This is a genomic window from Escherichia sp. MOD1-EC4550 (assembly GCF_963876935.1).
GTDB classification, from domain to species: Bacteria; Pseudomonadota; Gammaproteobacteria; order Enterobacterales; family Enterobacteriaceae; genus Escherichia; species Escherichia coli_F.
Genome location: NZ_CAWNSE010000008.1, coordinates 1 through 115,343, shown reverse-complemented (window position 1 = coordinate 115,343; position 115,343 = coordinate 1). Strand labels below are relative to the sequence as shown.

The following is a 115,343-nucleotide window of genomic DNA, read 5'->3' as shown; positions in this document are numbered from 1 at the left end:
CACCATAAGCATTCACCAGCGCCACCGGACCCGGCTGCGGAGGGAAAAGTGAATGTGCGGTGGTAGCAGCCGCTACTGCCGGAATAGCCAGTTTCAGGAACGGAATTTTAGCTTCGGCGGCAATGACGATAACCAGCGGCGCTAACATGATAAAGGCCACTTCATAGAACATCGCCAGACCAAAAATCAGGCCGATGATAATCACCGATATCTGGACATAGCGCAGGCCGAGACGCGCCAGCAGCGTATGCGCTATCTGATGAGCCGCGCCGGAGTCGACCATCAATTTACCAATGACCGCACCGAACACAACAATGATTGCCAGTTCCCCCAGCGTGTTGCCGAAGCCCGCTTTCATGGTGTGCAGCAGCGACATCAAATCCATGCCCGCCAACATCCCGACGGATAGCGCCGCCACTAGCAAAGCCACCATTGAATTGATTTTGAACTTCAAATTCAGTACCAGCATCAGACCGATACCGAATACTACCCAAAGAATGTTAAGCACATGCATAACGTTTTACCTTACCTGGTTGAACCGTTGTTATTTTGGGCGACATGTTATGTAAATTGGTCAACCATTGTTGCGATGAATGTCACACCCTCTGATTAATAACTATCAATTACCCGTTGCTGCAATTTGCAGCAACGAGCGTGCGCGTGAAAATCTTGTGATGTGGTTAACCAATTTTTGAATTCGGGTTGACATGTCTTACCAAAAGGTAGAACTTATACGCCATCTCATCCGATGCAATGCCACGGCTGCGGTCTGGTTGTTCATCCGGATACCTAAACAACTCCGGGATTCCACGCTTTTTTTGCTGTGGAACCCACTATGTGAAAGAGGAAAAATCATGGAACAGACCTGGCGCTGGTACGGCCCTAATGATCCGGTCACTTTAGCTGATGTACGTCAGGCGGGCGCGACTGGCGTGGTTACCGCTTTGCACCATATCCCGAACGGGGAAGTGTGGTCCGTAGAAGAGATCCTCAAACGCAAGGCGATCGTTGAAGACGCAGGCCTGGTGTGGTCTGTCGTAGAAAGCGTGCCAATTCACGAAGATATCAAAACTCATACTGGCAACTATGAGCAGTGGATCGCTAACTATCAGCAGACTCTGCGCAACCTGGCGCAGTGCGGCATTCGCACCGTGTGCTACAACTTCATGCCGGTACTCGACTGGACCCGTACTGACCTCGAATACGTGCTGCCAGACGGCTCCAAAGCTCTGCGCTTCGACCAGATCGAATTTGCTGCGTTTGAAATGCACATCCTCAAGCGTCCAGGCGCGGAAGCGGATTACACCGAAGAAGAAATTGCTCAGGCCGCTGAACGCTTCGCCACTATGAGCGACGAAGACAAAGCGCGTCTGACCCGTAACATCATTGCCGGTCTGCCGGGCGCGGAAGAAGGCTACACCCTTGACCAGTTCCGTAAGCACCTGGAGCTGTACAAAGATATCGACAAAGCCAAACTGCGCGAAAACTTTGCGGTCTTCCTGAAGGCGATCATTCCAGTTGCGGAAGAAGTTGGCGTGCGTATGGCTGTTCACCCGGACGATCCGCCGCGCCCAATCCTCGGCCTGCCGCGTATCGTTTCCACCATTGAAGATATGCAGTGGATGGTTGATACCGTAAACAGCATGGCGAACGGTTTCACCATGTGCACCGGTTCCTACGGCGTGCGTGCTGACAACGATCTGGTTGATATGATCAAGCAGTTCGGTCCGCGTATTTACTTTACCCATCTGCGTTCCACCATGCGTGAAGATAACCCGAAAACCTTCCACGAAGCGGCGCACCTGAACGGTGACGTTGATATGTACGAAGTGGTGAAAGCGATTGTTGAAGAAGAGCATCGTCGTAAAGCGGAAGGTAAAGAAGACCTGATCCCGATGCGTCCGGACCACGGTCACCAGATGCTGGACGACCTGAAGAAGAAAACCAACCCAGGTTACTCCGCGATTGGTCGTTTGAAAGGTCTGGCTGAAGTTCGCGGTGTCGAAATGGCGATCCAGCGCGCTTTCTTTAGCCGTTAATATCCACTGGCATGGCTGCGCGCCGTGCCGGTTCCTTCTTCCTTGCCGTCACTCTCTGAAGACGGATTCTGGAGTTTACGATGACTACTATTGTTGACAGCAATCTGCCGGTTGCCCGCCCGTCATGGGATCATTCTCGTCTGGAATCACGCATTGTGCATCTCGGTTGCGGGGCGTTTCACCGCGCGCACCAGGCGCTGTACACCCATCATCTGCTGGAAAGCACCGACAGCGACTGGGGTATCTGCGAAGTTAACCTGATGCCAGGCAACGACCGCGTGCTGATCGAAAACCTGAAAAAACAGCAACTGCTGTATACCGTGGCGGAAAAAGGCGCAGAAAGCACCGAGCTGAAAATTATTGGCTCGATGAAAGAAGCGCTGCACCCGGAAATCGACGGTTGTGAAGGTATTCTCAACGCGATGGCGCGTCCGCAGACGGCGATTGTCTCCCTGACGGTCACGGAAAAAGGTTACTGCGCCGATGCGGCGAGCGGTCAGCTGGATCTCAATAATCCGCTGATTAAGCACGATCTGGAAAACCCGACTGCGCCGAAGTCGGCGATTGGTTACATCGTCGAAGCCTTGCGCCTGCGTCGTGAGAAAGGGTTGAAAGCGTTTACGGTGATGTCCTGCGACAACGTGCGTGAAAACGGTCACGTGGCAAAAGTTGCCGTTCTTGGGCTGGCTCAGGCGCGTGATCCGCAACTGGCGGCATGGATTGAAGAGAACGTCACCTTCCCGTGCACCATGGTTGACCGCATCGTTCCGGCGGCGACGCCAGAAACCTTACAGGAAATTGCTGACCAGCTGGGTGTTTACGACCCATGCGCCATTGCCTGCGAACCGTTCCGTCAGTGGGTGATTGAAGATAACTTCGTTAATGGTCGCCCGGACTGGGATAAAGTGGGCGCACAGTTTGTTGCAGACGTTGTGCCGTTCGAAATGATGAAGCTGCGTATGCTGAACGGCAGCCACTCTTTCCTGGCGTACCTCGGTTACCTCGGCGGCTATGAAACTATTGCCGACACCATGACTAACCCGGATTATCGCAAAGCGGCCTTTGCCCTGATGATGCAGGAACAAGCGCCAACGCTGTCGATGCCGGAAGGTACGGACCTGAACGCCTATGCGACGCTGCTGATCGAGCGTTTCAGCAACCCGTCTCTGCGTCACCGTACCTGGCAGATTGCGATGGACGGCAGCCAGAAGTTACCGCAGCGCCTGTTGGACCCGGTGCGTCTGCACCTGCAAAACGGCGGTAGCTGGCGTCACCTGGCGCTCGGCGTGGCTGGCTGGATGCGTTACACCCAGGGGGTGGATGAGCAGGGGAATGCCATTGATGTGGTCGACCCGATGCTGGCGGAGTTCCAGAAGATCAATGCGCAGTATCAGGGCGCAGACCGCGTGAAAGCGCTGCTGGGCCTGAGCGGTATTTTTGCCGATGATCTGCCGCAGAATGCCGACTTTGTTGGCGCGGTGACGGCGGCATATCAGCATCTGTGTGAACGCGGTGCGCGCGAGTGTGTGGCTGCGCTGTAACTAACTGATTACCCTACAGACTTACTGGTCAATCAAACGCATATTTGGTTGACCAGTTTTCGTTTTTTGCCCACCTGTACGTGCCAACTTCCAGTGCTAATGGTATAGTTTGAGATTGACGGGTGCCGTAAAATCGCCCGTTGTAGGCCGGATAAGGCGTGCACGACGCATCCGGCAAAAATTTGATTAACTGCACCTAACGGACACAACACCATGAAATCTGCCACCTCTGCGCAAAGACCTTACCAGGAAGTCGGGGCGATGATCCGCGATCTGATCATAAAGACGCCGTACAATCCTGGCGAACGGCTGCCGCCGGAGCGTGAAATTGCAGAAATGCTTGATGTCACGCGGACGGTGGTACGTGAAGCGCTGATCATGCTGGAGATCAAAGGGCTGGTGGAAGTGCGCCGGGGTGCCGGTATTTATGTTCTTGATAGCTCAGGCAGCCACAACACAGACAGTCCGGATGCCAACGTTTGCAATGATGCGGGTCCTTTTGAGCTGTTACAGGCGCGTCAGTTACTGGAAAGTAACATCGCGGAATTTGCCGCCCTGCAGGCTACCCGCGAAGATATCGTCAAAATGCGTCAGGCATTGCAACTGGAAGAGCGTGAGCTGGCTTCCAGCGCACCGGGCAGCAGCGAAAGCGGTGACATGCAGTTCCATCTCGCCATTGCCGAAGCGACGCATAACAGCATGCTGGTGGAGCTATTCCGTCAGTCCTGGCAGTGGCGGGAAAACAATCCGATGTGGATCCAGTTGCACAGCCATCTGGATGACAGCCTGTATCGCAAAGAGTGGTTGGGCGATCACAAACAGATCCTCGCCGCGTTAATCAAAAAAGACGCCCGAGCGGCGAAGCTGGCAATGTGGCAGCATCTGGAAAACGTTAAACAACGTCTGCTGGAATTCTCGAACGTTGACGATATTTATTTTGACGGCTATCTGTTTGATTCATGGCCGCTGGATAAAGTCGACGCCTGACTTATTATGATAAGCGCAAGGGTAAACGTTCCTTGCGCTTTCTTAAATTAAGAAGTTGCAATGAGTATTACTTTGTAAATTGCAGGGTATTGTTTAACTATCTGTATAACCTGAATGTTAGTACTCATTCTTCCCAGTGGTTATTTACCAATATAATTCCATTCACCATTTTTTAATTCAAACAGTTCTGGAAGAGATGACGGTTGCAGAGTCATGCGTTTGAGTGGCTCATCTTCATCACCGGGGATAACTTTATATCCCATTTTTGCATGGATCTCCGCGGTACCTGGATAAGCTTCTATACCAATTATTGGGTCATTTCCCATTCCAATATTAGCATTAAGTAATGCGGCAAGGGCGAATCCGGAAGAATTTGCTACCCCTGTTACCGTCATTATCTGATCAATATAGATATCAATCCTTGGCTGCTCATTGGTCCATCTTTTTGCCTGAGAAGCTGGAAGGGTTGAAATATATCCTATCGTGGTTCCAGCATAACCTGGAACATTGCAACCAGGGCCTAATGTTATTTCATGAACTGTATATTCCTCAACAGGATCGAAAGGGCTCTTCATAAATAAATTTAGTTGTAATCCTTCCGCTAACTCTGTGGCAGCATGCGCCTTTTTACATATACCACCATATATTTCGTCTAAAGCTGAGGTGATTTTCAAGTTTCGATAGAGCATACGTCCTGTTGTTGTAATACCATTGAATTCCCTGCATGTTTCTGTCACATAATGAAATGGCCAGGACTCTTTGCTAATATTAAGTTTTCTAATTTCGACAACGCTTTTTCCATCGTAATTATGGTTATTGCCACGAGCAAGAGGCAGAAGATAGATATTTTCCGTATCCATGCGTGCATATTCATATTCACGTGTTAACTTATTGTCGACTTTTGGATGATGAAGGAAGTGATTATTTGTATAGATTTGGTTATTAGCGGTATTGCTTATTGGCATAGACATAATAGTTACCTTTTATGAGTATTTCACTGATGTTTTAGAAAAATAGATAAATTTTTCTGTAGTAAAAAGAGAAGTAAACAAATGACATGCATGTTTCTGTTGTAGTGATATCAACTCTACACGGTCATATTAAAGGGTGGGAAACACTCTAAAGTATCAAAAAACGCTCATTTAAAATTATTTGCATGCAATTTAAAAGCATATCTTATTACTAATTGGAATTTGATGTTGTTATATTGATGTCTATATTAATAATGCCTGTGAATGGTGTTTTTGATGTATTTGATATGTTATCAGTTTATATTATTTACAAACTAATTGTTTCAAATAATGCATGGCTGATTATGCGGAAATAAATAATCTCCCACCGAAATTAAGTAGCGGCGGTGACAAGTATTTTCATCTACGTAACTATTCGGAATATTCAGAATATACTAGCGGTTTTTTTTTGAGTTTGATGATTTTTATCAAATCATGACTTTTTTCCTGAAAAGTCAGTAGATATTCATAGGCAAGTAAGGTTTTATACTTTGCTGACAGGATTCAGGCCTGTCTCAGACTGACATGGATGTAATGAACAAAAGGGAATGGCTATGGAAAATGAGCATCAATACAGTGGTGCCCGGTATTCAGGGCAAGCCACATATGTTGCTAAACGTCAGGAGTGCGCAAAATGATGCGCCAATCACTTCAGGCTGTTTCACCTGAAATTTCAGGCAATAAAACGTTATCACTGCGTAAATCGGTATGCAGCGATCTCCTCACTCTTTTTAATTCTCCTCATTCGGCATTACCTTCATTACTTGTTTCAGGTATGCCTGAGTGGCAAGTGCATAACCAGAGCGACAAACATCTCCAGAGCTGGTATTGCCGTCAACTACGTTCTGCACTGTTATTTCATGAGCCTCGGATTGCGGCGTTGCAGGTCAATTTGAAAGAAGCGTACAGCCACACGCTGGCGATCAGCCTTGAGATAATGCTGCACCACGACGATGAACCGCTAACGTATGATCTGGTCTGGGATAGTGGCGGTTGGTGTAGTGCGACGCTGGAGAATGTCAGCTAAGCACAATCTCCAGCTCGCGCAGTTCGCGCCAGAAGCGTTCGGCCACGGGATTCATACGGGTATTCATCCGGTATGCATAGGCCTGAATCGGGATCACCAGTTCGTCCCGATTCAGAACGATAAGCTTCCCGCTGCGAATTTCTTGTTGGATGGCGTACTCCGGCAGCCAGGCAATCCCACAGCCGTCGAGGGCAACCTGCTTTAAAAGCTCGCTCATCGACGAGACAAAAAAGGTGCTGAAACTTAACTCACTGTGGCGCGTCAGGGTACGGTTAATCAATCGCCCCATGTAGGAGTTACGGCTGTAATTCAGTAACGGAAAGTGTGGCTGTGCGAGGTTAAAAAGCGCTTCTCCGTGTTCGTCACTGGCGCAGACGGGGAACAATTGAGATTCAAATAAGCGAATGTGGTCAAACGGTGCTTCCAGCAAATCTTCGTCATGAAAGGAAAAAATACAGTCGCTTTGCCCTTCACGCAGTTTATCGACCGCTTCATCAACATCAATGGCTTCAATCGCCCAGGTAAAGAGCGGCGGCATCTGGCTGATAATGGACGGTAAAAGACCGAGAGAAAGAGAGTGTGCAGCGGCTACCTTGATTTTACGTTGCGCGTAATCGCTGCCGCCACGCAGTTCTGCAAGGTTGCTCTCTAACTGTTGCAGCAGATGGCGGATCTGCGAATGGAAGATTTTCCCTTGTTCCGAGAGTTGCAGAGGTGTCACCTGGCGGTTAAACAATTCAACGCCAATTGCCTGTTCCAGCGCGCGGATGCGACGGCTGAATGCGGGTTGTGAGACGTTGCGACTGACTGCCGCCTGGGAAAAGTTGCGGCATTTTTCCAGGGTCAGAAAATCATAAAGCCATTTTGTTTCAATATTATGCAAAACTGCACCACAGTCATCCATTACGTTTTACTCTGTCAGCCGCCCTTGCGGGCATTCTACGTCCATTCGGGCGGCTGACAACCGTTTATGCCGTTTCAAACGTTCCTTTCACGCAGGCTTTGCCGTCTTTAACCATCAGTTTGCCGCGGGCGTATACCTGTTCAATGCGCAGTTCTGGCGTCATGACCAGCAAATCTGCGTCATTGCCTGGCAAAATTTCGCCTTTCCCGGTCAGGTTAAGGAAATCGGCCACGCTACTGGTGAGTGGGCGTAGAGCATCGCTGATGCTGAAATCGTAGTCTTTGACCAGCATCTGTACGGTTTCCAGCAACGTTTCAAATCCCGCAACGCCGATATGGGTTAAATTCCCTTCGTCGTCGAAGAACGGCTGACTACCGTTACCATCGGAGCTGAGGGTGACGCGTGTCAACGGAATACCGGCCTGAACGGCGCGGGCAATACCTTCGGCAGGGGCGACCGGTTCATCGATGCTGCTGGTGATGTCGATGGTACCGCCTTTGCGCGCAAACTCCAGCGCCTGCTCAAACAACGGTACGTTGCGGTTAACGTGGGTCGGCAGCAACTTATTGATGGGAACATCGCAGTTTTCCAGCAGGTCATAGATAGGCTGCAATGTCTTTTTGCTGTCGCCCATGTGGAACACAGTGACGCCAGGCTTACCGCCGAGCAAACCGCCAACGCGGGATTCCGCCGCCATATTGGCCAGGTGATAAACGTCCGGTGCGGCAGAGCGGTGATCAGAGATAGCGCATTTCACGCCAATCACGCGATCGATAATTGCCACGTCTTTTTCCACGGAACCTGTAATGGTGCGGGAAGGTACATGATAAGCGCCGGTCAGCATCCAGGCGCTGATGCCTTCCTCATTGAGCGCACGGGTCTTGGCGAGCAGGGATTCCGGGTGGCGAGAGACAGAGTCGGTGCCCAGCAGTCCAACCACTGACGTGACGCCCGCTTCAGTCAGACGACTTAACGCCACTTCCGGCGTACGCGTAGTGGGGCCAGCTTCTCCGCCACCGCCAATCAAATGGACGTGTTGATCAATAAAACCTGGGCAGAGGATCTGCCCGCGGAGATCGACGACCATGCAGTCAGGTACGATGTCAGAAGGGATATTGCTGGCAACGGCGATAATTTTGCCGTTAGCGACGAGGACATCGCAAATTCCCCGATCTTCCGGCGCATACAAATGCGCTCCCTGCAGCAGGGTAAAACCGGCTGCGGAATAATCAATCATGATAACTCCTTTTTAAACAATAAGCTGCATAACCCAGATCGACAGCAATGCGTTAATGACGCAGACCGTAATGATGTGCGGGTAATATTTGGCATTCACTTCGGCTGTCCCCAGGCAGCGACCGACATTTTGCACCGGGTTGCCCATTAAATACATTGCAGGCAGTAAAACAGTGACATCGTGGCCGGTTAATGCGCCGGCGGTTGCCAGACTGGCGGCAACACCGACTGCGCCGCCCATACTCATTAATGCGGCTAAAAGGACGGTTGCCGCTTCACCTGGCAATCCCCACAGCGCCATTACGGGTTCACAGATATGCCCCACCCAGTCGAGCAGGCCAGTAATTTTCAGTGCCTGAATGATGACAAATGCCATCACCACGTTGGGCAGCAGGTTGGTGGTGGCGATAGTAAAGCCACGGCGCGCGCCATCAATAAACATATCCATGACGTTTTTGCGGACCTGAGTTGTCATGCTTGCGCTCCTTGCGTTGGGTTGCGACGTTCTTCAAAGTTAAGCCAGACGCGCAAAATATTGGCACCGACAAATTTAAATACCAGGATGACGGCTAAAGGTACGATTACGGACGTCCCCAGAAAGGCAAACACCGCGACGCCGGAAGAGAAGTAGTTGGTGATGATGGCGCTACCGCTGGTTTGATATGCGGCGAAAATCACTTTATCGCGTTCGGTAATTTCACCTTCCTGCGCCAGCTCTTTGGTCATACCGGCGGCGGCATCAGTGTTTTGCAAGTTAGCGATCAGCGCCAGCGAGCAGATTCCTGGAATGCCCAACAATGGTTTTAGCACAGGTGTCATTAACTGCTGCGCGGCGCGTAATCCACCAAGACCATCGGTAATTGAAATAATCCCCAGAGAGAGAATGACTGACGGTGCCAGCTCCAGCGCAAAGAGAAAGCCATCTTTAGCCCCCGCGCCACCCGCTCCGCGAAATGAGGTGGTGGCTCCGTTCGCACCAGGCAGTTGCCCAAACGATCCGTTCAGAACGGAAAAATCAAAAACGCGCCACCAACTGTCTGTCCCGGAAAAAACACCGGAAAAAAAGATTATGGTGAGAAAAAAAGCCAGATACCCTTTAATGCCCACTTTTTCTGTCGCCAGCTCCCCGGCTACAGCATCCCCTTGTTGTGTCATAACAATCCCCATTGTTTTTTTGTGTTTGTGTGTTGCTTGAGCCAGGAAAATTCCTGGAGCTGAAAAACCTTATCAGCCATGTGGGTATGGGGAAAATGCAAGTATGTTTCTGGCTATGCGTTTTTTGCATAGCGGAAAAATTACGCTGTTTGAACAATATGCTGCGAAGGATTTCGTTGCAGAAAATTCATAAATCCAGTGACAATGACGTGAGTAAATAAAAACGGAAAATCCAGGGACGAAAATGCGATGGCAAAGTACAACGAAAAAGAGCTGGCGGATACGAGCAAGTTTTTAAGTTTTGTTCTCCGGCATAAACCGGAGGCGATTGGTATCGTACTTGACCGTGAAGGATGGGCGGATATTGATAAGCTCATACTTTGTGCACAAAAAGCAGGTAAGCGGTTAACCCGTGCATTACTGGATACCGTTGTCGCCACCAGCGATAAAAAGCGTTTTAGTTATTCCAGTGATAGTAGGTGCATTCGCGCGGTTCAGGGGCATTCGACTTCGCAGGTCGCCATTGCCTTTGCCGAAAAAACACCGCCACAATTTCTCTACCACGGTACAGCAAGCCGCTTTCTTGACGAGATAAAAAAACAAGGGCTGATTCCAGGAGAGCGTCATTACGTGCATCTCTCTGCTGATAAAGCAACGGCACGCAAAGTGGGAGCAAGACACGGATCGCCGGTTATTTTAACCGTCAAAGCACAGGAAATGGCGAAACGAGGCATCCCTTTCTGGCAAGCGGAAAACGGGGTCTGGCTGACATCAACGGTTGCTGTTGAGTTTCTTGAGTGCCCGAAGAAAAGAGCTGATTAATGTTTGCTCGTGCCAGATGCGGCATAAACGCCTTGCGCTCCCTGCAAAAGCATAAAAATTCAATATATTAGAGAGATAGTGTAAGCCTGATAAGCGTAGCGCATCAGGCAATTTGGCTTTTGTCATGAGTCTGAAAGGATACCCTCGCAAAAGGGTATCCTTTAATAACTACTTCAGAAATTAAAGTGATTTACGGCAGGCAGTTAGTTGAGCGCTGGAATCTGCGTCGCTTCCAATCCTGCCCGTCAGCATCTGCACATAGACGTGTCTATTGTAATCATCCTGTTGATTGGTCCAGTAAGCACCCGCGGTAAATTGCGAATCACTGGAAAACTCCCCAACGTTCCCCCACTCACCATATAGCGATCCCAACGTGCGTTTGTTTTCGCCAGACGTTAAATGTGCGACGCCAGGAAGATTATATCCATCACTTTTCGCGTTGCAGAACGCATTGGCAGTTAGCCAGATATTGGTTTGATTCCCATGATTCACCCACCAGCCTTTCAGCTTAATTAATGTCTGGTAGGTTGTACCTCCTTGTCTGGGAACAGCGCTTATTACGACTGAAGTTTGGTCGCCGGTATTTGTGAAAGAAACTTTACCTGAAGCATCGACAGACACCCAACTCTGTGAACTTGTGAACATATAATCACTAACGGTTTTACCCGCTTCAAAGTTGTCATCATTAAGTGTGTAGTACGCCCCTATAAAACCTTCACTGGGGAATGTAGCCGTTGTGAAGGTATGGTTGTTGACTGTTACATGACCGTGCATGTCTTTTATTGAGCGGACAAGATCCAGTGATATGCTTAAGTTTGCTTGATGAACACCGTTCAGCATAGGAATGAGAGTCGCTCTGCCCTCTACGCCGCCAGTGACAGTGACGGTGTACTCGCCATAATTTCTTTGGCTGTAATCAATATTGCTCAACTTCAGGAGGTTCACGTAGGCACCTGACTGGACAAATTCCAGATGATCAGACGTCACTATCGGGTTACCGTACTTGTCTTGCAATATTAACGTAAGTGTCGCGCTCTCCTGGAAGTCAGCCATAAAAGAGCTAACGCTAGATTTCAATGTTGATTTACTTTCATCTGCTGTACCAGGAATCAATGTAATGGCTGCGGATTTGTGGACTGTGCCAGGGACCTGAACATTGACAATTAGAGCTTCTGCCAATGTACCTGTTATTGTCGCCGTGACTTGCCCGGACTGATCGGTACGCGTAGTTGGATTATTAATCACCGGGCTGCCTTTGGTGTCTAAGCTGTAACTAACGTCGACACCTTCAACCGGGAATCCATAATCATCTTCTACTCGTGAAGTGATGGTGCTGCTATCAACCCCGTCGGCGATTATGGTGTCAGGAGAAGCCACGACACTCACAACATGTGCCGTTGTAGCATCAGCCTTAACCGCAACCGTCACCTGGCTCTGAACGGGAACGTCTTTGCCCATTGTGGCCGTAACGGTATATACATTGACTTTGTCACTGGTCAGCGTCACTTTGGCCTGACCTGACTGATCAGTCAGGATTTCCCCTGTATTGCTTAGCGTTGCACCATCAGGTGTTACGCTAAAGGTGATAATTTGCCCCGGCATCAATTCACCCTGAATATTTCTTGCCGTTGCGGTCAGTGTAATACCTTCACTGTTATGGACCGTGGTTTCTGGCTTCGATGATGTTAACTCGAGTTTGCCCTTTGCCACACTCACGTCAACTTTACGACTACTGTTATTGTCCAGCGTTGCTGTCACCTGATAGACCCCAGGCTGGGTGCTGATAAGGTTAACGTACGCATAGCCGTTATTATCGGTGTAAGCCGTATCGTCTATCGTAATGTTAGCTGTTGGCAGCGCACTTAATCTGACGCGTTGACCGGCTATGACGTTATTAAACGCATCCTGTACGTGTATACGTAGCGTGATGTTTTCGCCAACCATTATCGTTTTTTCGGCTCCGGTTATACTTATTATCTTCGCCGAACTTTCATCCGGGAGCACTGATAAACTAAACGTTTTATTATCGGATGATTGCGCTTTCCGGCTCACCACGACGTTATGTTGTCCGGCAATATTGCTGGTCATTATTACCGTCGCTTGACCCTGCGTATTGGTGGTGACTTCTGTTCCGCTTAGTGTGACATCGTTACTCTGGAAAGTGACCTGTTGGTCTTTAAGCGGATTTTGGTAAGCGTCCAGGATCGTTGCTGTCAGGGTACTCCCCGTACTGTTGCCAGCAACTATGGTATTTAATGAGGCAGTCAGCGGCTGGAGCTGCGCGCTGCTTGTATCCCCAATAAAATAGACTAGCTGATTAGCACTGGTATTATTTCTGCTCAGCGTTGCCGTCACTGTAAACTCACCCGCCTTTGTGCCTCGCAATGTGACCACGGCATTGCCGTTTGAATCGGTGCGAGCGGTGTCACTACTTAGCGTGAAGTTTCCTGTCATAGATGCTGGCAAGGTAAATTTCACATCCTCATCCGGTAGTGAGTGTCCATACACATCTTTCACACTGGCAGTCAGGGTAACGGTATCTGTATTGTTAGCAATCGTACTGCCCGATCCGGCATTCAAAATAATTACCGATTGTTCCCTGTTTGGGACCACGGTAACCGTAACCGACTGGTGAATATTTTTATCCGCCTCAAGCGAGGCATCGACGGTATAGTTACCTGCTTTTGAACTGGTCAGGTGCACCCGCGCAATCCCGGACTGGTCAGTTGTGGCGGTCGTGTTGTCCAGTTGCGAGTCAGTTGGTGCCACAAAATTCACTTTCATATCTTTTAACGGGTTGTTATGAAAGTCTGTGACGGTGGCGGTCAGGGTACTACCCTGGCTATTACCAGCACTAATGGTATCTGGCGCGGCAACCAGTTGTTTGAGTTTTGGCGTATTCGAATCGCTAACAAATTTCGCAGTTACCCGTTGAGTAGAACCATTTGGCAGCGTAGCGCTAATCGTATTTTCTTCCGCAACCTGACTTATCATGTTGATTGTGGCAACACCATGTGCATCAGTATTTTGCTGCGTCGGTTCTACAAATTCCGCGCTTCCTTTCTCATTCTTAAAGGTGACCTGATGATTTCTCAGGGGATTATCACTCTCATCAGTAACGTTAATAGTGATGGTATTAAACGTCTTTTTATCGGCGTAAACGTCATTATTCGTTGCGGATAATGTGGCGACGTGAGCCTTATTCTGGTTTGCTTCGATATTATAAATATGCGATTGCAGAGGAGTATTCCAGTTGTGAAGGCTAAGTTGTGCCCTCAGGGCTGCTCCTTGCTTATGGGCCGGATAATTCGCTGCATAAACGCCCGGATGCTCTTCGTGCCAGACAACCGTGGCGCCTGGTTTGCTGTTCTCGACAGTGACGGCTTTTACCAACGCGTCTTCTTGATATTCAACCGGTTTATTGTTGTCGTCTTTCAGTTCTACCCTGACTTTGATGTCGTCTCCGGCATAATACAATATGTTATCTATGGATATTGAAGAATGGTCGCGGGATGAGACAACAGGGACGATATTAACGACGATGGATTCTTTTACCGCACTCTCACCGTTAAGTTGCGGTGTCAGTGTTACTGAACCTGAAGTCGTTCCTGCAGTCAGCATCTGTGTGTAGCTACCATCCCCGTTATCTGTCCAGTCAGACAGAGTGATATCCTGAACACCTTCACTGCGGGTTTGCAGTGCCAGCCCCGGAACCGGGGTACCGTCGGAATCGTGCGCAGTCACAGTCAATGTGGTAGTCGATTTTTTATCTGCTGCCAGGGTTAGCGGATTAACGGATAACAGAGAATCTTTCTGGCTTAATGCCGGAGCCTGGATGACGATCATGCTTTGCTCACGATGTGACAGATTACCTTTTACATCCTCAGCGGTAACGTCTATCGGCCACGTATTATCGGTTTCCGGGGTGTTAGTGAAGCGGTAACCAGGCAGCGTGACTGTGATATCTTTTCCGGAAGTGCTGACTTTTCCTCCAGCAGATTCCAGCGCAGCAGCGTCGATTTTATAGCCTTTCAGGGCATATTTGGTCTGTAACGAGGAAACCAGCGATTTTATTTCTCCCGATTTCCCTTTCACTGGGTCCAGCAGACTCAGGCGGATAAGCTCTTTCTTGCGGTATTCCAGAACGATGTTGTTGTTGCGATCAATCAGGTCATAACGACTACCGGCCAGACTGCGCCGTCCGGCCACTTCGTCCGGGTTAAGCTGTTTCTGCATTGAGCTGCTGGGTTGCCAGGTCAGATCAACGGCAAAACGTGTGTCATTTTCACCTTGCTTCCCCTGACGTTGTTCCGCACTGAGAGTCAGAAGCGGGAAGGGGGTATAGTTGAGGCCCGCGGTAATAGCATGGGGATTACTTTGACGATCATTCTTGTCAAACAGCGCCACTTCATCACCATAGTATTGTTCATAGACTAGTTTTCCACCCAGTTGTGGCCAGGCTGGTAACCAGCCTTCCGCGCGTAAATCCCAGCCGTTGGCCGGGCGGGCTTCGTAGTCATTATCCAATTCTGGTGCGCTACGCCAGCCGGTCAGGCCGATATAAGCATTGCTGCTCAACTTCAGATAGTCACGCCAGTATTCTGCGCCAAGTCCCGCGCGGGAGTGATAGCGGCTCAGGTCGTGATCAAAAAACAGGTTGATGCCTGACATCCAACTGGGGGTGAAGTAACGCCAGCCTAAACCGGTGTTGATCTGGGTGCGATCATCCGTTCGGTGAAGAGTATGCTGGCTGAAGAGCAGATAATCGGGTGTGTCATACCATGGATGCAGGAAGTCGAATTCCGAATTTTTCAGGCTAAAATCTTCATCCACGCCCAGAGAGATTTTCGCGGTGCCAAAGTTATTTAACCAATCAGTCATCGTGCCAGAGGCTTCTGAAGACGCCCAACCACGCGCCATGCTGCTCGCCTGCTCACTATTCATATCTTGTGAAAGCAGAGTGCCAACTCGCTGTGAAGTGCTGGCTATTTGATTCTCCAGAGTGTTTTCGGCATTCGCCGGTGATACGGCATTTTGTAGCTCATGACTTCTCTGCGAGGTTGTTGCCGGAACATCCAGTTCTTCACCCTGACGCACGTTATCAAAGCCGCGGGCAAAAGTACGAAACTGATTAAGACGACGAAGCTCTTCCAGTGAAATACCAAACCGGTCAGCAACACTTTGCGCTGATTCCAGCGCGCCAAGCGTGTAAGGTACGGTTTTATTTTCTGTAAGAGGGGGAGGAGATGAAACTGTCATCTGGGGTTTAGCGTGTACCACATTTTGTGCCGTCACCATGACGGGGAAAAAAATTTGTGTGAATAAACAAACTCCGGCGGCCAGGCGGCGTATTTTGTCACCCAGACCGCATAAAGAGTTTTGATCATTATTTTTTATTTGCTGCGCATTTGTCGAAGCCATAGTGACCTTCCGTGAAAAAACAGAATTAAACGTGTTTTTTCTAGCACGGAGGTATAAAACGATCCTGACTATAATATGACCAGAAATAATGAATTAGCCGTAAATTTGCTAAACCATGAATAATAGTGGCGGTGGCTGAGCACCTCCAAAGAACAAGGGTGTTTTAGTTATTTTACGTGCTGTACTGAAAAGTTAAATTCATTAAATCAACTAAGAGTAATTCGTATGTATTTTGAATATTTGCATCCCGCAGATTAACGCTGCGATAAATAGCGCAGCTGCGCCGCAGAGCGTGGCACTAGCGAGCGCCGACGTTCCGTTGCCGAGCATGCTGGTCAGCACCGGGCCAAGAATTTGCCCGATACCATAAATAAGTGTCACAAAGCCCAAAAGATTAAGATTTCCCGGCACGCTAAGCTGGCGGGCGATGGTCATCACCAACGAGGTAGTACCCATAAAGGTGCCGCCAAAACCAATACTGCTGATGATGAGTAATAAAGGAGAGCTACTGGCGAGGGTTAACAGTACGCAGACAGCCTGCACCAGCAAATTCGCGGTCAGGCAAGGTAATGCTCCCCACCGTTTGGCTGCCCATAGCCAGCCAAAGCAACCTGGGACAATCGACAAGCCAACCAGTGTCCAGAGGTGAGCCGTCAGCACAGGCTGGCCCGCGTCTTTCGCCATGAGCGGCAGGTACGTGGCGACGATGATATAACCAAAACCCGCCAGACCATACAGAATCGCCAGTAACCACCAGCTCATGGGTTGTCGGGCAATTTTTGCCAATGGTGCTGGTGCGATAATATGTTTCTTCGACGGAATGAGCAGCGCCAGAACAAGCAATATTATGGCAGAAAGTGCCCCGGCACCTTGCCACAACGTTTGTGAAGAGAGGGCAAAATGCAGGCCTGCCAGCACATATTCATTGCCCAGAGCGATGCCGACGCCAACGCCAGAAAATAGCGCCGCAAGAACAAAGGGATGGCGGGTGTGTTGCATGATAAGCGTCGAGCCGAAAATCAACATCCCGGCGCTGGCGACCCCTGCCAGAAAGCGAATGATGAAAACCAGAAGAAACGGCGGCAACCACGCCATCGCGAGGATTAATAATCCGGTTGCGAGGGCCGAAGTTAACAGGAATGGGCGCAGGCGTGAGGGCAAATGAAACGCGCCGAATGAAAACAGCAGGCTCCCCGCCAGATACCCGGCATAGTTACCACTGGCGATCCATGAGAGTTCGCTAAAGGAAAACTCGCCTTCCGCCAGCATGACTGGCAGCATCGGCGTATAGAGAAAGCGGCCTAAACCCATACCTAGGGTCAGAACCAGCATCCCGAATAACGCGGTGCTGAAAGAAAAACGTTCTACGGGATGCGATGTCGAATTCATGTTCTTCCTTGTTTGTATTATTTTGAGTTAACAAGTTAATAACAAAAAAGGAGAACCTGCCAGACTGTTATCGTGATTTTGTCGACGTAAAGCGATAAAAAAGATTGGGTTCGCCAACGATATAGATGTTGCCACTGGCATCCATCGCTATCCCTTCCGCCTGCTTGATGTTATGTGAAAGGCCATACCTGCCTTTGGTTAACGACATTTCGCCGATAACGTCACCTGTCACGGTCACTTCCTGCAGGGCGCGTGACTCATGTGACAACACCAGTAGCGTATTTTTCTGTGGGTTAAATTCCGCACCAGAAACATCATCCAAAGTAAACTGACGCTGCAACGCTTTATCTTTGCTGATATGCAACTCATCGCTACGCAATAGCCCGGTAACTTTGTAGACCTCTATCGGATTTTTCTCTTTAAAAAACCAGAAGGTATGGTCCTGAGAGGAATAAGCCAGCCCTTCAAAGCCACAGTTGGTTGGCGTTTCCTGCAATGGGATTTTAATTTTTTTGAGGATGCTCACTTCCGAATCAGCGTTAAGTGAAATCACATAAATGGCATAATCACGTTCATCACTGATGACAAATTTATTATCACCAATGTATTCAATCGTCTCGAGATCCTTAACGAAATCGAGCGGAATGGTGCGGATCAGATCGCCCTCGGTCGTCATTTCAACGATGGTTGCAGGTTTGTTGATAGTGCTAAACAAGGTATTGCTCTGCGCAGACCAGGTCAGTGAGGAGATATTTTTAGTTACTCCTGTAATCTCTTTACCATCGATAGTGGCCTGATAATTCTGAAACCCTGCGACATGCTGGCTTTTACGGACGCAGGATTGCACAAAAAACAGGCTTGCCGCCACGATGGCGCAAAGAAAAACGATAAAGGTGATGCGCTTTTTCAACTTGTTGCTCCTTATTATTGCTTTTTTCTCGTCAAATTCAGTGCGACAGATAAGGAGTATACGGATGAAGCTTAATGAATTCTTAACGCGGGGCGATGAAATAGTAAACGCCGCAGGGGAGTTGCGGCGTTTGTCTTTGGATGGCGGAACATTTTCAGCTTACATCGACTGATAAATGCGCCTCATCCATGAATGATAGATGAGGCGGTTAACAATTTATATCCTCTGCCATACTCACTCTGTTTGGGTGATTATTGAACTATTCGTCAACTATATACGTTGGCTGATAAGACGTTAAACCCGGAATGGAAAAAGTGCTATTCACTTCTTTCTTTAAACGGGCTTGATTAAAACTGTTACTGTCCTGTTGCTCGGTACTGTTCTTGGCTTGTTTATCGGTACTGTCATTGGCTTTTTTATCGATATTATCATTGTAAAGATATGCACTCTTAAGAGAAACATTATTCACTTTGGCATTGAAAAAACAGGCATTTTTAAAAATCGTATCTATAAATATCGTATTGAACAACCATGCATGGTTAAATAGAATATTAGAACCTTCTGTACCAGTGAAATTAGTATTGTTAAATGTTGCAGCAGAAAAGTTTGTATTAAACAGTTTGCATTTTGTTAAATTAGCGTTTGTAAAATTGGTAAACATGCAGACAGTACCAGTAAGATCATATTCTGAAAGATCTTTATCCGATAGATCGGAATAATTTAGTATTGCTCCAGTAAGAATTACTTTAGGTGTACCAGGTATTCGAGGTGTTGCAGGTATTTTAGGTGCTCCAGGTATTTCAGGTATTTTAGAAGTATCAGATGTTGCAGATGTTGCAGATGTTTCATATAGAATGACTGATGTGAAATCTATGTGTTCAAGATAAGCCTTACTAAGGTCACTTCCAGTAAAATTAACGCCAGTGAGAACTTTTCCGCTGAAGTTACAGTTTCGTAGATTTGCGTTTTTGAAATTTACATAAGTCAAGTAGCGAACTTTACGAAAATCATTATTTTCTAATGTGGCATTTTCGAATTTTGCATTACGCAGATCACAATCTGTAAAATCCACGCCTTCACAGATCGTACCGGAGAAATCCGCTTTTCTAAGAATGCTGCCATTAAAATTGACATTCCTTAGAGCCATTTTAGACAAGTCTATGCCGGTTAAATCCATTCCCGCTAAATTCAACCCTTTGATACACCGTTGACCCGATTCATCTTTAGGAATAGCAGTGCTAATAGTATTGATAACAACATCACCTATCTTGAAGGTCATTGTAATTCCTGCATCAGAGACAGAGAGTTTTCGCGTAAGACGTTCACTCTTATCTCCAGTGATACTCTTCTGAGCAACGTAAAAGCGCTCACATGTATGACAAAATCTTTTCCAGCTCTCATTTGGTGTCAGATTATTGTCCGGGAGGAAGTTAGCAATGCTATAAAGATCGTTCAGAACGCTATTTCTTATTTCAGGAGAGGCGCACTCTATAATTTCAGAGGTGGATATTGTATTTTTTATTTTATCTCTATTATCCGTGAGATTTCGTGATCCTGCTATATTTGGCTGCTGGTGATTTTCTCTGTAGTATTGCAGCACATTTTCCCATTGTAAGTTTGTCAACGAGATAGTTTCAGTCTCGTTATTGTTATCCCGTATTGTTAATTGATTTTCTACTGGGTCAAAAGAAATCATGAAGTTATTCAGATGTCGATATTGATGAGTGGCATCTAATTTCACTTCAAATGAATTTGAACTTTTGCAGGCATGTGTTAAAAACTTATCAAAGGGAAGGTATTGCTCTTTTTCTACGTGCTGTGGGTCATTTCGCAAAACAGAGAAAATGCTCTCTTTCAAATTGTTCTTGTCAATATAGATTGGTAGTTGCGCTTTTTGTTCCATTATTTTAATAAACTGCTGCAGTTGTTCGGTTTTAACATTGCAACTATGACTTATATCTTTGTGGTAAACAGTTAATACGCTTTCATTATCATCTTGTCGATTAAATATTATTTTTAGATCGTTAATTTCAAACTCATTTAAACCATTTCTTTTGGTTTTGGCGATGATTTGTTCTGTTGTTGATGAATATCGATTTAAGGTTAATTCGAGATTATCGGGATTAGAGATAAGATGAATAAAAACATTCAGTACACGCTTAATAAAACCATCATTCAAATGATTTATATCATAATTAATTTGTTTTTGTATGGTTTCAATTTCCGTGTTAATGTCAAATGGTTGGTTGCTTTTTTTATGGCAAGGTTTTAGTCCCGAATACATGTCGAGTGTTGGAAGAATATCGCCGTATATGTTAAATGTGGAGCCCATATTTTTATCCTTGAATTGTGAAATGTTCTTCTAAATCTAAAATAATCATGGGGGGTAAAGATAAGCTTCACACTGAAATTTATCTTTATCATTACCACACCCGGTAATCATTTTATTTCTCTATGCATAATTATGTTTTAAGTATAATATAATGTTTATTGTATTTTAGACACGCAATAGCAAGGTGCTATCAAAAATCGCTCATTTTGTGGACGGGAAATATTTCACGGCAGGCGAGATATTTAATACAACTTCCTTCATGCAGGATTATATGCAGCCAAATATCCGGGCGTTATATTTAAAGGTCTTATTGCCTGGTTGACGCTTCTGAATCGTAATGCACCACGCACTGCCAGTCGCTGCCCTGCTGGCAATATATCGCTTCGGTCTGCCCAGGGATCATCCATTGTATTTCCTCGCCGGGGGGACAGGTCAGCCAAATGCATAACCCGCAGCCGCCGCGTAAATCACGGGGAATATCGCTGACGCGAAAAGTCATGCCCGCTGCCTGCAACGCCTTGCGGGTTTGTATGACGCCGACCGTGGAGTGAAACAAAAATAAAAACTCTTTCATCGGCGTGTCCACACTCGTTGACCAATTACCGCCGCGCCAATTGCGCCAGCAAATTGCGCATCAGGATGGGTATTTACCGGCATTCCCAGGTGAGTTTCCAACATCCGGGCAAACGTCTGGCAATGACTAACGCCACCAGTAAACAGAATCGGCGCTTCACAGGAGAGACGAGCAATGAAATTGGCACTCCGCCGCGCCATCGCGTTAATCACTCCAGCGAGAATCGCTTCTGGCGCGACGCCCGCTGAGCGCAGGCTGATCACTTCTGATTCGGCAAACACCGTACACATACTCGTGATGGCGTGCGGCGTGACATTTTCGGTAATGCTGTCGAGTTGCTCGACGCTGGTGCCAAGCGTGCGCGAGATCACCTCCAGGAAACGCCCGGTGCCCGCCGCGCATTTGTCATTCATCAGGAAATCGCACAGGTTACCGTCGTCATCAAGCTGAATCACTTTGCTGTCCTGACCGCCGATGTCAATTACCCCGCGCGTTGCTGGCGCAAGAAACCGAGCGCCCAGCCCGTGACAGGAGATTTCCGTCACCTGTTTATCGGCAAAATCCACCAGTTGTCGCCCGTAGCCGGTGAGCGTCAGAAACGGCGTTGTTTCTAACCCTTCGCGCAGAGTTTCCCAGGCTTCAGTAATTGCTGTTGCCGGGCGAAAGGGTGTTGGAACGAGGAAACGGCGCGTAATCACGCCGTCTGCCAGTAAGATCCCTTTGGTGGCGGTTGAGCCGGAATCAATGCCAATCGAATATGCCACTGCCACTCCTTACAGCATCTCAATAAAGGCCGCGACACGGGTGCTGAGCTGCCCGACATCTGAGGTGGAGTAGTCTGTTTCAATAGCGATATAAGGAATGTTGTGCTGCTGACGCACATGACGTTTAATCGCCAGCGATTCCACCGCGTAGGTATGGCACGCCTGCAAAATCACATCAACTACGCCATCGACCTGATATTCTTCCACCATCTGGCTGAGCATTTGCAGGCGCTGATCGTTCGGCGAAACACAGGAGCAGCCAATCGCCAGATATTTATCCGCCAGCGCGTCGTAGACATCGCCCGTTTCTGCCACGCATTGCTCGGTCGCTTTTGCCCCGGTGCAGTTTTCATAACCGACAACCCAGCCGCCATTCTCTTCAATCGCGCGCACCACTTTCTCTGCTGCGCCGCCAATTGGGCAGCCGGTGATTAAAATGCGTGGACGCGGGTCCAGTCGCTGGCCTTCTTCCCACTGCTGACGAACGCGGGCGGTCATTGCATCCAGTTCGTCAACCAACGCCTCTTTATCGAACCGGAAGGTTGCGCCGTAGACCACTTTCAGAATGTCGCTGCCGCTAAGCGCTGGAGGATCTAACTGCCCAAGATGATAAAAATTGGCCAGTGCGCGACGTTCGCGGTTTTTCAGCGCAATGGCATCGCGCAGAGCATCTTCGCTAATCTCGTGCCCAAAACGTTCTTCTACCGTTTTTTGCAAGCGCAGCATTTCTGCTTTCCATAACGCGCGTGAGGCATCGTCCTTAACGCTGTTGGGCAATTGCATCACATGAACGGGCTTAAACTCCGCCATGTATTCATACATTTTCTTTTTGCCGTCGCAGGTGGTTTCACCGACCACCAGATCAGAAAAGTAGAAGTAGGGGCATTTATCGGTTTTGCCGAAGCCATAGCTGCTTTTAATCAGCGGGCAGAGGTTGCGCGGCAGATCTTTCTCGGCTTCTTCAATGGTTTCATCAGAGGTGGAACAGAGCGAAACCACAACCGCGCCGGCTGCCATCGGGATCTCTTGCGGCATAAAGGTGCAGTAGGTGCCAACCAGCGGAATGCCGCGCTCCTTGAGAACCATGACGGTGAGAAAGCCTTTCTGGCGAGCTTCAGAGAACTGAGCGAAAATGGCGGGTAGATCGGTGACAAGTGACATGATTTTCCTTCCCCGTACCACGGGAGATAATGAAAAGAGGCCACATTATTACCATTCTTTTAGTGTGGTTTATTTGATCTCTCTCGCGGTTAGCCACTTAGTTTTTCATGGATTTCTAAAAATTGCCGAGGGGAAACAAGGCCGGGAGCTGCGACAGCAAATATAAAATCAGCCCAATACATCCGCCAACCAGCGTACCGTTAACACGAATAAACTGCAGATCTTTGCCGATATTTAACTCGATTTGCCGCGACATATCCCTGGCATCCCAGCTTTTTACCGTATCGCTGATGTGGCGCGTCAGGAATGCGGAAAACTCAGGCGCAACGCGGTGCGCGGCTTGTTCCAGATGACCATTTAACGACGCCCGCAAGGCATCATCGGCAATTAACGTTTCGCCAAACCATTGCCCCGCCCGCGCGATACGTTCTTTCACACGAGAATCTTCGCTGTTGATATCCGCTTTCAGCCATTCCCGTAAATCCCCCCACAATTCACTGAGATAGCGGTTAAAAGCTTCATCTTCTTTCAGATAGCTTTTTACGGCATCGGCTCGCGCTGCCATTTCCGGATCGTTTTTCAGCTTGTCGATCAGGGCGAAGGTGGCGCGATCAAACGCATGGCGGATCTGATGCGCACGATCGCGACTAATATCATCAAGCAAAGAATTCACCGCGTCAGAAACTAACTCCGCGCTATGTTCGCCCAGCCATTCTGTGGGGAGAATTTTGGCTTTCAGTGGATGCTCGCTCTCCAGCCAGCGAACAATTTGCTGGGCGATAAACTTGCGCGATTTATCGCGCTGAAGCAGGGCGATCAACTGTGCGATCAGCGTATCCAGCAGCACCTGATGGCGATCGTTTTTAGTCATGCTTTCCAGCATCAGTGCACTGGTGCCAGAAAGATCGACCTTATCAATCGCCCGATGGACTGCGCGCTTAAGCAGGCGCTGAATGCGCGCATCATCGGTCAGTTCAAGAAAACCGCTCATGATCTGCAACAGATGCTGACCAACGCGGCGGGCGTTTTCCGGCTGACTAAACCAGTTGCCAATCAACAACGCCGGTTCGTGACGTCGAATCAATGCCACCAGCGACTGGGTATCGAGAAATTTTTCCTGCACGAACTGGCCGAGATTTTCACCAATCCTGTCTTTATTACGCGGGATAATCGCCGTATGACGAGAAATAATCGGAATCGGCACGCGGCGAAATAGCGCCACCACCGCAAACCAGTCAGCCAGCGCGCCGACCATCGCCGCTTCAGCAATCGCCTTCACGCCGCTCACCCAAAAATTGGGCGGCAAAAACAGCGTAACGACAAAGGTAGCAGCGGCGATAAGCAGTAAAGAGAGCGCCAACCTTTTGGCGCGTCTGAGTTCGATGAGTTTATTCATAACGTTAAGAATAGAGCCTGACGGCAGGATCGCGCAAAAATCACTGCTCCTCCACTAGCTCGGCTGCCTGATGCTGGCGCACGCGATTGAGCAATCCCGCCAGGGTGAAAACGACGATAACGCCCGCCACAACGGCTAACAGATGAAACGGCAAGCGACCGCCGTTAAACCATAGCCAGCGGCCGATTTCGACCGAGACAGACATCACCATCAGGATCACCATATTTAGCGATGCGGAGACGGTCCCTTTCGGTAAGTTATTGGAAAACAGCGTAAAGCGGAATAAGGTCGGAAAAATCAAACCAATCCCGAAAGCATACAGACTGGTGCCCAGCACCGACCACAGCCAGACATGCGGCGACAGCAGATTGCCTACAATCAACAGAGCGAGGCCGACCAGTTGAATAGGTACGGCACGCCAGATAAACCGCGGTTCGGTCGGATCTTTAACAAAACGCGCCACGATGGCATTCGCGACAATCACCGCACCGAATACCGGAACCTGTGTCCAGGCGAACTGCGTAGTTGTTAAGCCGCCTGCGTCAATCAGGATCACCGGCGAGACAGCCACCCAGCTCATCATCGGGATATAGCTTAAAGAGATGGTTGCTGCGCCAAAGAGGAACAGACGGTTGCAAAAGACATTATGAAAATCGCGTAATACGCTTTTGGCGCTAAACGGAACCGCGCCGCGCTTCACTGTCTCTGGCATCGCCAGCAGTAAGCCAACAAATGAGATAAAACCCATAATCGCAATGATGGCAAAAAGGACTTTCCAGTGCACAAAGTGCATCAGAGCTGCGCCGGAAAGCGGGCCGATAATTGGCGCAATCAGTACGATGGAGGTGATAATCGCCATCAACTTGATCCCTTTTGTCTGCCCGAACGCTTCCTGCACCGTGACATAACCAACGGTGGCAATAAAACAGATACTGGTGCCCTGAATTGCACGCGCGATAAGAAACTGTGTCATAGACGTTGTGAACATTGTCGCGGCGCAGGCAAGGGTAAAAATTAGCGCCCCGGTAATCAGCACCGGCCTGCGGCCAATTCTGTCGGAGAGCGGCCCCAGCAGCCACTGTAACGCCATACCGCCAGCGAGATAGAGACTGACGGCAGCCGGGGCCAGACTGACATCGGCGTTAAAATCACGGACCACATTAATGATCCCAGGCTGGATCAGATCCGTCGACAGATACGCGGCAAAGTCATACAAAATCAACGCCATCGGGAAAAACAGCGTGGCGGCATGGCGGGCAAAAAAACGTGGCATAACAAACAACTCCTTGTCCGGAGAACCCCAACGGGGAAAACGAAATTCAATACCATCGGTAATGACGAAAGGCAGGTGAGAAGGGCAACGAGACTGCAAATGTACTGAATTTCATGTAATCAACCACACTGCCTGTGAACACACAGACAGAGAAATACTTTCTGACTTCGGGTCAGAATGTATAACGATTACAAATAGTCATCAGCACATTACACCTCTTTAATTGATGGGTTGCATAGAAAATATACACCTTAAGTGTAATTAAAATTTGCGGTTAATCAAAAGAGCGCGGTGGAAAGGGGAATATCTGCCGGGTACAGGAAATGTAAAATGCGAGCCTGTTTCCGGAAAAATGTATCGTTTGCAGAAGAATAAAAATAGCCTGGAAAGCGCCTCGGGGAATGGGTAATTGCCGGGTGAGAATGGTTTTGTTAGTCGCTAAAGTCAGGCCATCTTTTTCAACAGGTGATGGATCGCCATGACAAACTTCACGACCAGCACGCCGCATGATGCATTATTTAAAACCTTTCTCACGCACCCTGACACTGCGCGGGATTTTATGGAGATTCACTTACCTAAAGATTTACGTGAACTGTGCGATCTCGATAGCTTAAAACTGGAATCTGCCAGCTTTGTCGATGAAAAATTGCGGGCGCTACATTCCGATATTCTGTGGTCGGTAAAGACCCGTAAAGGAGATGGCTATATCTATGTGGTGATTGAACATCAGAGCCGTGAGGATATTCACATGGCTTTTCGCCTGATGCGATATGCCATGGCGGTGATGCAGCGCCATATAGAGCATGATAAACGCCGACCGCTACCGCTGGTCATTCCGATGCTGTTTTATCACGGTAGCCGTAGTCCTTATCCCTGGTCTTTGTGCTGGCTGGACGAATTTGCCGACCCGACTATCGCACGGAAGCTTTATACCGCCGCGTTCCCGCTGGTGGATATCACTGTCGTGCCAGACGACGAGATTGTGCAACACCGCAGAGTCGCCCTGTTGGAGTTGATCCAAAAGCATATTCGCCAGCGCGATCTAATGGGGCTTATTGATCAACTGGCAGTATTACTGGTTACAGGGTGCGCTAATGACAGCCAGATAACTGCGCTGTTAAATTACATTTTACTGACTGGCGATGAAGCGCGTTTTAAGGCGTTTATCAGCGAACTTACCAGGCGAATGCCACACCACAGGGAGCGAATAATGACAATTGCAGAGCGAATTCATAATGATGGATGGCTGTTGGGAAGGGAGAGGGGGAGGAAAGAAGGGAAAGTAGAAGGGGAACGGAGCCTCCTCCGATTGTTGTTGCAGAATGGGGCCGATCCTGAATGGATACAACGATATACCGGACTTTCGGCAGAGCAAATGCAGGCATTAGATCAGCCCTTGCCTGAAAGCAAGCGTGATCCATGGATCGAGTACTAATCAGAGACGGATGACAAACGCAAAGCTGCCTGATGCGCTATGCTTATCAGACCTACATTTTCTCTACAATCTATTGAATTTGCGCGGTTTGTTGGCAGGATAAGGCGTTCACGCCGCATCCGGCATGAACAAAGCGTACTTTGCTTAATTCAGGCTGGAACGTGACGATGACCCTGCAAAGATAAAACGAGTCACACGCGATTCGTGAGAGGAAATCAGGCGCTTCGCCACTATTTCGAATTCATTCCATTGCCCGATACACGGCCTCGCCAATTTGCTTCAGTGCTTCGCGATAGGTTTCGCTGAGCGGTAAAGCGCAGTTGATGCGTAGACAATTACGGTATTTGCCGGAAGCCGAGAAAATCGAGCCTGCCGCCACCTGGATTTTCATGCGGTACAGCTGTCGCGCAACGCAGACCATATCGACCTGTTCAGGCAATTCTATCCACAGTAAAAATCCGCCTTTCGGGCGCGTAATACAGATTTCGCAGGGAAAATATTCCCGTATCCAGCAGGTATAAAGCGCCAAATTGCGCTGATAGATCTGCCGCATCCGCCGGATATGGCGATGATAGTGACCTTCCAGCACAAACGTTGCCGCCGCCATTTGCGTGGACGGCACATTAAAGCTGCTGATGGCGTATTTCATATGCATCAGTTTATCGTGATAACGCCCCGGTGCGACCCAACCCACGCGCAGGCCTGGTGCAATACTTTTACTGAACGAGCTGCACAACAGCACTCGCCCGTCGATATCCCAGGAATGAATGGTCCGCGGGCGCGGATACTCCGTTGCCAGTTCGCCATAGACATCATCTTCAAAAATCACAATATCATGACGCTGTGCGAGAGAGAGAACGGCCCGTTTGCGCGCCTCCGGCATAATAAATCCCAGCGGATTATTGCAGTTTGGCACCAGAATGATGCCTTTAATCGGCCACTGTTCCAGCGCGAGTTCCAGCGCTTCAACGCTGATGCCAGTTTCTGGATCGGTTGGGATTTCAATCACTTTCACGCCCATGCCGCGCAGCATCTGCATCGAACCGTAATAACAGGGGGATTCGACCGCGACAATATCGCCCGGTTTACACACTGCCATTAACGCCAGCGACATCGAGTTATGGCAGCCGCTGGTGATGATGATGTCATCGGCGGTGACCACCGAGCCGCTGTCGAGCATCAGGCGGGCAATCTGCTCTCGCAATACTCGCTGACCGGCTAACAAGTCATAACCGAGAACGGTTTGCAGATTATGCTGCACCACCCGGCTTAGCTCCCGCCACAGCGGTTTCAGGCTGGGCGTTTCGACATCCGGCGTGCTTTTGCTTAACGGAACAATGGAACTGTCGCTATGCGCCTCCAGCATATCCAGCACCTGATCCCACTGGGTAATTTCCACCGGGCGCTGCACCGGACGCGTCATCGGCGGTACTGGCGGCTGGGCTTTACGTTGTGCGACAAAATAACCCGAACGCGGCTGCGGAGTGATGAGCTTCATCGTCTCCAGCGTCTGATACGCCTGCTGCACGGTGCTGATACTGACGCCGTGCTCCTGACTTAAGCTGCGCACCGACGGCAATTTCTCCCCGTGACGATACAGCCCTTGCTCAATCCGTTCGGCAAGCAGAGTCGCCAGATGTTGATAACGCGTCATGCTGTACTCCTTATTTGGACCATACAGAGAGAAAAACCGGTACAGATGAGGCTAAAAAACCGGATGCAGATGTTGTTTTAACCTGTCTGTATGTTAAATAAAACTAATATTTGCATCTGTATTGTGAACTGCCAGAAGGCGGATGATGAAGCCTCTGAAAGATGAGGAGGCAGCAGATGGAATTTCACGAAAACAGAGCTAAAGCGCCGTTTATCGGCCTGGTGCAACTCTGGCAGGCGGTGAGGCGTTGGCGGCGGCAAATGCAGACCCGACGCGTGTTACAGCAGATGAGTGATGAGCGGTTGAGAGATATTGGGTTACGCAGGGAGGATGTGGAGTGAGGGGGCAATTCATCGCGGATAAACCGGATTTCGCTATAACCTTCACAAGGAAGTGGTTATTATTGCGTCATTATTGCTTCACGGAAGGACGCCAGGATGAAAGCCACAGAGGCTCGCCTACTCGATTTTTTAAAACGTTCGCAGCAGTTTGTTATTCCCATTTATCAACGCACCTATTCATGGACCGGGCAACAATGTCGGCAACTTTGGGACGACATCATTCGTGCCGGAAAGCGTGACGATATATCAGCGCATTTTATCGGTTCGGTTGTTTATATTGAGCAGGGGTTGTATCAGGTTTCTGGTATTTCTCCGTTACTGGTCATTGATGGTCAACAAAGGCTGACGACCGCAATGTTGCTGATTGAGGCTTTATCGCGCCATCTTGGCGAAGACGAAGTTTTTGATGGCTTTTCGGCAATGAAATTGCGTAATTATTATTTGCTCAATCCTTATGAGTCCGGCGAGAAAGGATTTAAATTACTGCTGACCGAGACTGATAAAGACAGTTTGCTGGCGTTAATAAAACAAAGACCAATGCCAGAAAACTATTCCCATCGAATAATGGAAAACTTTACTTTCTTTGATGAGCAAATTGCCAAACTCGGTGATGACTTGATCCCCTTATGTCGAGGGTTAGCAAAGTTATTAATTGTCGATGTGGCGCTTAATCGTGGCCAGGATAATCCGCAACTGATTTTTGAAAGTATGAACTCTACCGGTAAGGCGTTAAGCCAGGCCGATCTGGTGCGCAATTTTATTCTGATGGGCCTCGAACCAGAGCATCAAACCCGGTTGTATGAAGATCACTGGCGTCCAATGGAAGTCGCTTTTGGTCAGCAAGGTTACAGCGAATATTTTGACAGTTTTATGCGTCATTATCTGACGGTAAAAACGGGGGAGATCCCTCGGACAGATGAAGTCTATGAGGCATTTAAACTGCATGCCCGCAGCCAGAGTGTTGCTGAAAAAGGCGTAGATCGGCTGGTTGAAGATATTCACATCTACGCGGAGTATTACTGTGCAATGGCATTGGGAAAAGAAAGTGACAAATCGCTTGCCACGGCTTTTCAGGATTTGCGCGAGTTAAAGGTCGATGTGGCGTATCCTTTCTTACTGGCGCTTTATCATGACTATAAAAATGGCGATTTGTCTCACGAAGATTTCCTGAGCATAATTCGTTTAATTGAATCTTATGTTTTCCGCCGTGCAGTATGTGCGATTCCGACGAATTCTTTGAACAAGACATTTGCCACGTTTTATAAAGTCATTAATAAAGAAAAATATCTGGAAAGTATTCAGGTGCATTTTTTGAACCTGCCTTCATATCGTCGTTTTCCCAACGATGATGAATTTAAACGGGAATTAAAAGTTCGCGATCTCTATAACTTCCGCAGTCGCAGCTACTGGTTACGACGACTGGAAAACGATAAACGCAGAGAGCGCGTGGAAGAGTTTACGATTGAGCACATTATGCCGCAGAATGAAAATCTGTCGGCTAAATGGCGCGAAGAGCTGGGAAGCGACTGGCAGCGTATTCATAAAGAATTGTTGCATACGTTGGGGAATCTCACTTTAACGCGCTATAACTCCCGCTACAGTGACAGACCTTTCGCGGAAAAACGCGATATTGAAGACGGCTTTAAGCATAGCCCGCTTTATTTGAATATCGGTCTTGGACAGTGCGAAAAATGGGATGAAGCTGCCATTCACGCCCGAGCCGATCGTCTGGCCGATCTCGCGGTTCAGGTCTGGCAAGCGCCTTCTCTTCCTGAAGAGGTTTTAGCTGTTTATCGGGGGCAGCCGGAAAACAAAACCAGTTACAGCCTGAGTGATTATCCTTTTCTTGCTGATGGTTCGCATAGCCGGGTGTTATTCGATCATCTTAGCGATGAAGTTATGCGCCTGGACGCAGGGATCACGCAGGAAGTATTGAAGCTCTATATTGCGTTTAAAGCGGAAACGAATTTTGTTGATGTTGTGCCGCAAAAAAGCCGACTGCGATTGTCGCTTAATATGCAGTTTCATGAACTGGTCGATCCGAAAGGTATTGCCAAAGATGTGACAAATGTTGAGCGCTGGGGCAATGGCGATGTAGAAATTGGTTTCAGCGACCTCGCACAACTTCCTTACATTATGGGATTAATCCGTCAGGCATTTGAAAAACAGATGGAGAGCACGTTGGTATAACGTGGCGAATAATACCCGGTAGCACTGGCGCTACCGGGTCAATGTATCAGGCGACTTTCTGTTTACCGGCAATCACCCCAATAAACTCCTGCACCTGCTTCTGTTTACGCGCTGACAGTTTGCACACCTGGCGCAGCGACTGCATCAGTTCGCTCTCTTCGGGGGCGGGTGGTTGGGCGGTGAGGACAATACAGCCTTCCATCACTTTGACATCTACCGCCGTGCCGGTGACAAAACCGGCGGCTTCCAGCCACTGACCTTTCAGGGTGATGGCGGGAATACGGCTGTAATCCGGGTAGCGACTCGCATAACTCACGGTTAATTGACGGTTATTTGCCGGGGAGACTTCTGCTTCGAACGGTTGTGCAATAGAATGCGTGTCAGTCATAACTGCTATTCTCCGATAATAGTGATTGTGATGAGCGGTGCGGGTGTGTTGGCGCACATCCGCACCGCGCTAAATACCTGTATATATCATCAGTAAATATGGGGAAAGTCCAGCTAAAAATTAATGAAAATAAGATGAAAATTAGCGTGAGATATAATTTTTGGTGATGTGAATAAAGCGGCTATTTAGCCGCTTTATTGGTTTTGCGAGGGCAGGTAAATTAGTTTACCGCCGCGTCAGTGAGTGCGTCTGCAAGGTGCAGTTGGGTTTGTTTTTTTAGGTTTATATAATTTTTCAATCTATCACAATAAGCTAATAGCATATTTATTCGTTCTGTAATACGAAATTGTTCTTCTAATGGAGGCAACGGTAAAACCAAATTGAAAAGTTTATCTGAAACAAGTTTACATGTGCCATGAGAGGAGCGGTCAACTAAGCATATTACTCGAGTCTCGTTTGCTTTAAGTAAGTAAATTAAAAAATCAGTATTTAATTGATTAGTTGATATGGCTTTCATATCTTGATTAATAGTGACTTCTTTTTTTGTTATTGCTACGGGGAATGTATGGGCTAAAATCATGCCTCGGACAACAAAAATAAGACTATTTTCAGGAATTAGATGTACTGAACTCTCCAATACAGCCTCTTTTGAAATATTTAGTTGACTTTTGGAGATGTAATTAACCTTCATATCCTTTGGTGAAACCCATGGAATATTACCTTTCCAAAAATCAGAATTGTTTTTACTTGGGGTTCCGCCCCCTTTAACTTCACCAATATTTCCTAGTCTAATCCACTCCCACCCTTCCGGCAGTTCAAACGGCTTTTCCTCATCGCTAATCGGCGGCAACGGTTTTTGTTTTTTTATTTTTCCTTCTTTCACCAGTTGTGCTTTTTCCTGCGCAATTCGTTTGAGCAGTTCAGAGGCTGGTTCATCATTCGGATCCTGCGGCACAAGCTTACCCATTACGGCCAGTTGCAGAATGGTCTGTTTTAATGCATCCACGCTGGCTTCGGTGGTAAATAGGGTGTCGAAATGCTCGCTAATACGTGCCCAGTTTTCAGCCAGTTCCTCGGCGTTTTGGCTGTCTGTAAGTGTTCCCAACAGGGTTTCAACCAGTTGCTGATGTGCGTCCAGACTGGTCAGGGATTGTTGTTCTAGTTGGTCGCAGAGGGACATGAGTTGCTCGACCTTTTTTACAATTCTCAATTGTTCATTGAGAGGGGGTAATGCAAACAGGGTGGCAACGATTTTTTCCTTAGAAATATTAGGTTGCGCTCCACCTGCTCCCATGGCTGTAAATACTTTCTTACTAGCCTTAAGGAAGATCAACAGATACTGATTTGATAAACCATCGAAAGGGGTACAAGCGCAGACGGCTTGATTAGTTGTTGAACGAGTGTTGAGTATTGATGTTTTGCCTATTGTAGCCCCATACATTGCAATCAATACATCCCCAGGCTGGTTGTAGCGTAAGGAACATTCTTTTAATGCCAATGCTGTAATATGTTCTTCTGAATCGGTTATGTAATCTTCAGATAATTCACCAGATTTAAACCATGGAATATCTCCACCGTAGTATCCAGAATTTGTACGATTTGGTGTGGCTCCAGCCCCCCAATCGCCAATATCATTCAGATAACACAACTCCCATCCTTGCGGCACGGAAATTGATTCTAAAGTTCCATCTATTGACGGAAGCTTTTTCGGTTTTTTTATCTTTCTTTCTTTAATTAAGTCTTCTTGCTGCTTTTTCATTCCTCTAAGCAGCTCCGACGCTGGTTCGTCATTCGGATCCTGCGGCACCAGTTTACCGCGCACAGCCAGTTCCAGAATCAGCTCACGCAATTTCTTAATGCCATACAAATCAATTTTACCGGAACTGCCGCGCCCGGCGGTGGAACGGGTTTGCAACGCCGAGGTCCAGGTTTCCATATGATCAACGATCAGCTTTTCCACACTCATCAGTTAATCTCCTTGCCAGACAGCGCAGCGCCAAGAATATCGCGCAGTTGATTACGCAGCGTCTGGATCTCCGCCTGCTGTTTTGCATACTGCGCTAACAGTTCGTCCGGATCATGGCTAACGGTTTCCGCCTGATGTGGGTTTTTAATATCCAGATTGAAGTTACGCGCAATCACGTCATCAATGCTGACTTTCCATGCCTGCTCATTCTCGACGCGGCTGGCAAAACCATCGGCCTCGTTGCCCCACCAGTCGATCTCCGCCTGAAACTCTTCAAACTTCATCGGCTTGGTTTTGCTGTAGTTTTTCACGCCCGCCGGATACGGATGCTCATAGAACCAAATCTCTTTGGTTGGCTGACCTTTGGTAAAGAACAACAGGTTGGTTTTAATGCCGGTATAGGGGTTAAACACACCATTCGGTAAACGCACGATGGTATGCAGGTTGCACTCTTCGGTAAGTAGCTTTTTGATTTTGGTTTTAACGCCTTCGCCAAATAGTGTGCCATCCGGCAATACCACCGCCGCACGACCGTTTTTCGCCAGTACTTCCACAATCAGTTGCAGGAACAGATCCGCCGTTTCGCGGGTTTGCATCTCTGCCGGAAAGTTCTTCTCAATACCGTCTTCTTCCGTGCCACCAAACGGCGGGTTGGTAACAATGACATCCAGTTGTTCATCCCAGGAGGAAAGCGGTTTGTTCAGGGTGTTGTCGTGACGAATTTGTACCGGTACTTCAATGCCGTGCAGCAGCATATTGGTGGTCGCCAGCAGGTGCGGAAGCTGTTTTTTCTCAACACCGTGGATCTGTTGTTGCAGCGTCTGATGATCGGCGACGCTCTTCACGTATTTGTTCTTTACATGATCAAATGCGCAGGCAAGAAAACCGCCCGTACCGCAGGCCGGGTCCATAATGGATTCGCCGAGTTTCGGATCAACGCGATCCACCATAAAGCGAGTGACGGCGCGTGGAGTATAGAATTCGCCAGCATTGCCCGCAGATTGCAGATCTTTAAGGATCTGTTCGTAAATATCACCAAACAGATGGCGTTCGCTGGCGCTGGTAAAGTCAATTTCGTTCAGCTTGTTGATCACCTGACGCAGTAGCGTACCGTTTTTCATATAGTTATAGGCATCGCTGAACGCCTGCTTTACCACGTATCCGCGTGGGTTTTTATCGATAGGCGCAGTGAGGTTTTTCAACGCCGGGAACAGATCATCATTAACGAATTCCAACAGGGAATCACCGGTAATGCCCTGAGCGTTTGCGGCCCAACTGCGCCACAAATAACGCTGTGGGATCGGATATTGATAGTTATCCTGCTCCAGTTCCAGCGCCTCTTCCTGGGCATCGAAGATTTTCAAAAACAGCAGCCAGGAGAGCTGACCGAGACGCTGCGCATCGCCATCCACACCGGCATCTTTGCGCATAATATCTTGTAATGATTTGATTACTGAACTGATAGACATGTTGTATTCCATGAAAAACAAGGCCTTCTGCAACATAATGGTTGCAGAAGGCGCAAAAGAGAGTTGTTAAGCAGAGCGGGGCGGTAATTGGTAGATTTCGTTTTCCAGCTCGCTGAGCGCCTGATTATACCCGTTACGGTCGCCAAATCCGGTTTTAATAATCTCCGGTAAGGTGCCCATGCTGTCGAATGGTTTAAGTTTCAGCACCTGAATACTTTCGATCTCCTGTACGCCCGCATCGGCGTATTTATCCAGCAGATTATCGAGCACGGCTTGCGCTGCTTCAGAGTATTTTGTGAAGTAGTTCCGCTTGCGCACGTTCTCGGCGCGCTCTTTGCGGGTTAACGGCGGCTGACCATACACTACGTGGCAAAGCATGTCGAATGGGTCGAGATCTTTACCGACTTCTTCTGCCAGTACTTCCCAGATGATCCCCTGTTGCTCCAGCTCGTGAATGATCGCTTCTTTGCGATCGGCGTCCTGCCACTTGCGGGTAAAGTCATCCAGCGAGGCATATTCTTTGAGCAGTGTTTTGCGGGTGTAATCTTTAAAAGATTCGGTAACCAGTTTACCGTCGGCATCGTAATACTGAACACGCTGCGCAATAACGCCCACCGCTACACCGTTGACGTGAAACTTGCGGATTTTCTTCTCGTCTTCTTCCGGAAGTGGGCCGACATCATCGCTATCGGTAACCTGGTATGGTGGCGCAGGCGGTTCATCAACGCCCGTTACCTGTTCGTCGTCATGTTCGCTGATTTCTTCGAGTTTCTCTTCAAAATCAGATTCTGGATCGGCGATATCCTCTGGTGTGGTATCCATGACTTTTTCGGGAATGCCATCGAAACGCTCATCGGCAAACAGTTCGGTGGCTTTTTTAAAGTCGAGGATGGTAAACCAGAGTTTGCCGTAACGTTCGTCGATGCGTGTACCACGACCGATAATTTGCTTGAATTTGGTCATCGACTGGATGTTCTGGTCCAGTACTACCAGTTTGCAGGTTTTAGCATCCACACCAGTGGTCATCAGCTCTGAAGTGGTCGCGATAACCGGGTACGGTTTTTTCGGGTTGACGAAGTTATCCAACTGAGCTTTGCCAATTTCATCATCGCCGGTGATTTTCATGACGTATTTGTCGTTCTTTTTCACCTGCTCCGGGTTGAGATTAACCAGGGCGCGGCGCATACGTTCTGCATGATCGATGTCGTTACAGAAGACGATGGTTTTATCCATCGGATTGGTGCGCTTGAGGTAGTCGGTAATGGTTCTGGCAACCAGTTCTGTGCGTTCGTCGATTACCATCGTGCGATCGAAATCTTTCTGGTTATAGATACGATCGTCGATCACTTCGCCGTTTAAGTCAGTTTGCCCTTTGGTTGGGCGCCAGCCTTGCAGATCAACATCAATATCAACACGGACAACTTTATAAGGGGCGAGGAAGCCGTCTTCGATCCCTTCTTTTAGCGAGTAGACGTAAACCGGATCGCCGAAGTAATCCGTGCTGGAGACTTCATGCGTCTCTTTTGGCGTGGCGGTTAAGCCAATTTGGGTGGCGGAACTGAAATAATCAAGGATCTCTCGCCAGGCGCTGTCTTCGGATGCGCTGCCGCGATGGCATTCGTCGATCACGATCAGATCGAAGAAATCTGGTGCGACTTGTTTAAACGCTTTTTGGTCTTCCTCCGGGCCAGTTATAGCCTGATAGAGCGCGAGGTGAATTTCATAAGCGGGATCAATGGTGCGTCCGCTGACTTTGGTCATTGCCGTACCAAATGGCTGGAAATCATTATTTTTGGTTTGGTCGACCAGAATATTGCGATCGGCAAGGAACAAAATGCGTTTTTTATTTTTTGATTTCCACAGGCGCCAGATGATCTGGAATGCGGTATAGGTTTTCCCTGTTCCGGTCGCCATGACCAACAGAACGCGGTTTTGCCCGTTGGAGACGGCTTCAATGGTTTTGTTGATTGCCTGAAGCTGGTAATAACGTGGCGATTTACCGCTGCCATCGTCGTAATAGTCCTGAGTAATAACCGGAAGCTGAGCTTGTGTGTATCCTTTCCAGAGGCAGAATTTTTGCCAGAGTTCAGCGGGGGAGGGGAAGTCATCCAGCGTTATTTGCTTTTCAAGGCATTCACCTTCGGTTGCGGTGGCATCGCGGAAGATAAAGCCATCACCGTTGGTGGCAAAAACAAAAGGAACGTCCAGCAGGCGCGCATATTCAATGCCCTGTTGCATCCCTTTGCCAATTTCATGTTTGTTGGCTTTTGCTTCAATCACGGCTAAGGGAATGCCTGGTTTGTGATACAGCACGATGTCAGCAGATTTTACCGTTCTGCGTGCCGCAACTTTACCACGTACGATGACTTTACCGTCCCGGAGTTTGACCTCCTGTCTGATTTGCGTTGTGTTGTCCCAGCCTGCATTGAGAATGGCTGGCATAACGCATTTGGTAATGATGTCTGCTTCCGTCAGGTTACTTAGGTTCAGTTCCGCCATGGGGTATTCTCGCTTTTATCAGGACGATTCTGATTGTACATAAAATCAATAGCCTGGCTATGACTTAGGGCGGTATGAGAGCATTATGTTCTGGAGATAACTCGCATAATGGTGCAGTGAAGGTCGCAGTCAAGAAGGAAGTTAGGGTATAATTCATGTTGATTAAGGGGCTGAAATTTTGATTCAGCGCCCTATTTTTATGAATAAATAATTCGATAAATTTTTAAAGGTAATTTTACCATGAGTAATGCGGATGTAGAAAACGACAGCATTGAACTCGAAGATCAAGAAGAGCTTGAGTTAACATCTCATCCGCATCAAATGGGGACAGATACTGAGGTTCGAATTGCAAAAGAGCAATCCAGTGTTTTCGAATTACTCCGTCGCGAAGCTCGTGGGCAACTGGTTCTTGCTCCAGATTTTCAGCGTAAACTTGTCTGGGATAGAAAACACCAGTCAGAATTAATTGAATCTATTTTAATGGGGATTCCTATTCCATTAATTTATCTTTTTGAGGATGAAAATGGTGTCAGGCAAATCATTGATGGCAAACAACGAATATCTGCATTGAAACGCTATGTTAACAATGAATTTTCTTTAACTGATTTATCTATGTTGCCTGACTTGAGAGGAAAAAAATTTTCTGATATTCCTCCATTATTACAAGCAAAGCTTGAAGATTGCCAGTTACATTCTTATGTGATTCAACCCCCAACACCTGAATATGTGAAATTTAATATTTTTGAGCGTGTAAATCGAAGTGGTATTAATCTAAATAAACAGGAAATGCGGCATGCTCTTTATCAAGGCAAGGCCACAAAGTTAATTAAGGATCTCGCTGAACACGAGTCTTTCAGGCTTGCAACAGGTAATGGCGTAAAATCTGAGCGTATGCGAGACAGATATCTGGTTTTGCGGTTCGTAGGATTTTATTTGCTTGTAACAAATCAAATGCCAGGTGTTGAATTTAGGTCTGATATTGATGCTTTTTTAGCATCTGCGATGAAATTCATTAATACAAAAGCTGATGATGAGTTACTGGAAGAAGTTGAAGATGCTTGTATAACTGGTATGACTAATGTCTATAAAGCGTTGGGTTCAGAAGCATTTAGATTTTCAACAAAATCAGGTGCTAAAAGGCGACCAGTGAATATGGGATTATTCGAAGTGTTAGTTATGGTATTCAGTCAGATAAGTTTTGAATTTTTATCAAAAAATATTGAATTAAAACAGCTTATTGAACAATACAAGTATAATTTTGATGAGATTGGTATTTTTTCTGGTGCAATTGATACAACACAATATGTAAATATGCGTTTTGATTTTGCGAAGGAAATAATGGAAAGGATTAAAAATGCTTACAAATATTAACATTCAAGGATTTAAAAGTTTAGGCTCAACAAGTCTGGTGTTATCACCACTGACCATTTTAACTGGAACTAACTCTTCTGGTAAATCCAGCGTTATTCAGGCATTGATGTTACTAATTAAAAATAGCGCTTCTGTTAATCAGTATAGTATGGAAGAAGTTATCCGATTTCTAGCTGATTTTCCTGTTATTAGAAATAAAAAAAATAACGCAAAATCTATTGTTATAACAGTCCAGGATACAGAAAAAAATTCTCATTCGTTAACGCTCAACTCAGAAAATATCGAAATTGATAGTCGTCTGGGATATCAATACGAGCCAAGAGTGCCTGGTAGTGAACCTGAGTTGCTCTATCTGAATGCCAACCGCTTGGGGGCACAAGAATTTGTGCCCACCGCAGAACGTCGAGTAGGTGTTGCAGGAGAATTCTTGTTTTCAACATTTGATAAAATGAAACATTTGCCAGTACCTGAATATCTGGTGAAAGTTCACGAATCTACAACACTTGCATATCAATTATCTTATTGGTTGAAACTGATTACAGGAACGACGTCTGAATTAGTTACTGAAAAAGTTGGTGACCAGATTAAGGTCGCTTTTACCTTAAAAGAGCTTGAAGGAAATGTTTCTCCTCTTAATCTTGGGGCTGGGATGAGTTATATTGCAAAGGTTTTGATTATTTGTTTGATGGCAAAAAAAGGCGATCTTATTTTGCTAGAAAATCCCGAAATTCAATTGCATCCGAAAGCGCAGTCTCATTTGGCAATTTTTTTAGCATTTGTAGCAAGTAAGGGTATCCAGATTATTGTAGAAACGCATTGTGAACATTTAATCAATAAACTTGCGTATTTGGTTTATGAAGATGTTATAACTTCTGAGGATATTTCTGTACATTATAAACCTGATGTGGATAAAGATTTTATCTCGATGAGAGTTAATGAAGGTGGGAAATTTACCGATCTGCAAGAGAATGTTACGGGATTCCCTTTAGGTTTTTTTGATGCAACCTTAGATGATTTGATGAAGATGAGGTAAAGAAATGTCTTATCAAATGGTTCTTGATACATCTTTATTAGTTGCATATGAAAATATGGATGATAAGAATAAGGTGAAGAGATTACATAAAAAACTAGTACTACCTTATTTAACTAACAAAAGGCAATGGATTGAGGCAAGAAATTTAGGATTGAAGATGCCGGAGTTAGAATATCGACAATATTTATCTATGTTAGCAAGTCAGCCTGAAAGTGATGATGATCTTGTTACTTTAGCATCTAAATCGTTGTTGAAAATAATCCTTACTGAGAATGATAATTTATCACTTCCCTTTGTACATTACAAAAAAGGTATGGTTAATAATCAAGTTACCGTTACATTAAGCCCTACAGATAATAGAATATATTTAAAAAAGTATCTGGAAATGCTATGTTGCAATGCAAAAAAAGTAATTATATGCGATAATTACTTTGCACAGAATTGGGAGAATACATGCAGCTTATTTCATTCCGTACTACCTAGAAAAGAGCTTGTTATTGAATTTTCAGAAATCGCAGTAGGTGTCGCTGCAGTCCAAAACGGAAGTAAAATAAATAGTAATTTTGTTCATTGTATCCATCCTGAATGGAGTGTGCAAATCACTACAAATCCCAAATATACAAACTGCCATGATCGCTATTTACTAATTGAAAGTCCGGAAGGAAAAATAGAAGTCATGCTGTCGAGTGGCTTTGACCATATATGGAAAGCAAGTCCTAAAGAACTTACCTGTGTATTTCGTGATGTTTCATAAGAGAATTGCACTTTCTTAAGCCGGTGGGGTATATATATCTTCCGGCTTAAGAAAAATGTGAAATTTTACTTCCTCAACCCCGCAAACGCTGCTCGAATCTCATCCTCCGGCAACTGAATCCCGATAAACACCATCGTGCTATGCGGTTTTTCATCGCCCCACGGGCGGTCCCAGTCGGCGCTGTAGAGGCGCTGGACGCCCTGGAACAGCAGGCGATTAGGTTCGCCGTCAATCCACAGCATCCCTTTGTAACGCAGCAGTTTATCCGCCGACTCCAGCAGCAGGTTTTCCATCACGCGGGAAACTTCGCTGATATCTACCGGGTAATCCAGTTCTACCACAATCGACGAAATATCGTTTTGTTTATCCGCGATAAAGTGGAAACGCGGTTTGGTGCTGACGACGTTTTCTTCCAGCATAAAACCGTTGGTGTTGAACAGCAGCCCCAGATCGATGTCGCCGTGGGTGACGGTGTAGACCGGTGCGCGGGCGTTGATGCGCGCCAGGCGTTCACGCAGTTTTTCTGCTTCGCCTGCGACGTCGGTTTTGGTCAGCAGAATGCGGTCGGCGTAGCCAACCTGTGACTGGGCGATGGTGAACTGGTTCATCTGCTCATCGGCATGTACCGCATCCACCAGTGCAATCACGCCGTCCAGCAGGTAACGCTGGCATAAAACCTCATGGGAGAAAAAGGTCTGAATAATCGGGCCGGGATCGGCCATGCCGGTGCATTCAATGACCAGACGGTCGAACTGAATATTGCCCTTGTCGAGATTATCCAGCAGGTCGAGTAGCGCGTCCTCCAGCTCGTTGGAGCGCGAACAACAGATGCAGCCGTTGGTCAGCGTTTTGATCTGCGTGGCGCGGTCGCCAATCAGTTGATCATCAACGGAGACTTCGCCGAATTCGTTTTCAATCACGGCAATCTTGTAGCCGTGCTGTTCATTAAGAATATGGCGCAGCAGGGTGGTTTTGCCTGCGCCTAAAAAACCGGTGAGTAGGGTAACTGCAATCGGGTTCATGCTCTCTCCATTAACAACAGCGCATACCGCCTTTACCATCGCCGCCGTAGCGCGCGTTCTGGCGTTCGCGGAAGAATTCTTCATAGCTCATGTACGGCTTGTCGGGATGGTTGGTCTTCATATGCTCGACGTAGTTGTCGTAGTCTGGAATGCCAATCAACATCTTCGCCGCCTGGCCGAGATATTTTTTTGCCTGTCCTAAGTTACCAAACATAGTTCACTCTGATAAGAACAAAGCCCCGCCGAAGCGGGGCTAAACACGGTTAGTGGTGCGAAGAGATCTTCACGCCGCCTTCCGGGATTGGAACGTACGGTGTTTCTTTGTCAGTACGTTTGTCGCTGTTACGCACCTTCAGCCAGGTTTTGAAACCGTAGAAGATGATGCTGTACACCACAATCAGGAACAGAATACTCAGACCCGCGTTGGTGTAGTTGTTCACAACGATGTGGTTCATGTTGGCAATCTGCTGTGCCGTCAGGTCAGTACCGTTAGCAATCTTCTCTTTGTACTGGCTTGCCATGTAGAAGAAGCCTTCCATCTGCGGGTTGGTGCTGAACAGTTTCAGGCCCAGCGCCCAGGTGGTGCAGATAAGCAGCCATACAGCCGGAACAACAGTCACCCAGATGTATTGGGTGCGCTTCATCTTAATCAGCACAACGGTGCCCAGTACCAGCGCTACGGCTGCCAGCATCTGGTTGGAGATACCGAACAGCGGCCACAGGCTCTTAACGCCGCCCAGCGGATCGACCACGCCCTGATACAGCAGGTAGCCCCACAGACCCACACAGCCCGCAGTACCGATGATACCGGCAACCAGAGAGTCGGTTTTTTTCAGGAACGGGATGAAGTTACCCAGCAGGTCTTGCAGCATAAAGCGGCCAGAACGGGTACCCGCATCCAGCGCGGTCAGGATGAACAGGGCTTCGAACAGAATACCGAAGTGATACCAGAAGCCCATGTCAGCCATCGGCAGCACTTTGTGGAACACGTGAGCGATACCTACCGCCAGCGTCGGCGCACCACCTGCACGGTTCAGGACAGAAGGCTCACCAATGTCTTTCGCGGTTTGCAGGATCTGCTCTGGCGAAATCACGAAGCCCCAGGAGCTGACAGTCGCTGCCGCGTGTGCGGTAACGTCTTTCAGCTGCGCCATGATGATCGGCGCGTTCTCGCCACCCATTTCATGCAGGTTAGGCATGGTGATGCCAAGGCCCGCAGGCGGGGTATTCATCGCGAAGTAAAGACCCGGTTCGATGATGGACGCAGCAACCAGCGCCATAATCGCCACGAAGGACTCCATCAGCATTGCGCCGTAGCCAATGAAACGCGCGTCGGTTTCGTTAGCCAGCAATTTCGGCGTTGTACCGGAAGAGATCAGCGCGTGGAAGCCAGATACCGCACCACAGGCGATGGTGATGAACAGGAACGGGAACAGAGCGCCTTTCCACAACGGGCCAGTACCGTCAATGTACTGGGTCATCGCAGGCATTTTCAGTTCCGGGTTCAGCACCACGATACCCAGCGCCAGGCCGACGATAACGCCGATTTTCAGGAAGGTTGCCAGATAGTCGCGCGGTGCGAGGATCAGCCACACCGGCAGCAGTGCGGAAACAAACGCATAGCCAATCAGTGCGAAGGTAATTGTGGTGTCTTTAAAGGTCAGTGCCGGACCCCAGTACGGATCGTGAGCAATCACGCCACCGAAGTAGATAGAGGCAACCAGCAGCACGATACCAATAACAGAGACTTCACCTACACGCCCCGGACGGATAAAGCGCATGTAGATACCCATGAACAGCGCAATCGGTACGGTTGAGCAAACGGTGAAGACACCCCACGGACTTTCGGCCAGGGCTTTAACCACAATCAGTGCCAGGACGGCAAGGATGATGATCATGATTAAGAAACAGCCAAACAGCGCGATAGTTCCCGGTACTGGCCCCATCTCTTCTTTGATCATCTCACCGAGAGATGCACCGTTACGGCGAGAGGAGATAAACAGCACCATAAAGTCCTGTACCGCACCGGCCAGCACTACCCCCGCCAGCAGCCACAGCGTACCAGGCAGGTAGCCCATCTGCGCGGCGAGAACCGGACCAACCAGCGGACCCGCACCGGCGATAGCAGCGAAGTGGTGACCAAACAACACGTAACGGTTGGTCGGAACATAGTTCAGACCGTCGTTGTTAATAACCGCAGGCGTCGCGCGCGTGGGGTCGAGTTTCATCACTTTCTGGGCGATGTACAGACTGTAGTAGCGATAAGCCACCAGATACACTGACACAGAGGCGACCACGATCCACAGGGCGCTGACGTGCTCCCCCCGACGTAATGCAACTACCGCGAGGCAGAATGCACCGATGATTCCAAGAATCACCCAGGGTATGTGCTTGAATAGTTTTTTCGTATCCATAGTAAAACCTGGCATTTTACTCGTCGTCTTTTGGCTTACAGGTGCGGCAGCTGCGTTCGTTCACCCCTGTCACTTACTTTTGTAAGCTCCCGGGGATTCACTCACTTGCTGCCTTCCTGCAAACCAAAATCCATAGAGTAATTTGTTAATAATAGGCCGAAGCCGTTCTAGGTTTGCGTTGCGTTTGAGGAGGTAAATTGACCGCTATCCTGCAGTGATGTTGCCAGAGTTACGCGCGCGTAAAGTAAGGTAAATAACTGAGTGGTTATATTTGGGACGTAAGCGGTCAGGAATGGCGGTGAGCGGTTGGGCAAGAATTATTCATCGGGTGGATATGTGATTGAGATCACAATAAAAATGCCCCTTCGATAATTAACCGAAGGGGTATTCTTAGAAGAGAGTGTCTAATTCCGCCAGTACGTTGTAGTCGTCATCAGCCAATAACAACGTTTTCCATTTGTCGAAGGTCAGGCACGGATGCGATGTGCCAAACACCAGAATATCCCCCACTTGCACGTCGCTATTAGCTGACAGTTGCAACATGCAGTGCTGATCCATAATACCTGTACTGCGAATCGCCTGTGGATCAAATGCCAGTGATTTGCCGTTGCGGTAGTGGGCGACTGGTTGCGGCAGTCCGGCGTCGAAGGCGCAATCACGCTTACCAAAATTAACCACCGCACGAGCAGCTTCCGGCACCGATTGCACCATGGCGACCAGTTCCAGCGCAGATGTGAGATCGCCTGCCAGATCGCAGGCCACAGGATCGCGGGCAAGCAACTGTTGTTGTGCCGCGTCGTAGATCCCGGTGTCGTGAGTGATGTAGCAGCCAGGGCGAATAACAATGCGGCAGTTATCAGGCTTTTCTGCCGCCAGCCAGATATTGCACACCACGTCATACCAGACCGTGCCTGCTCCGGTGAGAATAAACTCGCCATCAACCAAACTTGCCATATCACAGGCCAGTTGTGCGGCATCCCGCAGCAGAGCTTCTACCTGCGGTTGTGGATCGTCACCGTGTAAAACACCTTCATATAACTCAAGCCCGCGCAGACGTAGCCCTGGTAATTGGGCCGCCTGTTTAGCCAGTGCCAGTGCGGCATCCGTTGAGCGGCATCCACAGCGTCCGCCGGGAACACCCAGCTCAATCATCACGTTCAGTGTCTGTTGCTGACTGGCAAAAAAGGCAGACAAAGCGCGGGCGTTCTCAATGCTGTCGATACAGCAGATAAAATCGACCGTCGGGTAATGTCGTTGCAACCGGGCAATCAACTGCATATTTGCCTTGCCGACCAACTGGTTAACCATCAGCACACGCTGAATACCGCTCGCCATTGCCGCACCAGCCTGCCATGCGCTACCGACACCTATTGCCCAGGCGCCTGCCGCCTGCTGCGCCTGAAAAATCCACGGCGTCATGGTGGTTTTACCGTGCGGTGCCAGCGAAACGCCGCGCGCGTCAGCATAACGCTGCATCCACGCAATGTTGTTCTCCAGGGCCTGCTTTTTAATGATCGCGGCAGGTAAACAGACATCTTCGGCAAGGAGATTTGCGGGCATTTGCATCAGGGCAGATTTATGGGGAACCAGAGGTTCAGAGTGGTATTTCATAACATTCACCTTTTAAGTTTTTCACCGTATCGGATATGAGTATCATTTGTAACTAAATGAAATATAAATATTTAGTTTATTTATCTTATAGTTTATGAATAAAAGTATCATAAAATCATCTGGGTTTTGCGTAGTTTTCCACTGTTTTTCGTCCTTGTAAATGGTTAACTTGTCACCATTGCAGAAATGGAGTGACGAACATGCAGGTTGACTGGTTAATCAAAAATGTGACGGTTATCGACGGTAGTGGCGGCCCTGAATTTCGCGGTGACGTGGCAATAACAGGTGATCGGATTGTCGATATTGCCCCTGCGCTTAACGTTACGGCGCAGCAGGTCATTGACGGGGAAGGGCGGGTGCTGGCACCAGGGTTTATCGACGTTCATACCCATGACGATATCAACGTTATTCGCATCCCGGAATATCTGCCAAAGATCAGCCAGGGGATCACCACGGTGATTGTCGGTAACTGCGGGATCAGTGCGGCGTCGGCGAAAATGAAAGGCGAAGTTCCTGACCCGATGAATCTGCTGGGGGAAGCAGAGCACTTTATTTATCCTACCGTTGAAAGCTATGCCCAGGCAGTGGAAGCAGCAAGGCCGTCACTGAACGTTGGCACGCTGATTGGTCATACGGCGCTGCGTAATAACCATATGGACGACCTGTTTCGCCCGGCGACGGCGGATGAAATTGCCGCTATGCGTGCCGACTTACGTCTGGCGTTGAGTCAGGGGGCGCTGGGGTTAAGTTCCGGGCTGGCCTATGCCACAGCATTTCAGGCGACTACCGAAGAAGTCATGGCGCTGGCGGAAGAATTAGCCGGTGAGAAGGGCGTTTATACCACCCATCTGCGTTCTGAATTTGAACCGATTCTCGATGCCCTGGATGAGGCGTTTCGTATTGGGCGTCATGGCAAAGTGCCTGTCGTGGTTTCCCACCATAAATGCGCCGGGGCGAAAAACTGGGGGCGGACAAAAGAAACGTTGGCTTTTTTTGACCAAATGCGTCAACACCAGGAAATTGGCTGCGATGTCTATCCTTACTCAGCCAGCTCTTCAACGCTGGATCTCAAACAAGTCACCGACGAATTCGATATTGTGATCACCTGGTCACAAACACATCCGCAGCAGGCCGGGAAAACACTGGCGCAAATCGCCATCGACTGGCAGATGAGTATGCTGGAGGCCGCGAAGCTGCTAATGCCTGCCGGGGCTATCTATTACAACATGGACGAGCGCGACGTCCGCAGAGTATTGAGTTATCCAGTCAGTATGATTGGCTCTGACGGCCTGCCCAATGATCCCATGCCGCATCCACGTTTATGGGGCGCCTTCCCTCGCGTGCTGGGCCACTATTGCCGTGATGAAGGCTTATTCCCACTGACCACGGCTATCCACAAAATGACCGGGCTTTCTGCCAGCCGTTTTCGCCTGCCCCAGCGTGGACTGGTGAAAGTTGGCTATTTTGCGGACCTGGTGTTGTTCGATCCACAAACCATTCGTGATGTTGCCAGCTTTTCTGATCCCAAACGCCCGGCAGATGGCATTGAGGCGGTGATGGTGAACGGCGTTATGAGCTATGGTCGCGATAAACATATTACAGGCCGTGCGGGACGCTTCCTGCGCCGGCAGACCTCACATTAAGGAGTGAATATGAGCATTAAACGTTACGGTACGGAAGGTGGAACAGGCACTGGCGGGCAGCATTTGCCTTTTGCCAGGGCGGTTGAGGCGGGCGGCTGGCTGTACGTCTCCGGGCAAACCCCCATGAAAAACGGTGAAGTGGTAGAAGGCGGAATCGTTGAACAGTCACGACTGGCGATCCAAAACTGTGTCGACATCATGACTGAAGCCGGTTATAGCCTGGCGGATGTGGTTCACGTGAAAGTGATCCTGACCGACGCCCGCTATTTCCAGTCATTTAATAAAGTATTCAGAGAATTTTTTGGCGAGAATCCGCCTGCACGTATTTGTTGTGTGGCTGATCTGGTTGTCGATTGTAAAGTCGAAGTCGATGTGACCTGTTATAACGCGACCCGCTAATAAATTTAAGAATTAAAAAAACAGACCGCAATTGAGTGCTGAATACATTCAGCACTCCGGGAACTCTTACATTATTCTCTCTCTACTGGCAGGATGTGAATTATGAACAGTCATATCTTTTTAGTCGGCTTTATTATTTATGCCATCGCCATGATTTGGCTTGGTTGGTTTGTTTCTCGTAATCAGAAAAGCGGAGAAGATTTTCTGCTGGGCGGGCGTTCGCTGCCGCTGTTTCTGACGCTGGGGTCAACCGTTGCCACGATGGTTGGCACGGGTTCCAGTATGGGCGCAGTGGGCTTTGGCTACAGCAATGGCTGGGCCGGAATGCTTTATGGCGTCGGTGGGGCCGTAGGTATATTACTGGTGGCGTGGCTGTTTGCACCGGTACGTAAATTACGTTTTATGACCATGAGTGAAGAAATATCTTATTATACTGGCGGCAGCCATTTAATTAAAAATATTGTCGGCCTGATGATATTTATTGCCTCTATTGGCTGGCTGGGAGCGCATATATTAGGTGGCAGTATGTATCTTGCCTGGGCGACGGGTATTGATCTTACTGTAGCAAAATTAATTATCGCTTTGGCCTTTGCGATTTACGTTATTATCGGCGGTTATTCGGCGGTAGTGTGGACCGATACCATTCAGGCCCTAATTTTGTTCTTTGGCTTTATATTAATGGCTATTCTTGCCGTTGTTCACGTTGGTGGCTGGAGTGCGATTGAACAGGCGATGGACCCAAAAGCGATGAGCCTGTTTGCGATTGATAAAATGGGCGTGCTGCCTGCGCTTTCGCTGGCGCTGGTTATTGGTGTCGGCGTACTGGCCACACCATCTTATCGCCAACGTATTTACTCGGGAAAAGACGTTCCCTCTGTACGGCGTTCATTTGTTATTACTGGCGTGTTGTATCTGTTCTTCTCGATTCTGCCTGCCATTATCGGCATGGCGGCGTTCACCATGAACCCAAATCTGGAAAACAGCAACTACGCCTTCTTGTTCGCGACCAGTTTCTTACCTGCCATTCTTGGGCTGGTGGTGCTGATTGCCGGGCTTTCAGCCACCATGTCTTCTGCCAGTTCTGATGCCATTGCGGCAGTGGCGATTATGATGCGCGACGTCTACACCATGATTACCGGCAGAATGCCGCCGGAGGACAAGGCCATTACTTACTCACGCTGGATGTTGACCTTTGTTATTGGCCTGGCGCTGGTCTTTGCTCTGACCTCTAATGACATCATCAGCTACATTACCAAAATGATTTCGATGCTGATGTCCGGGCTGTTTATCTGCTCGATTCTCGGTCGCTTCTGGCTACGCTTTAACTGGCAGGGCGCGCTGGCGGCGTTAGTGAGCGGTATGGTGATGTCCATTGTGGTGCTGATGAATGCCGACTGGCTGGCTTACTGGGGTAACCCGTGTATTCCGTCAGTGCTGGGCAGCCTGGTCGCTGGCGTACTGGTGACGTTGGTAACGCCAGCAAGTCAGGTCAGCCGGGAAGAAGCTTTGGCGATTATCACCAATGAGCGTGAAAACCAGAGTGTCGTGATCACCAAACCTGAAGAAGCATAACCGACAGTGCTAATCGCCAAGTGGCTGGCGGTTAGCGCCCCCACGGTGGCTGTCTAACACCAGTTTTATCCGCCGCAGGCGATCTTTCGCCTGCGCTTTATTTGCCATTGCCAGTTCCGTTGCCAGTACATCGACCATGGCTAACATCGCGTAGCGGGAAGGGGTGGGCTTAAAAATGTAATCACTTTCCTGAACCAGTAACGGCAATACCAGATCTACCTGTTCTGCCAGCGGTGTTTGTGCTGGCGTAATGGCAATAACACGCGCGCCATACTGACGGGCGATTGCCGCACTTTCGATGATTTCCGGTGTATAACCGCCCAGCGACAGCACAATCACCACATCCTGCGGCATCACTGCCGAGCACATCATTCTCATCATCAGGGCATCATTCTGACTGACCACTGGTAGCCCCAGACGGAATAAACGGTACTGAATCTCCTGTGAACAGATAGTGGAACCGCCGCCAGTTCCTAACGCAAGAATTTGCCGCGCCTGACTTAACCAGCTTACCGCCTGGCTGATGGCATTCATATCCAGCGAACGACGATGCGTTTCCAGCACGCTAATAATCGCTTCGTAGATCCCCTGAACACCGTCAAGATCCGGTACATCGAGAATAAACCGCTGCCCGACAGCCAGTGACTGCGCCAGTTTGACTTTCAACTCGCGGACATCTTTGCACCCCAGTGCACGGGCAAAACGCGTCACCGACGCCTGACTGGTTTGCGTTAACCGTGCCAGCTCAGCAATTGGCAACTCTACTGCGGCAGAGACGTCATCAAGAATAAATTGTGCGATACGCTTTTCAGTGGCTGTTAACGCCATAAATCGTTCGGTAATGCAGGAGATGATATCGATGCTATAAGCCATGGGAGTATCACTGATTCGAAGAAGATTGATACTTTGTACCATAAACTGCCGCTATAGAGTGTGACCCTCACAAAAAACGCAAGTTTGCTGCAACAAAAGCAGTGCCGACGCTTTTCCACAGCATAAAGTTTTCCACCACCAGGCCGACAACCAGTGTATCTGTCTAGTGGAAAGAGAAACCATGTTAAAACGTATCAAGATCGTGACCAGCTTACTGCTGGTTTTGGCCGTTTTTGGCCTTTTACAACTGACATCAGGCGGTCTGTTCTTTAATGCCTTAAAGAATGACAAAGAAAATTTCACTGTTTTACAAACCATTCGCCAGCAGCAATCCACGCTGAATGGCAGCTGGGTCGCGTTGTTGCAGACGCGTAACACCCTCAACCGCGCGGGTATCCGCTACATGATGGATCAGAACAATATTGGTAGCGGTTCAACCGTTGCCGAGCTGATGCAGAGTGCCAGTATTTCGCTGAAACAGGCGGAAAAAAACTGGGCGGATTACGAAGCATTGCCGCGTGACCCGCGTCAGAGCACCGCCGCAGCGGCAGAGATCAAACGTAATTACGATATTTATCACAATGCGCTGGCGGAACTGATCCAACTGTTAGGTGCAGGCAAAATCAACGAATTCTTTGATCAGCCGACTCAGGGATATCAGGACGGTTTCGAGAAGCAGTATGTGGCTTACATGGAGCAAAACGATCGGCTCTATGATATCGCCGTCAGCGATAATAATGCCTCCTACAGCCAGGCGATGTGGATTCTGGTGGGCGTGATGATCGTCGTACTGGCGGTCATCTTCGCCGTCTGGTTCGGTATTAAAGCCTCGTTGGTAGCGCCAATGAATCGTCTGATTGACAGCATTCGTCATATTGCAGGTGGCGATCTGGTGAAACCGATTGAGGTGGATGGTTCTAATGAGATGGGGCAACTGGCAGAGAGTTTGCGCCATATGCAGGGAGAGCTGATGCGTACCGTCGGTGATGTGCGCAACGGGGCCAATGCTATCTATAGCGGTGCCAGCGAAATCGCCACCGGCAATAACGATCTTTCTTCGCGCACCGAGCAACAGGCCGCTTCGCTGGAAGAGACGGCAGCCAGCATGGAGCAACTGACCGCAACGGTGAAACAGAACGCCGAGAATGCGCGTCAGGCTAGCCATCTGGCATTAAGTGCTTCCGAAACGGCGCAACGTGGCGGCAAAGTGGTTGATAACGTGGTGCAGACCATGCGCGATATCTCCACCAGCTCGCAGAAAATCGCCGATATTATCAGCGTAATTGACGGCATTGCCTTCCAGACCAATATTCTGGCTTTGAACGCGGCGGTTGAAGCAGCGCGTGCGGGTGAGCAAGGGCGCGGTTTTGCGGTGGTTGCGGGAGAAGTGCGTAATCTGGCCCAGCGTAGCGCTCAGGCGGCTCGCGAAATTAAAAGCCTGATTGAAGACTCGGTGGGCAAAGTGGATGTTGGCTCTACGCTGGTCGAAAGCGCCGGGGAAACCATGGCAGAGATTGTCAGCGCTGTGACCCGCGTGACGGACATTATGGGCGAAATTGCTTCGGCTTCTGATGAGCAGAGCCGTGGTATCGATCAGGTTGGCTTAGCAGTAGCTGAGATGGACCGGGTAACCCAACAGAACGCTGCGCTGGTGGAAGAATCTGCCGCCGCCGCCGCCGCGCTGGAGGAGCAGGCCAGTCGCCTGACCGAAGCTGTGGCAGTGTTCCGGATTCAGCAACAGCAGCAACGCCAGCGCGAAGCATCGGCAGTAGTAAAAACTGTGACGCCATCTGCGCCGCGCAAAGTGGCAGTGGCAGATAGCGGAGAGAACTGGGAAACGTTTTAATCGCCATAAAAATGCCCGATAAGCAAAATGTTATCGGGCATAGGGAAATTAATCTTTACGTGGGTCGTTGATCGGCTGACGAACCAGGAAGATGTATGCCAGTGCACCCGCCGCGGTGACGCAACCGCAGATGATTAGCGCCAGACGGAATGAGTGGGTGGTATCGACAATAAAACCAGTAATGATCGGCGCGAAAGAAGCGCAGATGAAGCTGGCAAAGTTCTGGATACTGCCCACCGATGCAGTCATGCGAGAAGCGACAGCGACGTGGATCAATCCCCAGCAGGATGTTCCAGCAAAGTGAATGCAGAACAGTGCCATGCCAATCAGCAGAACCGCCGTCATGGATGTTGTCGCTTGCGGTACGACCAGCGTAAAGGCGGCAGAACAGAACATCCCGGCAATAATGCAGATCTTACGGCTTTTAATCGGAGCCATTCCTCCTTTGACCAGCCAGTCGGTAACGTAACCATTGACCAGCATCCCGGCAGCCCCAAACAGGAAAGGGATAGCCGCCATCAACCCGGTGCTTTTTAAATCCAGATTATAGGCTGTTTGCAGGTAACCTGGCAGCCAGGCCAGATACAGCCACGCAGTGTAATTGATGCCACTGAATCCGAGCATCATTCCCCACATTGTGCGGTTACGGAACAGGCTGCGCCATTCAGCAAAACTGAGTGGATCACGGCGGGCATTGACGCTACCGGCATTGAGATAGGCTTGTTCAACGGCAGTCAGTTCTACGTGCTCGCGGTTGCGATAGAGCATATACCAGCCAATGGCGAGAAAAATCCCCAGTACACCAATGGTAATAAACATCCCGCGCCAGCCCATCACCAGCATCATCGCCGCCAGAATCGGTGGGCTTACGGCAACGCCAATGGTAGAAGCTGCGTTGAAGAAGCCCATCGGGCGTCCGCGCTCTTTGATGTTGAACCAGTCGTTAATGACTTTTACACCGCATGGGTTCATCGGCGCTTCACCAATCCCCATACCGATACGCACCAACACGAACTGCGTAAAGCTGTGCACCATGCCAGACATTGCCTGGAACAGTGACCAGAAGAACATCCCCAGTCCCAGCATCAGGCGCGGGCCTTTACGATCCAATAGCGGGCCGCAAGGAAGCTGCGCAATCCCGTAGGCGAGTGAAAACACGGAGAGCAAAGCGCCGATTTCGGTGGCACTTAATCCCAATTCTTCACGAATCGTTAAATTTGCTACCGACAGTGAACTGCGGTCGAGATAATTGATTACCGCCGCAAAAAATAATAACAACATGGCGGTGGTTTGAATGCGTTTAATTCGGGTACTGCGTTGAACTAATCCATCTGGTGGCACGGGAATATCTGCCGACGAAGATGGAGTAAATGAAGAACGCGGATCGAGGGTGATATTTTCTTTTTCCACGCCGGACTCCTGTATTTATAATTTTAATTGTTTACGTAATTGTGCATTACGCAAGGTTGACATTAACGGCAGGTGAAAGTTTTAGGACTTTACTACCGCTCACAAAAACATTTTTAGTCGACTGATTGTGAGCATAGGTAAGCGGGAATTTTCCGGTATTTATCTTTTGATAAAACCGTGCACCCGCTAATAGTTTGCTGTTTTTAATCCGTACTTAATGAGCATAACGCGTGTTCTCATTAATGGATCGAATCATTGATTGTTTAGCTGAATTCAAATGGTTACGGAGCGCAAGGGTGGCATCCAGGTCACTGCGGCAAATCAGAGCGCTGAGAATGGTCATATGCTCATCGACGGCAATGATATTGCGCTGTTTAAGATCGCTTTCGTCCCATTGATAGTGAAAATGAAAGATGACTGAGATGATCTCAAGCGATTGATCAAAAAAGATATTATCGGCAGCTGAAAGCAGTAAGGAGTGAAAATCTCTGTCAAGTTGCGAGAACATGCGGAAGCTATTGCCGATGTTGTCACGCAGTAGCCGATGACGTTCGAGCATGGTTTTCGCCTGCAGCCAGCGGGGATCATGATCAGGCAGGTTGAGAAAGTGCTGAAGTGAATGAGTTTCGAGCATTTCGCGTAGCTCAAACAGCTGCTCGGCGTAGGATTGATCGAATTGCTTCATGCTCCACTGGCCGCGCTTTTCGCTCTGAATAAGATTATAACGACCGAATTTTAAAAGATATTCTCTTACTACAACCGGGCTGACACCCGCGGCCCGAGCCAGTTGCAGTTCAGAAAAAGTTTCCCCTGGGCGTAACTGGCGCTGGTTTATCATCGTGAAAAAAGCCTGCTCAAACACTTTGTTTTGTTCACTCATTGAAGCGGTAGTACAGGCGAAACCGTCATCATGGTCAGGTTTACGCGCAATAACATAGTCGTTTCCAACCTGCGTCAAGACGCCGCATTCGCGTAAGTGGCTGAGAATATGGCGCACTGTGGTGCGGCTGATGTTGTACATTTCCGCCAGCGCACTTTGCGATGGAAGTGGGGAAGGGATGTGACCCCGCGCCATATCATCAATGACCTGGTTAATCACATTGTGGCGTAAATTTTGTGAGCGACTCATATTTTCCTCCTTGTGAGTCCATTAAAACCCGATTTAAAACATTTTTATGCGTGTGTTTTCACAAAATAGATTTTCCGTTCCGCTGCCATTTTTCATTTTCATTGATATCTAAGGCAACAAAAAATGGAGAGCCGAATCATGTCTACGATGAATGTTTTAATTTGCCAGCAGCCGAAAGAATTAGTCTGGAAACAACGTGAGATACCTATTCCGGGTGACAATGAAGCATTAATAAAAATTAAGTCTGTCGGGATTTGCGGTACCGATATTCATGCCTGGGGTGGAAATCAACCATTTTTTAGTTATCCACGCGTTTTAGGCCATGAAATATGTGGGGAGATTGTTGGGCTGGGTAAAAATATTGCTGATCTTAAAAATGGTCAGCAAGTTGCTGTGATCCCTTATGTTGCCTGTCAGCAATGCCCGGCATGTAAAAGCGGTCGCACCAATTGCTGTGAAAAAATTTCAGTTATTGGTGTGCATCAGGATGGCGGTTTTAGTGAGTATTTGAGCGTGCCGGTGGCGAACATTTTGCCCGCAGACGGTATTGACCCGCAGGCGGCAGCATTGATTGAACCTTTCGCTATTAGCGCACATGCGGTGCGTCGTGCAGCCATTGCTCCCGGCGAGCAGGTGCTGGTGGTCGGGGCGGGGCCAATCGGTCTGGGCGCGGCGGCAATCGCTAAAGCTGATGGCGCACAGGTGGTGGTGGCGGATACCAGTCCGGCACGCCGAGAACATGTGGCAACGCGTCTGGAGTTGCCCGTGCTGGACCCGTCAGCCGAAGATTTTGACGCGCAGCTGCGGGCGCAGTTTGGTGGTTCGCTGGCGCAGAAAGTGATCGACGCGACAGGTAATCAACATGCGATGAATAACACCGTAAATCTGATTCGTCACGGCGGCACGGTGGTATTTGTCGGTCTGTTTAAAGGTGAGTTGCAGTTCTCCGATCCGGAATTCCATAAAAAAGAAACGACGATGATGGGCAGCCGCAACGCCACGCCGGAAGATTTCGCTAAAGTCGGTCGACTGATGGCGGAGGGAAAAATCACTGCCGACATGATGTTAACCCATCGCTACCCGTTCGCCACGCTGGCAGAAACCTATGAGCGCGATGTGATTAACAACCGTGAGTTGATTAAGGGTGTAATTACTTTCTTATAAGGCGAGATTATTAAAGTTGCCATGCAGCGTCCGGGGAAGTGTTGGGCGCTGTTTTTTTTGTTTCTTAATAATGTGTTGTGAGCCGGAGAAGGTGTGTAGGTCGCACCTTATGCGACCTACAAATCAGTCAGGAATTACCCTTCACGTTCCACCACTTTAATTTCCACCATGCCGATACCAAGCTTACGCGGCGAGTGTCCGAGGATATTCCCTTCATTGGTTGAGACGGGTTCAGGTGGCACAATCACCAGCGTGTTGGCATCGGTTGGGTTATCGAAATGCAGCGTGGTGGTGGTTACTTCATTGCCCAGCACAAGGGTTTGTTCTTCATTGCCTACGCGTACCGGAATAGGACGGCTGGCGTTATTGCCGTATGCTTTGGCGGTAATCACCAGGTCAAATTTCTTCGGCAGCGGATGCTTGTACTCGATTTTTACTTCGTCGCCCAGCTGAGCGTTGGACCAGCGGCCCCACGACTCTGGACGGGAAATCCCGCTAAACTGTTTCACCTCTTCTGGCGCACCGGCGACGTTGAAGATGAAACTGTCGGCTTTGTAGCGAATATCGTTATCAACAATCTTCAGCGTATCGACATTGCCTTTGTAACGCGCCATGTCGATGACCGTATCTTTAAATGCTGTTTTGCCCTTCCATGTTGTTTTGTCAACATGCTGAACAATTTGCTTACCGCCAAGTTGGCCCTGCGAGACACACCAGTCGGTGGAAAGTGCCAGTTCCGGAGCCCAGAGTTGTGCCATCTTGTAGCAACGGTCAACCCAGACGAAATTGTCGCGTGGAGCAAAATCGGCCAACTGGAAACGCAGTGGTGCTGAGTATTCACTTTCCGGCAGCGGTTCCACGCGCTTGTCTGAAACCCGCAACAGCAGCGGCAAACGGAAATGGCTACCCGAGAAGGCAATCATGTTTTTCTGCTGGTCGATGGTGAACTCTTTCATCTCTTTAGGGAATTTCCACAGGCGGATGATATCCGGCTTCCATGCCAATGTTTTCTCTTTGATATTGAGGAAGATTTCCGACATTGACTGCCCGGATAAACTGCTACGACCAAGTCCGAGATAGTTATCGCCACCGAGAATGTCCAGCACCGTCGCGCCGTTATCCATCGTATTACGCTTCACCGCCAGCGTTTCTTGCTGCGGCTTGTCGCCACGAATGACGAAAAACAGATTATTGCGATCTTGCTTATTGAGGTATTTCCACGCCGTGTTGTTCATCGCTAAATGGTCAGACGAGACAACGATAACGGTATCCTTAAACCACGGTGACGCTTTGATTTTGTTGATAAACGTTGCGATGTTCTCCTGGCTGCAACTTACCGCACTGAATGACTGATTCGGCTTACCGTCAAAATCATATTTTTTGCGGTTACAGGTACGCGAGATAAAACCATCCGGGTGATGGGTATCGACTGTCAGGGTAAACAGTGAGAATCGCTGGCCAGAGCGGGAAAGCTCTTCAAACTTTTTCCACGCTTCATCCAGCACGGTATCGTCGTAGAATCCCCAGTCGTTGCGATAGTGTGGGTCTGCCACCACGCTTTTCAGCTCTTCTGAGCCGTATAAGTGGTCGAAGCCGTGCGACTTCAGGAACACATCTTTACCGGCAAAACGCAGATTCGCGCCCTGCACGAAATAGTTCTGATAACCCGAGTTCTTCAGGATATCGCCCAGACAGATGTTCTGTGGGAAGAAGCTGGAAACAGAAGCAGAGGCGTTGCCTTCAAAGGGAGCAAACAGCGGTATGCCGCACTGAGAAGCCACCATGCCCGCAATCGTGTAATCCGTTCCTGGCAGCTGCTGCGTGTGGCTGAAATCCAGGCCTTCATTTTTCAACGCGCCCAGTTCAGGCGTGAGATCCGGGAAAGCTTCGTTATCAAAATAGGTTCGCTCGAGACTTTCGCCGTAGATATAAACCAGGTTGAGTTTCGGGTCAGGGATAGTTTTCGACGGCTCTTTATAATAAGCCGCAAAGTCCGGGTCGCCGTCGCGTGACTGGGATTTCACCAGTTCCGTTATCTGACGAAATGCCGGGCTGGCATCCACTGAACCCAGCGCCAGTAAGAGTGCCAGCAGGCTGTAACCAAAATGGTGCGGATGATGACGACGACGGCGCAGGATCCAGCCCAGCGCACCGAACACCGCCGTCAGCCCCAGCACAATGCCGATACCCGGAAGAATGTATTTGCTGACGCCAGCACCGGTCAGGCTGTTGGTTAAGGTATAGAGAACCGCGTCGTTAATACCATCACCAGTAAAATAGTCGCTGGCAAACAGGGTGATATTTAAAACGACAAATAGCCCCAGCACCGTTAACGTGGCTGCAAACCACCAGGTGTTACGTCCCGCTTTCCATGCGTAAATCAGCACAGAGGCGAGAAAAAGGGCGAAAGAGAGTAGTTCTGACAACGGGCGATCCTCACTAAACCGGGCCGTTTAGCCAACGTTTAAGCTTTTTGAGAAGCACAATGTAATGGCGTCGCCATATTGCTGCAATTCTAGTGTCAAAAAAATGCGATGTTGTTAGGAATTAGTTTATAAACAGACTTTTTTGATTACGGTCGCTTCCCGTGTAACAGGGGGAAAACCGTCCAGGAGCAGGGAAAAGGGCAGGAGAGAGCCGCGTCAGCCGGGTAACAGCTAAAACGCGGCGTTTCGCGGATCAGGAAATGAAGTTTAGCCCCTGCTTTAACACCAGATCGCAGGCTTTGGTTTTCACCTTTTCTGCCAGCGGAGTCGTTCCGATGTTATCCAGATTGAGTTGCTGACCATCTTTGGTTTTCAGCAAACCCTGAATGCCATCCAGATAGTTGGTGTCTTCTTTTTGCTCTTCACTGTTCAGGCCCAGCTTTTCCAGCACCTGGTTCTTGATGTTTTCGGCATCGGTTACCGAAGCCAACTTCTGCTTCGCGCAGTATTGCAGTATGCCTGCGGCATTGTTCATGTTATCTGCGCTTAAGGCCTGGTTCCCGCTGCTAAGCAAGCTAGTTAATGAAGCGAGCGACCAACCGCCTTCTTGTGTCGTGCTGTTTTGGTTGCCAAGTTCGCTGGCGGCGCTGGAGAGCGCATCTTTCCAGGATGCAGCATGCACCCCGGTGGAAATTAATGCGCTGGCGGCAAGGGCACAGCACAGAAGGTGTTTAACAGTTTTCATCATTATTACTCAATGTGGAATTGTGTCGCAGTATACCGCCAGAAACGGGGATTAATACTCTTTACCCGTTACCCGGCTACGGTAGCTATCCCAGTTGAAGATCACCCACAAACTGTTACCCAGGCGCATACGATCCATCACGCGTTCGCCCAGCAACTTGGTCATCTCTTCCATATTACTGTTGGTCAGCATCCCGGTTGGGCGTTTGGAAGAAGAGCGGCGATCGACGATCTGGTTGATGATCACTTTTTCGTATTTTGATTCGGTCTGCACACCGATCTCATCGATCACCAGCAGATCAACGTTGCTCAGATCGTTAAGCAGTTGTTCTTCGCTGGTACCGCTATTCCTGAAGGTATCTTTCATCGCCGACATAATATCGGCCACGGTGATGATCAATACGGATTTACCGCGTAGCAGTAGCTCGTTGCAGATTGCCGCCGCCAGATGGTTTTTGCCGGTTCCTGGCTTGCCAGAAAAGATGAAGCTGGCGATGTTGCCGTCAAACTCTTCGACATACTGGCGTGCTTTGCTTAACGCATTCATCTGCCCTTCACACTCAACGCGATAGTTCTCAAAGGAGCAGTTCTGATGCAGTGGACGAATACCGGAGCGGTTAAAGGTGCGCTGCATTTTCATCGCCCGGTTTTCACGTTCGAGAGCGGCGGAGCGGATTGCCCCTTGCTCTTTCTGCCAGGCCAGCAGTTCTTCGCCCGTTTTGAATGCGGGTTTGATATGGGCAGGCATCATTTTTTGCAGGCGTTGCATCAGGTCGCCAACGTTTTTCATCGTTACCCTCTGAATCCTGGTGGAATTTGGCTGTCAGGTTCGCTGACCGTGTTCACATCTCGTTTCGGCAGTCCGCCGTTGCTGGCACGGCCGATTTGCAGGCTGCGCGCCAGTTTTTGTTGCCACTGTACATGGTGAAAGACTTTACCTTCCGCCTGCCAGTAGGCAATGAATGAGGCCAGTTCTTCGGTGGTCACCGGCTCTCTTAGCGCCACGCCCCATAGCGCCGCCAGGCGGATAAAGTCGGCATCGGGTTGCCAGTCCGGATACATGGCGAATTTCCCCATGGGTACAGCAACGGGAGCGGCTTGCGGTTCCTGATAGAGTTGATCGTCCAGAGCGACATCGCTTCCTGGACGCGCCAGCTTTTCTTCCAGCGCCAGCAGTTCAGCCAGGCGCGCAGGCGTGACGGCATAAAACGCCGGGGCATTGTTAGCAAATACGGCAACCACACCGCCTTCAGCTTTTGCCAGAACGGTTTGGTGATCGTGTACCAGGGCGTCAATACCAACGACGTCCGGGGTCAAAACTCTGGAAGACATACTGTTTCTCAAATATGGAACGATGAACGAGAAGGGAGATAACTTTTATAGTAACACACGGAGGAGAGGAGGCTGTCTCTCATCCGCGTGCTTTAAGTGAGGCAATTTTATACGCGAGGGCGTTTGCGGTACAACCATAATCCAGGAATGGAAAGGCCGATGGATAATGCACCAACAATCGATGAAGCTGTAAGAAAGTTGGTTAACAGGGTAATCATCAACGGTTCGCTGTAACCTAGCTGGCTGATTTTTACCGCCGAAATCATTGCAGTATAAGCAGAGATGCCCGGAAACATGGGGATAACAGCCGCCACGGTAAACACTTTCGGATGTGCCAGATACCAGCGCGACCATTGAATACCAATGGTGCCGACCAGCATAGAGGCCATAAAGGTTGACCATTCAATATTCAGCCCGCTGGTCATTAAGATCATTCGGGAACCATGACCTATCGCACCAAGCAGCGCACACCAGCGTAACGCCCGAACGGGAACGTTGAACACCATCGCAAAGCCGACCGCTGGAATGGCGGCGAGGATCATATCCTGCGCCAATGCTAACAGAAATTCGATCACACCCATCCGCGTAGCCCCCAAATCGTCAGTGCCATCACCACGCCGACGCAGGTAGCCAGTGTCAGCAGACTGGCGATCGCCCAGCGTGCCAGTCCGGTATTGATGTGGCCTTTAAACATATCGGCGACGGCATTAATCAACGGAAAGCCCGGCACCAGCAAGAGAACGCTGGCGGCCATCGCAATGGTGGGGGTATTACTGAAAGTGGGAAGTTGCAAAAGCAAACCGGAAATGGTGGTGGCGGCGAAAGCGGTGAGGCAAAAGTTGATCTGTGGATGAAGATGACGTTGTGCCAGCAGCTGGCGGATATACATTGCGACCGTACTGGCAAAGAAGGTGATGACGGCACCGTCCCAGCCACCGTTATTGAGTTTACAGAAACAGGCGCAAGAAAGGCCGACCATCAAGGCTACCAGCCATCGCGGGTAACGTAATGGCTGAATTTGGCTAAATCTTTTCTCTACGCCTTTGTAATCCAGCAGTTGATGCTCCGCCAGAATCACAATGTGCTGGACTTCAGTCACCACATGCATATTAATGCCGCGATCGTGATTTTTACGTGTCGATGTCAGGCATTGCCCATCTTTAATGGTTGTCAGCACGATGGCGTTCGAAGAGATAGAACTTTCGACGCTGTCCATTCCCAGCGCCCGACCCAGTCGTGAGGAAAGCTCATCAACCAACGCGCTTTCCGCACCATGTTGCAAAAGAAATAATCCGCACTGGATACAAAGCCGTGTCACGGCTCGCTGTTGCTCAGTTTGCATAACTCGCCCTTTGTCATAGACGCGCTGCGTATTGTTCAGATAATGAGAATCTATTTGTATCATGAAGCGCGGTTGTTTTGCGGCAGGTTAAGATCAAAATTGCGCTGATTAATCCTGGTTATCGGGAGAGGTTTGGTGGTAAAAAGCGAATAATCTCTCGCCGCAAATAAATTATCGCATGAATATTATCACTATAATGAATTTATTGTTTAGCCCTTACGAATCAGGATAAAAGATAACTGGGCGCGTTTTTTAATTTTAACAAGTTAAAACTATCAGATTTTATTGAATAAATATTGATTGTGTGATTTTGCTTCCTGCGGGAAGGGATATCAGTTAATTATAAATTAAATGAATGAGGATTCTGTTTTTCATTAAGTATTTCTAACAACTTAATGTAGATATTTTAAATGTCTCCAGGCTATTTCACCAGGTTATCATTTGATGCTAACCTTCTGACACATGCAGTGGAGTTATTGTGCAGCAGGAGTATGCTGATATGAAAGTGAATGCAAAGGATAATTTATTCGCTTAATCTATTAATTTGCTGGAAACATTTAAGGAATGAATATCCTGAATAGACCATCATGATTTTTAGACAGTGGATGTGGAGGAAATATGTTGCCAGGATGCTGCAAAAATGGAATTGTTATCAGTAAAATACCTGTTATGCAAGCAGGATTAAAAGAGGTCATGAGGACTCACTTCCCTGAATATAAAATAATATCCAGCGCCTCTGCGGAGGACCTTACCTTATTACAATTACGTCGTTCCGGATTAGTTATTGCAGATTTAGCCGGTGAAAGTGAAGATCCACGTTCTGTTTGTGAGCATTATTATTCTTTAATCTCACAATATCGGGAAATTCACTGGGTTTTCATGGTGTCACGCTCCTGGTATTCCCAGGCGGTAGAACTGCTCATGTGCCCTACGGCGACATTATTGTCTGATGTTGAACCCATTGAGAATCTGGTCAAGACCGTGCGTTCTGGCAATACGCACGCAGAGCGTATCAGCGCCATGCTGACCTCTCCGGCAATGACTGAAACTCATGATTTTAGCTATCGCTCCGTCATTCTCACTCTTTCAGAGCGCAAAGTGCTGCGGCTATTAGGTAAAGGATGGGGCATCAACCAGATAGCTTCATTGCTTAAGAAAAGTAATAAAACTATCAGCGCCCAAAAAAACAGTGCGATGCGTCGACTGGCAATTCACAGCAACGCTGAAATGTATGCATGGATAAATAGCGCGCAGGGTGCAAGAGAACTTAACTTGCCTTCTGTTTATGGAGATGCCGCAGAATGGAACACAGCCGAATTAAGAAGAGAAATGTCGCACTCATAGAAAAATGCGTCATGAGCAGTATCGGTATTGAGAGTTTATTCAGAAGGTTTGCAGGTAACCCTTATAAGCTCCATATCTATACCAGTCAGGAGTCATTTCAGGATGCCATGTCGCGGATCTCGTTTGCGGCGGTCATTTTTTCTTTTTCTGCCATGAGAAGTAAACGCAGAGAGGGATTATCTTGCCTGACTGAACTGGCGATTAAGTTTCCGCGTACTCGCCGTTTAGTTATTGCGGATGATGATATTGAAGCTCGGCTGATTGGTTCATTGTCGCCATCACCGCTGGACGGTGTATTAAGTAAAGCGTCGACGCTGGAGATTTTTCATCAAGAACTCTTTTTGTCATTAAATGGTGTGCGTCAGGCGACCGACCGATTGAACAATCAGTGGTACATTAACCAAAGCCGGACGCTAAGCCCGACGGAGAGAGAAATATTGCGCTTTATGTCGCGTGGCTACTCAATGACACAAATTGCCGAGCAGCTTAAACGCAATATCAAAACGATCCGCGCGCATAAATTTAATGTAATGTCGAAACTGGGCGTCAGTTCTGATGCAGGGTTGTTGGAGGCCGCAGACATTCTGTTATGTATGCGTCATTGCGAAGCAAGTAACGTGTTGCACCCCTATTAATACGCTTAATGCCGGGTTTACTTCCCCGGCAAATTTTTCTATTTCAGCGTACAGTCACCACATTGCTGCACATCCGGCAAGCGATAACGCTGGCAGCAAGTGCGGCGCACCAGCAGGCCGTCGCGCAGCACCACGGTACGCCAGAGTGGATTATCTTCACCGGTAGTGAGCGTTTTCTCAAAAAAGAGGGCATGGCGCAGCGATTCAACTGTCGCCTCGCCGAGCAGCTGCTTCATCTCAGTGAGGTACCAGTTGATCAAATAACCGGTATTACTCCAGATAAGTTTACCGTTAATTTCTCCAGTCGCTTCTAATGCTTGCACAACCGGAACAAGCGCCTTGCTAATTAACGTTTCCATTCGCTGCTGCGGTGAATGTGGTGTTGTGTTTTTATCTTCATACACATCGACCCAGAAACAGGCGGCGCGTCCGGTTTCGTGAAACTCAACGTGGAAATGTTCCGGCGTCACATCTAATGCTTTTTCCTGCGTTAACAGGGCCAGCATTAATGGCGGCACCATCAGGCCGATGTACCATTGCGCCCACAGGGAGATCAGCGGCTTATTCTCGCGGATCATCGTTGGTTGATTGCGGTAGATATGATCGGAATAAACAGCTAACAGAGAACTTAACGCATTCGGTGATGACCATTGCGCCAGCGTCAGGGCACTGAATGGGGCGGGTTCATCCAGGCGGATAAACTCCAGCAAATGTTCACGATTTTCTGCGATCGTCGACCGTACTGCTTCTGCAAGTCCAGCATCCTGCGGCTGGAGATGCGTTCGCCAGATAACATCTTCATAGAGCGGTGCGGAACGATAGGCCATAATCGGGATAGTAATCTAAATGATAATGATTGCTAATCCTAGCGATAGGTTTACCCGATAGCAAGGGATTTTTCTGGCTTGCAAATGATAAAAATTATCATATGATATTAGTTATCATTATCAATGAAAGAGATGAAACCATGTTGCAACGTATGCTGGGCAGTGGTTGGGGAGTGTTGCTGCCAGGATTGCTGATTGCAGGGCTGACGTATGTGGATTTATCGCCGGATCAGTGGCGGATTGTTATTCTGATGGGATTGGTGTTGACGCCAGCGATGTTGTATCACAAACAGTTACGGCATTACATTTTGCTACCATCGTGCCTGGCGCTTATTGCTGGCGTTATGCTGATGATAATGAACTGGAATCAGGGATGAAAAAACAAGGAAGAAACAAGAAAGGAAGTAAAGATAATTGGTGCGAGGGGGGGGACTTGAACCCCCACGTCCGTAAGGACACTAACACCTGAAGCTAGCGCGTCTACCAATTCCGCCACCTTCGCACAGTCATCTTACTTTTTTGATATCGCCTCGTTTGGTGCGAGGGGGGGGACTTGAACCCCCACGTCCGTAAGAACACTAACACCTGAAGCTAGCGCGTCTACCAATTCCGCCACCTTCGCCCAGTGCGAGCAATATCAACGTGGTTTTTGGTGCGAGGGGGGGGACTTGAACCCCCACGTCCGTAAGGACACTAACACCTGAAGCTAGCGCGTCTACCAATTCCGCCACCTTCGCATACCATCAATTCTTAAAAAGAATTGCTACCACGGAGGCGCATTCTAGTGGTTTTCAGCTTTTCGTCAATAGTTAATTATCGACGGAGGTGTAATTGCTGGAAAAATGTCCATCAGGAAACTAACGTGCAGGTTTTGTAGGTCGGATAAGGCGTTCACGCCGCATCCGACACGGTATTTGGGTGCAGATGCCAGATGCGACGAGGGCGCGTCTTATCTGGCCTACGAAGGGCTAACTTGCAGGTTTTGTAGGTTGTATAAGGCGAGCACGCCGCATCCGGCAAGGCTTGCGGCGGGATACTTAACCTTTCTTCGCCTGGCGGGTCATAATGGCGCGATACACCTTGAAGCGCCCGGTTTGCGCGATCACTTCGTGGAAGCCAAATGTCTCATCCAGCACGTCCGGGTAAGGCAGGAAGGCGTTCGCTACAATTCGCAGCTCGCCGCCGCTGTTAAGATGACGCACCGCGCCGCGAATCAGCGTTTGTGCTGCATCCAGACTGGTTTGCATCCCATCGTGGAACGGCGGATTGGAGATGATCATATCAAAACGACCTTTCACCTCAGAAAAGACGTTGCTGGCAAAGACTTCACCTTCAATACCGTTGGCCGCAAGTGTTGCACGGCTGGCTTCAACTGCTGGCGCAGAAACATCGCACAACGTGAGACGAATCTTCGGTGAGTGGCGTGCAAAGGCAACTGAAAGAACGCCTGCACCGCAGCCGACATCCAGCACTTTACCTTTCGTGTGCGGAGTTAACGTCGAGAGCAGCAACTGGCTACCGACATCCAGACCGTCGCGGCTAAACACGCCAGGCAGCGTTTTCACCGTCAGGCCATCGACGCTGTATTCGCCCCAGAATTTATCGGCATCAAATACCGGCTGTTTTTCCAGACGACCAAAATAGAGGCCACAGCGACGGGCGCTGTCGACTTTATTCAACGGCGCATAATCTGCAAGCATCTGCTCGGCGCTGCGCACGCCGCTGCGGTTCTCGCCAACAACAAAAATATCCGTCCCCACCGGCAGCAGAGAAAGTAAATTCATTAACTGAAACTGGGCTTCCGGTTTGTTCTTCGGCCAGTAGTAAATCAGCGTATCGCAATCTGCGACGTCATCCGCCGTTGCCACCAGGCTAAAACGGGCGTTATCACCCATTTGGCTGCTTAACACCTGCCAATGGTGGAATTGCTGGGTATGAGCACGGCTGGCCGCGGTATCTAAACGCGCGGGCAGGTCATCCTGTAAGTCTCCGGCAAACAGAATACGGCTTTGTTCGAAATCATCACTGTGACGCAGCAAGACTTCACTTGCCGGGGTAAATGCAGACATGGAATGCTCCTCAATTGATACTGGCGGCGATTATAGCCATATGTTGGCGCGGTATCGACGAATTTGCTATATTTGCGCCCCTGACAACAGGAGCGATTCGCTATGACATCCCGACGAGACTGGCAGTTACAGCAGCTGGGCATTACCCAGTGGTCGCTGCGTCGCCCTGGCGCGTTGCAGGGGGAGATTGCCATTGCGATCCCGGCACACGTCCGTCTGGTGATGGTGGCAAACGATCTTCCCGCCCTGACCGATCCTCTGGTGAGCGATGTTCTGCGTGCATTAACCGTCAGCCCCGACCAGGTGCTGCAACTGACGCCAGAAAAGATCGCGATGCTGCCGCAAGGCAGTCGCTGCAACAGCTGGCGGTTGGGTACTGATGAACCGCTATCACTGGAAGGCGCTCAGGTGGCATCACCGGCGCTCACCGAATTACGGGCAAACCCAACGGCACGCGCCGCGTTATGGCAACAAATTTGCACATATGAACACGATTTCTTCCCTCGAAACGACTGATTTACCAGCGGCTTTCCACATTGAACAACGCGCCCACGCCTTTCCGTGGAGTGAAAAAACCTTTGCCAGTAATCAGGGCGAGCGTTATCTCAACTTTCAGTTAACGCAAAACGGCAAAATGGCGGCGTTTGCGATTACGCAAGTGGTGCTGGATGAAGCTACATTGTTCAATATTGCAGTCGATCCTGACTATCAGCGTCAGGGACTGGGAAGGGCGCTGCTGGAACATCTGATCGACGAACTGGAAAAACGCGGCGTGGCGACGCTATGGCTGGAAGTCCGTGCCTCAAACGCTGCCGCCATTGCCCTGTACGAAAGTTTAGGCTTTAACGAGGCGACGATTCGCCGCAATTACTACCCCACCAAGGACGGTCGCGAAGACGCCATCATCATGGCGTTGCCAATCAGTATGTAAGACAAGGTGGAATAATGAAGTGGGACTGGATTTTCTTTGATGCCGATGAAACGCTGTTTACCTTTGACTCGTTCACCGGCCTGCAGCGGATGTTTCTTGATTACAGCGTCACTTTTACCGCTGAAGATTTTCAGGACTATCAGGCCGTTAACAAGCCCCTGTGGGTAGATTATCAAAACGGCGCGATCACTTCATTACAGCTTCAGCACGGGCGTTTTGAGAGCTGGGCCGAACGGCTGAACGTCGAGCCAGGTAAACTCAACGAGGCCTTCATTAATGCGATGGCGGAAATTTGCACGCCGCTGCCGGGCGCGGTTTCCCTGCTTAATGCCATTCGCGGCAACGCCAAAATCGGCATCATCACCAACGGCTTTAGCGCCTTGCAGCAAGTGCGTCTGGAACGCACGGGCCTGCGTGATTATTTCGATTTGCTGGTGATTTCCGAAGAAGTTGGCGTAGCCAAACCGAATAAGAAAATTTTCGATTATGCGCTGGAACAGGCGGGCAATCCTGACCGTTCACGCGTGCTGATGGTTGGCGACACTGCCGAGTCCGATATTCTCGGTGGCATCAACGCCGGGCTTGCGACCTGCTGGCTGAATGCGCACAATCGCGAGCAACCAGAAGGCATCGCGCCTACCTGGACCGTTTCTTCGTTGCACGAACTGGAGCAGCTCCTGTGTAAACACTGATTGCCTCCCCCCCATTGATGGGTAAAATAGCCGCAATTTTTCGTTTTCAACAAGCGCGGCGCGATGCCGCTTACTCAAGAAGAAAGAATTATGACGTTGTCTCCTTATTTGCAAGAGGTGGCGAAGCGCCGCACTTTTGCCATTATTTCTCACCCGGACGCCGGTAAAACGACCATCACCGAGAAGGTGCTGCTGTTCGGACAGGCCATTCAGACCGCCGGTACAGTAAAAGGCCGTGGTTCCAACCAGCACGCTAAGTCGGACTGGATGGAGATGGAAAAGCAGCGTGGGATCTCCATTACCACGTCTGTGATGCAGTTTCCGTATCACGACTGCCTGGTTAACCTGCTCGACACCCCCGGGCACGAAGACTTCTCGGAAGATACCTATCGTACCCTGACGGCGGTGGACTGCTGCCTGATGGTTATCGACGCCGCAAAAGGTGTTGAAGATCGTACCCGTAAGCTGATGGAAGTTACCCGTCTGCGCGATACGCCGATCCTCACCTTTATGAACAAACTTGACCGTGATATCCGCGATCCGATGGAGCTGCTCGATGAAGTTGAGAACGAGCTGAAAATCGGCTGTGCGCCGATCACCTGGCCGATTGGCTGCGGCAAGCTGTTTAAAGGTGTTTACCACCTTTATAAAGACGAAACCTATCTCTATCAGAGCGGTAAAGGCCACACCATTCAGGAAGTCCGCATTGTTAAAGGGCTGAATAATCCGGATCTCGATGCTGCGGTTGGTGAAGATCTGGCACAGCAGCTGCGTGACGAACTGGAACTGGTGAAAGGCGCGTCTAACGAGTTCGACAAAGAATTGTTCCTTGCGGGCGAAATCACTCCAGTGTTCTTTGGTACTGCGCTGGGTAACTTCGGCGTCGATCATATGCTGGATGGCCTGGTAGAGTGGGCACCTGCGCCGATGCCGCGTCAGACTGATACCCGTACCGTAGAGGCGAGCGAAGATAAATTTACCGGCTTCGTATTTAAAATTCAGGCCAACATGGACCCGAAACACCGCGACCGCGTGGCGTTTATGCGCGTGGTATCCGGTAAATATGAAAAAGGCATGAAGCTGCGCCAGGTGCGCACCGCGAAAGATGTGGTGATCTCCGACGCGCTGACCTTTATGGCGGGCGACCGTTCGCATGTTGAAGAAGCGTATCCGGGCGACATCCTTGGTCTGCACAACCATGGCACTATTCAGATCGGCGACACCTTTACCCAGGGTGAGATGATGAAGTTCACCGGTATCCCGAACTTTGCTCCGGAACTGTTCCGTCGTATCCGCCTGAAAGATCCGCTGAAGCAAAAACAGCTGCTCAAAGGGCTGGTACAGCTTTCCGAAGAGGGCGCGGTGCAGGTGTTCCGTCCGATCTCCAACAACGACCTGATCGTTGGTGCGGTTGGTGTGCTGCAGTTTGATGTGGTGGTAGCGCGCCTGAAGAGCGAATACAACGTTGAAGCAGTGTATGAGTCAGTCAACGTTGCCACTGCACGCTGGGTAGAATGTGCGGACGCGAAGAAATTCGAAGAGTTCAAGCGTAAGAACGAAAGCCAACTGGCGCTTGATGGCGGCGATAACCTCGCTTACATCGCTACCAGCATGGTCAACCTGCGCCTGGCGCAGGAACGTTATCCGGACGTTCAGTTCCACCAGACTCGCGAGCATTAATTCTTGCCTCCAGGGCGCGGTAGCCGCTGCGCCCTGTCAATTTCCCTTCCTTATTAGCCGCTTACGGAATGTTCTTAAAACATTCACTTTTACTTATGTTTTAGGGGATATCCCGAGCGGTTTCAAAATTGTGATCTATATTTAACAAAGTAATGACATTTCTGACGGCGTTAAATACCGTTCAATGCGTAGATATCAGTATCTAAAGCCGTCGATTGTCATTCTACCGATATTAATAACTGATTCAGAGGCTGTAATGGTCGTTATTTATCACCCATCGCTTTTGTGATGGTGACCATTGACTTCTGTAGAGGGTGAAGTCTCTCCCTATTCAGCAATGCAACCTCGTGTTGCCAGGCTCAAATTATGAGCAAACATACAGGAATAAATCGATGACTATGACAAGACTGAAGATTTCGAAAACTCTGCTGGCTGTAATGTTGACCTCTGCCGTCGCGACCGGCTCTGCCTACGCAGAAAACAACGCGCAGACAACCAATGAAAGCGCAGGGCAAAAAGTCGATAGCTCTATGAATAAAGTCGGTAATTTCATGGATGACAGCGCTATCACCGCGAAAGTGAAGGCGGCCCTGGTGGATCATGACAACATCAAGAGCACCGATATCTCTGTCAAAACCGATCAAAAAGTCGTGACTCTGAGCGGTTTCGTTGAAAGCCAGGCCCAGGCCGAAGAGGCAGTGAAAGTGGCGAAAGGCGTTGAGGGCGTGACCTCTGTCAGCGACAAACTGCACGTTCGCGACGCTAAAGAAGGCTCTGTGAAGGGCTACGCGGGTGACACCGCCACCACCAGTGAAATCAAAGCCAAACTGCTGGCGGACGATATCGTCCCTTCCCGTCATGTGAAAGTTGAAACCACCGATGGCGTGGTCCAGCTCTCCGGTACCGTAGATTCTCAGGCACAGAGCGACCGTGCTGAAAGTATCGCCAAAGCGGTAGATGGTGTGAAAAGCGTTAAAAATGATCTGAAAACTAAGTAATTCGTCGTAATTCGACCTCCCGAACTTTGTCGGGAGGCGCGATGTGCACCACACTAAAAATATCGCATTGAGTGATTTTCACGCTCATATCAAGCGGTGACATTAACTATGGTAAAGGAGACGCTTATATGTTTCGTTGGGGCATCATATTTCTGGTTATCGCGTTAATCGCCGCCGCACTTGGGTTTGGTGGTCTGGCCGGTACTGCTGCAGGCGCAGCTAAAATTGTCTTTGTCGTCGGGATTATTCTGTTCCTGGTGAGTTTGTTCATGGGCCGAAAACGACCCTAGATTTCAGACCATTAAGAAAATTTTATCCAAAGCCAGTCCAGCGGACTGGCTTTTGCGGTTTTAGCGAATAATAAATTGCGTTACTTTGTCATTCTTTCACAACAAAAACAGGAAGGCAGAGGTGGGGCAGCGAATACCTGTAACGCTTGGTAATATTGCGCCGTTGTCGCTAAGGCCGTTCCAGCCTGGACGAATAGCTCTGGTGTGCGAAGGCGGCGGGCAGCGTGGAATTTTCACAGCTGGCGTGCTGGATGAGTTTATGCGCGCGCAGTTTAATCCTTTCGATCTTTATCTTGGCACATCTGCCGGGGCGCAGAACCTCTCGGCGTATATCTGCAATCAGCCCGGTTACGCGCGCAAAGTCATCATGCGCTATACCACAAAACGCGAATTTTTCGATCCATTGCGCTTTGTCCGTGGAGGAAATCTTATCGATCTCGACTGGCTGGTGGAGGCCACCGCAAGCCAGATGCCGTTGCAAATGGACACCGCAGCGCGGCTATTTGACAGCGGCAAATCGTTTTATATGTGCGCTTGTCGTCAGGATGACTATGCGCCGAATTACTTTTTGCCAAACAAACAGAACTGGCTGGATGTGATTCGCGCCTCCAGTGCGATACCGGGCTTTTATCGTACCGGAGTGTCGCTGGAAGGCATTAATTACCTGGATGGCGGGATCAGTGATGCGATCCCGGTTAAAGAGGCAGCAAGGCAGGGCGCAAAAACGTTAGTCGTCATCCGCACTGTGCCGTCACAAATGTACTACACGCCGCAGTGGTTCAAACGCATGGAACGCTGGCTGGGTGACAGTAGCCTGCAGCCGCTGGTCAATCTGGTGCAGCATCATGAAACCAGCTATCGTGAGATTCAGCAATTTATTGAGAAACCACCGGGCCAGTTGAGGATATTCGAAATTTATCCGCCGAAGCCATTACATAGTATCGCGCTCGGCAGTCGGATTCCGGCGCTGCGTGAAGACTATAAACTTGGGCGTTTATGCGGGCGTTATTTTCTGGCAACGGTCGGTAAGTTATTGACTGAAAAAGCGCCGCTGAGCCGCCATCTGGTGCCGGTGGTGACGCCGGAGTCGATCGTTATTCCGCCTGCACCCGTCGCCAACGATACGCTGGTTACCGAGGTGATAGACGCTCCACAGGCGAACGACCCGACATTTAACAATGAGGATTTGGCTTGATTTGCCGTTTTATCGACACCCACTGCCATTTTGATTTCCCGCCGTTTAGTGGCGATGAAGAGGCCAGCCTGCAACGCGCGGCACAAGCGGGCGTAGGCAAGATCATTGTTCCGGCCACCGAGGCGGCAAATTTTGCCCGCGTGCAGGCGTTAGCGGAAAATTATCAACCGCTGTATGCCGCTTTAGGGTTGCATCCGGGGATGTTGGAAAAACATAACGATGCATCGCTGGATCAGTTACAGCAGGCGTTGGGAAGACGTCCGACGAAGGTGGTGGCGGTGGGGGAGATCGGCCTGGATCTCTTTGGTGACGATCCGCAATTTGAGAGGCAGCAGTGGTTGCTTGATGAACAACTGAAACTGGCGAAACGCTACGATCTGCCGGTGATCCTTCATTCACGGCGCACGCACGACAAACTGGCGATGCATCTTAAACGCCAAAATTTGCCACGCACTGGTGTGGTTCATGGTTTTTCTGGCAGCCTGCAACAGGCCGAACGGTTTGTGCAGCTGGGCTACAAAATTGGCGTAGGCGGTACTATCACCTATCCACGCGCCAGTAAAACCCGCGATGTCATCGCAAAGCTGCCGCTGGCATCGTTGTTGCTGGAGACCGACGCACCAGATATGCCGCTCAATGGTTTTCAGGGGCAGGCTAACCGCCCGGAGCAGGCCGCCCGTGTGTTTGCCGTGCTGTGCGAGTTACGCCCGGAACCCGCGGATGAGATTGCCGAAGTGTTGCTTAATAACACGTATGCGGTGTTTAACGTTCGTGGGTAGTCTGCCCTTCGTAAGCCGGATAAGGCGTTCACACCGCATCCGGCAGTCGACGCACAATGCCTGATGCGACGCTGACGCGTCTTATCATGCCTACAAGTCTGTGCCGAACCGTAGGCCGGATAAGGCGTTCACGCCGCATCCGGCAGTTGGCGCACAATGCCTGATGCGACGCTTGACGCGTCTTATCATGCCTACAAGTCTGTGCCGAACCGTAGGCCGCATCCGGCATGTCACAAATACAGCGCCGGAAATATCAACCGGCTCACCCCGCGCTCCCGTAACGCATCAGCCAACTGCTCAACGTCTTCCTGCGTGGCGCTCGCCCAGCTTTGCGCCTCGCCATACACGCCGTGGGCATGAAACGCGTTCAGGCGTACCGGAACATCGCCAAGTCCCTTGATAAACGCCGCCAGTTCTTCGATGTGTTGCAAATAATCCACCTGGCCAGGGATTACCAGCAAACGCAGTTCCGCCAGCTTACCGCGCTCTGCAAGCAAACAGATGCTGCGCTTAATCTGCTGATTATCGCGTCCGGTTAGCTGTTGATGACATTCGCTTCCCCACGCTTTGAGATCGAGCATCGCGCCGTCGCACACCGGGAGTAATTTTTCCCAGCCGGTTTCGCTCAACATGCCGTTACTGTCCACCAGACAGGTGAGATGACACAGTTGTGGATCATTTTTGATAGCAGTAAACAGCGCCACCACAAACGGCAACTGGGTCGTGGCTTCACCGCCGCTTACCGTTATCCCTTCAATAAACAGCACCGCTTTGCGGACGTGACTAAGCACCTCGTCCACGTTCATGGATTGCGCCATCGGCGTAGCGTGTTGTGGACACATCTTCAGGCAGGTATCACACTGCTCGCAGACGGCTGCGTTCCACACTACTTTGCTGTTAACAATCTGCAACGCCTGATGCGGACACTGTGGCACGCACTCCCCGCAATCATTACAGCGCCCCATTGTCCACGGATTGTGACAGTTTTTGCAGCGCAGATTACAGCCCTGTAAAAACAGAGCCAGACGACTGCCTGGCCCGTCAACGCAGGAGAAGGGGATAATCTTACTGACTAAAGCGCATCTGCTGTTCATGGCTTATAACGCGCGGCTGGCGTTCCAGAATACGAGTGTTGCGTGCGGCTTCTTCTCCCAGCCAGGTGGTGTTGGTACGTGAGCCTTCGGCACGATATTTTTCCAGATCCGACAAACGCACCATATAACCGGTAACGCGAACCAGATCGTTACCGCTGACATTGGCGGTAAATTCACGCATTCCGGCTTTAAAGGCACCGAGGCAAAGCTGTACCAGCGCCTGCGGATTACGTTTGATGGTTTCGTCGAGCGTCAAAATGTCGCTGATGCCGGAATAATAATAAGCATGATGCGGGGCGACAGTTTGCAGATGGGTGATCGGATCTGGCTCATCGCCATACGGCAAACGCGCGCCCGGCGTGGTGCCGATATCGGAACTTATCCCCGACTGTGCGTGTAACATGGCGCGTTTTTGCCAGCCATATTTCACGGGGGTATTGGCGACAAACTCCGCCAGTTGCGCGCTAATGCGATAACCCACTTCATTTGCGGCGGCTTCTTTACCGTAACGCGCGGCAACTCCTTCTTTTTCACACAGCAAGTTAACCGCTTCCGCCAGCCCATACATGCCAAACATTGGCACAAAACGTTCAGGGTTAATCAGCCCTTCTTTCACCAGGAAGCTATTCTCAAAGAAGTGTGATTGTTGATAGAGGAATTCACACCGCGCATCGATGATGGCGATCTGCTGCTGGCAGTAGTGCGGTAGAGTGCGCGTAAAGAAATCATCCAGCGATTCACTGCGCTCGGCAATGGCTTTCAGGTTGAGGCGTACCAGCGTACTGCCACCACCCGCTAACGGCAGTGAGTTGTAACAGCTCACAATCCCGTAGCTCCCTTTTGTGAAAATTTTATCATGCACGGGACCGTTGGCGATGTGCGGTTTGCTACATTCACAGATGTTTTTCGCCACTTCCAGCAGCAGGTCATCAGGGGTGATTTCAGGATCGTAGATAAAAGTCAGGTTCGGTGAAACCTGCTTCAGCTCTGCGTCTGCGCGTAAAATCGCACGGGTAATGGGTGAATCAGATGGGCCAATATTGGCGTGCATAAAGGCGTCTGGCAGGGTTCTGTCGAGGTAACGCCAGAAACGTTTTATTCGAATATCGATCTCGTCTTGTGTTAGAATTCTAACATACGGTTGCAACAACGCATCCAGTTGCCCCAGGTAGACCGGCATCGATGTGACCGAAGGAACGTGGTGGTAAAGAATGGTCAGCAGAGAGAGTGCGTCATCAAGATCTTTTGCGCCTTCCAGCTCCAGCCATTCGGAACCGTTGGCCAAAAAACGGGCGTAATCGGGTAAGACATAGCGCGGTTTATACGGCGCATGACCTTCAAACATATCGCAGATTACACCTTCATCCAGCGCGCGGCGGGCTTCGGCAGGAAGCTGTGGGTAAGGCAGATTGTTTTCTGCTTCCAGCGCCAGAAAATGGCGCTTCTGCTCCGGGCTAAGTACCGGACTGGTGACAATTTGCTGGCAACGTTGTTGCAGTGCATTTTCATGAGAAGTGGGCATCTTCTGTTCCTTTTTATGCCGAAGGTGATGCGCCATTGTAAGAAGTTTCGTGATGTTCACTTTGATCCTGATGCGTTTGCCACCACTGACGCATTCATTTGAAAGTGAATTATTTGAACCAGATCGCATTACAGTAATGCAATTTTGTAAGTAGATTTCCTTAATTGTGATGTATATCGAAGTGTGTTGCGGAGTCGATGTTAGAATACTAACAAACTCGCAAGGTGAATTTTATTGGCGACAAGCCAGGAGAATGAAATGACTGATCTGAAAGCAAGCAGCCTGCGTGCACTGAAATTGATGGACCTGACCACCCTGAATGACGACGATACCGACGAGAAAGTGATCGCTCTGTGTCATCAGGCCAAAACTCCGGTCGGTAATACCGCCGCTATCTGTATCTATCCTCGCTTTATCCCGATTGCTCGCAAAACGCTGAAAGAGCAGGGTACCCCGGAAATCCGTATCGCTACGGTAACCAACTTCCCACACGGTAACGACGATATCGAAATCGCGCTGGCCGAAACTCGCGCGGCAATCGCCTACGGTGCCGATGAAGTTGATGTGGTGTTCCCGTACCGTGCGCTGATGGCGGGTAACGAGCAGGTTGGTTTTGACCTGGTGAAAGCCTGTAAAGAGGCTTGCGCGGCAGCGAATGTACTGCTGAAAGTGATCATCGAAACCGGCGAACTGAAAGACGAAGCGCTGATCCGCAAAGCGTCTGAAATCTCCATTAAAGCGGGTGCTGATTTCATCAAAACCTCTACCGGTAAAGTTGCAGTGAACGCGACGCCGGAAAGCGCGCGCATCATGATGGAAGTGATCCGTGATATGGGCGTAGAGAAAACCGTTGGTTTCAAACCTGCGGGCGGCGTGCGTACTGCGGAAGATGCGCAGAAATATCTCGCGATTGCAGATGAACTGTTCGGTGCTGACTGGGCAGATGCGCGTCACTACCGCTTTGGTGCTTCCAGCCTGCTGGCAAGCCTGCTGAAAGCGCTGGGCCACGGCGACGGTAAGAGCGCCAGCAGCTACTAAGCTGCCTTTTGCCAGAGGGTGGATGCCGGATGCCCCCAGTAGGCCTGATAAGACGCGTCAGCGTCGCATCAGGCAGTCAGCAGTGATGCCGGATGCGGCGCGAACGCCTTATCCGGCCTACGGGACGATTGCCGTGTAGGCAGGATAAGAAGCGGTCAGCATCAGGCAATAACAACATCCGCCATCTGGCAACAACGCCTTCAAACTTATTCCACGGGAGGTTACCTTGTTTCTCGCACAAGAAATTATTCGTAAAAAACGTGATGGTCATGCGCTGAGCGATGAAGAAATTCGCTTCTTTATCAACGGCATTCGCGACAACACTATCTCCGAAGGGCAGATTGCCGCCCTCGCGATGACCATTTTCTTCCACGATATGACAATGCCGGAGCGTGTCTCGCTGACGATGGCGATGCGAGATTCAGGAACCGTTCTCGACTGGAAAAGCCTGCATCTGAATGGCCCGATTGTTGATAAACACTCGACCGGCGGCGTCGGCGATGTGACTTCGCTGATGTTGGGGCCAATGGTCGCTGCCTGCGGTGGCTATATTCCGATGATCTCCGGTCGCGGCCTCGGCCATACTGGCGGTACGCTCGACAAACTGGAATCCATCCCTGGCTTCGACATTTTCCCGGATGACAACCGTTTCCGCGAAATTATTAAAGACGTCGGCGTGGCGATTATTGGCCAGACCAGTTCACTGGCTCCGGCGGATAAACGTTTCTACGCGACCCGCGATATTACCGCAACCGTGGATTCCATCCCGCTGATCACTGCCTCGATCCTGGCGAAGAAACTGGCGGAAGGTCTGGATGCACTGGTGATGGACGTGAAAGTCGGTAGCGGTGCATTTATGCCGACCTACGAACTCTCTGAAGCCCTTGCCGAAGCGATTGTTGGCGTGGCTAACGGCGCTGGCGTGCGCACCACCGCGCTACTCACCGACATGAATCAGGTGCTGGCCTCCAGTGCCGGTAACGCGGTTGAAGTACGTGAAGCGGTGCAGTTCCTGACAGGTGAGTACCGTAACCCGCGTCTGTTTGATGTCACGATGGCGTTGTGTGTGGAGATGCTTACCTCCGGCAAACTGGCGAAAGATGACGCCGAAGCGCGCGCGAAATTGCAGGCGGTGCTGGACAACGGTAAAGCGGCAGAAGTCTTTGGTCGTATGGTAGCGGCACAAAAAGGCCCGACTGACTTCGTTGAGAACTACGCGAAGTATCTACCGACAGCGATGCTGACGAAAGCAGTCTATGCTGATACCGAAGGTTTTGTCAGTGAAATGGATACCCGCGCGCTGGGAATGGCAGTGGTTGCAATGGGCGGCGGTCGCCGTCAGGCATCTGACACCATCGATTACAGCGTCGGCTTTACTGATATGGCGCGTCTGGGCGACCAGGTAGACGGTCAGCGTCCGCTGGCGGTTATCCACGCGAAAGACGAAAACAGCTGGCAGGAAGCGGCGAAAGCGGTGAAAGCGGCAATTAAACTTGCCGATAAAGCACCGGAAAGCACACCAACTGTCTATCGCCGTATCAGCGAATAACGGTATACTGATCTGATCATTTAAATTTGAAGCACTGAGTACGGAGAACATATGAAACGTGCATTTATTATGGTGCTGGACTCATTCGGCATCGGCGCTACAGAAGATGCAGAACGTTTTGGTGACGTCGGGGCTGACACCCTGGGTCATATCGCAGAAGCTTGTGCCAAAGGCGAAGCTGATAATGGTCGTAAAGGCCCGCTCAATCTGCCAAATCTGACCCGTCTGGGGTTGGCGAAAGCACACGAAGGTTCTACCGGTTTCATTCCGGCGGGAATGGACGGCAACGCTGAAGTTATCGGCGCGTACGCATGGGCGCACGAAATGTCATCCGGTAAAGACACCCCGTCTGGTCACTGGGAAATCGCCGGTGTCCCGGTTCTGTTTGAGTGGGGATACTTCTCCGATCACGAAAACAGCTTCCCGCAAGAGCTACTGGATAAACTGGTCGAGCGCGCTAATCTGCCGGGTTACCTCGGTAACTGCCACTCTTCCGGTACGGTCATTCTGGATCAGCTGGGCGAAGAGCACATGAAAACCGGCAAGCCGATTTTCTATACCTCCGCTGACTCAGTGTTCCAGATTGCTTGCCATGAAGAAACTTTCGGTCTGGATAAACTCTACGAACTGTGCGAAATCGCCCGTGAAGAGCTGACCAACGGCGGCTACAACATCGGTCGTGTTATCGCTCGTCCGTTTATCGGCGACAAAGCCGGTAACTTCCAGCGTACCGGTAACCGTCATGACCTGGCTGTTGAACCGCCAGCACCGACCGTGCTGCAGAAACTGGTTGATGAAAAACACGGCCAGGTGGTTTCTGTCGGTAAAATTGCAGACATCTACGCTAACTGCGGCATCACCAAAAAAGTGAAAGCGACCGGCCTGGACGCGCTGTTTGACGCCACCATCAAAGAGATGAAAGAAGCGGGTGATAACACCATCGTCTTCACCAACTTCGTTGACTTCGACTCTTCCTGGGGTCACCGTCGCGACGTTGCAGGTTATGCTGCGGGTCTGGAACTGTTCGACCGCCGTCTGCCAGAGCTGATGTCTTTGCTGCGTGATGACGACATCCTGATCCTCACTGCTGACCATGGTTGTGATCCGACCTGGACCGGTACTGACCATACCCGTGAACACATTCCGGTACTGGTTTACGGCCCGAAAGTAAAACCGGGTTCGCTGGGGCACCGTGAAACTTTCGCGGATATCGGCCAGACTCTGGCAAAATATTTTGGTACTTCTGATATGGAATATGGCAAAGCCATGTTCTGATGGATTTGGGCGGAGCAGTGACTCCGCCTTTAATATGTCACAAAAAGGATAAAATGATGGCTACTCCACACATTAATGCAGAAATGGGCGATTTCGCTGACGTAGTTTTGATGCCAGGCGACCCGCTGCGTGCGAAGTATATTGCTGAAACTTTCCTTGAAGATGCTCGTGAAGTGAACAACGTTCGCGGTATGCTGGGCTTCACCGGTACTTACAAAGGCCGCAAAATTTCTGTAATGGGCCACGGTATGGGTATCCCGTCCTGCTCCATCTACACTAAAGAACTGATCACCGATTTCGGCGTGAAGAAAATCATTCGCGTTGGTTCCTGTGGCGCAGTTCTGCCGCACGTAAAACTGCGTGACGTAGTGATTGGTATGGGTGCCTGCACCGATTCCAAAGTTAACCGCATCCGTTTTAAAGACCATGACTTTGCAGCTATCGCTGACTTCGACATGGTGCGTAACGCGGTAGATGCAGCTAAAGCACTGGGCATTGATGCTCGCGTTGGTAACCTGTTCTCCGCTGACCTGTTCTACTCTCCGGACGGCGAAATGTTCGACGTGATGGAAAAATACGGCATCCTCGGCGTGGAAATGGAAGCGGCTGGTATCTACGGCGTGGCTGCAGAGTTTGGCGCGAAAGCCCTGACCATCTGCACCGTGTCTGACCACATCCGCACTCACGAGCAAACCACTGCCGCTGAGCGTCAGACCACCTTCAACGACATGATCAAAATCGCACTGGAATCCGTTCTGCTGGGCGATAAAGAGTAATTGTGTTTCGCTGAAAGGCGATTGTCGTGTTAAGCCGGAGTGGGGGACTGCTCCGGCTTTTTAGTATCTATTCATCAATAGCAACTGATTTATAGATTTACTATTATTTTTCATATGGATAGAAAATAAAATACATTCAAGTATCTATTCACGAATCTATTCATTTATGTTCAGCCGTCATCCAGTAAGGGCATATCAGCAACTCTGGCGGACAACCATAAATTCCTGCCATTTTGTTTTTGATGTTTGAACTAAGCCGTTCCGTCTTTTCGATTTGTTTTAGAGAATTAATCGAGATACCCAACATTTTACTAACTTCAGCAAGTGATAGTTTATGCCTGATACGCACGGCGGTTAGCCAGGATATACCCTGGCTGAACATTAAATTGATAATCTCCCGTTCCTGGTTCTTCAGATCGATCATATTTCCTTCCCTGGATATTTTAATCAGCGAGTTACCGCACCGCCCCTGCCATCCACGCCGATAATTCCCGTAGCTCTTTTTCCTGTTCAGGGAAGTCGACCAACAGCGCTTCACACTCTTGTTGCAGCATATCCGCGCGGTACAGGCAGCCTTGCAGTCGTCCGGCGAGAGCTTCCAGAGGTGCGGGGTTGAGGCTATCGGTAAACACCTGGGCGCGGGTGATATGGCCTTTTTCGACGTCGAAATGCAGTTCCACGCCGCCCCAGGTAAAGCGTTCATCAAGCAGATGCGAGAACGCTGGAGCCTGACCGAAGTTCCATTCCCAGCTACTCTGGCGGGCAAAGGTTTCGGCAAAGTTCGGCAAGTCCGGCGTTTTGTCCGGGGAGATAATTTCCGCTTCTACACGCTCGCCATAATGGGCGAAAAAGGCCTCGGTTATGGCTTCACAAACCTGCTCATGGGTAATTCCCGGCAGCAATTCGGTCAGATTGGTCACGCGGGAACGTACCGACGTAATGCCTTTCGCCGCCAGTTTCTTTTTATCCGGGTTGAGATAGTTTGCCAGGCGGCTAAGGTCGGCATTGAGTAGCAAGGTGCCGTGATGGAAGCCACGATCTTTGGTTTCGCGATAGGCCGAGCCTGAGACTTTACGGTCGCCTTCGGCGGTTTTCACCACCAAATCGTTACGTCCGGACGCTTCGGCGCTGACACCGAGCGCGTTCAGTGCATTGAGCACAATCGAGGTGGAGATCGTTTTATCGTATTCCGGCTTGCCAGCCATGAAGGTAAAACAGGTATTGCCGAGATCGTGGAACACCGCGCCGCCACCGCTACTGCGCCGTGCCAGGCGAACGTTATCTTCTTCCATCCGCCGGGTATTACACTCTTTCCACGGGTTCTGCGCGCGACCAATCACTACCGTGTCGGCATTGCGCCAGAGAAACAAAACGCGCTGCGTGGCGGGCATCTGGCGAAAAATACACTCCTCTACCGCCAGGTTAAACCACGGGTCGTAAGAGTCAGAGATGAGCAGGCGTAATGTGGACATAACGATTTCCTTTCTTGTAGTAATGGGTCACTCTTTTTTCTCGCTTTCTTCCTCTTCCGGCACCGGTTTGCTGGCGGTTAACAGGAAGGGGGATTGCTGCCAGCGGGTGCGTTTACCCTGTAGCAGCGTGCGGGTCAGCACTACGCCGATTGCCAGCGAGAGCAACAACATCAGGCGTAAAATGTTAGTGGTGTTATCCACCTGTTGGGCTTCAGTGGCGAGCGTATGGGTGTCGAGCGTCAGGCGCAGATAGCCAAGCGGACCATTTTTCCCTGCAATGGGTTCGACAATCTGCTGGTTAAAATAGCCGCCCGCTTTTTTACCGTCGAGCGCCAGCCGGTCACGCACTTCGACGCTTTCGCCAGAACGGGCGATAAGATCGCCTTGTTCGTCATACACGCCCGCGTCGAGGATGCGGCTTTCATCCGTTAACTGATCGAGGATCGCCTGAATACGTTTTTCATCCGGCGAGTCGGTACGCATCAGCGGTGCAACGTTCAGCGTCACCTGACGCGCCAGGGTGCGGGCCAGTTCTTCCAGCTGTGGATTACGCTGTCGCTGGTGGTTTTGACTAAACCATGATGCCCCCTGCATCAGCGCCACTAACAAGGCAAGACAGAACAGGACAATCACTGCCCGATGCAGCCGGAATTTCAGTTTTGTGCGAGCCATCTTCCACCCTTTGAAAATTTGAGACTTAATGTTGCCAGAAGCAATGGATACAAGGTAGCCTCATGCGTTATTTTCCCTGCTTCGAACGATTTTACAGGAGCCTTAATGCCTAACATTACCTGGTGCGACCTGCCTGAAGATGTCTCTTTATGGCCTGGTCTGCCTCTTTCATTAAGTGGTGATGAAGTGATGCCACTGGATTACCACGCAGGTCGTAGCGGCTGGCTGCTGTATGGTCGTGGGCTGGATAAACAACGTCTGACCCAATACCAGAGCAAACTGGGCGCGGCGATGGTGATTGTTGCCGCCTGGTGCGTGGAAGATTATCAGGTGATTCGTCTGGCAGGTTCGCTTACCGCCCGGGCTACGCGCCTGGCCCATGAAGCACAACTGGATGTCGCGCCGCTGGGGAAAATTCCGCATCTGCGCACGCCAGGTCTGCTGGTGATGGACATGGATTCCACCGCCATTCAGATTGAATGTATTGACGAAATTGCCAAACTGGCCGGAACCGGCGAGATGGTGGCGGAAGTAACCGAGCGGGCGATGCGCGGCGAACTCGATTTTGCTGCCAGCTTGCGCAGTCGAGTGGCAACGCTGAAAGGCGCTGACGCCAATATTCTGCAACAGGTGCGTGAAAATTTGCCGCTGATGCCAGGCTTAACGCAACTGGTACTCAAGCTGGAAACGCTGGGCTGGAAAGTGGCGATTGCCTCCGGCGGTTTTACCTTCTTTGCCGAATACCTGCGCGATAAGCTGCGCCTGACCGCCGTAGTAGCCAATGAACTGGAGATCATGGACGGTAAATTTACCGGTAATGTGATTGGCGACATTGTAGACGCTCAGTATAAAGCGAAAACCCTGACCCGTCTGGCGCAGGAGTATGAAATCCCGCTGGCGCAAACCGTGGCGATTGGCGATGGTGCCAACGACCTGCCGATGATCAAAGCGGCAGGTCTGGGGATTGCCTACCATGCCAAGCCAAAAGTGAATGAAAAGACGGAAGTCACCATCCGTCACGCTGACCTGATGGGGGTATTCTGCATCCTCTCTGGCAGCCTGAATCAGAAGTAATTGCCCGCCCGTCATCCTGCGGGCGGCACAGCATTAACGAGGTACACCGTGGCAAAAGCTCCAAAACGCGCCTTTGTTTGTAATGAATGCGGGGCCGATTATCCGCGCTGGCAGGGGCAGTGCAGCGCCTGCCATGCCTGGAACACCATCACCGAGGTGCGTCTTGCTGCGTCGCCAACGGTGGCGCGTAACGAGCGTCTCAGTGGCTATGCCGGTAGCGCCGGGGTGGCAAAAGTCCAGAAACTTTCCGATATCAGCCTTGAGGAGTTGCCGCGTTTTTCAACCGGATTTAAAGAGTTCGACCGCGTATTAGGCGGTGGGGTGGTGCCGGGAAGCGCCATTCTGATTGGCGGTAATCCAGGCGCAGGGAAATCCACGCTGTTACTGCAAACGCTGTGCAAACTGGCCCAGCAGATGAAAACGCTGTATGTCACCGGCGAAGAGTCGCTGCAACAGGTGGCAATGCGCGCTCATCGCCTCGGCCTGCCGACTGACAATCTCAATATGTTGTCGGAAACCAGCATCGAACAGATCTGCCTGATTGCCGAAGAAGAGCAACCGAAGCTGATGGTCATTGACTCCATCCAGGTGATGCATATGGCGGATGTTCAGTCATCGCCTGGCAGCGTGGCACAGGTGCGTGAAACGGCGGCTTATCTGACGCGCTTCGCCAAAACGCGCGGTGTGGCGATTGTCATGGTGGGACACGTAACCAAAGATGGTTCGCTGGCTGGCCCTAAAGTGCTGGAACACTGTATCGACTGTTCGGTGCTTCTGGACGGCGATGCCGACTCCCGTTTTCGCACCCTGCGCAGCCATAAAAACCGCTTCGGCGCGGTGAATGAGCTGGGCGTCTTCGCGATGACTGAACAGGGGCTGCGTGAAGTTAGCAACCCTTCCGCCATCTTTTTAAGCCGCGGCGATGAAGTGACCTCTGGTAGTTCAGTGATGGTGGTATGGGAAGGAACGCGTCCGTTGCTGGTGGAGATTCAGGCGCTGGTCGATCACTCGATGATGGCGAATCCACGCCGCGTCGCAGTAGGGCTGGAGCAAAACCGTCTGGCAATCCTGCTGGCGGTGCTGCACCGTCACGGTGGGTTGCAAATGGCCGATCAGGATGTATTTGTGAATGTGGTCGGCGGCGTGAAGGTGACGGAAACCAGTGCCGATTTAGCGTTACTGCTGGCGATGGTTTCCAGCCTGCGCGACAGACCACTGCCGCAGGATCTGGTGGTGTTTGGTGAAGTCGGGCTGGCAGGGGAGATCCGCCCGGTGCCCAGCGGTCAGGAACGAATCTCTGAAGCGGCGAAACATGGTTTTCGGCGGGCGATTGTTCCGGCAGCCAACGTGCCGAAAAAAGCGCCGGAAGGGATGCAGATTTTTGGCGTTAAAAAACTCTCCGACGCGCTTAGCGTGTTCGACGACTTATAATGAGAGATAGGGAGGGAGATATGTCGTCATTTGATTATCTGAAAACTGCCATCAAGCAACAGGGCTGTACGCTACAGCAGGTGGCTGATGCCAGCGGTATGACCAAAGGGTATTTAAGCCAGTTACTGAATGCCAAAATTAAAAGCCCCAGCGCGCAAAAGCTGGAGGCGTTGCACCGTTATTTGGGACTTGAATTTCCCCGGCAGAAGAAAACTATTGGTGTTGTATTCGGTAAGTTTTACCCGCTGCATACCGGACATATCTACCTTATCCAGCGTGCCTGTAGTCAGGTTGACGAACTGCATATCATTATGGGCTTTGACGATACCCGCGACCGCGCGTTGTTCGAAGATAGCGCCATGTCGCAGCAGCCCACGGTGCCGGATCGTCTGCGCTGGTTATTGCAAACTTTTAAATATCAGAAAAATATTCGCATTCATGCCTTCAACGAAGAGGGCATGGAGCCGTATCCGCATGGCTGGGATGTGTGGAGCAACGGCATCAAAAAGTTTATGGCTGAAAAAGGGATCCAGCCGGATCTGATCTACACCTCGGAAGAAGCCGACGCGCCGCAGTATATGGAACATCTGGGGATCGAAACGGTGTTGGTCGATCCGAAACGTACTTTTATGAGTATCAGTGGTGCGCAGATCCGCGAAAATCCGTTCCGCTACTGGGAATATATTCCTACCGAAGTGAAGCCGTTCTTTGTGCGCACCGTGGCGATCCTCGGCGGCGAATCGAGCGGTAAATCCACCCTGGTAAACAAACTTGCCAATATCTTCAACACTACCAGTGCATGGGAATATGGTCGCGATTATGTCTTTTCGCATCTTGGCGGCGATGAGATTGCATTGCAGTATTCCGACTACGATAAAATCGCACTTGGACACGCTCAATATATTGATTTTGCAGTAAAATATGCCAATAAAGTGGCGTTTATCGACACCGATTTTGTGACAACTCAGGCGTTCTGCAAAAAGTACGAAGGGCGCGAGCATCCGTTCGTACAGGCGCTGATCGATGAATACCGTTTTGATCTGGTGATTCTGCTGGAGAACAACACGCCGTGGGTGGCGGATGGTTTACGCAGTCTCGGCAGTTCGGTGGATCGCAAAGAGTTCCAGAACTTGCTGGTGGAGATGCTGGAAGAGAACAATATCGAATTTGTGCGGGTTGAAGAGGACGATTACGACAGCCGTTTCCTGCGCTGCGTGGAGTTGGTGCGGGAGATGATGGGGGAGCAGGGATAATCATCTTTATAAGATGTTGAGTGATATTACTGATTCAAAAGTGTACTTAGTACTCCATTTTGGTGTACAATGTACCTGCCAGGGAGGGGTAATGGGCAAGGCGATAATATTTATAGAGACGCCAATGTTTACGCGTCAGATCAAGCAGATTGCAACCGATGATGAATTAAAGGAATTGCAAAAAGAACTCATCGGAACTCCCGATAAAGGTGATCTCATTCAGCAGACTGGTGGATTGCGTAAAGTCCGAATGGCTGCGGGTTCACAGGGAAAAAGTGGTAGTGTCAGAATAATTTACTTTCTGGCGACGGAAGAGATTATTTATTTGATTATGGCCTATCCGAAGAATGCCAAAGACAGTCTGACAGATACGGAAAAAGCTCAACTAAAGAAGTTGACGAAACTGCTCAAAGGTGAGGTATAAAATGAGTTTTTTTGATGAGTTGAAAACCTCTCTGGAAGAGGCTGTCGAGATTAAACAAGGTTTAAAAGAACCTGCACGGGTGACCCGCTACGAAATTGCGGATGTTAAAGCTATTCGTGAGCAACTCAACGTTTCGCAAAGTGAGATGGCAAAAGCTCTGGGAACCAGTGTGGATACCATTAAAAGCTGGGAATCGAAGCGAAGAAATCCTACGGGATTGGCTGCAAAAGTACTTGCCACAATTAAAGAAAATCCTGCCTTTTTCCGGGAACTTGCCTCCCATTAATCATTTAACTATTACCGGATGCGATGCTGGCGCGCCGCATCCGGCATTTTACGCATTACTTCGCAATACGCTTGTACTTGATACGCTTCGGCTCCAGCGCGTCTGCGCCCAGCGTGCGTTTCTTGTACTCTTCGTACTCGGTAAAGTTACCTTCAAAGAACTCAACTTTACCTTCATCCTGGTAATCCAGAATGTGTGTGGCGATACGGTCGAGGAACCAACGGTCGTGCGAGATAACCATCGCGCAGCCCGGGAACTCCAGCAGGGCGTTTTCCAGCGCACGCAGGGTTTCGATATCCAGGTCGTTGGTCGGTTCATCGAGCAGCAGCATGTTGCCGCCAACCTGCAGCAGCTTCGCCAGATGCAGACGACCACGCTCACCACCGGAGAGTTCGCCAACGCGTTTACCCTGATCAACCCCTTTAAAGTTAAAGCGGCCAACGTAGGCGCGGCTTGGCATCTCGGTGTTACCGATCTTCATGATATCCAGCCCGCCGGAAACTTCTTCCCAAACGGTTTTGCTGTTATCCATTGAGTCACGGAACTGATCGACAGATGCCAGTTTCACCGTTTCACCTAAAGTGATGGTGCCGCTGTCTGGCTGTTCCTGACCAGAGATCATACGGAACAGGGTTGATTTACCCGCGCCGTTCGGACCGATGATCCCGACGATCGCCCCTTTAGGGATCGAGAAGCTCAGATCATCAATCAGCAGACGATCGCCGTAAGATTTACGCAGGTTGCTGACTTCCAGCACTTTATCGCCCAGACGCGGTCCAGGTGGAATAAACAGTTCGTTGGTTTCGTTACGTTTCTGATATTCGGTGCTGTTCAGCTCTTCAAAGCGCGCCAGACGTGCTTTACCTTTCGACTGACGGCCTTTAGTTCCCTGACGTACCCACTCCAGCTCTTTCTCGATCGACTTACGACGCGCTGCTTCTTGTGAAGCTTCCTGCGCCAGACGCTGATCTTTCTGCTCCAGCCAGGAGGAGTAGTTACCTTCCCACGGAATACCTTCACCGCGGTCAAGTTCGAGGATCCAGCCTGCAACGTTATCGAGGAAGTAACGGTCGTGGGTTATCGCCACCACGGTACCCTCGAAGTCGTGCAGGAAGCGTTCCAGCCACGCCACGGATTCGGCATCCAGGTGGTTGGTCGGTTCGTCGAGCAGCAGCATGTCTGGTTTTTCCAACAGCAGGCGGCACAACGCCACACGACGACGCTCACCACCGGAAAGGTTAGCGATTTTCGCGTCCCAGTCCGGCAGACGCAGCGCATCCGCCGCACGCTCCAGCTGAACGTTCAGGTTATGACCGTCATGAGCCTGAATGATCTCTTCCAGACGGCCTTGTTCAGCGGCCAGCTTGTCAAAATCGGCATCCGGATCGGCGTACAGCGCATACACTTCATCCAGACGTTTCAGAGCGTTAACCACTTCAGAAACCGCTTCTTCAATGGACTCACGCACGGTGTGTTCCGGGTTCAGCTGAGGTTCCTGCGGCAGGTAACCAATCTTGATATCCGGTTGCGGACGCGCTTCACCTTCGATGTCTTTATCAATGCCCGCCATAATGCGCAGCAGGGTAGACTTACCCGCGCCGTTCAGACCCAGGACACCAATTTTTGCCCCAGGGAAGAAACTCAGAGAGATGTTTTTCAAAATATGACGTTTCGGCGGAACAACTTTGCCGACACGATGCATGGTATAAACGAATTGAGCCACGTTGGACTTCGCCTCTATGTTTATCGTGATGATGAGTTTTCAAAGGCGAAGTGTAGCCTGTTTCCTTATCTAATCCCAGCCGGTCGATCACCCTCGCAGTAAAAGTAAAAAAGTGTCCGTAACGTGGCGTAAACGGCAATGACTGGTTAGCATAAATCTATTACGCGGCATGACGCTGCATTGATGTATTGACACTTAGAGGATGCGCTTGTGGAAAAAGCCAAACACGTTACCTGGCGGCTGTTGGCTGTCGGTGTCTGTCTGCTGACGGTCAGCAGCGTGGCGCGAGCCGACTCACTGGATGAGCAGCGTAGCCGTTACGCGCAAATTAAGCAGGCCTGGGATAATCGACAAATGGATGTGGTCGAACAAATGATGCCTGGATTGAAGGATTATCCACTTTATCCCTATCTGGAATACCGCCAGATCACCGATGACCTGATGAATCAACCGGCGGTGACGGTCACTAACTTTGTTCGCGCTAACCCCACGCTTCCTCCCGCTCGCACGCTGCAATCTCGTTTCGTCAATGAACTGGCGCGGCGTGAAGACTGGCGTGGCTTGTTAGCCTTTAGCCCGGAAAAGCCCGGAACTACCGAAGCGCAATGTAATTACTACTATGCGAAATGGAATACCGGGCAGAGTGAAGAAGCCTGGCAAGGGGCGAAAGAGTTGTGGCTAACCGGCAAGAGCCAGCCTAACGCTTGTGACAAGTTATTTAGTGTCTGGCGTGCGTCAGGCAAACAAGATCCGCTGGCGTATCTGGAGCGTATCCGTCTGGCGATGAAAGCGGGTAACACGGGGCTGGTGACAGTGCTGGCAGGTCAGATGCCTGCTGATTACCAGACTATCGCCTCGGCGATTATTTCTCTGGCGAACAACCCTAATACGGTACTGACCTTCGCGCGTACAACCGGTGCGACCGATTTTACCCGTCAAATGGCGGCGGTGGCGTTTGCCAGCGTGGCGCGGCAGGATGCTGAAAATGCACGGCTGATGATTCCATCGCTTGCTCAGGCACAGCAGCTTAATGAAGATCAGATTCAGGAACTGCGCGATATCGTCGCCTGGCGTTTGATGGGCAACGATGTCACCGACGAGCAGGCGAAATGGCGCGATGACGCCATTATGCGCTCGCAATCCACCTCGTTGATTGAACGCCGAGTGCGGATGGCGCTTGGTACTGGCGATCGGCGTGGCCTGAATACCTGGCTGGCGCGTTTGCCGATGGAAGCGAAAGAGAAAGATGAATGGCGTTACTGGCAGGCCGATTTATTGCTGGAACGCGGACGTGAAGCTGAAGCGAAAGAGATTCTGCATCAACTTATGCAACAGCGTGGTTTCTACCCGATGGTTGCTGCACAGCGCATCGGCGAAGAGTATGAGCTGAAGATTGATAAAGCGCCGCAGAATGTTGACAGCACCCTGACTCAGGGGCCGGAGATGGCGCGCGTGCGCGAGTTGATGTACTGGAATCTCGATAACACCGCGCGTAGCGAGTGGGCCAATCTGGTGAAGAGCAAGTCAAAAACAGAGCAGGCACAGCTGGCACGGTATGCTTTCAACAACCAATGGTGGGATCTCAGCGTTCAGGCGACGATCGCCGGGAAGTTGTGGGATCATCTGGAAGAACGATTCCCGCTGGCCTACAACGATTTTTTCAAACGTTACACCAGCGGTAAGGAGATCCCGCAAAGCTATGCGATGGCGATTGCCCGTCAGGAGAGCGCCTGGAATCCGAAAGTGAAATCACCGGTAGGGGCCAGCGGGCTGATGCAGATTATGCCTGGTACGGCGACCCATACGGTGAAGATGTTCTCTATTCCTGGCTACAGCAGCCCTGGGCAATTGCTGGATCCGGAAACGAACATCAACATCGGCACCAGTTACCTGCAATATGTTTATCAGCAGTTTGGCAATAACCGTATTTTCGCCTCAGCAGCTTATAACGCCGGACCTGGACGAGTGCGCACCTGGCTCGGCAACAGCGCTGGTCGTATCGACGCAGTGGCATTTGTCGAGAGTATTCCGTTCTCCGAGACGCGCGGTTATGTGAAGAACGTGCTGGCTTATGACGCTTACTACCGCTATTTCATGGGGGATAAACCAACGTTGATGAGCGCCACGGAATGGGGACGTCGTTACTGATCCGCACGTTTATGATATGCTATCGTACTCTTTAGCGAGTACAATCGGGGGAGGCATTTTGCTTCCCCCGCTAACAATGGCGACATATTATGGCCCAACAATCACCCTATTCAGCAGCGATGGCAGAACAGCGTCACCAGGAGTGGTTACGTTTTGTCGACCTGCTTAAGAATGCCTACCAAAACGATCTCCATTTACCGTTGTTAAACCTGATGCTGACGCCAGATGAGCGCGAAGCGTTGGGGACTCGCGTGCGTATTGTCGAAGAGCTGTTGCGCGGCGAAATGAGCCAGCGTGAGTTGAAAAATGAACTCGGCGCGGGCATCGCGACGATTACGCGTGGATCTAACAGCCTGAAAGCCGCGCCTGTCGAGCTGCGCCAGTGGCTGGAAGATATATTGCTGAAAAGCGATTAATTTCGATATATTTGTAGGCCTGATAAGACGCGGCAGCGTCGCATCAGGCGTTTAATACACCGCATTATGAAACGGACTTAGTGCCAGAATCACCGCCTGATGATAAACGCTGGCGCGAGTGAGCTTACCGGCGGTAAACACGCCAATCGCCCCTTCCTTACGGCCAATTTCATCAATGCCGGTATAACGCGACATCACGGGGCCGAGCGCCTCGCCTTTACGCACTTTCTCCAGAATCACCTCAGGCAACGGCAAAGTTGCCGAACGCGCTTCGCCACGCTGGCTGGCGTTTTCAATCACCACCCAACTGAAGGTGCTGTCACCATCAATCCCTGCTTCAATCGCCACCCAAAAATCAGCCTCTGGATGTAAACAGCGAGCATTTGCCACCCGATTTCGTGCGCCAGCGCGCGTTTCCTCACTGCCAAAGGGCTGTTCCGGTACACCGCTCTCGACGGCAACGGATGCAATATGGCAGGATCCTTCGCCGAAGATCTCGTGAAATGCCTGCAGAATGGCCTGAATTTTAGCGGGATTGGTGGTCGCACAGACAACTTGGTGCATAATCAGCATTACTCAGAAAATTAACGTTACAGCAGTATACGGAAAAAAAGCATGTTACAGGTATACCTAGTCCGCCACGGTGAAACCCAGTGGAACGCCGAGCGACGTATTCAGGGCCAGTCTGATAGCCCGCTGACTGCCAAAGGTGAGCAACAGGCGATGCAGGTGGCGACCCGTGCCAAAGAGCTTGGCATTACGCATATCATCAGTAGCGATTTAGGGCGTACCCGCCGCACGGCGGAAATCATCGCCCAGGCCTGCGGCTGCGATATTCTCCTTGATCCTCGTCTGCGTGAATTAAATATGGGTGTACTGGAAACAAGAAATATCGATTCACTCACCGAAGAAGAAGAAAACTGGCGTCGCCAGCTGGTCAATGGCACTGTCGACGGACGTATTCCTGAAGGCGAGTCTATGCAGGAGCTCAGCGATCGTGTCAATGCGGCACTGGAATCTTGTCGGGAATTACCGCAGGGAAGCCGACCGCTGCTGGTGAGCCACGGTATTGCACTGGGATGCCTGGTGAGTACGATTCTCGGATTACCAGCATGGGCAGAGCGTCGCTTACGTCTGCGTAACTGTTCTATTTCGCGCGTGGATTATCAGGAAAGCTTGTGGCTGGCGTCTGGCTGGGTGGTTGAAACCGCAGGGGACATCTCGCATCTGGACGCCCCTGCATTAGATGAGCTGCAGCGTTAACGACGGATCGGAATCAGCAGTTCACAGCGCAGATTAATTGGGCGATCTCCCGCTTTGGCATCTTCTGCCGGGTAGTATCGCTCAATATCCTGACCTTTACGGCGCGTCAGGTTAAGCATTGGCATGCACGTTCCGTATACCGTCAGGATAAACTCCTGCACGCCTGTTCCCAGACCTTCATAGGTAAACATCACATATTCACCGCCTTGCAGCATCACAGGATGCCCGGTCAATACATAGCCATCTGCCTGATCCTGGGCTAATGCGGTGGTATAGAACACCTCTTGCTCGTCGTCTTTATCCTGGCTCGGACGCGTTTCATTCAGGCCGTAGAGCACAGGCGGAATGGTCGGCGCGTTGCCAAGAAAATCGTGCCAGAACTGATAGCGCATTTCGTGGCGGAAATCAGAGATTTGTTCCAGCGAACAGGAGTAACTCTGGGTAACACCAATCAGCGGCGTATCTTCCAGGGTGACAAATTTGTGCTCTGGCATGGTGAATTCACCCAGACGCAGCGGCGGGCGAATACCAAAGGCGCTCCATTCAGGAGAACGGCGGTAAAGAGCAGGAGTTTGGGCAAACTGCTTCTTGAATGCGCGAGTAAATGTCTGTTGAGAGTCGAAGCGGTATTGCAGCGCGATATCCAGAATTGGACGCGCAGTCAGGCGTAGTGCGACCGCCGATTTCGACAAACGACGAGCACGAATATACGCGCCAATAGCATGACCAGTGACATCTTTAAACATTCTCTGTAAGTGCCACTTGGAATAACCTGCTTTCGCCGCTACATTGTCGAGCGACAGGGGCTGATCCAGATGACCTTCCAGCCAGATTAAAAGGTCGCGAATAATGCCGGCCTGATCCATAAAATATCCTCATCCTTTCAACAACGAGCACCTGACATCAGGTAATTGGATAATAGCATTTTTTGCTGTTTTAGCATTCAGTGTTTTTTTCTTAGTAGCGTATGTTTTAGGGCTTGACGGAAATAAAAGTATTGAGATTTTGTTCTTAATCAATATGTTATTTATCGTGGTGAACTAATTGCTCATGTAATAGATAAAAATGGTAACAATATGAAATACAAGCATTTGATTCTGTCTTTAAGCCTGATAATGCTGGGGCCGTTGGCTCATGCAGAAGAGATTGGTTCGGTCGACACTGTATTTAAAATGATCGGCCCTGATCACAAAATTGTCGTAGAAGCCTTTGACGATCCCGATGTGAAAAATGTCACCTGCTATGTGAGCCGGGCGAAAACCGGCGGTATTAAAGGGGGATTGGGCCTGGCGGAAGATACTTCCGATGCGGCTATTTCTTGTCAGCAAGTCGGGCCGATTGAACTGTCAGATCGCATTAAAAACGGCAAAGCTCAGGGCGAGGTAGTATTCAAAAAACGCACGTCGTTGGTCTTTAAGTCGTTACAGGTCGTACGCTTTTATGACGCTAAACGCAACGCGCTCGCTTACCTGGCTTACTCCGACAAAGTCGTAGAAGGTTCGCCGAAAAACGCGATTAGCGCGGTTCCTGTCATGCCGTGGCGGCAATAACAGAGGCGATTTATGCAACGGGAAACGGTCTGGTTAGTAGAAGACGAGCAAGGGATAGCCGACACGCTAGTCTACATGTTGCAACAGGAAGGTTTTGACGTCGAGGTCTTTGAGCGAGGCTTGCCGGTGCTGGATAAAGCTCGCCAGCAGGTTCCCGATGTCATGATTCTCGATGTTGGTTTGCCTGATATCAGCGGCTTTGAATTGTGCCGCCAGTTACTGGCGCTCCATCCGGCGTTACCTGTACTGTTCCTGACGGCCCGAAGTGAAGAGGTCGATCGCCTGCTTGGGCTGGAAATTGGCGCTGACGACTACGTGGCTAAACCGTTTTCACCTCGCGAAGTGTGCGCCAGAGTGCGCACCTTACTGCGTCGGGTGAGGAAGTTCTCGACGCCGTCTCCCGTTATCCGTATTGGTCATTTTGAATTGAATGAACCTGCGGCGCAGATCAGCTGGTTTGACACGCCATTAACGCTGACGCGGTATGAGTTTTTGCTGCTGAAAACATTACTCAAGTCGCCGGGCCGCGTCTGGTCCCGCCAGCAACTGATGGATAGCGTGTGGGAAGATGCGCAGGACACCTACGATCGCACCGTCGATACCCACATCAAAACGTTGCGTGCCAAGCTGCGCGCCATTAACCCCGATCTTTCCCCGATTAATACTCATCGCGGCATGGGATATAGCCTGAGGGGACTGTAATGCGTATCGGCATGAGGTTGTTGCTGGGCTATTTTTTACTGGTGGCAGTGGCGGCCTGGTTCGTACTGGCAATTTTTGTCAAAGAAGTTAAACCGGGCGTGCGAAGAGCAACGGAGGGAACGTTGATCGACACCGCAACATTGCTGGCGGAGCTGGCGCGTTCTGATTTGCTCTCTGGTGATCCAACGCATGGGCAACTGGCGCAGGCGTTTAATCAGCTACAACATCGCCCGTTTCGCGCCAATATCGGTGGCATTCACAAAGTTCGTAATGAATATCATGTCTACATGACTGATGCGCAGGGCAAAGTATTGTTCGATTCGGCAAATAAAGCCGTTGGACAGGATTACTCGCGCTGGAATGACGTCTGGCTAACGTTGCGTGGTCAGTATGGTGCGCGCAGCACGTTGCAAAATCCTGACGATCCCGAAAGTTCTGTGATGTATGTTGCCGCGCCAATTATGGACGGCTCGCGGCTTATTGGCGTTTTGAGCGTAGGCAAACCGAACGCGGCGATGGCTCCGGTCATTAAGCGCAGCGAGCGGCGAATTTTATGGGCCAGCGCCATTTTGTTGGGGATTGCACTGGTGATTGGCGCAGGCATGGTTTGGTGGATCAACCGCTCCATTGCCCGGCTCACTCGCTATGCTGATTCTGTCACTGACAATAAGCCCGTTCCTCTCCCCGATCTCGGTAGTAGCGAGCTGCGTAAACTCGCTCAGGCGCTGGAAAGTATGCGCGTGAAGCTGGAAGGGAAAAACTATATTGAGCAGTATGTTTATGCGTTAACTCATGAGCTAAAAAGCCCACTGGCGGCGATTCGTGGTGCGGCGGAAATTTTACGCGAAGGTCCGCCGCCGGAAGTGGTGGCTCGTTTTACTGACAACATTCTGACACAAAATGCGCGAATGCAGGCGCTGGTGGAAACGTTACTACGCCAGGCAAGACTGGAGAATCGTCAGGAAGTCGTTCTGACTGCTGTTGATGTGGCGGCATTATTTCGCCGCATCAGCGAAGCGCGCACCGTGCAGTTGGCGGAAAAAAACATCACTCTACATGTTATGCCCACCGAGGTTAACGTTGCTGCTGAATCGGCGTTACTGGAGCAGGCTCTGGGGAATTTATTGGATAACGCCATCGATTTTACCCCCGAGGGCGGTAGCATAACGCTAAGCGCTGAAGTGGATCATGAACACGTTACGCTTAAGGTGCTGGATACCGGTAGTGGTATTCCTGACTACGCCCTGTCGCGTGTTTTTGAGCGCTTTTACTCTTTGCCGCGTGCGAATGGGCAAAAAAGTAGTGGTCTGGGGTTAGCGTTCGTCAGTGAGGTTGCCCGTTTGCTTAATGGCGAAGTCACACTGTGCAACGTGCCACAAGGCGGTGTGCTGGCTTCGCTTCGACTTCACCGTCACTTCACATAGCTTCAAATTCTTCCCACATAGCCTTTGTAACCTGCGGCCATTGCAAAGGAGAAGACTATGTTGAAATCCCCCCTGTTCTGGAAAATGACCACCCTGTTTGCTGCAGTATTGCTGTTGTTGATTCCGATAATGCTGATTCGGCAGGTGATTGTCGAACGTGCCGATTACCGTAGCGATGTGGAAGATGCGATTCGGCAAAGTACCAGCGGGCCGCAAAAACTCGTTGGGCCGCTCATCGCTATTCCTGTGACCGAGCTTTATACGGTGCAGGAAGAGGATAAAACCGTGGAGCGGAAACGAAGTTTTATCCATTTTTGGTTACCTGAGTCATTGATGGTTGATGGCAATCAGAACGTAGAAGAACGCAAGATTGGGATTTATACCGGTCAGGTCTGGCATAGTGATTTAACGCTAAAAGCCGATTTTGATGTTTCGCGTCTTAGCGAACTCAATGCGCCAAATATCACCTTAGGCAAGCCATTTATTGTGATTGGCGTCGGGGATGCGCGCGGTATAGGTATGGTGAAAGCACCTGACGTTAACGGAACGGCGCTGACCATTGAACCCGGCACCGGGTTAGAGCAAGGCGGGCAGGGCGTGCATATCCCTTTACCCGAAGGGGACTGGCGGAAGCAGAACCTGAAGCTGAATATGGCACTGAATTTAAGCGGTACCGGCAATCTTTCTGTGGTGCCTGCCGGGCGTAATAGCGAAATGACCTTAACCAGCAACTGGCCGCATCCCAGTTTTTTAGGTGATTTTCTGCCAGCCAAACGGGAAGTCAGCGAGTCTGGTTTTCAGGCGCAATGGCAAAGCAGCTGGTTTGCTAATAATCTCGGTGAGCGTTTTGCTTCAGGCAATGATACCGGCTGGGAAAACTTCCCGGCGTTTAGCGTCGCAGTGACGACGCCAGCCGATCAATACCAATTAACGGACCGTGCGACTAAGTACGCCATTCTGCTGATTGCACTGACTTTTATGGCGTTCTTTGTTTTTGAAACGCTCACCGCGCAACGTTTACACCCAATGCAATATTTGCTGGTGGGGCTTTCATTGGTGATGTTTTATTTGCTCTTGCTGGCGCTTTCTGAACATACCGGTTTTACCGTGGCATGGATAATCGCCAGTCTGATTGGGGCGTTAATGAACGGTATTTATTTGCAGGCGGTATTGAAAGGCTGGCGCAACAGCATGTTGTTTACCCTCGCGCTGTTGTTGCTGGATGGTGTGATGTGGGGACTGCTCAACTCTGCCGATAGCGCGCTGTTGTTGGGAACCAGTGTGCTGATGGTGGCGCTGGCCGGCATGATGTTTGTGACCCGTAATATCGACTGGTATGCGTTTTCACTGCCGAAAATGAAAGCCAGTAAAGAAGTTACAACGGACGATGAGTTACGTATCTGGAAATAAGGTTGAAAAATAAAAACGGCGCTAAAAAGCGCCGTTTTTTTTGACGGTGGTAAAGCCGATTAATCTTCCAGATCACCGCAGAAGCGATAACCTTCACCGTGAATGGTGGCGATGATTTCCGGCGTATCCGGCGTAGATTCGAAATGTTTACGAATACGGCGGATCGTCACGTCTACAGTACGGTCGTGCGGTTTCAGCTCACGGCCGGTCATTTTCTTCAGCAGTTCAGCACGGGACTGAATTTTGCCTGGGTTTTCACAGAAGTGAAGCATGGCGCGGAACTCGCTGCGCGGCAGCTTGTACTGCTCGCCATCAGGGCCGATCAGCGAACGGCTGTTGATGTCCAGTTCCCAACCATTGAACTTGTAGCTTTCAACGCTACGACGTTCTTCGCTGACAGTACCAAGATTCATGGTACGGGACAGCAGGTTGCGTGCACGAATAGTCAGTTCACGCGGGTTGAACGGTTTGGTGATGTAATCATCTGCACCGATTTCGAGGCCGAGAATTTTATCGACTTCGTTGTCACGGCCAGTCAGGAACATCAACGCAACATTCGCCTGCTCGCGCAGTTCACGCGCTAACAGAAGACCGTTCTTACCCGGCAGATTGATATCCATGATCACCAGGTTGATGTCATATTCAGAGAGGATCTGATGCATTTCCGCGCCATCTGTCGCTTCGAAAACATCATAGCCTTCCGCTTCGAAAATACTTTTCAACGTGTTGCGTGTTACCAACTCGTCTTCAACGATAAGAATGTGCGGGGTCTGCATGTTTGCTACCTAAATTGCCAACTAAATCGAAACAGGAAGTACAAAAGTCCCTGACCTGCCTGATGCATGCTGCAAATTAACATGATCGGCGTAACATGACTAAAGTACGTAATTGCGTTCTTGATGCACTTTCCATCAACGTCAACAACATCATTAGCTTGGTCGTGGGTACTTTCCCTCAGGACCCGACAGTGTCAAAAACGGCTGTCATCCTAACCATTTTAACAGCAACATAACAGGCTAAGAGGGGCCGGACACCCAATAAAACTACGCTTCGTTGACATATATCAAGTTCAATTGTAGCACGTTAACAGTTTGATGAAATCATCGTATCTAAATGCTAGCTTTCGTCACATTATTTTAATAATCCAACTAGTTGCATCATACAACTAATAAACGTGGTGAATCCAATTGTCGAGATTTATTTTTTATAAAATTATCCTAAGTAAACAGAAGGATATGTAGCATTTTTTAACAATTCAACCATTAGTACAGTCAGGAAATAGTTTAGTCTTTTTTAAGCTAAGTGAAGGGCTTTTTCTGCGACTTACGTTAAGAGTTTGTAAATTCGATCCGCGTAATAAGTTGACAATGATCACCCTGTGCGCGGTTATTAGGTCAAGAAGAGTGGCAATATGCGTATAACGATTATTCTGGTCGCACCCGCCAGAGCAGAAAATATTGGGGCAGCGGCGCGGGCAATGAAAACGATGGGGTTTAGCGAGCTGCGAATTGTCGATAGTCAGGCACACCTGGAGCCAGCTACCCGCTGGGTCGCACATGGATCTGGTGATATTATTGATAATATTAAAGTTTTCCCAACTCTGGCTGAATCGTTACACGATGTCGACTTCACTGTCGCCACCACTGCACGCAGTCGGGCGAAATATCATTACTACGCCACGCCGGTGGAACTGGTGCCGCTGTTAGAGGAAAAATCCTCGTGGATGAGCCATGCAGCGCTGGTGTTTGGTCGCGAAGATTCCGGGCTGACTAACGAAGAGTTAGCCTTGGCTGACGTTCTTACTGGTGTGCCGATGGTGGCAGATTATCCTTCGCTGAATCTGGGACAGGCGGTGATGGTTTATTGCTATCAATTAGCAACATTAATACAACAACCGGCCAAAAGTGACACAACGGCAGACCAACATCAACTGCAAGCTTTACGCGAACGAGCCATGTCATTGCTGACGACCCTGGCAGTGGCAGATGACACAAAACTGGTCGACTGGTTACAACAACGGCTGGGGCTTTTAGAGCAACGAGACACGGCAATGTTGCATCGTTTGCTGCATGATATTGAAAAAAATATCACCAAATAAAAAACGCCTTAGTAAGTATTTTTCAGCTTTTCATTCTGACTGCAACGGGCAATATGTCTCTGTGTGGATTAAAAAAAGTGTCTCTGGCAGCAGCTTCTGAACTGGTTACCTGCCGTGAGTAAATTAAAATTTTATTGACTTAGGTCACTAAATACTTTAACCAATATAGGCATAGCGCACAGACAGATAAAAATTACAGAGTACACAACATCCATGAAACGCATTAGCACCACCATTACCACCACCATCACCATTACCACAGGTAACGGTGCGGGCTGACGCGTACAGGAAACACAGAAAAAAGCCCGCACCTGACAGTGCGGGCTTTTTTTTCGACCAAAGGTAACGAGGTAACAACCATGCGAGTGTTGAAGTTCGGCGGTACATCAGTGGCAAATGCAGAACGTTTTCTGCGGGTTGCCGATATTCTGGAAAGCAATGCCAGGCAGGGGCAGGTGGCCACCGTCCTCTCTGCCCCCGCCAAAATCACCAACCACCTGGTGGCGATGATTGAAAAAACCATTAGCGGCCAGGATGCTTTACCCAATATCAGCGATGCCGAACGTATTTTTGCCGAACTTCTGACGGGACTCGCCGCCGCTCAGCCGGGATTCCCGCTGGCGCAGCTGAAAACTTTCGTCGACCAGGAATTTGCCCAAATTAAACATGTCCTGCATGGTATTAGTTTGTTAGGGCAGTGCCCGGATAGCATCAACGCGGCACTGATTTGCCGTGGCGAGAAAATGTCGATCGCCATTATGGCCGGCGTGTTAGAAGCGCGTGGTCACAACGTTACCGTAATCGATCCGGTCGAAAAACTGCTGGCAGTCGGTCATTACCTCGAATCTACCGTCGATATTGCTGAGTCCACCCGCCGTATTGCGGCAAGCCGCATTCCGGCTGACCACATGGTGCTGATGGCAGGTTTCACCGCCGGTAATGAAAAAGGCGAACTGGTGGTGCTTGGACGTAACGGTTCCGACTACTCCGCCGCGGTACTGGCTGCCTGTTTACGCGCCGATTGTTGCGAGATCTGGACGGACGTTGACGGGGTCTATACCTGCGACCCGCGTCAGGTGCCCGATGCGAGGTTGTTGAAGTCGATGTCCTACCAGGAAGCGATGGAGCTTTCCTACTTCGGCGCTAAAGTTCTTCACCCCCGCACCATTACCCCCATCGCCCAGTTCCAAATCCCTTGCCTGATTAAAAACACCGGAAATCCTCAAGCACCAGGTACGCTCATTGGCGCCAGCCGTGATGAAGACGAATTACCAGTCAAGGGCATTTCCAATCTGAATAACATGGCAATGTTTAGCGTTTCCGGTCCGGGAATGAAAGGGATGGTCGGCATGGCGGCGCGCGTCTTTGCAGCGATGTCACGCGCTCGCATTTCAGTGGTGCTGATTACGCAATCGTCTTCTGAATACAGTATCAGTTTCTGCGTTCCACAAAGCGACTGTGTGCGAGCTGAACGGGCGATGCAGGAAGAGTTCTATCTTGAACTGAAGGAAGGCTTGCTGGAGCCGCTGGCGGTGACGGAACGGCTAGCCATTATCTCGGTGGTAGGTGATGGTATGCGCACCTTGCGTGGGATCTCGGCGAAATTCTTTGCCGCGCTGGCCCGCGCCAATATCAACATTGTCGCCATTGCTCAGGGATCTTCTGAACGCTCAATCTCTGTCGTGGTAAATAACGATGATGCGACCACTGGCGTGCGCGTTACCCACCAGATGCTGTTCAATACCGATCAGGTTATCGAAGTGTTTGTGATTGGCGTCGGTGGTGTTGGCGGTGCGCTGCTGGAGCAACTGAAGCGCCAGCAAAGCTGGCTGAAGAATAAACATATCGACTTACGTGTCTGCGGCGTTGCCAACTCAAAGGCTCTGCTCACCAATGTGCATGGCCTTAATCTGGAGAACTGGCAGGAAGAACTGGCGCAAGCCAAAGAGCCGTTTAACCTCGGGCGCTTAATTCGCCTGGTGAAAGAATATCATTTGCTGAATCCGGTGATTGTCGACTGTACCTCCAGCCAGGCGGTGGCGGATCAGTATGCTGACTTCCTGCGCGAAGGTTTCCACGTGGTTACGCCAAACAAAAAGGCCAACACCTCGTCGATGGATTACTACCATCAGTTGCGTTATGCGGCGGAAAAATCGCGGCGTAAATTCCTCTATGACACTAACGTTGGGGCTGGATTACCGGTTATTGAGAACCTGCAAAATCTGCTCAACGCAGGTGATGAATTAATGAAGTTCTCCGGCATTCTTTCCGGTTCGCTTTCTTATATCTTCGGCAAGTTAGACGAAGGCATGAGTTTCTCCGAGGCGACCACGCTGGCGCGGGAAATGGGTTATACCGAACCGGACCCGCGAGATGATCTTTCTGGTATGGATGTGGCGCGTAAGCTATTGATTCTCGCCCGTGAAACGGGACGTGAACTGGAACTGGCGGATATTGAAATTGAACCTGTGCTGCCCGCAGAGTTTAACGCAGAGGGTGATGTTGCAGCTTTTATGGCGAATCTGTCACAGCTCGACGATCTCTTTGCCGCACGCGTGGCGAAGGCTCGTGATGAGGGCAAAGTTTTGCGCTATGTTGGCAATATTGATGAAGATGGCATCTGCCGCGTGAAGATTGCCGAAGTGGATGGCAATGATCCGCTGTTCAAAGTGAAAAATGGCGAAAACGCCCTGGCCTTCTATAGCCACTATTATCAGCCGCTGCCGTTGGTTCTGCGCGGATATGGCGCGGGCAATGACGTTACAGCTGCTGGTGTCTTTGCCGATCTGCTACGTACCCTCTCATGGAAGTTAGGAGTCTGACATGGTTAAAGTTTATGCCCCGGCTTCCAGTGCCAATATGAGCGTCGGGTTTGATGTGCTCGGGGCGGCGGTGACACCTGTTGATGGTGCATTGCTCGGAGATGTAGTCACGGTTGAGGCGGCAGAGACATTCAGTCTCAACAATCTCGGACGTTTTGCCGATAAGCTGCCGTCAGAACCACGGGAAAATATCGTTTATCAGTGCTGGGAGCGTTTTTGCCAGGAGCTGGGCAAGCAAATTCCAGTGGCAATGACGCTGGAAAAGAATATGCCGATCGGCTCGGGCTTAGGCTCCAGTGCCTGTTCGGTGGTCGCGGCGCTGATGGCGATGAATGAACACTGCGGCAAGCCGCTTAATGACACTCGTTTGCTGGCTTTGATGGGCGAGCTGGAAGGGCGTATCTCCGGCAGCATTCATTACGACAACGTGGCACCGTGTTTTCTTGGTGGTATGCAGTTGATGATCGAAGAAAACGACATCATCAGCCAGCAAGTGCCAGGGTTTGATGAGTGGCTGTGGGTGCTGGCGTATCCGGGGATTAAAGTCTCGACGGCAGAAGCCAGGGCGATTTTACCGGCGCAGTATCGCCGCCAGGATTGCATTGCGCACGGGCGACATCTGGCAGGCTTCATTCACGCCTGCTATTCCCGTCAACCTGAGCTTGCCGCGAAGTTGATGAAAGATGTTATCGCTGAACCTTACCGTGAACGTTTACTGCCTGGCTTCAAGCAGGCGCGGCAGGCGGTCGCGGAAATCGGCGCGGTAGCGAGCGGTATCTCCGGATCCGGGCCGACCTTGTTCGCTCTGTGTGACAAGCCGGATACCGCCCAGCGCGTTGCCGACTGGTTGGGTAAGAACTACCTGCAAAATCAGGAAGGTTTTGTTCATATTTGCCGGCTGGATACGGCAGGCGCACGAGTACTGGAAAACTAAATGAAACTCTACAATCTGAAAGATCACAACGAACAGGTCAGCTTTGCGCAAGCCGTAACTCAGGGGTTGGGCAAAAATCAGGGGCTGTTTTTTCCGCACGACCTACCGGAATTTAGCCTGACTGAAATTGATGAGATGCTGAAACTGGATTTTGTCACCCGCAGTGCGAAGATCCTCTCGGCGTTTATTGGTGATGAGATCCCGCAGGAAATACTGGAAGAGCGCGTGCGCGCGGCGTTTGCCTTCCCGGCTCCGGTCGCCAATGTTGAAAGCGATGTCGGTTGTCTGGAATTGTTTCATGGGCCAACACTGGCATTTAAAGATTTCGGCGGTCGCTTTATGGCACAAATGCTGACCCATATTGCGGGCGATAAGCCAGTGACCATTCTGACCGCGACCTCCGGTGATACTGGAGCGGCAGTGGCTCATGCTTTCTACGGTTTACCGAATGTGAAAGTGGTTATCCTCTATCCAAAAGGCAAAATCAGTCCACTGCAAGAAAAACTGTTCTGTACATTGGGCGGCAATATTGAAACTGTTGCCATCGACGGCGATTTCGATGCCTGTCAGGCGCTGGTGAAGCAGGCGTTTGATGATGAAGAACTGAAGGTGGCGCTGGGGCTAAACTCTGCTAACTCCATTAACATCAGCCGTTTGCTGGCGCAGATTTGCTACTACTTTGAAGCTGTTGCGCAGCTGCCGCAGGAAGCGCGCAACCAGCTGGTTGTCTCGGTGCCGAGCGGTAACTTCGGCGATTTGACTGCGGGCCTGCTGGCGAAATCTCTTGGCCTGCCGGTGAAGCGTTTTATCGCTGCCACTAACGTGAACGATACCGTGCCGCGTTTCCTGCACGACGGGCAGTGGTCCCCTAAAGCGACTCAGGCGACGTTATCCAACGCGATGGACGTGAGTCAACCGAACAACTGGCCGCGTGTGGAAGAGTTGTTCCGCCGCAAAATCTGGCAACTGAAAGAGCTGGGTTATGCAGCCGTAGATGATGAAACCACGCAACAGACAATGCGTGAGTTAAAAGAACTGGGCTATACCTCGGAGCCGCACGCTGCCGTAGCTTATCGTGCGCTGCGTGACCAGTTGCATCCAGGCGAATATGGCTTGTTCCTCGGCACCGCGCATCCGGCGAAATTTAAAGAGAGCGTGGAAGCGATTCTCGGTGAAACATTGGATCTGCCAAAAGAGCTGGCAGAACGTGCTGATTTACCCTTGCTTTCGCATAATCTGCCCGCCGATTTTGCTGCGTTGCGTAAATTGATGATGAATCATCAGTAACATCTATTCATTATCTCAATCAGGCCGGGTTTGCTTTTATACAGCCCGGCTTTTTTATGAAGAAAATATGGAGAAAAACGACAGGAAAAAAGGAGAAATTCTCAATAAATGCGGTAACTTAGAGATTAGGATTGCGGAGAATAACAACCGCCGTTCTCATCGCGTAATCTCCGGATATCGACCCATAACGGGCAATGATAAAAGGAGTAACCTGTGAAAAAGATGCAATCTATCGTACTCGCACTTTCCCTGGTTCTGGTCGCTCCCATGGCAGCACAGGCTGCGGAAATTACGTTAGTCCCGTCAGTAAAATTACAGATAGGCGATCGTGATAATCGTGGCTATTACTGGGATGGCGGTCACTGGCGCGACCACGGCTGGTGGAAACAACATTATGAATGGCGAGGCAATCGCTGGCACCCACACGGATCGCCGCCAGGTCATAACAAGCACCATGATCATCGTAATGACCACCGTGGCGATCATCGTCCGGGGCCGGACAAACATCATCGCTAAATATGAATGCCGGATTGCCATCCGGCATTTACTGCAAACTTAACGCTGCTCGTAGCGTTTAAACACCAGTTCCCCATCACTGGAGGAAGCTTCATCAAAGAAGTAACCTTCGCTATTAAAGCCAGTTAGTTGCTCTGGTTTGGTCAGCCGATTTTCAATAATGAAACGACTCATCAGACCGCGCGCTTTCTTAGCGTAGAAGCTGATTATCTTAAATTTGCCGTTCTTCTCATCGAGGAACACTGGCTTGATAATCTCGGCATTCAATTTCTTCGGCTTCACCGATTTAAAATACTCATCTGATGCCAGATTAATCACCACATTATCGCCTTGTGCTGCGAGCGCCTCGTTCAGCTTGTTGGTGATGATATCTCCCCAGAATTGATACAGATCTTTCCCTCGGGCATTCTCAAGACGGATCCCCATTTCCAGACGATAAGGCTGCATTAAATCGAGCGGGCGCAGTACGCCATACAAGCCGGAAAGCATTCGCAAATGTTGTTGGGCAAAATCGAAATCGTCTTCGCTGAAGGTTTCGGCCTGCAAGCCAGTATAGACATCACCTTTAAATGCCAGAATCGCCTGTCGGGCATTCTCTGGCGTGAAATCTGGCTGCCAGTCATGAAAGCGAGCGGCGTTGATGCCCGCCAGTTTGTCGCTGATGCGCATCAGGGTGCTAATCTGCGGAGGCGTCAGTTTCCGCGCTTCATGGATCAGCTGCTGGGAGTTGTCTAACAGCTCCGGCAGCGTATAGCGCGTGGTGGGCAACGGGCTTTGGTAATCGAGCGTTTTCGCAGGTGAAATAAGAATCAGCATATCCAGTCCTTGCAGGAAATTTATGCCGACTTTAGCAAAAAAAGAGAATGAGTTGATCGATAGTTGTGATTACTCCTGCGAAACATCATCCCACGCGTCCGGAGAAAGCTGGCGACCAATATCCGGATAACGCAACGGATCAAACACCGGGCGCACGCCGAGTTTACGCTGGCGTAGATAATCACTGGCAATGGTATGAACCACAGGCGAGAGCAGTAATATGGCGGTCAAATTGGTAATAGCCATGCAGGCCATTATGATATCTGCCAGTTGCCACATCAGCGGAAGACTTAGCAAGGTGCCGCCGATGACCGTTGCGAAGGTGCAGATTCGCAGACACCAGATCGCTTTAGGGTTGTTCAGGCGTAAGAAGAAGAGATTGTTTTCGGCATAAATGTAGTTGGCAACGATGGAGCTGAAGGCAAACAGAATAACCACGAGGGTAACAAACTCCGCACCCCAGGAACCCATTAACACCCGCATCGCCTTCTGGATAAGCTGAATACCTTCCAGTGGCATGTAGGTTGTGCCGTTGCCAGCCAGTAATATCAGCATGGCGCTTGCCGTACAGATGACCAGGGTGTCGATAAAAATGCCAATCATCTGGACAATCCCTTGCGCTGCGGGATGCGGAGGCCAGGACGCAGCTGCCGCTGCCGCGTTTGGCGTCGACCCCATTCCCGCCTCATTGGAAAACATACTGCGCTGAAAACCGTTAGTAATCGCCTGGCTTAAGGTATATCCCGCCGCGCCGCCTGCCGCTTCCTGCCAGCCAAAAGCACTCTCAAAAATAGACCAAATGACGTGGGGAAGTTGCCCGATATTCATTACGCAAATTACCAGGCTGGTCAGTACCCAGATTACCGCCATCAACGGGACAAACCCCTGCATGAGCCGGGCGACGCCATGAAGACCGCGAGTGATTGCCAGCAGAGCAAAGACAGCAAGAATAATGCCTGTCACCAGCGGGGGAAAATCAAAAGAAAAACTCAGGGCTCGGGCAACGGCGTTCGCCTGAACTCCGCTGAAAATTATGCCGTAGGCGATGAGCAAAAAGAGGGCGAACAGAACGCCCATCCAGCGCATCCCCAGCCCGCGCGCCATATACCATGCCGGTCCGCCACGAAACTGCCCATTAACGTCACGTTCTTTATAAAGTTGTGCAAGGGAACATTCGGCAAACGAGGTCGCCATGCCGATAAACGCGGCAACCCACATCCAGAAGACGGCACCTGGTCCACCGGCGGTAATAGCCAGCGCAACGCCAGCCAGGTTGCCGCTACCCACGCGCGCCGCAAGACTGGTACACAATGACTGAAATGAGGTTAAACCGCCTGGCTGTGGATGAATGCTATTTTTAAGACTTTTGCCAAACTGGCGGATGTAGCGAAACTGCACAAAACCGGTGCGAAAAGTGAACCAACAACCTGCGCCGAAGAGCAGGTAAATCATTACCGAGCCCCAGAGGACGCTGTTAATAAAGGAAAAAAAATCTGGCATGCATATCCCTCTTATTGCCGGTCGCGATGACTTTCCTGTGTAAACGTTACCAATTGTTTAAGAAGTATATACGCTACGAGGTAGTTGATAACTTCTGCGTAGCATACATGAGGTTTTGTATAAAAATGGCGGGCGATATCAACGCAGTGTCAGAAATCCGAAACAGTCTCGCCAGGCGATAACCGTCTTGTCGGCGGTTGCGCTGACGTTGCGTCGTGATATCATCAGGGCAGACCGGTTACATCCCCCTAACAAGCTGTTTAAAGAGAAATACTATCATGACGGACAAATTGACCTCCCTTCGTCAGTACACCACCGTAGTGGCCGACACTGGGGACATCGCGGCAATGAAGCTGTATCAACCGCAGGATGCCACAACTAACCCTTCTCTCATTCTTAACGCAGCGCAGATTCCGGAATATCGTAAGTTGATTGATGATGCTGTCGCCTGGGCGAAACAGCAGAGCAACGATCGCGCGCAGCAAATCGTGGACGCGACCGACAAACTGGCAGTAAATATTGGTCTGGAAATCCTGAAACTGGTTCCGGGCCGTATCTCAACTGAAGTTGATGCGCGTCTTTCCTATGACACCGAAGCGTCAATTGCGAAAGCAAAACGCCTGATCAAACTCTACAACGATGCAGGTATTAGCAACGATCGTATTCTGATCAAACTGGCTTCTACCTGGCAGGGTATCCGTGCTGCAGAACAGCTGGAAAAAGAAGGTATCAACTGTAACCTGACCCTGTTGTTCTCCTTCGCTCAGGCTCGTGCTTGTGCGGAAGCGGGCGTGTTCCTGATCTCGCCGTTTGTTGGCCGTATTCTTGACTGGTACAAAGCGAATACCGATAAGAAAGAGTACGCTCCGGCAGAAGATCCGGGTGTGGTTTCTGTATCTGAAATCTACCAGTACTACAAAGAGCACGGTTATGAAACCGTGGTGATGGGCGCAAGCTTCCGTAACATCGGCGAAATTCTGGAACTGGCAGGCTGCGACCGTCTGACCATCGCACCGGCACTGCTGAAAGAGCTGGCTGAGAGCGAAGGGGCTATCGAACGTAAACTGTCTTACACCGGCGAAGTGAAAGCGCGTCCGGCGCGTATCACTGAGTCCGAGTTCCTGTGGCAGCACAACCAGGATCCAATGGCAGTAGATAAACTGGCGGAAGGTATCCGTAAGTTTGCTGTTGATCAGGAAAAACTGGAAAAAATGATCGGCGATCTGCTGTAATCATTCTTAGCGTGACCGGGAAGTCGGTCACGCTACCTCTTCTGAAGCCTGTCTGTCACTCCCTTCGCAGTGTATCATTCTGTTTAACGAGACTGTTTAAACGGAAAAATCTTAATGAATACTTTACGTATTGGCTTAGTTTCCATCTCTGATCGCGCATCCAGCGGCGTTTATCAGGATAAAGGCATCCCAGCGCTGGAAGAATGGCTGACATCGGCGCTAACCACGCCGTTTGAACTGGAAACCCGCTTAATCCCCGATGAGCAGGCGATCATCGAGCAAACGTTGTGTGAGCTGGTGGATGAAATGAGTTGCCATCTGGTGCTCACCACGGGCGGAACTGGTCCGGCGCGTCGTGACGTCACGCCCGATGCGACGCTGGCAGTAGCGGACCGCGAGATGCCAGGCTTTGGTGAACAGATGCGCCAAATTAGCCTGCATTTTGTTCCAACCGCGATCCTTTCGCGCCAGGTGGGCGTGATTCGCAAACAAGCACTAATCCTTAACTTACCCGGTCAGCCGAAGTCTATTAAAGAGACGCTGGAAGGGGTGAAGGATGCTGAGGGTAACGTTGTGGTACACGGTATTTTTGCCAGCGTACCGTACTGCATTCAGTTGCTGGAAGGGCCATACGTTGAAACGGCACCGGAAGTGGTTGCAGCATTCAGACCGAAGAGTGCAAGACGCGAAGTTAGCGAATAAAAAAATCCCCCCGAGCGGGGGGATCTCAAAACAATTAGTGGGATTCACCAATCGGCAGAACGGTGCGACCAAACTGCTCATTCAGCACTTCACCCATCGCCAGATAGATTGCGCTGGCACCGCAGATCAGACCAATCCAGCCGGCAAAGTGGATGATCGCGGCATTACCGACAATGTTACCGATCGCCAGCAGGGCAAACAGCACGGTCAGGCTAAAGAAAACGAATTGCAGAACGCGTGCGCCTTTCAGCGTGCCGAAGAACATAAACAGCGTAAATACGCCCCACAGACCCAGGTATACACCAAGGAACTGTGCATTTGGCGCATCGGTCAGACCCAGTTTCGGCATCAGCAGAATCGCAACCAGCGTCAGCCAAAAAGAACCGTAAGAGGTGAATGCGGTTAAACCGAAAGTGTTGCCTTTTTTGTACTCCAGCAGACCAGCAAAAATTTGCGCGATGCCGCCGTAGAAAATGCCCATTGCAAGAATAATACCGTCAAGAGCGAAATAACCCACGTTGTGCAGGTTAAGCAGAATGGTGGTCATGCCGAAGCCCATCAGGCCCAGCGGTGCCGGATTAGCCAACTTAGTGTTGCCCATAATTCCTCAAAAATCATCATCGAATGAATGGTGAAATAATTTCCCTGAATAACTGTAGTGTTTTCAGGGCGCGGCATAATAATCAGCCAGTGGGGCAGTGTCTACGATCTTTTGAAGGGAAAATGAAAATTTTCCCCGGTTTCCGGTATCAGACCTGAGTGGCACTAACCATCCGGCGCAGGCAGGCGATTTGCAGTACGGCTGGAATCGTCACGCGATAGGCGCTGCCGCTGACCGCTTTAACCCCATTTAGTGCCGCGCCTACAGGGCCTCCCAGCCCCGCGCCGCGCAGCAAACCATGCCCAAGTACGCTCATTGCTGCGTGGGTGCGTAAAATGCGGGTCAATTGGCTGGAAAGCAAATGCGACACGCCTTTTGCCAATAATTTGTCTTTCATCAGCAGCGGCAGCAGCTCTTCCAGCTCATTCACCCTGGCATCGACCGCGTGCAGAAACTCCTGCTTATGTTCCTCGTCCATTTTCTTCCAGGTATTACGCAGAAATTGTTCCAGTAACTGTTGCTCAATTTCAAACGTAGACATCTCTTTGTCGGCTTTCAGCTTCAATCGTTTTGAAACATCGAGCAAAATGGCCCGGTACAGTTTGCCGTGTCCGCGTAATTTATTCGCGATGCTATCACCGCCAAAATGCTGTAATTCTCCGGCAATCAGCTGCCAGTTGCGGCGATGTTGCTCGGGATGTCCTTCCATCGATTTAAACAGTTCGTTGCGCATCAGTACGCTGGAGAGGCGAGTTTTGCCTTTTTCATTATGGGTGAGCAGCCGGGCGAAATTTGCCAATTGTTCCTCACTACAATGCTGGAGAAAATCCAGATCTGAATCATTCAGGTAATTAACATTCATTTTTTGTGGCTTCTATATTCTGGCGTTAGTCGTCGCCGATAATTTTCAGCGTGGCCATATCCGATGAGTTCACCGTATGGCCGGAAAAGGTGATTTTTGAGACGCAGCGTTTATTGTCGTTATCGCTGTTAATGTTGATCCAGTCAGTGGTTTGCCCTTCTTTTATTTCTGAAGGAATATTCAGGCTCTGACTGGCGCTACGGGCGGCTTTAAAATAAACCGATGCACCGCTTAACTGTAAATCGCCATGGTCGGCAGAGAGTTGTATACGCTTAACAATGCGACAAACAGGAAGTTTCAGCGCCAGATCGTTGGTTTCGTTACGCGGCATGGCAATGACGCCGAGGATTTTATGGTCGTTTGCCTGCGCTGTGCAGCAAAGCAACAGGCTAATTGCCAGGCTGGCGGAAATCGTAAAAACGGATTTCATAAGGATTCTCTTCGTGGGGAGGGAAGGGGGAAGAATACTCACTAGTTTACTGCTGATGAAAAGAAGTTTCAGTCATGTAATCTTTTCTTTTTATTACAATTTTTTTGTGAATGCCTTGGTTGCAATTCATTCATTGTATGAATGAAATTACTGTCTGTTTCATGGCTTCTTCTGGCATATCGCGAAATTTCTGCGCAAAAGCACAAAAAATTTTTGCATCTCCCCCTTGATGACGTGGGTTACGACCCCATTTAGTAGTCAACCGCAGTGAGTGAGTCTGCAAAAAAAATGAAATTGGGCTGTTGAAACCAAACGTTTCGCCCCTATTACAGACTCACAACCACATGATGACCGAATATATAGTGGAGACGTTTAGATGGGTAAAATAATTGGTATCGACCTGGGTACTACCAACTCTTGTGTAGCGATTATGGATGGCACCACTCCTCGTGTACTGGAGAACGCCGAAGGCGATCGCACCACGCCTTCTATCATTGCCTATACCCAGGATGGTGAAACTCTGGTTGGTCAGCCGGCTAAACGTCAGGCAGTGACAAACCCGCAAAACACCCTGTTTGCGATTAAACGCCTGATTGGCCGCCGCTTCCAGGACGAAGAAGTACAGCGTGATGTTTCCATCATGCCGTTCAAAATTATTGCTGCTGATAACGGCGACGCTTGGGTCGAAGTTAAAGGCCAAAAAATGGCACCGCCGCAGATTTCTGCTGAAGTGCTGAAAAAAATGAAGAAAACCGCGGAAGATTACTTGGGCGAACCGGTAACTGAAGCTGTTATTACCGTACCGGCATACTTTAACGATGCTCAGCGTCAGGCAACCAAAGACGCAGGCCGTATCGCTGGTCTGGAAGTAAAACGTATCATCAACGAACCGACCGCAGCTGCGCTGGCTTATGGTCTGGACAAAGGTACTGGCAACCGTACTATCGCGGTTTATGACCTGGGTGGTGGTACTTTCGATATTTCTATTATCGAAATCGACGAAGTTGACGGCGAAAAAACCTTCGAAGTTCTGGCAACCAACGGTGATACCCACCTGGGTGGTGAAGACTTCGACAGCCGTCTGATTAACTATCTGGTTGAAGAATTCAAGAAAGATCAGGGCATTGACCTGCGCAACGATCCGCTGGCAATGCAGCGCCTGAAAGAAGCGGCAGAAAAAGCGAAAATCGAACTTTCTTCCGCTCAGCAGACCGACGTTAACCTGCCGTATATCACTGCAGACGCGACCGGTCCGAAACACATGAACATCAAAGTGACTCGTGCGAAACTGGAAAGCCTGGTTGAAGACCTGGTAAACCGTTCCATTGAGCCGCTGAAAGTTGCACTGCAGGACGCTGGCCTGTCCGTATCTGATATCGACGACGTTATCCTCGTGGGTGGTCAGACTCGTATGCCAATGGTTCAGAAGAAAGTTGCTGAATTCTTTGGTAAAGAGCCGCGTAAAGACGTTAACCCGGACGAAGCTGTAGCAATCGGTGCTGCTGTTCAGGGTGGTGTTCTGACTGGTGACGTAAAAGACGTACTGCTGCTGGACGTTACCCCGCTGTCTCTGGGTATCGAAACCATGGGCGGTGTGATGACGACGCTGATCGCGAAAAACACCACTATCCCGACCAAGCACAGCCAGGTGTTCTCTACCGCTGAAGATAACCAGTCTGCGGTAACCATCCACGTGCTGCAGGGTGAACGTAAACGTGCAGCTGATAACAAATCTCTGGGTCAGTTCAACCTGGATGGTATCAACCCGGCACCGCGCGGTATGCCGCAGATCGAAGTTACCTTCGATATCGATGCTGACGGTATCCTGCACGTTTCCGCGAAAGATAAAAACAGCGGTAAAGAGCAGAAGATCACCATCAAGGCTTCTTCTGGTCTGAACGAAGATGAAATCCAGAAAATGGTACGCGACGCAGAAGCTAACGCCGAAGCTGACCGTAAGTTTGAAGAGCTGGTACAGACTCGCAACCAGGGTGACCATCTGCTGCACAGCACCCGTAAGCAGGTTGAAGAAGCAGGCGACAAACTGCCGGCTGACGACAAAACTGCTATCGAGTCTGCGCTGACTGCACTGGAAACTGCTCTGAAAGGTGAAGACAAAGCCGCTATCGAAGCGAAAATGCAGGAACTGGCACAGGTTTCCCAGAAACTGATGGAAATCGCCCAGCAGCAACATGCCCAGCAGCAGACTGCCGGTGCTGATGCTTCTGCAAACAACGCGAAAGATGACGATGTTGTCGACGCTGAATTTGAAGAAGTCAAAGACAAAAAATAATCGCCCTATAAACGGGTAATTATACTGACACGGGCGAAGGGGAATTTCCTCTCCGCCCGTGCATTCATCTAGGGGCAAATCAAAAAAGATGGCTAAGCAAGATTATTACGAGATTTTAGGCGTTTCCAAAACAGCGGAAGAGCGTGAAATCAAAAAGGCCTACAAACGCCTGGCCATGAAATACCACCCGGACCGTAACCAGGGTGACAAAGAGGCCGAGGCGAAATTTAAAGAGATCAAGGAAGCTTATGAAGTTCTGACCGACTCGCAAAAACGTGCGGCATACGATCAGTATGGTCATGCTGCGTTTGAGCAAGGCGGCATGGGCGGCGGCGGTTTTGGCGGCGGCGCAGACTTCAGCGATATTTTTGGTGACGTTTTCGGCGATATTTTTGGCGGCGGACGTGGTCGTCAACGTGCGGCGCGCGGTGCTGATTTACGCTATAACATGGAGCTCACCCTCGAAGAAGCTGTACGTGGCGTGACCAAAGAGATCCGCATTCCGACTCTGGAAGAGTGTGACGTTTGCCACGGTAGCGGTGCAAAACCAGGTACACAGCCGCAGACCTGTCCGACCTGTCATGGCTCTGGTCAGGTGCAGATGCGCCAGGGCTTCTTCGCTGTACAGCAGACCTGTCCACACTGTCAGGGCCGCGGTACGCTGATCAAAGATCCGTGCAACAAATGTCATGGTCATGGTCGTGTTGAGCGCAGCAAAACGCTGTCCGTTAAAATCCCGGCAGGAGTGGACACTGGAGACCGCATCCGTCTTGCGGGCGAAGGTGAAGCGGGCGAGCATGGCGCACCGGCAGGCGATCTATACGTTCAGGTTCAGGTTAAACAGCACCCGATTTTCGAGCGTGAAGGCAACAACCTGTATTGCGAAGTCCCGATCAACTTCGCTATGGCAGCGCTGGGTGGCGAAATCGAAGTACCGACCCTTGATGGTCGCGTCAAACTGAAAGTGCCTGGCGAAACCCAGACCGGTAAGCTGTTCCGTATGCGCGGTAAAGGCGTCAAGTCTGTTCGCGGCGGTGCGCAAGGTGACTTGCTGTGCCGCGTTGTCGTCGAAACACCGGTAGGTCTGAACGAGAAGCAGAAACAGCTGCTGCAAGAGCTGCAGGAAAGCTTCGGTGGCCCAACCGGTGAGCACAACAGCCCGCGTTCAAAGAGCTTCTTTGATGGTGTGAAGAAGTTTTTTGACGACCTGACTCGCTAACCTCCCCAAAAGCCTGCCTGTGGGCAGGCTTGGGTAAAAATAGGGTGCGTTGAAGATATGCGAGCACCTGTAAAGTGGCGGGGGTCACTCCCCCCCGTTGCTCTTACTCGGATTCGTAAGC

106 protein-coding genes, 3 tRNA genes, 1 pseudogene and 1 other annotated feature (1 of these 111 running past the window's edge) are annotated in these 115,343 nt (G+C 50.1%); of the genes and pseudogenes, 58 read left to right on the top strand and 52 right to left on the bottom strand.

What is annotated here, in order from left to right:
* Window positions 1–514, bottom strand: the 5' end (the start) of a protein-coding gene (gntP, locus tag AACU19_RS05110; protein WP_103253453.1) for a gluconate permease GntP. 830 nt of this gene lie to the left of the window's left edge; 514 of the gene's 1,344 nt are visible here — the first part of the coding sequence; the start codon lies at window positions 512–514; its stop codon lies beyond the left edge, outside the window.
* Between the two features lie 340 nt (window positions 515–854).
* Between gntP and uxuA the strand changes: the two genes are divergently transcribed.
* The 3 genes from uxuA (at window position 855) to uxuR (ending at window position 4,567) form a co-directional block, all read left to right on the top strand.
* Window positions 855–2,039, top strand: coding sequence for a mannonate dehydratase (gene uxuA, locus AACU19_RS05105; RefSeq protein ID WP_000438605.1), 1,185 nt, complete (start codon window positions 855–857; stop codon window positions 2,037–2,039).
* Window positions 2,040–2,119: 80 nt separating this feature from the next.
* Complete coding sequence (locus tag AACU19_RS05100) at window positions 2,120–3,580, top strand: fructuronate reductase (RefSeq protein WP_105278761.1); 1,461 nt, start codon at window positions 2,120–2,122, stop codon at window positions 3,578–3,580.
* A gap of 213 nt (window positions 3,581–3,793) precedes the next feature.
* Window positions 3,794–4,567: a Uxu operon transcriptional regulator gene (uxuR, locus tag AACU19_RS05095; protein ID WP_000833686.1), complete on the top strand. Its 774-nt coding sequence runs from the start codon at window positions 3,794–3,796 to the stop codon at window positions 4,565–4,567.
* Between the two features lie 140 nt (window positions 4,568–4,707).
* Here uxuR and AACU19_RS05090 read toward each other — a convergent pair whose 3' ends face one another.
* Window positions 4,708–5,538 (bottom strand): DUF2686 family protein, encoded by an 831-nt coding sequence (locus AACU19_RS05090; RefSeq protein ID WP_088144648.1) that lies wholly within the window; start codon window positions 5,536–5,538, stop codon window positions 4,708–4,710.
* A 239-nt stretch (window positions 5,539–5,777) separates the two neighbouring features.
* On the opposite strand from AACU19_RS05090, the gene AACU19_RS23695 reads away from it, so the two are divergent.
* From AACU19_RS23695 to iraD, 4 genes are all read left to right on the top strand, one after another.
* The gene (locus AACU19_RS23695) at window positions 5,778–5,894 is read left to right on the top strand and encodes a hypothetical protein (RefSeq protein ID WP_445236465.1); all 117 of its coding nucleotides are present in this window, start codon (window positions 5,778–5,780) and stop codon (window positions 5,892–5,894) included.
* Entirely contained in the window at window positions 5,873–6,016 is a 144-nt protein-coding gene (locus tag AACU19_RS05085; RefSeq protein WP_270615807.1) for a hypothetical protein, read from the top strand. The genes AACU19_RS23695 and AACU19_RS05085 overlap by 22 nt, the downstream gene beginning before the upstream one ends.
* A 115-nt stretch (window positions 6,017–6,131) precedes the next feature.
* Complete coding sequence (gene idlP, locus AACU19_RS05080; protein ID WP_123009414.1) at window positions 6,132–6,215, top strand: iraD leader peptide IdlP; 84 nt, start codon at window positions 6,132–6,134, stop codon at window positions 6,213–6,215.
* The gene (gene iraD, locus AACU19_RS05075) at window positions 6,212–6,604 is read left to right on the top strand and encodes an anti-adapter protein IraD (protein ID WP_000986226.1); all 393 of its coding nucleotides are present in this window, start codon (window positions 6,212–6,214) and stop codon (window positions 6,602–6,604) included. The genes idlP and iraD overlap by 4 nt, the downstream gene beginning before the upstream one ends.
* Here iraD and hypT read toward each other — a convergent pair.
* The 4 genes from hypT to AACU19_RS05055 all read right to left on the bottom strand — a co-directional run bounded on the left by hypT (window position 6,597) and on the right by AACU19_RS05055 (window position 9,899).
* Window positions 6,597–7,508, bottom strand: a complete 912-nt coding sequence (hypT, locus tag AACU19_RS05070) for a hypochlorite stress DNA-binding transcriptional regulator HypT (RefSeq protein ID WP_000340767.1) — start codon at window positions 7,506–7,508, stop codon at window positions 6,597–6,599. The two genes, iraD and hypT, sit on opposite strands and share 8 nt — an antisense overlap.
* A gap of 64 nt (window positions 7,509–7,572) precedes the next feature.
* Window positions 7,573–8,745: a beta-aspartyl-peptidase gene (gene iadA, locus AACU19_RS05065; protein ID WP_105278760.1), complete on the bottom strand. Its 1,173-nt coding sequence runs from the start codon at window positions 8,743–8,745 to the stop codon at window positions 7,573–7,575.
* A 12-nt stretch (window positions 8,746–8,757) separates the two neighbouring features.
* On the bottom strand, window positions 8,758–9,219 hold the full coding sequence (locus AACU19_RS05060; RefSeq protein WP_000211971.1) for a YjiG family protein: 462 nt from the start codon (window positions 9,217–9,219) through the stop codon (window positions 8,758–8,760).
* The gene (locus AACU19_RS05055) at window positions 9,216–9,899 is read right to left on the bottom strand and encodes a nucleoside recognition domain-containing protein (protein ID WP_001295597.1); all 684 of its coding nucleotides are present in this window, start codon (window positions 9,897–9,899) and stop codon (window positions 9,216–9,218) included. The genes AACU19_RS05060 and AACU19_RS05055 overlap by 4 nt, the downstream gene beginning before the upstream one ends.
* Window positions 9,900–10,148: 249 nt before the next feature.
* Here AACU19_RS05055 and kptA point away from each other — a divergent pair, with 249 nt between their 5' ends.
* A complete protein-coding gene (gene kptA / locus AACU19_RS05050) occupies window positions 10,149–10,721 on the top strand; it encodes an RNA 2'-phosphotransferase (protein WP_039020416.1) in 573 nt (190 codons plus the stop codon).
* 180 nt (window positions 10,722–10,901) lie between these two features.
* Here the strand turns inward: kptA and iatD are convergent, their stop codons facing one another.
* The 9 genes from iatD to mdtM form a co-directional block, all read right to left on the bottom strand.
* The gene (gene iatD / locus AACU19_RS05045; protein WP_105278759.1) at window positions 10,902–16,142 is read right to left on the bottom strand and encodes an inverse autotransporter IatD; all 5,241 of its coding nucleotides are present in this window, start codon (window positions 16,140–16,142) and stop codon (window positions 10,902–10,904) included.
* Between the two features lie 210 nt (window positions 16,143–16,352).
* Window positions 16,353–17,531: an MFS transporter gene (locus AACU19_RS05040; protein WP_088144644.1), complete on the bottom strand. Its 1,179-nt coding sequence runs from the start codon at window positions 17,529–17,531 to the stop codon at window positions 16,353–16,355.
* A gap of 67 nt (window positions 17,532–17,598) precedes the next feature.
* On the bottom strand, window positions 17,599–18,441 hold the full coding sequence (locus AACU19_RS05035) for an SdiA-regulated domain-containing protein (protein WP_123009415.1): 843 nt from the start codon (window positions 18,439–18,441) through the stop codon (window positions 17,599–17,601).
* 259 nt (window positions 18,442–18,700) lie between these two features.
* Window positions 18,701–20,773, bottom strand: coding sequence for a pentapeptide repeat-containing protein (locus tag AACU19_RS05030; protein WP_105278758.1), 2,073 nt, complete (start codon window positions 20,771–20,773; stop codon window positions 18,701–18,703).
* A 307-nt stretch (window positions 20,774–21,080) separates the two neighbouring features.
* On the bottom strand, window positions 21,081–21,347 hold the full coding sequence (locus AACU19_RS05025) for a DUF3343 domain-containing protein (protein WP_105278757.1): 267 nt from the start codon (window positions 21,345–21,347) through the stop codon (window positions 21,081–21,083).
* Entirely contained in the window at window positions 21,344–22,111 is a 768-nt protein-coding gene (gene yjiL / locus AACU19_RS05020; protein WP_105278756.1) for a putative 2-hydroxyacyl-CoA dehydratase activator YjiL, read from the bottom strand. The genes AACU19_RS05025 and yjiL overlap by 4 nt, the downstream gene beginning before the upstream one ends.
* A gap of 9 nt (window positions 22,112–22,120) precedes the next feature.
* On the bottom strand, window positions 22,121–23,272 hold the full coding sequence (locus tag AACU19_RS05015) for a double-cubane-cluster-containing anaerobic reductase (RefSeq protein WP_105278755.1): 1,152 nt from the start codon (window positions 23,270–23,272) through the stop codon (window positions 22,121–22,123).
* A gap of 115 nt (window positions 23,273–23,387) precedes the next feature.
* A complete protein-coding gene (locus AACU19_RS05010; protein ID WP_001037416.1) occupies window positions 23,388–24,668 on the bottom strand; it encodes a DUF445 domain-containing protein in 1,281 nt (426 codons plus the stop codon).
* Window positions 24,669–24,708: 40 nt separating this feature from the next.
* Entirely contained in the window at window positions 24,709–25,941 is a 1,233-nt protein-coding gene (gene mdtM / locus AACU19_RS05005; RefSeq protein WP_105278754.1) for a multidrug efflux MFS transporter MdtM, read from the bottom strand.
* A 478-nt stretch (window positions 25,942–26,419) separates the two neighbouring features.
* On the opposite strand from mdtM, the gene AACU19_RS05000 reads away from it, so the two are divergent.
* Window positions 26,420–27,376 (top strand): Rpn family recombination-promoting nuclease/putative transposase, encoded by a 957-nt coding sequence (locus AACU19_RS05000; protein WP_105268513.1) that lies wholly within the window; start codon window positions 26,420–26,422, stop codon window positions 27,374–27,376.
* A gap of 241 nt (window positions 27,377–27,617) precedes the next feature.
* Here AACU19_RS05000 and AACU19_RS04995 read toward each other — a convergent pair whose 3' ends face one another.
* Complete coding sequence (locus AACU19_RS04995) at window positions 27,618–29,030, bottom strand: aminotransferase-like domain-containing protein (protein ID WP_105278753.1); 1,413 nt, start codon at window positions 29,028–29,030, stop codon at window positions 27,618–27,620.
* Between the two features lie 176 nt (window positions 29,031–29,206).
* On the opposite strand from AACU19_RS04995, the gene AACU19_RS23690 reads away from it, so the two are divergent.
* The 3 genes and pseudogenes from AACU19_RS23690 (at window position 29,207) to AACU19_RS04980 (ending at window position 31,561) form a co-directional block, all read left to right on the top strand.
* The gene (locus tag AACU19_RS23690; protein WP_000394281.1) at window positions 29,207–29,371 is read left to right on the top strand and encodes a DUF1127 domain-containing protein; all 165 of its coding nucleotides are present in this window, start codon (window positions 29,207–29,209) and stop codon (window positions 29,369–29,371) included.
* A 96-nt stretch (window positions 29,372–29,467) separates the two neighbouring features.
* Window positions 29,468–30,121, top strand: a pseudogene (locus AACU19_RS04985) (DUF262 domain-containing protein); the annotation flags it as partial.
* Between the two features lie 276 nt (window positions 30,122–30,397).
* The gene (locus tag AACU19_RS04980; RefSeq protein ID WP_241957772.1) at window positions 30,398–31,561 is read left to right on the top strand and encodes a GmrSD restriction endonuclease domain-containing protein; all 1,164 of its coding nucleotides are present in this window, start codon (window positions 30,398–30,400) and stop codon (window positions 31,559–31,561) included.
* Window positions 31,562–31,607: 46 nt separating this feature from the next.
* On the opposite strand, the gene symE is transcribed toward AACU19_RS04980, so the two are convergent.
* The 4 genes from symE to hsdR form a co-directional block, all read right to left on the bottom strand.
* Window positions 31,608–31,949, bottom strand: coding sequence for an endoribonuclease SymE (symE, locus tag AACU19_RS04975; protein ID WP_039020406.1), 342 nt, complete (start codon window positions 31,947–31,949; stop codon window positions 31,608–31,610).
* Window positions 31,950–32,169: 220 nt separating this feature from the next.
* Window positions 32,170–33,915 (bottom strand): restriction endonuclease subunit S, encoded by a 1,746-nt coding sequence (locus AACU19_RS04970; protein ID WP_105278752.1) that lies wholly within the window; start codon window positions 33,913–33,915, stop codon window positions 32,170–32,172.
* The gene (locus AACU19_RS04965; protein ID WP_105278751.1) at window positions 33,915–35,384 is read right to left on the bottom strand and encodes a type I restriction-modification system subunit M; all 1,470 of its coding nucleotides are present in this window, start codon (window positions 35,382–35,384) and stop codon (window positions 33,915–33,917) included. Before AACU19_RS04965 ends, AACU19_RS04970 begins: the two co-directional genes overlap by 1 nt.
* 66 nt (window positions 35,385–35,450) lie before the next feature.
* Window positions 35,451–37,883 carry an EcoAI/FtnUII family type I restriction enzme subunit R gene (hsdR, locus tag AACU19_RS04960; RefSeq protein ID WP_105278750.1) on the bottom strand — a complete coding sequence of 811 codons (2,433 nt, stop codon included), beginning with the start codon at window positions 37,881–37,883 and terminating at the stop codon, window positions 35,451–35,453.
* Between the two features lie 240 nt (window positions 37,884–38,123).
* Between hsdR and AACU19_RS04955 the strand changes: the two genes are divergently transcribed.
* Genes AACU19_RS04955 through AACU19_RS04945 form a run of 3 tightly spaced genes read left to right on the top strand, consistent with a single transcriptional unit; the run spans window position 38,124 to window position 41,041 of the window.
* Window positions 38,124–39,254, top strand: coding sequence for a DUF262 domain-containing protein (locus AACU19_RS04955; protein WP_105277254.1), 1,131 nt, complete (start codon window positions 38,124–38,126; stop codon window positions 39,252–39,254).
* Window positions 39,238–40,287, top strand: coding sequence for an AAA family ATPase (locus tag AACU19_RS04950; protein ID WP_105277255.1), 1,050 nt, complete (start codon window positions 39,238–39,240; stop codon window positions 40,285–40,287). Before AACU19_RS04955 ends, AACU19_RS04950 begins: the two co-directional genes overlap by 17 nt.
* A gap of 4 nt (window positions 40,288–40,291) precedes the next feature.
* Window positions 40,292–41,041 (top strand): hypothetical protein, encoded by a 750-nt coding sequence (locus AACU19_RS04945; RefSeq protein WP_105277256.1) that lies wholly within the window; start codon window positions 40,292–40,294, stop codon window positions 41,039–41,041.
* Window positions 41,042–41,106: 65 nt separating this feature from the next.
* Here the strand turns inward: AACU19_RS04945 and yjiA are convergent, their stop codons facing one another.
* The 4 genes from yjiA to AACU19_RS04925 form a co-directional block, all read right to left on the bottom strand.
* A complete protein-coding gene (yjiA, locus tag AACU19_RS04940) occupies window positions 41,107–42,063 on the bottom strand; it encodes a GTPase (RefSeq protein WP_001314406.1) in 957 nt (318 codons plus the stop codon).
* Between the two features lie 10 nt (window positions 42,064–42,073).
* The gene (locus AACU19_RS04935; protein ID WP_000467859.1) at window positions 42,074–42,277 is read right to left on the bottom strand and encodes a YbdD/YjiX family protein; all 204 of its coding nucleotides are present in this window, start codon (window positions 42,275–42,277) and stop codon (window positions 42,074–42,076) included.
* A gap of 49 nt (window positions 42,278–42,326) precedes the next feature.
* Window positions 42,327–44,477, bottom strand: a complete 2,151-nt coding sequence (gene btsT, locus AACU19_RS04930; RefSeq protein WP_001309197.1) for a pyruvate/proton symporter BtsT — start codon at window positions 44,475–44,477, stop codon at window positions 42,327–42,329.
* A 390-nt stretch (window positions 44,478–44,867) separates the two neighbouring features.
* Complete coding sequence (locus tag AACU19_RS04925) at window positions 44,868–46,088, bottom strand: amino acid deaminase (RefSeq protein ID WP_105278749.1); 1,221 nt, start codon at window positions 46,086–46,088, stop codon at window positions 44,868–44,870.
* A gap of 200 nt (window positions 46,089–46,288) precedes the next feature.
* Between AACU19_RS04925 and AACU19_RS04920 the strand changes: the two genes are divergently transcribed.
* The 3 genes from AACU19_RS04920 to AACU19_RS04910 all read left to right on the top strand — a co-directional run bounded on the left by AACU19_RS04920 (window position 46,289) and on the right by AACU19_RS04910 (window position 49,702).
* Window positions 46,289–47,731 (top strand): N-acyl-D-amino-acid deacylase family protein, encoded by a 1,443-nt coding sequence (locus AACU19_RS04920; protein ID WP_001195671.1) that lies wholly within the window; start codon window positions 46,289–46,291, stop codon window positions 47,729–47,731.
* Window positions 47,732–47,740: 9 nt separating this feature from the next.
* The gene (locus AACU19_RS04915; RefSeq protein WP_000023754.1) at window positions 47,741–48,130 is read left to right on the top strand and encodes a RidA family protein; all 390 of its coding nucleotides are present in this window, start codon (window positions 47,741–47,743) and stop codon (window positions 48,128–48,130) included.
* A gap of 102 nt (window positions 48,131–48,232) precedes the next feature.
* Entirely contained in the window at window positions 48,233–49,702 is a 1,470-nt protein-coding gene (locus AACU19_RS04910; RefSeq protein ID WP_001084236.1) for a sodium:solute symporter family protein, read from the top strand.
* A gap of 9 nt (window positions 49,703–49,711) precedes the next feature.
* On the opposite strand, the gene AACU19_RS04905 is transcribed toward AACU19_RS04910, so the two are convergent.
* Window positions 49,712–50,575: a MurR/RpiR family transcriptional regulator gene (locus AACU19_RS04905; protein ID WP_000331734.1), complete on the bottom strand. Its 864-nt coding sequence runs from the start codon at window positions 50,573–50,575 to the stop codon at window positions 49,712–49,714.
* A gap of 181 nt (window positions 50,576–50,756) precedes the next feature.
* Here AACU19_RS04905 and tsr point away from each other — a divergent pair, with 181 nt between their 5' ends.
* Window positions 50,757–52,421 carry a methyl-accepting chemotaxis protein gene (tsr, locus tag AACU19_RS04900; protein ID WP_105271154.1) on the top strand — a complete coding sequence of 555 codons (1,665 nt, stop codon included), beginning with the start codon at window positions 50,757–50,759 and terminating at the stop codon, window positions 52,419–52,421.
* Window positions 52,422–52,469: 48 nt separating this feature from the next.
* On the opposite strand, the gene AACU19_RS04895 is transcribed toward tsr, so the two are convergent.
* Both AACU19_RS04895 and AACU19_RS04890 read right to left on the bottom strand, forming a co-directional pair.
* On the bottom strand, window positions 52,470–53,831 hold the full coding sequence (locus tag AACU19_RS04895; protein WP_000410144.1) for an MFS transporter: 1,362 nt from the start codon (window positions 53,829–53,831) through the stop codon (window positions 52,470–52,472).
* A 214-nt stretch (window positions 53,832–54,045) separates the two neighbouring features.
* Window positions 54,046–54,960 carry a GntR family transcriptional regulator gene (locus tag AACU19_RS04890; RefSeq protein WP_000091572.1) on the bottom strand — a complete coding sequence of 305 codons (915 nt, stop codon included), beginning with the start codon at window positions 54,958–54,960 and terminating at the stop codon, window positions 54,046–54,048.
* A gap of 138 nt (window positions 54,961–55,098) precedes the next feature.
* Between AACU19_RS04890 and lgoD the strand changes: the two genes are divergently transcribed.
* On the top strand, window positions 55,099–56,124 hold the full coding sequence (gene lgoD / locus AACU19_RS04885; RefSeq protein WP_000106034.1) for an L-galactonate oxidoreductase: 1,026 nt from the start codon (window positions 55,099–55,101) through the stop codon (window positions 56,122–56,124).
* Between the two features lie 134 nt (window positions 56,125–56,258).
* Here the strand turns inward: lgoD and opgB are convergent, their stop codons facing one another.
* The 6 genes from opgB to AACU19_RS04855 form a co-directional block, all read right to left on the bottom strand.
* The gene (gene opgB, locus AACU19_RS04880) at window positions 56,259–58,550 is read right to left on the bottom strand and encodes a phosphatidylglycerol--membrane-oligosaccharide glycerophosphotransferase (protein WP_039020396.1); all 2,292 of its coding nucleotides are present in this window, start codon (window positions 58,548–58,550) and stop codon (window positions 56,259–56,261) included.
* A 253-nt stretch (window positions 58,551–58,803) separates the two neighbouring features.
* Window positions 58,804–59,298, bottom strand: a complete 495-nt coding sequence (gene yjjA, locus AACU19_RS04875) for a DUF2501 domain-containing protein YjjA (protein ID WP_077782364.1) — start codon at window positions 59,296–59,298, stop codon at window positions 58,804–58,806.
* 48 nt (window positions 59,299–59,346) lie between these two features.
* On the bottom strand, window positions 59,347–60,084 hold the full coding sequence (gene dnaC / locus AACU19_RS04870) for a DNA replication protein DnaC (protein WP_000799911.1): 738 nt from the start codon (window positions 60,082–60,084) through the stop codon (window positions 59,347–59,349).
* 2 nt (window positions 60,085–60,086) lie between these two features.
* Window positions 60,087–60,626, bottom strand: coding sequence for a primosomal protein DnaT (gene dnaT, locus AACU19_RS04865; RefSeq protein WP_000098818.1), 540 nt, complete (start codon window positions 60,624–60,626; stop codon window positions 60,087–60,089).
* Between the two features lie 107 nt (window positions 60,627–60,733).
* Window positions 60,734–61,207, bottom strand: a complete 474-nt coding sequence (locus AACU19_RS04860) for a threonine/serine exporter (RefSeq protein WP_000538188.1) — start codon at window positions 61,205–61,207, stop codon at window positions 60,734–60,736.
* Complete coding sequence (locus AACU19_RS04855; protein ID WP_105278748.1) at window positions 61,198–61,968, bottom strand: threonine/serine exporter family protein; 771 nt, start codon at window positions 61,966–61,968, stop codon at window positions 61,198–61,200. The genes AACU19_RS04860 and AACU19_RS04855 overlap by 10 nt, the downstream gene beginning before the upstream one ends.
* Before the next feature lie 618 nt (window positions 61,969–62,586).
* Between AACU19_RS04855 and AACU19_RS04850 the strand changes: the two genes are divergently transcribed.
* Both AACU19_RS04850 and bglJ read left to right on the top strand, forming a co-directional pair.
* Window positions 62,587–63,312: a helix-turn-helix domain-containing protein gene (locus AACU19_RS04850; protein ID WP_097505658.1), complete on the top strand. Its 726-nt coding sequence runs from the start codon at window positions 62,587–62,589 to the stop codon at window positions 63,310–63,312.
* Window positions 63,270–63,947, top strand: a complete 678-nt coding sequence (gene bglJ, locus AACU19_RS04845) for a DNA-binding transcriptional activator BglJ (protein ID WP_105278747.1) — start codon at window positions 63,270–63,272, stop codon at window positions 63,945–63,947. Before AACU19_RS04850 ends, bglJ begins: the two co-directional genes overlap by 43 nt.
* A gap of 38 nt (window positions 63,948–63,985) precedes the next feature.
* Here the strand turns inward: bglJ and fhuF are convergent, their stop codons facing one another.
* Window positions 63,986–64,774 carry a siderophore-iron reductase FhuF gene (fhuF, locus tag AACU19_RS04840; protein ID WP_105278746.1) on the bottom strand — a complete coding sequence of 263 codons (789 nt, stop codon included), beginning with the start codon at window positions 64,772–64,774 and terminating at the stop codon, window positions 63,986–63,988.
* A gap of 140 nt (window positions 64,775–64,914) precedes the next feature.
* Between fhuF and AACU19_RS04835 the strand changes: the two genes are divergently transcribed.
* On the top strand, window positions 64,915–65,151 hold the full coding sequence (locus AACU19_RS04835) for a DUF1435 domain-containing protein (RefSeq protein ID WP_123057655.1): 237 nt from the start codon (window positions 64,915–64,917) through the stop codon (window positions 65,149–65,151).
* A gap of 38 nt (window positions 65,152–65,189) precedes the next feature.
* Here the strand turns inward: AACU19_RS04835 and AACU19_RS04830 are convergent.
* The 4 genes from AACU19_RS04830 to rsmC form a co-directional block, all read right to left on the bottom strand.
* Window positions 65,190–65,276: transfer RNA gene (locus AACU19_RS04830), tRNA-Leu, on the bottom strand.
* Between the two features lie 33 nt (window positions 65,277–65,309).
* Window positions 65,310–65,396: transfer RNA gene (locus AACU19_RS04825), tRNA-Leu, on the bottom strand.
* 28 nt (window positions 65,397–65,424) lie between these two features.
* Window positions 65,425–65,511 (bottom strand) — tRNA-Leu (locus tag AACU19_RS04820).
* A 300-nt stretch (window positions 65,512–65,811) separates the two neighbouring features.
* Window positions 65,812–66,843 (bottom strand): 16S rRNA (guanine(1207)-N(2))-methyltransferase RsmC, encoded by a 1,032-nt coding sequence (rsmC, locus tag AACU19_RS04815; protein ID WP_105278744.1) that lies wholly within the window; start codon window positions 66,841–66,843, stop codon window positions 65,812–65,814.
* 102 nt (window positions 66,844–66,945) lie between these two features.
* Between rsmC and holD the strand changes: the two genes are divergently transcribed.
* From holD to AACU19_RS04775, 8 genes are all read left to right on the top strand, one after another.
* Entirely contained in the window at window positions 66,946–67,359 is a 414-nt protein-coding gene (gene holD / locus AACU19_RS04810) for a DNA polymerase III subunit psi (protein WP_000204018.1), read from the top strand.
* On the top strand, window positions 67,328–67,774 hold the full coding sequence (gene rimI / locus AACU19_RS04805) for a ribosomal protein S18-alanine N-acetyltransferase (RefSeq protein ID WP_001092449.1): 447 nt from the start codon (window positions 67,328–67,330) through the stop codon (window positions 67,772–67,774). The genes holD and rimI overlap by 32 nt, the downstream gene beginning before the upstream one ends.
* A gap of 14 nt (window positions 67,775–67,788) precedes the next feature.
* Complete coding sequence (yjjG, locus tag AACU19_RS04800) at window positions 67,789–68,466, top strand: pyrimidine 5'-nucleotidase (RefSeq protein WP_000870712.1); 678 nt, start codon at window positions 67,789–67,791, stop codon at window positions 68,464–68,466.
* Window positions 68,467–68,556: 90 nt separating this feature from the next.
* On the top strand, window positions 68,557–70,146 hold the full coding sequence (gene prfC, locus AACU19_RS04795; RefSeq protein WP_000175940.1) for a peptide chain release factor 3: 1,590 nt from the start codon (window positions 68,557–68,559) through the stop codon (window positions 70,144–70,146).
* 392 nt (window positions 70,147–70,538) lie between these two features.
* Window positions 70,539–71,144: a molecular chaperone OsmY gene (osmY, locus tag AACU19_RS04790; protein WP_001295748.1), complete on the top strand. Its 606-nt coding sequence runs from the start codon at window positions 70,539–70,541 to the stop codon at window positions 71,142–71,144.
* A gap of 128 nt (window positions 71,145–71,272) precedes the next feature.
* A complete protein-coding gene (locus tag AACU19_RS04785; RefSeq protein WP_000490275.1) occupies window positions 71,273–71,434 on the top strand; it encodes a DUF1328 domain-containing protein in 162 nt (53 codons plus the stop codon).
* Between the two features lie 121 nt (window positions 71,435–71,555).
* Entirely contained in the window at window positions 71,556–72,629 is a 1,074-nt protein-coding gene (locus AACU19_RS04780) for a patatin-like phospholipase family protein (RefSeq protein WP_032183149.1), read from the top strand.
* A complete protein-coding gene (locus tag AACU19_RS04775) occupies window positions 72,626–73,408 on the top strand; it encodes a metal-dependent hydrolase (protein ID WP_103253526.1) in 783 nt (260 codons plus the stop codon). Before AACU19_RS04780 ends, AACU19_RS04775 begins: the two co-directional genes overlap by 4 nt.
* A 230-nt stretch (window positions 73,409–73,638) precedes the next feature.
* Here the strand turns inward: AACU19_RS04775 and AACU19_RS04770 are convergent, their stop codons facing one another.
* Together AACU19_RS04770 and AACU19_RS04765 are read right to left on the bottom strand one after the other, a co-directional pair.
* A complete protein-coding gene (locus tag AACU19_RS04770) occupies window positions 73,639–74,502 on the bottom strand; it encodes a YjjW family glycine radical enzyme activase (protein ID WP_039020382.1) in 864 nt (287 codons plus the stop codon).
* Window positions 74,474–76,024, bottom strand: coding sequence for a YjjI family glycine radical enzyme (locus tag AACU19_RS04765; protein ID WP_039020381.1), 1,551 nt, complete (start codon window positions 76,022–76,024; stop codon window positions 74,474–74,476). The genes AACU19_RS04770 and AACU19_RS04765 overlap by 29 nt, the downstream gene beginning before the upstream one ends.
* A 258-nt stretch (window positions 76,025–76,282) precedes the next feature.
* Here AACU19_RS04765 and deoC point away from each other — a divergent pair, with 258 nt between their 5' ends.
* The 4 genes from deoC to deoD all read left to right on the top strand — a co-directional run bounded on the left by deoC (window position 76,283) and on the right by deoD (window position 80,662).
* Complete coding sequence (gene deoC / locus AACU19_RS04760) at window positions 76,283–77,062, top strand: deoxyribose-phosphate aldolase (protein ID WP_001295412.1); 780 nt, start codon at window positions 76,283–76,285, stop codon at window positions 77,060–77,062.
* A gap of 226 nt (window positions 77,063–77,288) precedes the next feature.
* Window positions 77,289–78,611 carry a thymidine phosphorylase gene (gene deoA / locus AACU19_RS04755; RefSeq protein ID WP_000477829.1) on the top strand — a complete coding sequence of 441 codons (1,323 nt, stop codon included), beginning with the start codon at window positions 77,289–77,291 and terminating at the stop codon, window positions 78,609–78,611.
* Between the two features lie 51 nt (window positions 78,612–78,662).
* Window positions 78,663–79,886, top strand: coding sequence for a phosphopentomutase (gene deoB, locus AACU19_RS04750; protein WP_000816471.1), 1,224 nt, complete (start codon window positions 78,663–78,665; stop codon window positions 79,884–79,886).
* 56 nt (window positions 79,887–79,942) lie between these two features.
* Window positions 79,943–80,662, top strand: coding sequence for a purine-nucleoside phosphorylase (deoD, locus tag AACU19_RS04745; RefSeq protein ID WP_000224877.1), 720 nt, complete (start codon window positions 79,943–79,945; stop codon window positions 80,660–80,662).
* A gap of 160 nt (window positions 80,663–80,822) precedes the next feature.
* Here deoD and AACU19_RS04740 read toward each other — a convergent pair whose 3' ends face one another.
* Genes AACU19_RS04740 through AACU19_RS04730 form a run of 3 tightly spaced genes read right to left on the bottom strand, consistent with a single transcriptional unit; the run spans window position 80,823 to window position 82,806 of the window.
* Window positions 80,823–81,086, bottom strand: a complete 264-nt coding sequence (locus AACU19_RS04740) for a helix-turn-helix domain-containing protein (RefSeq protein ID WP_000566247.1) — start codon at window positions 81,084–81,086, stop codon at window positions 80,823–80,825.
* A gap of 31 nt (window positions 81,087–81,117) precedes the next feature.
* Window positions 81,118–82,134 (bottom strand): lipoate--protein ligase LplA, encoded by a 1,017-nt coding sequence (lplA, locus tag AACU19_RS04735; protein ID WP_000105850.1) that lies wholly within the window; start codon window positions 82,132–82,134, stop codon window positions 81,118–81,120.
* 27 nt (window positions 82,135–82,161) lie between these two features.
* Entirely contained in the window at window positions 82,162–82,806 is a 645-nt protein-coding gene (locus tag AACU19_RS04730) for a YtjB family periplasmic protein (protein ID WP_000124615.1), read from the bottom strand.
* A gap of 105 nt (window positions 82,807–82,911) precedes the next feature.
* Here AACU19_RS04730 and serB point away from each other — a divergent pair, with 105 nt between their 5' ends.
* The 5 genes from serB to nadS all read left to right on the top strand — a co-directional run bounded on the left by serB (window position 82,912) and on the right by nadS (window position 87,274).
* A complete protein-coding gene (gene serB / locus AACU19_RS04725; protein WP_001132947.1) occupies window positions 82,912–83,880 on the top strand; it encodes a phosphoserine phosphatase in 969 nt (322 codons plus the stop codon).
* 48 nt (window positions 83,881–83,928) lie between these two features.
* Window positions 83,929–85,311: a DNA repair protein RadA gene (radA, locus tag AACU19_RS04720; RefSeq protein WP_001029698.1), complete on the top strand. Its 1,383-nt coding sequence runs from the start codon at window positions 83,929–83,931 to the stop codon at window positions 85,309–85,311.
* Window positions 85,312–85,331: 20 nt separating this feature from the next.
* The gene (gene nadR / locus AACU19_RS04715; RefSeq protein ID WP_000093833.1) at window positions 85,332–86,564 is read left to right on the top strand and encodes a multifunctional transcriptional regulator/nicotinamide-nucleotide adenylyltransferase/ribosylnicotinamide kinase NadR; all 1,233 of its coding nucleotides are present in this window, start codon (window positions 85,332–85,334) and stop codon (window positions 86,562–86,564) included.
* A gap of 91 nt (window positions 86,565–86,655) precedes the next feature.
* A complete protein-coding gene (locus AACU19_RS04710; RefSeq protein WP_000513551.1) occupies window positions 86,656–86,988 on the top strand; it encodes a type II toxin-antitoxin system RelE/ParE family toxin in 333 nt (110 codons plus the stop codon).
* Window position 86,989: 1 nt separating this feature from the next.
* Window positions 86,990–87,274, top strand: coding sequence for a NadS family protein (gene nadS / locus AACU19_RS04705; protein WP_000007436.1), 285 nt, complete (start codon window positions 86,990–86,992; stop codon window positions 87,272–87,274).
* Window positions 87,275–87,329: 55 nt separating this feature from the next.
* On the opposite strand, the gene ettA is transcribed toward nadS, so the two are convergent.
* The gene (ettA, locus tag AACU19_RS04700) at window positions 87,330–88,997 is read right to left on the bottom strand and encodes an energy-dependent translational throttle protein EttA (protein ID WP_000046749.1); all 1,668 of its coding nucleotides are present in this window, start codon (window positions 88,995–88,997) and stop codon (window positions 87,330–87,332) included.
* A 210-nt stretch (window positions 88,998–89,207) separates the two neighbouring features.
* Here ettA and sltY point away from each other — a divergent pair, with 210 nt between their 5' ends.
* Window positions 89,208–91,145 (top strand): murein transglycosylase, encoded by a 1,938-nt coding sequence (gene sltY, locus AACU19_RS04695; RefSeq protein WP_046082000.1) that lies wholly within the window; start codon window positions 89,208–89,210, stop codon window positions 91,143–91,145.
* 89 nt (window positions 91,146–91,234) lie between these two features.
* The gene (gene trpR / locus AACU19_RS04690) at window positions 91,235–91,561 is read left to right on the top strand and encodes a trp operon repressor (protein WP_105278743.1); all 327 of its coding nucleotides are present in this window, start codon (window positions 91,235–91,237) and stop codon (window positions 91,559–91,561) included.
* A 51-nt stretch (window positions 91,562–91,612) separates the two neighbouring features.
* Here trpR and yjjX read toward each other — a convergent pair whose 3' ends face one another.
* The gene (gene yjjX, locus AACU19_RS04685) at window positions 91,613–92,125 is read right to left on the bottom strand and encodes an inosine/xanthosine triphosphatase (RefSeq protein ID WP_105278765.1); all 513 of its coding nucleotides are present in this window, start codon (window positions 92,123–92,125) and stop codon (window positions 91,613–91,615) included.
* Window positions 92,126–92,176: 51 nt separating this feature from the next.
* Here yjjX and gpmB point away from each other — a divergent pair, with 51 nt between their 5' ends.
* The gene (gene gpmB / locus AACU19_RS04680; protein WP_000942355.1) at window positions 92,177–92,824 is read left to right on the top strand and encodes a 2,3-diphosphoglycerate-dependent phosphoglycerate mutase GpmB; all 648 of its coding nucleotides are present in this window, start codon (window positions 92,177–92,179) and stop codon (window positions 92,822–92,824) included.
* On the opposite strand, the gene robA is transcribed toward gpmB, so the two are convergent.
* Window positions 92,821–93,690, bottom strand: a complete 870-nt coding sequence (gene robA, locus AACU19_RS04675; protein ID WP_000371666.1) for an MDR efflux pump AcrAB transcriptional activator RobA — start codon at window positions 93,688–93,690, stop codon at window positions 92,821–92,823. The two genes, gpmB and robA, sit on opposite strands and share 4 nt — an antisense overlap.
* 210 nt (window positions 93,691–93,900) lie before the next feature.
* Here robA and creA point away from each other — a divergent pair, with 210 nt between their 5' ends.
* Genes creA through creD form a run of 4 tightly spaced genes read left to right on the top strand, consistent with a single transcriptional unit; the run spans window position 93,901 to window position 97,910 of the window.
* Window positions 93,901–94,374 (top strand): protein CreA, encoded by a 474-nt coding sequence (creA, locus tag AACU19_RS04670; protein ID WP_000875487.1) that lies wholly within the window; start codon window positions 93,901–93,903, stop codon window positions 94,372–94,374.
* Between the two features lie 12 nt (window positions 94,375–94,386).
* Complete coding sequence (creB, locus tag AACU19_RS04665) at window positions 94,387–95,076, top strand: two-component system response regulator CreB (RefSeq protein ID WP_001188688.1); 690 nt, start codon at window positions 94,387–94,389, stop codon at window positions 95,074–95,076.
* A complete protein-coding gene (gene creC / locus AACU19_RS04660) occupies window positions 95,076–96,500 on the top strand; it encodes a two-component system sensor histidine kinase CreC (RefSeq protein ID WP_105278742.1) in 1,425 nt (474 codons plus the stop codon). The genes creB and creC overlap by 1 nt, the downstream gene beginning before the upstream one ends.
* A gap of 57 nt (window positions 96,501–96,557) precedes the next feature.
* A complete protein-coding gene (gene creD, locus AACU19_RS04655; protein WP_105278741.1) occupies window positions 96,558–97,910 on the top strand; it encodes a cell envelope integrity protein CreD in 1,353 nt (450 codons plus the stop codon).
* 59 nt (window positions 97,911–97,969) lie between these two features.
* Here the strand turns inward: creD and arcA are convergent, their stop codons facing one another.
* Window positions 97,970–98,686 carry a two-component system response regulator ArcA gene (gene arcA / locus AACU19_RS04650; protein WP_001194358.1) on the bottom strand — a complete coding sequence of 239 codons (717 nt, stop codon included), beginning with the start codon at window positions 98,684–98,686 and terminating at the stop codon, window positions 97,970–97,972.
* 95 nt (window positions 98,687–98,781) lie between these two features.
* Here arcA and yjjY point away from each other — a divergent pair, with 95 nt between their 5' ends.
* From yjjY to AACU19_RS04615, 7 genes are all read left to right on the top strand, one after another.
* Entirely contained in the window at window positions 98,782–98,922 is a 141-nt protein-coding gene (gene yjjY, locus AACU19_RS04645) for a protein YjjY (RefSeq protein WP_001303782.1), read from the top strand.
* A 399-nt stretch (window positions 98,923–99,321) separates the two neighbouring features.
* Window positions 99,322–100,008 (top strand): tRNA/rRNA methyltransferase, encoded by a 687-nt coding sequence (locus tag AACU19_RS04640; protein ID WP_001223153.1) that lies wholly within the window; start codon window positions 99,322–99,324, stop codon window positions 100,006–100,008.
* A gap of 213 nt (window positions 100,009–100,221) precedes the next feature.
* Complete coding sequence (thrL, locus tag AACU19_RS04635; RefSeq protein ID WP_001386572.1) at window positions 100,222–100,287, top strand: thr operon leader peptide; 66 nt, start codon at window positions 100,222–100,224, stop codon at window positions 100,285–100,287.
* Window positions 100,223–100,342: a sequence feature (Thr leader region), on the top strand. (Overlaps the previous gene by 65 nt.)
* Window positions 100,343–100,367: 25 nt before the next feature.
* Window positions 100,368–102,830 (top strand): bifunctional aspartate kinase/homoserine dehydrogenase I, encoded by a 2,463-nt coding sequence (thrA, locus tag AACU19_RS04630; protein WP_001264706.1) that lies wholly within the window; start codon window positions 100,368–100,370, stop codon window positions 102,828–102,830.
* 1 nt (window position 102,831) lies between these two features.
* Entirely contained in the window at window positions 102,832–103,764 is a 933-nt protein-coding gene (gene thrB / locus AACU19_RS04625) for a homoserine kinase (RefSeq protein WP_000241655.1), read from the top strand.
* The gene (gene thrC / locus AACU19_RS04620) at window positions 103,765–105,051 is read left to right on the top strand and encodes a threonine synthase (RefSeq protein WP_039020377.1); all 1,287 of its coding nucleotides are present in this window, start codon (window positions 103,765–103,767) and stop codon (window positions 105,049–105,051) included.
* Between the two features lie 213 nt (window positions 105,052–105,264).
* Window positions 105,265–105,567 (top strand): DUF2502 domain-containing protein, encoded by a 303-nt coding sequence (locus AACU19_RS04615; protein WP_039020376.1) that lies wholly within the window; start codon window positions 105,265–105,267, stop codon window positions 105,565–105,567.
* A gap of 39 nt (window positions 105,568–105,606) precedes the next feature.
* Here the strand turns inward: AACU19_RS04615 and yaaA are convergent, their stop codons facing one another.
* Both yaaA and AACU19_RS04605 read right to left on the bottom strand, forming a co-directional pair.
* Window positions 105,607–106,383, bottom strand: a complete 777-nt coding sequence (yaaA, locus tag AACU19_RS04610; RefSeq protein ID WP_039020375.1) for a peroxide stress protein YaaA — start codon at window positions 106,381–106,383, stop codon at window positions 105,607–105,609.
* 69 nt (window positions 106,384–106,452) lie between these two features.
* Window positions 106,453–107,883, bottom strand: a complete 1,431-nt coding sequence (locus AACU19_RS04605; protein ID WP_039020374.1) for an alanine/glycine:cation symporter family protein — start codon at window positions 107,881–107,883, stop codon at window positions 106,453–106,455.
* 278 nt (window positions 107,884–108,161) lie between these two features.
* Here AACU19_RS04605 and tal point away from each other — a divergent pair, with 278 nt between their 5' ends.
* Complete coding sequence (gene tal / locus AACU19_RS04600; RefSeq protein ID WP_000130187.1) at window positions 108,162–109,115, top strand: transaldolase; 954 nt, start codon at window positions 108,162–108,164, stop codon at window positions 109,113–109,115.
* Window positions 109,116–109,229: 114 nt separating this feature from the next.
* Window positions 109,230–109,817, top strand: a complete 588-nt coding sequence (mog, locus tag AACU19_RS04595) for a molybdopterin adenylyltransferase (RefSeq protein WP_001094685.1) — start codon at window positions 109,230–109,232, stop codon at window positions 109,815–109,817.
* Window positions 109,818–109,851: 34 nt separating this feature from the next.
* Here mog and satP read toward each other — a convergent pair whose 3' ends face one another.
* The 3 genes from satP to AACU19_RS04580 all read right to left on the bottom strand — a co-directional run bounded on the left by satP (window position 109,852) and on the right by AACU19_RS04580 (window position 111,710).
* Window positions 109,852–110,418, bottom strand: coding sequence for an acetate uptake transporter (gene satP / locus AACU19_RS04590; RefSeq protein WP_000528541.1), 567 nt, complete (start codon window positions 110,416–110,418; stop codon window positions 109,852–109,854).
* Between the two features lie 148 nt (window positions 110,419–110,566).
* Complete coding sequence (gene msyB / locus AACU19_RS04585) at window positions 110,567–111,280, bottom strand: acidic protein MsyB (RefSeq protein WP_001102367.1); 714 nt, start codon at window positions 111,278–111,280, stop codon at window positions 110,567–110,569.
* A 25-nt stretch (window positions 111,281–111,305) separates the two neighbouring features.
* A complete protein-coding gene (locus AACU19_RS04580; RefSeq protein ID WP_105271164.1) occupies window positions 111,306–111,710 on the bottom strand; it encodes a DUF2541 family protein in 405 nt (134 codons plus the stop codon).
* A 376-nt stretch (window positions 111,711–112,086) separates the two neighbouring features.
* On the opposite strand from AACU19_RS04580, the gene dnaK reads away from it, so the two are divergent.
* Entirely contained in the window at window positions 112,087–114,003 is a 1,917-nt protein-coding gene (gene dnaK, locus AACU19_RS04575) for a molecular chaperone DnaK (protein WP_000516135.1), read from the top strand.
* An 88-nt stretch (window positions 114,004–114,091) separates the two neighbouring features.
* On the top strand, window positions 114,092–115,222 hold the full coding sequence (gene dnaJ, locus AACU19_RS04570; RefSeq protein ID WP_001118464.1) for a molecular chaperone DnaJ: 1,131 nt from the start codon (window positions 114,092–114,094) through the stop codon (window positions 115,220–115,222).
* The last annotated feature ends 121 nt before the right edge of the window (window positions 115,223–115,343 follow it).

Coding starts and splice junctions, on each gene's coding strand:
- uxuA (WP_000438605.1), top strand. CDS start 855: ATGGAACAGACCTGGCGCTGGTACGGCCCTAATGATCCGGTCACTTTA.
- AACU19_RS05100 (WP_105278761.1), top strand. CDS start 2,120: ATGACTACTATTGTTGACAGCAATCTGCCGGTTGCCCGCCCGTCATGG.
- uxuR (WP_000833686.1), top strand. CDS start 3,794: ATGAAATCTGCCACCTCTGCGCAAAGACCTTACCAGGAAGTCGGGGCG.
- AACU19_RS05090 (WP_088144648.1), bottom strand. CDS start 5,538: ATGTCTATGCCAATAAGCAATACCGCTAATAACCAAATCTATACAAAT.
- AACU19_RS23695 (WP_445236465.1), top strand. CDS start 5,778: ATGTCTATATTAATAATGCCTGTGAATGGTGTTTTTGATGTATTTGAT.
- AACU19_RS05085 (WP_270615807.1), top strand. CDS start 5,873: ATGGCTGATTATGCGGAAATAAATAATCTCCCACCGAAATTAAGTAGC.
- idlP (WP_123009414.1), top strand. CDS start 6,132: ATGGAAAATGAGCATCAATACAGTGGTGCCCGGTATTCAGGGCAAGCC.
- iraD (WP_000986226.1), top strand. CDS start 6,212: ATGATGCGCCAATCACTTCAGGCTGTTTCACCTGAAATTTCAGGCAAT.
- hypT (WP_000340767.1), bottom strand. CDS start 7,508: ATGGATGACTGTGGTGCAGTTTTGCATAATATTGAAACAAAATGGCTT.
- iadA (WP_105278760.1), bottom strand. CDS start 8,745: ATGATTGATTATTCCGCAGCCGGTTTTACCCTGCTGCAGGGAGCGCAT.
- AACU19_RS05060 (WP_000211971.1), bottom strand. CDS start 9,219: ATGACAACTCAGGTCCGCAAAAACGTCATGGATATGTTTATTGATGGC.
- AACU19_RS05055 (WP_001295597.1), bottom strand. CDS start 9,899: ATGACACAACAAGGGGATGCTGTAGCCGGGGAGCTGGCGACAGAAAAA.
- kptA (WP_039020416.1), top strand. CDS start 10,149: ATGGCAAAGTACAACGAAAAAGAGCTGGCGGATACGAGCAAGTTTTTA.
- iatD (WP_105278759.1), bottom strand. CDS start 16,142: ATGGCTTCGACAAATGCGCAGCAAATAAAAAATAATGATCAAAACTCT.
- AACU19_RS05040 (WP_088144644.1), bottom strand. CDS start 17,531: ATGAATTCGACATCGCATCCCGTAGAACGTTTTTCTTTCAGCACCGCG.
- AACU19_RS05030 (WP_105278758.1), bottom strand. CDS start 20,773: ATGGGCTCCACATTTAACATATACGGCGATATTCTTCCAACACTCGAC.
- AACU19_RS05025 (WP_105278757.1), bottom strand. CDS start 21,347: ATGAAAGAGTTTTTATTTTTGTTTCACTCCACGGTCGGCGTCATACAA.
- AACU19_RS05015 (WP_105278755.1), bottom strand. CDS start 23,272: ATGTCACTTGTCACCGATCTACCCGCCATTTTCGCTCAGTTCTCTGAA.
- AACU19_RS05010 (WP_001037416.1), bottom strand. CDS start 24,668: ATGAATAAACTCATCGAACTCAGACGCGCCAAAAGGTTGGCGCTCTCT.
- mdtM (WP_105278754.1), bottom strand. CDS start 25,941: ATGCCACGTTTTTTTGCCCGCCATGCCGCCACGCTGTTTTTCCCGATG.
- AACU19_RS05000 (WP_105268513.1), top strand. CDS start 26,420: ATGACAAACTTCACGACCAGCACGCCGCATGATGCATTATTTAAAACC.
- AACU19_RS04995 (WP_105278753.1), bottom strand. CDS start 29,030: ATGACGCGTTATCAACATCTGGCGACTCTGCTTGCCGAACGGATTGAG.
- AACU19_RS23690 (WP_000394281.1), top strand. CDS start 29,207: ATGGAATTTCACGAAAACAGAGCTAAAGCGCCGTTTATCGGCCTGGTG.
- AACU19_RS04980 (WP_241957772.1), top strand. CDS start 30,398: ATGGCATTGGGAAAAGAAAGTGACAAATCGCTTGCCACGGCTTTTCAG.
- symE (WP_039020406.1), bottom strand. CDS start 31,949: ATGACTGACACGCATTCTATTGCACAACCGTTCGAAGCAGAAGTCTCC.
- AACU19_RS04970 (WP_105278752.1), bottom strand. CDS start 33,915: ATGAGTGTGGAAAAGCTGATCGTTGATCATATGGAAACCTGGACCTCG.
- AACU19_RS04965 (WP_105278751.1), bottom strand. CDS start 35,384: ATGTCTATCAGTTCAGTAATCAAATCATTACAAGATATTATGCGCAAA.
- hsdR (WP_105278750.1), bottom strand. CDS start 37,883: ATGGCGGAACTGAACCTAAGTAACCTGACGGAAGCAGACATCATTACC.
- AACU19_RS04955 (WP_105277254.1), top strand. CDS start 38,124: ATGAGTAATGCGGATGTAGAAAACGACAGCATTGAACTCGAAGATCAA.
- AACU19_RS04950 (WP_105277255.1), top strand. CDS start 39,238: ATGCTTACAAATATTAACATTCAAGGATTTAAAAGTTTAGGCTCAACA.
- AACU19_RS04945 (WP_105277256.1), top strand. CDS start 40,292: ATGTCTTATCAAATGGTTCTTGATACATCTTTATTAGTTGCATATGAA.
- yjiA (WP_001314406.1), bottom strand. CDS start 42,063: ATGAACCCGATTGCAGTTACCCTACTCACCGGTTTTTTAGGCGCAGGC.
- AACU19_RS04935 (WP_000467859.1), bottom strand. CDS start 42,277: ATGTTTGGTAACTTAGGACAGGCAAAAAAATATCTCGGCCAGGCGGCG.
- btsT (WP_001309197.1), bottom strand. CDS start 44,477: ATGGATACGAAAAAACTATTCAAGCACATACCCTGGGTGATTCTTGGA.
- AACU19_RS04925 (WP_105278749.1), bottom strand. CDS start 46,088: ATGAAATACCACTCTGAACCTCTGGTTCCCCATAAATCTGCCCTGATG.
- AACU19_RS04920 (WP_001195671.1), top strand. CDS start 46,289: ATGCAGGTTGACTGGTTAATCAAAAATGTGACGGTTATCGACGGTAGT.
- AACU19_RS04915 (WP_000023754.1), top strand. CDS start 47,741: ATGAGCATTAAACGTTACGGTACGGAAGGTGGAACAGGCACTGGCGGG.
- AACU19_RS04910 (WP_001084236.1), top strand. CDS start 48,233: ATGAACAGTCATATCTTTTTAGTCGGCTTTATTATTTATGCCATCGCC.
- AACU19_RS04905 (WP_000331734.1), bottom strand. CDS start 50,575: ATGGCTTATAGCATCGATATCATCTCCTGCATTACCGAACGATTTATG.
- tsr (WP_105271154.1), top strand. CDS start 50,757: ATGTTAAAACGTATCAAGATCGTGACCAGCTTACTGCTGGTTTTGGCC.
- AACU19_RS04890 (WP_000091572.1), bottom strand. CDS start 54,960: ATGAGTCGCTCACAAAATTTACGCCACAATGTGATTAACCAGGTCATT.
- lgoD (WP_000106034.1), top strand. CDS start 55,099: ATGTCTACGATGAATGTTTTAATTTGCCAGCAGCCGAAAGAATTAGTC.
- yjjA (WP_077782364.1), bottom strand. CDS start 59,298: ATGATGAAAACTGTTAAACACCTTCTGTGCTGTGCCCTTGCCGCCAGC.
- dnaC (WP_000799911.1), bottom strand. CDS start 60,084: ATGAAAAACGTTGGCGACCTGATGCAACGCCTGCAAAAAATGATGCCT.
- dnaT (WP_000098818.1), bottom strand. CDS start 60,626: ATGTCTTCCAGAGTTTTGACCCCGGACGTCGTTGGTATTGACGCCCTG.
- AACU19_RS04860 (WP_000538188.1), bottom strand. CDS start 61,207: ATGGGTGTGATCGAATTTCTGTTAGCATTGGCGCAGGATATGATCCTC.
- AACU19_RS04855 (WP_105278748.1), bottom strand. CDS start 61,968: ATGCAAACTGAGCAACAGCGAGCCGTGACACGGCTTTGTATCCAGTGC.
- AACU19_RS04850 (WP_097505658.1), top strand. CDS start 62,587: ATGTTGCCAGGATGCTGCAAAAATGGAATTGTTATCAGTAAAATACCT.
- bglJ (WP_105278747.1), top strand. CDS start 63,270: ATGGAACACAGCCGAATTAAGAAGAGAAATGTCGCACTCATAGAAAAA.
- fhuF (WP_105278746.1), bottom strand. CDS start 64,774: ATGGCCTATCGTTCCGCACCGCTCTATGAAGATGTTATCTGGCGAACG.
- AACU19_RS04835 (WP_123057655.1), top strand. CDS start 64,915: ATGTTGCAACGTATGCTGGGCAGTGGTTGGGGAGTGTTGCTGCCAGGA.
- rsmC (WP_105278744.1), bottom strand. CDS start 66,843: ATGTCTGCATTTACCCCGGCAAGTGAAGTCTTGCTGCGTCACAGTGAT.
- holD (WP_000204018.1), top strand. CDS start 66,946: ATGACATCCCGACGAGACTGGCAGTTACAGCAGCTGGGCATTACCCAG.
- rimI (WP_001092449.1), top strand. CDS start 67,328: ATGAACACGATTTCTTCCCTCGAAACGACTGATTTACCAGCGGCTTTC.
- yjjG (WP_000870712.1), top strand. CDS start 67,789: ATGAAGTGGGACTGGATTTTCTTTGATGCCGATGAAACGCTGTTTACC.
- prfC (WP_000175940.1), top strand. CDS start 68,557: ATGACGTTGTCTCCTTATTTGCAAGAGGTGGCGAAGCGCCGCACTTTT.
- osmY (WP_001295748.1), top strand. CDS start 70,539: ATGACTATGACAAGACTGAAGATTTCGAAAACTCTGCTGGCTGTAATG.
- AACU19_RS04785 (WP_000490275.1), top strand. CDS start 71,273: ATGTTTCGTTGGGGCATCATATTTCTGGTTATCGCGTTAATCGCCGCC.
- AACU19_RS04770 (WP_039020382.1), bottom strand. CDS start 74,502: ATGAACAGCAGATGCGCTTTAGTCAGTAAGATTATCCCCTTCTCCTGC.
- AACU19_RS04765 (WP_039020381.1), bottom strand. CDS start 76,024: ATGCCCACTTCTCATGAAAATGCACTGCAACAACGTTGCCAGCAAATT.
- deoC (WP_001295412.1), top strand. CDS start 76,283: ATGACTGATCTGAAAGCAAGCAGCCTGCGTGCACTGAAATTGATGGAC.
- deoB (WP_000816471.1), top strand. CDS start 78,663: ATGAAACGTGCATTTATTATGGTGCTGGACTCATTCGGCATCGGCGCT.
- deoD (WP_000224877.1), top strand. CDS start 79,943: ATGGCTACTCCACACATTAATGCAGAAATGGGCGATTTCGCTGACGTA.
- AACU19_RS04740 (WP_000566247.1), bottom strand. CDS start 81,086: ATGATCGATCTGAAGAACCAGGAACGGGAGATTATCAATTTAATGTTC.
- lplA (WP_000105850.1), bottom strand. CDS start 82,134: ATGTCCACATTACGCCTGCTCATCTCTGACTCTTACGACCCGTGGTTT.
- AACU19_RS04730 (WP_000124615.1), bottom strand. CDS start 82,806: ATGGCTCGCACAAAACTGAAATTCCGGCTGCATCGGGCAGTGATTGTC.
- serB (WP_001132947.1), top strand. CDS start 82,912: ATGCCTAACATTACCTGGTGCGACCTGCCTGAAGATGTCTCTTTATGG.
- nadR (WP_000093833.1), top strand. CDS start 85,332: ATGTCGTCATTTGATTATCTGAAAACTGCCATCAAGCAACAGGGCTGT.
- AACU19_RS04710 (WP_000513551.1), top strand. CDS start 86,656: ATGGGCAAGGCGATAATATTTATAGAGACGCCAATGTTTACGCGTCAG.
- nadS (WP_000007436.1), top strand. CDS start 86,990: ATGAGTTTTTTTGATGAGTTGAAAACCTCTCTGGAAGAGGCTGTCGAG.
- trpR (WP_105278743.1), top strand. CDS start 91,235: ATGGCCCAACAATCACCCTATTCAGCAGCGATGGCAGAACAGCGTCAC.
- yjjX (WP_105278765.1), bottom strand. CDS start 92,125: ATGCACCAAGTTGTCTGTGCGACCACCAATCCCGCTAAAATTCAGGCC.
- gpmB (WP_000942355.1), top strand. CDS start 92,177: ATGTTACAGGTATACCTAGTCCGCCACGGTGAAACCCAGTGGAACGCC.
- robA (WP_000371666.1), bottom strand. CDS start 93,690: ATGGATCAGGCCGGCATTATTCGCGACCTTTTAATCTGGCTGGAAGGT.
- creA (WP_000875487.1), top strand. CDS start 93,901: ATGAAATACAAGCATTTGATTCTGTCTTTAAGCCTGATAATGCTGGGG.
- creB (WP_001188688.1), top strand. CDS start 94,387: ATGCAACGGGAAACGGTCTGGTTAGTAGAAGACGAGCAAGGGATAGCC.
- creC (WP_105278742.1), top strand. CDS start 95,076: ATGCGTATCGGCATGAGGTTGTTGCTGGGCTATTTTTTACTGGTGGCA.
- creD (WP_105278741.1), top strand. CDS start 96,558: ATGTTGAAATCCCCCCTGTTCTGGAAAATGACCACCCTGTTTGCTGCA.
- arcA (WP_001194358.1), bottom strand. CDS start 98,686: ATGCAGACCCCGCACATTCTTATCGTTGAAGACGAGTTGGTAACACGC.
- yjjY (WP_001303782.1), top strand. CDS start 98,782: ATGACTAAAGTACGTAATTGCGTTCTTGATGCACTTTCCATCAACGTC.
- AACU19_RS04640 (WP_001223153.1), top strand. CDS start 99,322: ATGCGTATAACGATTATTCTGGTCGCACCCGCCAGAGCAGAAAATATT.
- thrA (WP_001264706.1), top strand. CDS start 100,368: ATGCGAGTGTTGAAGTTCGGCGGTACATCAGTGGCAAATGCAGAACGT.
- thrB (WP_000241655.1), top strand. CDS start 102,832: ATGGTTAAAGTTTATGCCCCGGCTTCCAGTGCCAATATGAGCGTCGGG.
- thrC (WP_039020377.1), top strand. CDS start 103,765: ATGAAACTCTACAATCTGAAAGATCACAACGAACAGGTCAGCTTTGCG.
- yaaA (WP_039020375.1), bottom strand. CDS start 106,383: ATGCTGATTCTTATTTCACCTGCGAAAACGCTCGATTACCAAAGCCCG.
- AACU19_RS04605 (WP_039020374.1), bottom strand. CDS start 107,883: ATGCCAGATTTTTTTTCCTTTATTAACAGCGTCCTCTGGGGCTCGGTA.
- tal (WP_000130187.1), top strand. CDS start 108,162: ATGACGGACAAATTGACCTCCCTTCGTCAGTACACCACCGTAGTGGCC.
- mog (WP_001094685.1), top strand. CDS start 109,230: ATGAATACTTTACGTATTGGCTTAGTTTCCATCTCTGATCGCGCATCC.
- satP (WP_000528541.1), bottom strand. CDS start 110,418: ATGGGCAACACTAAGTTGGCTAATCCGGCACCGCTGGGCCTGATGGGC.
- msyB (WP_001102367.1), bottom strand. CDS start 111,280: ATGAATGTTAATTACCTGAATGATTCAGATCTGGATTTTCTCCAGCAT.
- AACU19_RS04580 (WP_105271164.1), bottom strand. CDS start 111,710: ATGAAATCCGTTTTTACGATTTCCGCCAGCCTGGCAATTAGCCTGTTG.
- dnaK (WP_000516135.1), top strand. CDS start 112,087: ATGGGTAAAATAATTGGTATCGACCTGGGTACTACCAACTCTTGTGTA.
- dnaJ (WP_001118464.1), top strand. CDS start 114,092: ATGGCTAAGCAAGATTATTACGAGATTTTAGGCGTTTCCAAAACAGCG.